This is a genomic window from Streptomyces malachitofuscus, assembly GCF_055571035.1.
The window spans coordinates 55,612-145,579 of sequence record NZ_JBVIGA010000026.1 but is presented as its reverse complement, the minus strand read 5'-3'; the positions used below and the strand labels follow the sequence as shown (position 1 = coordinate 145,579).

The 89,968-nt window shown below is 70.4% G+C and carries 89 protein-coding genes and 4 pseudogenes (1 of these 93 cut by a window edge); 44 read left to right on the top strand and 49 right to left on the bottom strand.

The window, feature by feature from the left end:
• Positions 1-98 precede the first annotated feature (98 nt).
• Positions 99-548 carry an SRPBCC family protein gene (locus ACZ44S_RS31630; protein ID WP_466935085.1) on the top strand — a complete coding sequence of 150 codons (450 nt, stop codon included), beginning with the start codon at positions 99-101 and terminating at the stop codon, positions 546-548.
• A 14-nt stretch (positions 549-562) separates the two neighbouring features.
• Here ACZ44S_RS31630 and ACZ44S_RS31625 read toward each other — a convergent pair whose 3' ends face one another.
• On the bottom strand, positions 563-925 hold the full coding sequence (locus ACZ44S_RS31625) for an STAS domain-containing protein (RefSeq protein ID WP_466935082.1): 363 nt from the start codon (positions 923-925) through the stop codon (positions 563-565).
• A gap of 359 nt (positions 926-1,284) precedes the next feature.
• On the opposite strand from ACZ44S_RS31625, the gene ACZ44S_RS31620 reads away from it, so the two are divergent.
• The 3 genes from ACZ44S_RS31620 to ACZ44S_RS31610 all read left to right on the top strand — a co-directional run bounded on the left by ACZ44S_RS31620 (position 1,285) and on the right by ACZ44S_RS31610 (position 4,023).
• Positions 1,285-1,689 carry an ATP-binding protein gene (locus ACZ44S_RS31620; RefSeq protein WP_466935079.1) on the top strand — a complete coding sequence of 135 codons (405 nt, stop codon included), beginning with the start codon at positions 1,285-1,287 and terminating at the stop codon, positions 1,687-1,689.
• 231 nt (positions 1,690-1,920) lie between these two features.
• Entirely contained in the window at positions 1,921-3,654 is a 1,734-nt protein-coding gene (locus ACZ44S_RS31615; protein WP_466935076.1) for a PP2C family protein-serine/threonine phosphatase, read from the top strand.
• A 135-nt stretch (positions 3,655-3,789) separates the two neighbouring features.
• The gene (locus ACZ44S_RS31610; RefSeq protein ID WP_466935073.1) at positions 3,790-4,023 is read left to right on the top strand and encodes a hypothetical protein; all 234 of its coding nucleotides are present in this window, start codon (positions 3,790-3,792) and stop codon (positions 4,021-4,023) included.
• A 35-nt stretch (positions 4,024-4,058) separates the two neighbouring features.
• On the opposite strand, the gene ACZ44S_RS31605 is transcribed toward ACZ44S_RS31610, so the two are convergent.
• From ACZ44S_RS31605 to ACZ44S_RS31590, 4 genes are all read right to left on the bottom strand, one after another.
• A complete protein-coding gene (locus ACZ44S_RS31605; RefSeq protein WP_190163107.1) occupies positions 4,059-4,301 on the bottom strand; it encodes a DUF6411 family protein in 243 nt (80 codons plus the stop codon).
• A gap of 126 nt (positions 4,302-4,427) precedes the next feature.
• Positions 4,428-6,032 (bottom strand): SDR family oxidoreductase, encoded by a 1,605-nt coding sequence (locus tag ACZ44S_RS31600; protein WP_466935070.1) that lies wholly within the window; start codon positions 6,030-6,032, stop codon positions 4,428-4,430.
• A gap of 25 nt (positions 6,033-6,057) precedes the next feature.
• Positions 6,058-6,549 (bottom strand): hemerythrin domain-containing protein, encoded by a 492-nt coding sequence (locus tag ACZ44S_RS31595; RefSeq protein ID WP_466935067.1) that lies wholly within the window; start codon positions 6,547-6,549, stop codon positions 6,058-6,060.
• Between the two features lie 136 nt (positions 6,550-6,685).
• Entirely contained in the window at positions 6,686-6,982 is a 297-nt protein-coding gene (locus ACZ44S_RS31590) for a GlsB/YeaQ/YmgE family stress response membrane protein (protein WP_190163110.1), read from the bottom strand.
• Between the two features lie 225 nt (positions 6,983-7,207).
• Between ACZ44S_RS31590 and ACZ44S_RS31585 the strand changes: the two are divergent.
• Both ACZ44S_RS31585 and ACZ44S_RS31580 read left to right on the top strand, forming a co-directional pair.
• A pseudogene (locus ACZ44S_RS31585) lies at positions 7,208-7,608 on the top strand (universal stress protein).
• A 72-nt stretch (positions 7,609-7,680) separates the two neighbouring features.
• Positions 7,681-8,640: a DUF1152 domain-containing protein gene (locus ACZ44S_RS31580; protein ID WP_466935064.1), complete on the top strand. Its 960-nt coding sequence runs from the start codon at positions 7,681-7,683 to the stop codon at positions 8,638-8,640.
• Positions 8,641-8,665: 25 nt separating this feature from the next.
• Here ACZ44S_RS31580 and ACZ44S_RS31575 read toward each other — a convergent pair whose 3' ends face one another.
• Positions 8,666-9,151: a VOC family protein gene (locus ACZ44S_RS31575; RefSeq protein ID WP_466935061.1), complete on the bottom strand. Its 486-nt coding sequence runs from the start codon at positions 9,149-9,151 to the stop codon at positions 8,666-8,668.
• A gap of 261 nt (positions 9,152-9,412) precedes the next feature.
• On the opposite strand from ACZ44S_RS31575, the gene ACZ44S_RS31570 reads away from it, so the two are divergent.
• The gene (locus ACZ44S_RS31570; RefSeq protein WP_466935058.1) at positions 9,413-9,943 is read left to right on the top strand and encodes a hypothetical protein; all 531 of its coding nucleotides are present in this window, start codon (positions 9,413-9,415) and stop codon (positions 9,941-9,943) included.
• 6 nt (positions 9,944-9,949) lie between these two features.
• Here ACZ44S_RS31570 and ACZ44S_RS31565 read toward each other — a convergent pair whose 3' ends face one another.
• Positions 9,950-10,609, bottom strand: coding sequence for a dihydrofolate reductase family protein (locus ACZ44S_RS31565; RefSeq protein WP_466935055.1), 660 nt, complete (start codon positions 10,607-10,609; stop codon positions 9,950-9,952).
• Positions 10,610-10,835: 226 nt separating this feature from the next.
• Between ACZ44S_RS31565 and ACZ44S_RS31560 the strand changes: the two genes are divergently transcribed.
• Both ACZ44S_RS31560 and ACZ44S_RS31555 read left to right on the top strand, forming a co-directional pair.
• The gene (locus ACZ44S_RS31560) at positions 10,836-11,819 is read left to right on the top strand and encodes a hypothetical protein (RefSeq protein WP_466935053.1); all 984 of its coding nucleotides are present in this window, start codon (positions 10,836-10,838) and stop codon (positions 11,817-11,819) included.
• A gap of 15 nt (positions 11,820-11,834) precedes the next feature.
• Entirely contained in the window at positions 11,835-12,086 is a 252-nt protein-coding gene (locus ACZ44S_RS31555) for a hypothetical protein (protein ID WP_466935050.1), read from the top strand.
• 11 nt (positions 12,087-12,097) lie between these two features.
• On the opposite strand, the gene aztA is transcribed toward ACZ44S_RS31555, so the two are convergent.
• Complete coding sequence (aztA, locus tag ACZ44S_RS31550; RefSeq protein ID WP_466935047.1) at positions 12,098-12,841, bottom strand: zinc ABC transporter ATP-binding protein AztA; 744 nt, start codon at positions 12,839-12,841, stop codon at positions 12,098-12,100.
• A 14-nt stretch (positions 12,842-12,855) separates the two neighbouring features.
• Here aztA and aztB point away from each other — a divergent pair, with 14 nt between their 5' ends.
• From aztB to aztD, 4 genes are all read left to right on the top strand, one after another.
• Positions 12,856-13,710, top strand: a complete 855-nt coding sequence (aztB, locus tag ACZ44S_RS31545) for a zinc ABC transporter permease AztB (protein WP_466935044.1) — start codon at positions 12,856-12,858, stop codon at positions 13,708-13,710.
• Between the two features lie 14 nt (positions 13,711-13,724).
• Positions 13,725-14,972 (top strand): hypothetical protein, encoded by a 1,248-nt coding sequence (locus ACZ44S_RS31540; RefSeq protein WP_466935042.1) that lies wholly within the window; start codon positions 13,725-13,727, stop codon positions 14,970-14,972.
• Entirely contained in the window at positions 14,969-15,928 is a 960-nt protein-coding gene (gene aztC, locus ACZ44S_RS31535) for a zinc ABC transporter substrate-binding protein AztC (protein ID WP_466935039.1), read from the top strand. Before ACZ44S_RS31540 ends, aztC begins: the two co-directional genes overlap by 4 nt.
• Before the next feature lie 89 nt (positions 15,929-16,017).
• Positions 16,018-17,223: a zinc metallochaperone AztD gene (gene aztD / locus ACZ44S_RS31530; protein WP_466935036.1), complete on the top strand. Its 1,206-nt coding sequence runs from the start codon at positions 16,018-16,020 to the stop codon at positions 17,221-17,223.
• Positions 17,224-17,383: 160 nt separating this feature from the next.
• On the opposite strand, the gene ACZ44S_RS31525 is transcribed toward aztD, so the two are convergent.
• Positions 17,384-18,361, bottom strand: a complete 978-nt coding sequence (locus ACZ44S_RS31525) for a phage baseplate protein (RefSeq protein ID WP_466935033.1) — start codon at positions 18,359-18,361, stop codon at positions 17,384-17,386.
• 53 nt (positions 18,362-18,414) lie between these two features.
• Positions 18,415-19,131 carry a 2-phosphosulfolactate phosphatase gene (locus ACZ44S_RS31520; protein ID WP_466935030.1) on the bottom strand — a complete coding sequence of 239 codons (717 nt, stop codon included), beginning with the start codon at positions 19,129-19,131 and terminating at the stop codon, positions 18,415-18,417.
• A gap of 216 nt (positions 19,132-19,347) precedes the next feature.
• Here ACZ44S_RS31520 and ACZ44S_RS31515 point away from each other — a divergent pair, with 216 nt between their 5' ends.
• On the top strand, positions 19,348-19,782 hold the full coding sequence (locus ACZ44S_RS31515) for an SRPBCC family protein (RefSeq protein ID WP_466935028.1): 435 nt from the start codon (positions 19,348-19,350) through the stop codon (positions 19,780-19,782).
• A 36-nt stretch (positions 19,783-19,818) separates the two neighbouring features.
• On the opposite strand, the gene ACZ44S_RS31510 is transcribed toward ACZ44S_RS31515, so the two are convergent.
• Entirely contained in the window at positions 19,819-20,244 is a 426-nt protein-coding gene (locus tag ACZ44S_RS31510; RefSeq protein WP_466935025.1) for a nuclear transport factor 2 family protein, read from the bottom strand.
• A gap of 95 nt (positions 20,245-20,339) precedes the next feature.
• Between ACZ44S_RS31510 and ACZ44S_RS31505 the strand changes: the two genes are divergently transcribed.
• Both ACZ44S_RS31505 and ACZ44S_RS31500 read left to right on the top strand, forming a co-directional pair.
• On the top strand, positions 20,340-20,909 hold the full coding sequence (locus tag ACZ44S_RS31505) for a PadR family transcriptional regulator (RefSeq protein ID WP_466935023.1): 570 nt from the start codon (positions 20,340-20,342) through the stop codon (positions 20,907-20,909).
• Positions 20,896-21,726, top strand: coding sequence for an SGNH/GDSL hydrolase family protein (locus ACZ44S_RS31500; RefSeq protein ID WP_466935020.1), 831 nt, complete (start codon positions 20,896-20,898; stop codon positions 21,724-21,726). Before ACZ44S_RS31505 ends, ACZ44S_RS31500 begins: the two co-directional genes overlap by 14 nt.
• Before the next feature lie 49 nt (positions 21,727-21,775).
• Here ACZ44S_RS31500 and ACZ44S_RS31495 read toward each other — a convergent pair whose 3' ends face one another.
• Positions 21,776-22,606 carry a phosphotransferase gene (locus tag ACZ44S_RS31495; protein ID WP_466935017.1) on the bottom strand — a complete coding sequence of 277 codons (831 nt, stop codon included), beginning with the start codon at positions 22,604-22,606 and terminating at the stop codon, positions 21,776-21,778.
• A 29-nt stretch (positions 22,607-22,635) separates the two neighbouring features.
• Positions 22,636-23,244, bottom strand: coding sequence for a TetR/AcrR family transcriptional regulator (locus ACZ44S_RS31490; RefSeq protein ID WP_466935014.1), 609 nt, complete (start codon positions 23,242-23,244; stop codon positions 22,636-22,638).
• Between the two features lie 146 nt (positions 23,245-23,390).
• Here ACZ44S_RS31490 and ACZ44S_RS31485 point away from each other — a divergent pair, with 146 nt between their 5' ends.
• On the top strand, positions 23,391-23,951 hold the full coding sequence (locus ACZ44S_RS31485) for a hypothetical protein (protein WP_466935011.1): 561 nt from the start codon (positions 23,391-23,393) through the stop codon (positions 23,949-23,951).
• Positions 23,952-24,011: 60 nt separating this feature from the next.
• On the opposite strand, the gene ACZ44S_RS31480 is transcribed toward ACZ44S_RS31485, so the two are convergent.
• Positions 24,012-24,782 carry a hypothetical protein gene (locus tag ACZ44S_RS31480; RefSeq protein ID WP_466935009.1) on the bottom strand — a complete coding sequence of 257 codons (771 nt, stop codon included), beginning with the start codon at positions 24,780-24,782 and terminating at the stop codon, positions 24,012-24,014.
• Entirely contained in the window at positions 24,779-25,393 is a 615-nt protein-coding gene (locus ACZ44S_RS31475; protein WP_466935097.1) for an ABC transporter ATP-binding protein, read from the bottom strand. Before ACZ44S_RS31475 ends, ACZ44S_RS31480 begins: the two co-directional genes overlap by 4 nt.
• A 357-nt stretch (positions 25,394-25,750) precedes the next feature.
• On the opposite strand from ACZ44S_RS31475, the gene ACZ44S_RS31470 reads away from it, so the two are divergent.
• Entirely contained in the window at positions 25,751-26,959 is a 1,209-nt protein-coding gene (locus ACZ44S_RS31470; RefSeq protein ID WP_466935006.1) for a PP2C family protein-serine/threonine phosphatase, read from the top strand.
• Between the two features lie 52 nt (positions 26,960-27,011).
• Here ACZ44S_RS31470 and gap read toward each other — a convergent pair whose 3' ends face one another.
• The 3 genes from gap to ACZ44S_RS31455 form a co-directional block, all read right to left on the bottom strand.
• A complete protein-coding gene (gene gap / locus ACZ44S_RS31465; RefSeq protein ID WP_466935004.1) occupies positions 27,012-28,010 on the bottom strand; it encodes a type I glyceraldehyde-3-phosphate dehydrogenase in 999 nt (332 codons plus the stop codon).
• A 100-nt stretch (positions 28,011-28,110) separates the two neighbouring features.
• Entirely contained in the window at positions 28,111-29,067 is a 957-nt protein-coding gene (locus ACZ44S_RS31460; protein WP_466935001.1) for a GlxA family transcriptional regulator, read from the bottom strand.
• 17 nt (positions 29,068-29,084) lie between these two features.
• Entirely contained in the window at positions 29,085-29,297 is a 213-nt protein-coding gene (locus tag ACZ44S_RS31455) for a hypothetical protein (RefSeq protein WP_466934998.1), read from the bottom strand.
• A 137-nt stretch (positions 29,298-29,434) separates the two neighbouring features.
• Between ACZ44S_RS31455 and ACZ44S_RS31450 the strand changes: the two genes are divergently transcribed.
• The 3 genes from ACZ44S_RS31450 to ACZ44S_RS31440 are packed head-to-tail and all read left to right on the top strand — an operon-like array spanning position 29,435 to position 32,865.
• Positions 29,435-30,097, top strand: coding sequence for a response regulator transcription factor (locus tag ACZ44S_RS31450; RefSeq protein ID WP_466934996.1), 663 nt, complete (start codon positions 29,435-29,437; stop codon positions 30,095-30,097).
• A complete protein-coding gene (locus tag ACZ44S_RS31445) occupies positions 30,088-31,386 on the top strand; it encodes a sensor histidine kinase (RefSeq protein WP_466934993.1) in 1,299 nt (432 codons plus the stop codon). The genes ACZ44S_RS31450 and ACZ44S_RS31445 overlap by 10 nt, the downstream gene beginning before the upstream one ends.
• Positions 31,387-31,410: 24 nt before the next feature.
• A complete protein-coding gene (locus tag ACZ44S_RS31440; protein ID WP_466934990.1) occupies positions 31,411-32,865 on the top strand; it encodes a hypothetical protein in 1,455 nt (484 codons plus the stop codon).
• 4 nt (positions 32,866-32,869) lie between these two features.
• Here the strand turns inward: ACZ44S_RS31440 and ACZ44S_RS31435 are convergent, their stop codons facing one another.
• Positions 32,870-34,366 (bottom strand): hypothetical protein, encoded by a 1,497-nt coding sequence (locus ACZ44S_RS31435; protein WP_466934988.1) that lies wholly within the window; start codon positions 34,364-34,366, stop codon positions 32,870-32,872.
• Positions 34,252-35,448, bottom strand: coding sequence for a matrixin family metalloprotease (locus tag ACZ44S_RS31430; protein ID WP_466934985.1), 1,197 nt, complete (start codon positions 35,446-35,448; stop codon positions 34,252-34,254). Before ACZ44S_RS31430 ends, ACZ44S_RS31435 begins: the two co-directional genes overlap by 115 nt.
• Before the next feature lie 579 nt (positions 35,449-36,027).
• On the opposite strand from ACZ44S_RS31430, the gene ACZ44S_RS31425 reads away from it, so the two are divergent.
• From ACZ44S_RS31425 to ACZ44S_RS31415, 3 genes are read left to right on the top strand one after another with little or no spacing between them, the layout of a single operon-like run.
• Positions 36,028-36,348, top strand: coding sequence for a hypothetical protein (locus ACZ44S_RS31425; protein ID WP_466934983.1), 321 nt, complete (start codon positions 36,028-36,030; stop codon positions 36,346-36,348).
• A 35-nt stretch (positions 36,349-36,383) separates the two neighbouring features.
• Positions 36,384-39,251, top strand: a complete 2,868-nt coding sequence (locus ACZ44S_RS31420; protein WP_466934980.1) for a hypothetical protein — start codon at positions 36,384-36,386, stop codon at positions 39,249-39,251.
• Positions 39,252-39,269: 18 nt separating this feature from the next.
• On the top strand, positions 39,270-43,760 hold the full coding sequence (locus tag ACZ44S_RS31415; protein WP_466934977.1) for a hypothetical protein: 4,491 nt from the start codon (positions 39,270-39,272) through the stop codon (positions 43,758-43,760).
• Between the two features lie 115 nt (positions 43,761-43,875).
• Here ACZ44S_RS31415 and ACZ44S_RS31410 read toward each other — a convergent pair whose 3' ends face one another.
• From ACZ44S_RS31410 to ACZ44S_RS31400, 3 genes are read right to left on the bottom strand one after another with little or no spacing between them, the layout of a single operon-like run.
• A complete protein-coding gene (locus ACZ44S_RS31410) occupies positions 43,876-45,819 on the bottom strand; it encodes a S41 family peptidase (RefSeq protein ID WP_466934975.1) in 1,944 nt (647 codons plus the stop codon).
• Positions 45,816-46,586, bottom strand: a complete 771-nt coding sequence (locus ACZ44S_RS31405; protein ID WP_466934972.1) for a hypothetical protein — start codon at positions 46,584-46,586, stop codon at positions 45,816-45,818. Before ACZ44S_RS31405 ends, ACZ44S_RS31410 begins: the two co-directional genes overlap by 4 nt.
• Before the next feature lie 18 nt (positions 46,587-46,604).
• Entirely contained in the window at positions 46,605-47,291 is a 687-nt protein-coding gene (locus tag ACZ44S_RS31400; protein ID WP_466934969.1) for a M23 family metallopeptidase, read from the bottom strand.
• A gap of 203 nt (positions 47,292-47,494) precedes the next feature.
• On the opposite strand from ACZ44S_RS31400, the gene ACZ44S_RS31395 reads away from it, so the two are divergent.
• Positions 47,495-48,265 (top strand): AfsR/SARP family transcriptional regulator, encoded by a 771-nt coding sequence (locus tag ACZ44S_RS31395; protein ID WP_466935094.1) that lies wholly within the window; start codon positions 47,495-47,497, stop codon positions 48,263-48,265.
• 56 nt (positions 48,266-48,321) lie between these two features.
• Here ACZ44S_RS31395 and ACZ44S_RS31390 read toward each other — a convergent pair whose 3' ends face one another.
• Positions 48,322-50,409 carry an endonuclease gene (locus tag ACZ44S_RS31390; protein WP_466934967.1) on the bottom strand — a complete coding sequence of 696 codons (2,088 nt, stop codon included), beginning with the start codon at positions 50,407-50,409 and terminating at the stop codon, positions 48,322-48,324.
• Between the two features lie 396 nt (positions 50,410-50,805).
• Here ACZ44S_RS31390 and ACZ44S_RS31385 point away from each other — a divergent pair, with 396 nt between their 5' ends.
• Complete coding sequence (locus tag ACZ44S_RS31385) at positions 50,806-51,384, top strand: dihydrofolate reductase family protein (RefSeq protein WP_466934964.1); 579 nt, start codon at positions 50,806-50,808, stop codon at positions 51,382-51,384.
• Here ACZ44S_RS31385 and ACZ44S_RS31380 read toward each other — a convergent pair.
• The 3 genes and pseudogenes from ACZ44S_RS31380 to ACZ44S_RS31370 all read right to left on the bottom strand — a co-directional run bounded on the left by ACZ44S_RS31380 (position 51,366) and on the right by ACZ44S_RS31370 (position 53,429).
• Complete coding sequence (locus ACZ44S_RS31380) at positions 51,366-52,076, bottom strand: helix-turn-helix domain-containing protein (RefSeq protein ID WP_466934961.1); 711 nt, start codon at positions 52,074-52,076, stop codon at positions 51,366-51,368. The two genes, ACZ44S_RS31385 and ACZ44S_RS31380, sit on opposite strands and share 19 nt — an antisense overlap.
• Positions 52,077-52,186: 110 nt before the next feature.
• Positions 52,187-52,420: pseudogene (locus ACZ44S_RS31375) on the bottom strand (TIGR00341 family protein); the annotation flags it as partial.
• Positions 52,421-52,436: 16 nt separating this feature from the next.
• A complete protein-coding gene (locus ACZ44S_RS31370; RefSeq protein ID WP_466934958.1) occupies positions 52,437-53,429 on the bottom strand; it encodes a GlxA family transcriptional regulator in 993 nt (330 codons plus the stop codon).
• A 128-nt stretch (positions 53,430-53,557) separates the two neighbouring features.
• Between ACZ44S_RS31370 and ACZ44S_RS31365 the strand changes: the two genes are divergently transcribed.
• Entirely contained in the window at positions 53,558-54,520 is a 963-nt protein-coding gene (locus ACZ44S_RS31365; RefSeq protein WP_466934956.1) for an NADP-dependent oxidoreductase, read from the top strand.
• A 433-nt stretch (positions 54,521-54,953) separates the two neighbouring features.
• Here the strand turns inward: ACZ44S_RS31365 and ACZ44S_RS31360 are convergent, their stop codons facing one another.
• From ACZ44S_RS31360 to ACZ44S_RS31345, 4 genes are all read right to left on the bottom strand, one after another.
• Positions 54,954-55,259: a hypothetical protein gene (locus tag ACZ44S_RS31360; RefSeq protein WP_466934953.1), complete on the bottom strand. Its 306-nt coding sequence runs from the start codon at positions 55,257-55,259 to the stop codon at positions 54,954-54,956.
• A gap of 148 nt (positions 55,260-55,407) precedes the next feature.
• Positions 55,408-55,701: an MGMT family protein gene (locus tag ACZ44S_RS31355; protein ID WP_466934950.1), complete on the bottom strand. Its 294-nt coding sequence runs from the start codon at positions 55,699-55,701 to the stop codon at positions 55,408-55,410.
• On the bottom strand, positions 55,701-56,228 hold the full coding sequence (locus ACZ44S_RS31350; protein WP_466934947.1) for a DUF488 domain-containing protein: 528 nt from the start codon (positions 56,226-56,228) through the stop codon (positions 55,701-55,703). Before ACZ44S_RS31350 ends, ACZ44S_RS31355 begins: the two co-directional genes overlap by 1 nt.
• A 95-nt stretch (positions 56,229-56,323) precedes the next feature.
• Positions 56,324-57,451, bottom strand: coding sequence for a PP2C family protein-serine/threonine phosphatase (locus ACZ44S_RS31345; protein WP_466934944.1), 1,128 nt, complete (start codon positions 57,449-57,451; stop codon positions 56,324-56,326).
• Positions 57,452-57,702: 251 nt separating this feature from the next.
• Between ACZ44S_RS31345 and ACZ44S_RS31340 the strand changes: the two are divergent.
• Both ACZ44S_RS31340 and ACZ44S_RS31335 read left to right on the top strand, forming a co-directional pair.
• Positions 57,703-58,778: pseudogene (locus ACZ44S_RS31340) on the top strand (hypothetical protein).
• Positions 58,779-58,788: 10 nt separating this feature from the next.
• A complete protein-coding gene (locus ACZ44S_RS31335) occupies positions 58,789-59,454 on the top strand; it encodes an MSMEG_1061 family FMN-dependent PPOX-type flavoprotein (protein WP_466934942.1) in 666 nt (221 codons plus the stop codon).
• A 40-nt stretch (positions 59,455-59,494) separates the two neighbouring features.
• Here the strand turns inward: ACZ44S_RS31335 and ACZ44S_RS31330 are convergent, their stop codons facing one another.
• The 5 genes from ACZ44S_RS31330 to ctaD form a co-directional block, all read right to left on the bottom strand.
• Positions 59,495-59,995: a GNAT family N-acetyltransferase gene (locus ACZ44S_RS31330; RefSeq protein ID WP_466934939.1), complete on the bottom strand. Its 501-nt coding sequence runs from the start codon at positions 59,993-59,995 to the stop codon at positions 59,495-59,497.
• 150 nt (positions 59,996-60,145) lie between these two features.
• A complete protein-coding gene (locus ACZ44S_RS31325) occupies positions 60,146-60,715 on the bottom strand; it encodes a cytochrome c oxidase assembly protein (RefSeq protein WP_466934936.1) in 570 nt (189 codons plus the stop codon).
• On the bottom strand, positions 60,712-60,849 hold the full coding sequence (locus ACZ44S_RS31320) for a DUF2243 domain-containing protein (protein WP_466934934.1): 138 nt from the start codon (positions 60,847-60,849) through the stop codon (positions 60,712-60,714). The genes ACZ44S_RS31325 and ACZ44S_RS31320 overlap by 4 nt, the downstream gene beginning before the upstream one ends.
• 55 nt (positions 60,850-60,904) lie before the next feature.
• A complete protein-coding gene (locus tag ACZ44S_RS31315; protein ID WP_466934931.1) occupies positions 60,905-61,279 on the bottom strand; it encodes a hypothetical protein in 375 nt (124 codons plus the stop codon).
• Entirely contained in the window at positions 61,276-62,988 is a 1,713-nt protein-coding gene (ctaD, locus tag ACZ44S_RS31310; RefSeq protein ID WP_466934928.1) for an aa3-type cytochrome oxidase subunit I, read from the bottom strand. Before ctaD ends, ACZ44S_RS31315 begins: the two co-directional genes overlap by 4 nt.
• Positions 62,989-63,212: 224 nt before the next feature.
• On the opposite strand from ctaD, the gene ACZ44S_RS31305 reads away from it, so the two are divergent.
• The 3 genes from ACZ44S_RS31305 (at position 63,213) to ACZ44S_RS31295 (ending at position 66,072) form a co-directional block, all read left to right on the top strand.
• Positions 63,213-64,403 (top strand): NAD(P)/FAD-dependent oxidoreductase, encoded by a 1,191-nt coding sequence (locus tag ACZ44S_RS31305; protein WP_466934926.1) that lies wholly within the window; start codon positions 63,213-63,215, stop codon positions 64,401-64,403.
• Between the two features lie 10 nt (positions 64,404-64,413).
• The gene (locus tag ACZ44S_RS31300) at positions 64,414-65,352 is read left to right on the top strand and encodes a sigma-70 family RNA polymerase sigma factor (RefSeq protein ID WP_466934923.1); all 939 of its coding nucleotides are present in this window, start codon (positions 64,414-64,416) and stop codon (positions 65,350-65,352) included.
• A 135-nt stretch (positions 65,353-65,487) separates the two neighbouring features.
• Positions 65,488-66,072 carry a dihydrofolate reductase family protein gene (locus tag ACZ44S_RS31295; RefSeq protein ID WP_466934920.1) on the top strand — a complete coding sequence of 195 codons (585 nt, stop codon included), beginning with the start codon at positions 65,488-65,490 and terminating at the stop codon, positions 66,070-66,072.
• On the opposite strand, the gene ACZ44S_RS31290 is transcribed toward ACZ44S_RS31295, so the two are convergent.
• From ACZ44S_RS31290 to ACZ44S_RS31280, 3 genes are all read right to left on the bottom strand, one after another.
• Positions 66,045-66,788 carry a methyltransferase domain-containing protein gene (locus ACZ44S_RS31290; RefSeq protein WP_466934918.1) on the bottom strand — a complete coding sequence of 248 codons (744 nt, stop codon included), beginning with the start codon at positions 66,786-66,788 and terminating at the stop codon, positions 66,045-66,047. The two genes, ACZ44S_RS31295 and ACZ44S_RS31290, sit on opposite strands and share 28 nt — an antisense overlap.
• A 66-nt stretch (positions 66,789-66,854) precedes the next feature.
• Positions 66,855-67,499 carry a dihydrofolate reductase family protein gene (locus tag ACZ44S_RS31285; protein ID WP_466934915.1) on the bottom strand — a complete coding sequence of 215 codons (645 nt, stop codon included), beginning with the start codon at positions 67,497-67,499 and terminating at the stop codon, positions 66,855-66,857.
• Between the two features lie 134 nt (positions 67,500-67,633).
• Entirely contained in the window at positions 67,634-68,725 is a 1,092-nt protein-coding gene (locus ACZ44S_RS31280) for an alkene reductase (RefSeq protein ID WP_466934912.1), read from the bottom strand.
• Positions 68,726-68,830: 105 nt separating this feature from the next.
• On the opposite strand from ACZ44S_RS31280, the gene ACZ44S_RS31275 reads away from it, so the two are divergent.
• The 4 genes and pseudogenes from ACZ44S_RS31275 to ACZ44S_RS31260 all read left to right on the top strand — a co-directional run bounded on the left by ACZ44S_RS31275 (position 68,831) and on the right by ACZ44S_RS31260 (position 71,374).
• Positions 68,831-69,292 (top strand): MarR family winged helix-turn-helix transcriptional regulator, encoded by a 462-nt coding sequence (locus ACZ44S_RS31275; protein ID WP_466934910.1) that lies wholly within the window; start codon positions 68,831-68,833, stop codon positions 69,290-69,292.
• A 135-nt stretch (positions 69,293-69,427) separates the two neighbouring features.
• Positions 69,428-69,741: pseudogene (locus ACZ44S_RS31270) on the top strand (hypothetical protein).
• Positions 69,742-69,777: 36 nt separating this feature from the next.
• On the top strand, positions 69,778-70,863 hold the full coding sequence (locus ACZ44S_RS31265; protein WP_466934908.1) for a serine hydrolase domain-containing protein: 1,086 nt from the start codon (positions 69,778-69,780) through the stop codon (positions 70,861-70,863).
• A gap of 64 nt (positions 70,864-70,927) precedes the next feature.
• Complete coding sequence (locus ACZ44S_RS31260; protein WP_466934906.1) at positions 70,928-71,374, top strand: GNAT family N-acetyltransferase; 447 nt, start codon at positions 70,928-70,930, stop codon at positions 71,372-71,374.
• 20 nt (positions 71,375-71,394) lie between these two features.
• Here ACZ44S_RS31260 and ACZ44S_RS31255 read toward each other — a convergent pair whose 3' ends face one another.
• A complete protein-coding gene (locus ACZ44S_RS31255; protein WP_466935091.1) occupies positions 71,395-72,189 on the bottom strand; it encodes an SAM-dependent methyltransferase in 795 nt (264 codons plus the stop codon).
• Positions 72,190-72,374: 185 nt separating this feature from the next.
• Here ACZ44S_RS31255 and ACZ44S_RS31250 point away from each other — a divergent pair, with 185 nt between their 5' ends.
• Both ACZ44S_RS31250 and ACZ44S_RS31245 read left to right on the top strand, forming a co-directional pair.
• Positions 72,375-73,196 (top strand): SAM-dependent methyltransferase, encoded by an 822-nt coding sequence (locus ACZ44S_RS31250; RefSeq protein ID WP_466934903.1) that lies wholly within the window; start codon positions 72,375-72,377, stop codon positions 73,194-73,196.
• 516 nt (positions 73,197-73,712) lie between these two features.
• On the top strand, positions 73,713-75,539 hold the full coding sequence (locus tag ACZ44S_RS31245; RefSeq protein WP_466934899.1) for a glycoside hydrolase family 3 protein: 1,827 nt from the start codon (positions 73,713-73,715) through the stop codon (positions 75,537-75,539).
• A gap of 35 nt (positions 75,540-75,574) precedes the next feature.
• On the opposite strand, the gene ACZ44S_RS31240 is transcribed toward ACZ44S_RS31245, so the two are convergent.
• Both ACZ44S_RS31240 and ACZ44S_RS31235 read right to left on the bottom strand, forming a co-directional pair.
• On the bottom strand, positions 75,575-76,057 hold the full coding sequence (locus ACZ44S_RS31240; protein ID WP_466934896.1) for an Asp23/Gls24 family envelope stress response protein: 483 nt from the start codon (positions 76,055-76,057) through the stop codon (positions 75,575-75,577).
• A gap of 155 nt (positions 76,058-76,212) precedes the next feature.
• Positions 76,213-77,088, bottom strand: coding sequence for an SCO4651 family lipoprotein (locus ACZ44S_RS31235; protein ID WP_466934893.1), 876 nt, complete (start codon positions 77,086-77,088; stop codon positions 76,213-76,215).
• A 343-nt stretch (positions 77,089-77,431) separates the two neighbouring features.
• Between ACZ44S_RS31235 and ACZ44S_RS31230 the strand changes: the two genes are divergently transcribed.
• Positions 77,432-77,743, top strand: coding sequence for a hypothetical protein (locus ACZ44S_RS31230; RefSeq protein WP_466934891.1), 312 nt, complete (start codon positions 77,432-77,434; stop codon positions 77,741-77,743).
• Positions 77,744-77,860: 117 nt separating this feature from the next.
• Here the strand turns inward: ACZ44S_RS31230 and ACZ44S_RS31225 are convergent, their stop codons facing one another.
• Complete coding sequence (locus ACZ44S_RS31225; protein WP_466934888.1) at positions 77,861-78,817, bottom strand: sporulation protein; 957 nt, start codon at positions 78,815-78,817, stop codon at positions 77,861-77,863.
• Between the two features lie 238 nt (positions 78,818-79,055).
• Between ACZ44S_RS31225 and ACZ44S_RS31220 the strand changes: the two genes are divergently transcribed.
• The 5 genes from ACZ44S_RS31220 to ACZ44S_RS31200 all read left to right on the top strand — a co-directional run bounded on the left by ACZ44S_RS31220 (position 79,056) and on the right by ACZ44S_RS31200 (position 84,010).
• Entirely contained in the window at positions 79,056-80,231 is a 1,176-nt protein-coding gene (locus tag ACZ44S_RS31220; protein WP_466934885.1) for a sensor histidine kinase, read from the top strand.
• Complete coding sequence (locus ACZ44S_RS31215; RefSeq protein ID WP_466934882.1) at positions 80,228-80,893, top strand: response regulator transcription factor; 666 nt, start codon at positions 80,228-80,230, stop codon at positions 80,891-80,893. Before ACZ44S_RS31220 ends, ACZ44S_RS31215 begins: the two co-directional genes overlap by 4 nt.
• 85 nt (positions 80,894-80,978) lie before the next feature.
• Positions 80,979-81,917, top strand: coding sequence for an ATP-binding cassette domain-containing protein (locus tag ACZ44S_RS31210; RefSeq protein WP_466934879.1), 939 nt, complete (start codon positions 80,979-80,981; stop codon positions 81,915-81,917).
• Positions 81,914-82,678, top strand: a complete 765-nt coding sequence (locus ACZ44S_RS31205) for an ABC transporter permease subunit (protein WP_466934876.1) — start codon at positions 81,914-81,916, stop codon at positions 82,676-82,678. The genes ACZ44S_RS31210 and ACZ44S_RS31205 overlap by 4 nt, the downstream gene beginning before the upstream one ends.
• A gap of 219 nt (positions 82,679-82,897) precedes the next feature.
• Positions 82,898-84,010, top strand: coding sequence for a PP2C family protein-serine/threonine phosphatase (locus tag ACZ44S_RS31200; RefSeq protein ID WP_466934873.1), 1,113 nt, complete (start codon positions 82,898-82,900; stop codon positions 84,008-84,010).
• 902 nt (positions 84,011-84,912) lie between these two features.
• On the opposite strand, the gene ACZ44S_RS31195 is transcribed toward ACZ44S_RS31200, so the two are convergent.
• The 6 genes from ACZ44S_RS31195 to ACZ44S_RS31170 form a co-directional block, all read right to left on the bottom strand.
• Positions 84,913-86,607 carry a BCCT family transporter gene (locus ACZ44S_RS31195; RefSeq protein WP_466934870.1) on the bottom strand — a complete coding sequence of 565 codons (1,695 nt, stop codon included), beginning with the start codon at positions 86,605-86,607 and terminating at the stop codon, positions 84,913-84,915.
• A 216-nt stretch (positions 86,608-86,823) separates the two neighbouring features.
• Positions 86,824-87,084 (bottom strand): YbhB/YbcL family Raf kinase inhibitor-like protein, encoded by a 261-nt coding sequence (locus ACZ44S_RS31190; RefSeq protein ID WP_466934867.1) that lies wholly within the window; start codon positions 87,082-87,084, stop codon positions 86,824-86,826.
• A gap of 168 nt (positions 87,085-87,252) precedes the next feature.
• Positions 87,253-87,444 carry a hypothetical protein gene (locus ACZ44S_RS31185; protein WP_466934864.1) on the bottom strand — a complete coding sequence of 64 codons (192 nt, stop codon included), beginning with the start codon at positions 87,442-87,444 and terminating at the stop codon, positions 87,253-87,255.
• Between the two features lie 272 nt (positions 87,445-87,716).
• Positions 87,717-89,003 carry a cation:proton antiporter gene (locus tag ACZ44S_RS31180; RefSeq protein ID WP_466934861.1) on the bottom strand — a complete coding sequence of 429 codons (1,287 nt, stop codon included), beginning with the start codon at positions 89,001-89,003 and terminating at the stop codon, positions 87,717-87,719.
• A 527-nt stretch (positions 89,004-89,530) separates the two neighbouring features.
• Positions 89,531-89,833, bottom strand: coding sequence for a hypothetical protein (locus ACZ44S_RS31175; protein ID WP_466934858.1), 303 nt, complete (start codon positions 89,831-89,833; stop codon positions 89,531-89,533).
• A gap of 36 nt (positions 89,834-89,869) precedes the next feature.
• Positions 89,870-89,968: the 3' end of a Rid family hydrolase gene (locus ACZ44S_RS31170; RefSeq protein WP_466934855.1), read on the bottom strand. The gene runs 327 nt beyond the window's last position; the window shows 99 of its 426 coding nt (coding positions 328-426); its start codon lies beyond the right edge, outside the window — the gene reads right to left on this strand; the stop codon is at positions 89,870-89,872.

The following is an 89,968-nucleotide window of genomic DNA, read 5'->3' as shown; positions in this document are numbered from 1 at the left end:
ACTACAGCGGCAGAAATATGACAGCCACACCCGATGCCCCCGGGTCTCCCGATCCTACGAATGACCGCGAGTAACCCACGAAGAAAGGTATGGAGAACATGAGCACGCAGTTCGAGGTCGTCGTCGAGATCGACCGGCCCATCGAGTACGTCTTCGCCTATCTCGCCGACGGCCGCCACGACCCGGAGTTCAGCCCTCGCGTGCTGGAGATCGAGAAGAGCCCCGACGGTGACACCGCGGTGGGCACGGTCTTCCACAGCACGGTCAAGGACGCCGGCATGCGATCGCGGCGGGACTTCGAGATCAGCGAGCTGTCCGTGCCCACCCGCATCCGCTGGCACGAGACGTCGCACAACTCCATCACCGCCGACGAAGGCGGCTACGACCTCGAGCCCACCGCCGACGGCGGCACCCGGGTGCGTCTCTTCAACGTGCTGGAAGGCCACGGCCTGGGCAAGGCGCTGCTGCCACTGGCGGGCAGCGCGGCCCGCAAGGACGCCCCGGCGTTCGCCCGGCGCATCAAGGCCGCCGTCGAAGCGTCGGCCTGAGACCGACGGCGGCGTCATCCCCGCCGGAACGCGGAGACGGCTGCGTCGACGCCCGGGTGGAACGTGAACACCTCATCGAGACCGACCATCCGCAGCACCCGCATCTGGTCCGGTCGGACACCCGCGAGACAGAACGGTGAGCCGGCGGCCTGCGCCCTCTGGTAGGCGGTGATGAGGGCCGTGATGCCCGTGGAGTCGCAGTAGGTCAGTCCCGACAGGTCGAGAACCAGTCCGTGATCGTCGAACGGGGCGTCGTTGACCGCTTCGGAGAGGAAACGAGCGGTGTGGTGGTCGAGTTCCCCCACCACCTCGACGACATGAGGGCCCGACGGCATCCGGCGGGGCCTGACGGAGCAGATCTGATCCGAATCGGTCACGGGCTCTCCTTGGTGCGGTGCTCGACGGCTGCTGGCGAGGGAAGCGGGCGAGGGCGTCGAGCGCGCGGGATCCGGTCCCGCTCCCGGATTCCATGCCCGCCGTCCGAGCCCGCCGACCCGCTCGCTTATCCTACGAACTCGTCGCGATCGTGGTCGGCGCGGCCTCGTGTGTATGGGGGAAAGGGAGCCGGGTGGAGCGCTCGCGCGACGCCGCAGACGTGCCGGCGGCAGCGGCCGGCGGAGACGCCCTCGCAGCGGATCCGGCGCTCTTCGGCAGATCCGCCCGCCCGCCCGCCACGCTCGGTGACACACACCCGTGGACGCCGGGCCGGCCGACGCGTGAGATGTGTCACGGAGCGGTGCCGCTCCACCGGTGTCCCGCGCCACTCGATGTGGTCTTCCCCGCCGACTCCTCCCGGCTCGCGCAGGTCCGCAACGCCCTGCGCGGCTGGCTCGCCCAGTGCGATCTGCCGCCGTGCCAGGTGCAGGACGTCCTGCTGGCGTCGGGGGAAGCCTGCGCCAACGCCATCGAGCACGGTCACCGGGGCTCCCCGGGCGGCCCGGTCCGGCTCCGTGCCGAGGCCCGTCTCGACGCGCTGCGTCTGACCGTCGCCGACTCCGGGCGGTGGAAGGTGCCCCGACCCGAGGCCGACGGCCACCGAGGCCGCGGGATGGCGTTGATGCGCGCCCTCATGCAGCAGGTCACCATCACCTCCGGCCCGACCGGCACCACGGTCGACATGTACACGATAATTGCGCGATGACCACGGTGCACGCTGGCGAGTCGCCCTGACCAAGGCTGTGTGCGACGGCCTCGGGACCGGGACGGTACCGTGAGGGTGGCCCTGCGGGGCGGCCGTGGACCCATACCCGCCCCGGACGTGTGATGATCTGAAGGGAACGTCCCGCCTTCCGGTAGCCATGAACCCAGGAACACTCCGGGGTCGTGGAATCCGAGGAGAATCTGGTGATCGACCGGCCGGCGAGGAGGGGAAATGACGGCTGCGGACCATGAGCACGCCCCTGGCGACGAGCAGGCCGGGGCCCCCTCCGGCCATGCGGTCGACGACATGCTCGCGATGCTCGGCACGGGCGCCTACGTCGTGGACGCGCAGGGCTCCATCGTGGCCGTCAACGCCGTCGCCGAGCAGTTGCTGAAGCGCTCCGCCGGGGACCTCGTCATGGGCGACGCACACGATCTGCTGCACCGGAACGCCCGCGGGGGGCCGATTCCGAGGGCGCAGTGCCGCATGCGGCCTGCCTTCATGGAGGGCCGTCCGGCCCAGGCCGAGCTGGAGTGGTTCGAGCGCGGGGACGGGTCACTGCTTCCCGTGTCGTGGACGCTGGCTCCCGTCGACATCGGCAGCGACGACATGTCCATGCTCTTGCTGTTCCAGCCCCGGGACGACCACGCCGAGCCCGCGGTGCGGCTCGACCACGGTGGCGGAGCGCTGCTGGAGCTCGACAAGCTCGCTCTGCTGGCGGAGATGACCACGCAGCTGACCTCCACCCTCTCCGCCGACGAGGCACTGCGACGCCTCGTGTCCCTCGTCCTGCCCCGCCTCGCGGACTGGGCGGTGATCGACCTGATCAGCGAACGCGACGAGGTGTGGCGCACCAAGGTGGTGCACATGGAGAACGGCGCCCCGGTGTCCCGCAGGGACCTCGAGGGGCCGATGGCACCCGTGCCCGCCGAGTCCGTGATGCCGTTGTCCCGGGCCCTGCGGGGCGTGGCCTCGACCATCGCCGAACCGCAGACCTACGACCGCGCTCCCGACACGGGCATCGCGGTCGAGCAGCGCCGCCTGTTCGAGGCCACGGGCATCCACTCGGCGGCCATCGCACCGATCCGGGGCCTGCGCGAGGTGCTCGGGGCCCTGACACTGGGCCGGTCCGAACGCCCCGAGAAGTTCACTTCCGCCGATCTGGCCCTGCTGGAGGACATCACCCGGCGTGCCGGCCTGGCCCTGGACAACGCCCGCCTCTACCAGCGGCAGCGCAAGGTCGCCGAAACCATGCAGCGGTACCTGCTGCCGCAGCTTCCGCGCGTGGCCGGGCTGGAGATGACGTCCCGCTACCTGCCCGCGCCGGACGCCTCCCACGTGGGCGGTGACTGGTACGACGCCTTCCCCCTGGCGGCCAACGCCACCGCCCTGGTGATCGGCGACGTCTCCGGGCACGACCTGGACGCCGCAGCGGGCATGTCCCAGCTGCGCAACGTGCTCCGCTCCTACGCCTGGGCCCAGAAGGAGCCGCCCAGCCGCGTCGTGGAACGCGTGGACCGGGCAGTGCTCCGCATCACGGACGTGTCCATGGCCACACTCGTGTTCGCCACCCTGACAGCGGGTGAGAACGGGCAGTGGGAGCTGCAGTGGACCAACGCGGGCCATCCGCCACCGCTGCTGGTCACTCACGAGGGCGTCGCCCGGTACCTCACGGAGAACAGCGGCATACTCCTGGGCACCGGCACGGACCGGCCGCGCTCGGACGCCTCGGAGGTACTGCCGCTGGGGTCCACGCTCGTGCTGTACACGGACGGACTCGTCGAATCGCCGAGTCACTCCATCGACGACGGCCTGGAACGGCTGCGGCGGAATGCCGCGGCCCTGGCCCACCGGCCGGTGGAGACCTTCACCGACGAACTGCTCAGCCGCGCGCGGCCGGCCGACAACGAGGACGACGTCGCCCTCCTGGCCCTGCGTGTCGGCACCCGCCCCGCGTCCCCGTGACGCACCGCGGGTGCCGCCGGGCGGCGGACATCCGCTTCCGCCGCAGTTGCGAGCGGTGAAGCGGCGTGACGGGGGTACCGGCAGGGCAACGTGAGAGGCACGGCCGGGAGGGTGACGTTGGACAGGACGAGTCAGTTGCGACAGCTCCGAGCGGTCTACGGGGGAGGTGTCGTCGCCTGGACCTTGTGTCTGCTGCTGACCACGGTGCAGGGCGGAGGTTCGGCGCGACAGACGGTGGTGCTGCTGGGATTGCTGGCGGCCTTCCTCGTCGCGCTGCTGTGGTCGACCTGGTGCCTGTGGGAAACGGGCACCCGCGTCCCCGGGGCACCGGCCGGGGACGCGGCGCACGCGCGGGCCGACCAGCCCTGACCGACGCGTTCCGCGCGCGGCTCGGCGTCCGGACGTCAGAACGGCAGCCGTCCGCGCGCTCGTCGGCCCGCGGAACCGCTGCGGCCGACGGCGCGGGAGCTGGAGCGGAAAGGCTTGCTGAAGAGACGACCGAGCGGCCCCGGAGCCTTGGACCCGGCCCGGGAACCCACGCCGAGCACGCGTTGCGTTCCGTTCTGCGGGTGCCGGGAGAGAGCTGGGACCAGGAACGCGAGCACACCGATGACCACGCAGACGACAACGATGCCGACGACCATCATGAAGGCCTCCGAATCAGTAACGGGGAAGCCGGACCGGTCGGTCCGTGTGTGACCGTTTGCCCCGATCCCGCGTGAACACGCGCACGAACACGGCGGCCGGCGCCGGTCCGTCGTCGGCCGCGACGGTCATGGCGTCACCTCGGGCACCCGGCCGGGTGCGCTCGCGGTCTTCGCCGCCGCACGCGCGATGTTGCGGGCCATGCCGCCGAAGACGAGGGCATGGAAGGGGGAGACGGCCCACCAGTAGGCGTGCCCCAGAAGGCCCCTCGGGTGGAAGAGGGCGCGTTGCCGGTAGCGCGTGCGGCCCTCGGAGTCCGTCTCGGCGCGCATCTCCAGCCACGCCAGGCCGGGCAGGCGCATCTCCGCCCGCAGCCGCAGCAGGCGTCCGCGTTCGATCTCCTCGACACGCCAGAAGTCCAGCGAGTCCCCGACCCGCAGGCGTGCGGCGTCGCGCCGTCCGCGCCGCAGTCCGACCCCGCCGACGATCCGGTCCAGCCGGCCCCGTACCGCCCAGGCGAGTGAGAACGAGTACCAGCCGGTGTCGCCGCCGATGCCCTCGATCACCTTCCACAGCGCCTGCTGCGACGCGTCGACCGGTCGTTGCCGCTCGTCCCGGTAGAGACTGCCGCCGGCCCAGTCGGGGTCGGTGGGCAGGGGATCGCTGGGCGCCCCGGGCACGGACGCGGAGGACCAGCGGGTGGCGACCTGGGCCTCCCGGACCCGCCGCAGGGCCAGAGCCAACGCCGTGTCGAACGGGAGGGGCCGACCGGGTGGGTCGGGCACATACCGGGCGATGTCGTGCTCGTGACACACGACTTCATGGCGCAACGACTCCGTCAGCGGGCGGGCGATGGACGCCGGCACCGGGGTCACGAGACCGACCCAGTGACTGGACAGACCCGGGGTGAGCACCGGGACCGGAATGATCACCCTCCGCCGCAGGCCGGCGACCGCGGCGTAGCGGCGCATCATGTCGCGGTAGGTCAGGACGTCCGGCCCGCCGATGTCGAAGGCGCGGTCGACATCGGCGGGCATGGTGGCAGCCCCGACGAGGTAGCGCAACACATCCCGGACCGCGATGGGTTGTGTGCGGGTGTGCACCCAACTGGGTGTCACCATCACGGGCAGCCGCTCGGTCAGATAGCGCAGCATCTCGAACGACGCCGACCCGGACCCGATGACGACCGCCGCGCGCAGCACGGTGGCGGGCACCGGCCCGTCGAGGAAGATGCGCCCGACCTCGGCCCTGGAGCGCAGGTGCGGCGACAGGGACCGCTCGGGCACGCCACGCGGTGTCAGTCCACCTAGGTAGACGATCCGCCCCACACCGGCGGCGTGCGCCTGCGCGGCGAACACCTCGGCGGCGCGGCGGTCCGTGTCCTCGAAGCGCGCGCCGGTGCCGAGGGCGTGCACGAGGTAGTAGGCGACGTCGATGCCGTCCATGGCCGCGGCGACGGAAGCGGCGTCCGTGACGTCACCGCGTACGGTCTCGACGTCGCCGGCCCACGGGTGGTCGCGCAGTTTGCCGGGGGAGCGGGCCAGACACCGCACCCGGTGGCCGGCCTCGAGCAGGTCCGGGACCAGCCGCCCTCCGATGTACCCCGACGCACCGGTGACCAGGCAGTGCAGCCCCGTGGTCCCCTGTTGCCCCTGCTCGTCCACGGTCCCTCCCTGCGGCCCGACGCGAATGCTGCCTGCCGACCCGTCGCCGGCAGATGTCTCACGGTCCATCCTGGAGGAGGTACGAAGGGCGCGCTCAGTTTCCGACGAGCCGGCGCACGTTCTCGACGGAGCCGCAGTCCTCCTTCAGCCGGCGCTCACGTTCCTCCCGGAAGGCCGCGCCCAGCTCCTCGCGTCGCTCCATCGCCACGTTCTCCCGCGCCCCGTTGAGAATGGTGCGCTCCTCCTCGTCGGCGTGATGGGTCACGGCCTCGACCAGTTCCGCGAGTTTCGCGTCCCACTCCTCGCTGCCGACGTCGCGCACTTCCAGCAGTGCCAGCAGGGCCTCGTTCCCCTCGTCGTGCTCGTGCTCGCCGTGCTCCACCTCTTCGTCGTCGATGTTCTTGTACCGCTTGAGAGCGGGATACACCTTGCTCTCCTCGGCCAGTGCGTGGGCGATCAGCAGGTGTGCGAACTCGTGCAGAGCGGCGGCCCGGTCGGCTTCGACACTGCGCATCAGACGGAAGAGATCCTCCATTCGCCGGTGGTCCTGAAGAATGAGTTCGACGACGTCCGAAGTCTCGGCCATGAAAACGTGCTCCCTTTGACTGGAAAAAGAATCTTCGCGTGCGCCGCATGCCCCGAGCGCCCTCGTCCCAGGACGAGGGCGCTCGGAGAAGGGCACGTCGGACTGTTTGTGCCGGAGTGTGCCGACCGCGGTTCCGTCAGGCGTGGGCGTGACCGCGGCGATGACCGCGCCCGTGTCCGCGGCCGGTGAACATGCGGTACAGCGCCAGGAGAATGACCGATCCGACGATGGCCGCGATCCAGGTGGAGAGGTCGAAGAATCCGTCAATGGAGTCGACCCCGAAGATCACCTTGCCGAGGAATCCTCCGAGAAGTCCTCCGGCGATGCCGATGAGCATGGTGATGATGATTCCGCCCGGGTCCTTGCCCGGCATGAGCGCCTTGGCAATGGCCCCGGCGAGCAGGCCGATGAATATCCACGCGATGATGCCCATCTCAGACTCTCCTTGTTGCCGTCGGTTCGACATCCGTGTTTCCCGGGATCCCGACTCCTAACAGGAATGGGTGGCGGGAAGGAGTCGAGGCCGCACGGAACTGACGGGTCATCACCGCGCGCGGGGTCCCCTGACCGGCGCCGGAGCCACTCGCCACCCCTCTCGAGCGCGGTCCGTCCTCGTACGGACCCGTCGGACTGCGGAGCCGATGCACCCGGCGTGAAGCTGGAGCGCATCGTGGTCGGGGTGGACGGTTCCGACTCGTCGAGGCGGGCTCTGCGGTGGGCGGTGCGGCAGGGGCGGCTCACCGACGGCGTGGGACGTCCCGCAGTTGTACGGAGCGCTCGGCCGGCTGCCTCCGTCCAGCGGCGACGAAGGTGCCCTGGAGGCCCGCGCTCGCGAGGAACTCACCCGGGCGGTCGAGGAAGCCGTGGGACCGCAGCCGTCGGCGGAGCTGCGTTACGGCGGCCCCGCGAGTTCTGCTCGACGCCGCCCACGGCGCCTCCTTGCTCGTGGTCGGCAGCCGTGGGCTCGGGGGCGCGGGGCTGCTGCTGGTGCCGGTGGCGCAGCACTGCGCGGAGCACGCCGCCTGTCCCGTCGTCGTGGTCCGGGACGACGGCCGCTGAGCCCGACTCCGTCACGCGAGGCGCCCGTCGAGGCCGGCCCGTTGCCCCCGTGCACCGGTGACAATGATCGTTGTGACCTCTCTCCACACCAACCCGCTCTTCAGCCGGCTCGCCGATTCCGAACGCATCCTCGTCGCGGGCGCGGGCGGCGGTTTCGACGTCTACTCCGGCCTGCCGCTGGCTCTGTCCCTCCTGCACCAGGACAAGGAGGTGTTCCTCGCGAACCTCTCCTTCAGCGCGCTCGCCGGTCTGCCGGAGCACCACTGGGCGGCCGACGACCTGGCCGTCGTCACTCCGGACATCGCCCCGCACCAGAGCTACTTCCCTGAGCGGACCCTGGCCCAGTGGCTGAACCGGCATGGCTACCCGGACACCGTGTACGCCTTTCCCCAGACCGGTGTGCGCCCGCTGCGCGCCGCCTACCGGGCACTGATCGAACTGCACGGCATCGACACCGTGGTGCTGGTCGACGGCGGTACGGACATCCTGCTGCGCGGTGACGAGTCCGGCCTCGGCACACCCGAGGAGGACATGACCAGTGTGGCGGCGCTCGCCGCGCTGGACGCCGTGCCCCACCGGCTCGTGGTGTCCGTCGGGTTCGGCGTGGACGCCTACCACGGCGTGAACCACGTGCAGGTCCTGGAGAACATCGCCGCTCTGGAGCGCGACGGCGCATACCTCGGCGCGTTCTCGATACCCCGTGCCACCCGGGAAGGGGCGCTCTACCTGGACGCGGTGGCGCACGCGCAGCACCACACCCCCGAGCATCCCAGCATCGTCAACGGTTCCGTCGCGGCAGCCGTGCGCGGCTCGTTCGGCGACGTCCGCTTCACCGACCGGACCCGCGGCAGCGAGCTGTTCGTGAACCCGCTGATGTCCCTGTACTTCGCCTTCGACCTGCCGGGCCTGGCAGCCCGATGCCTCTACCTGGACCGCATCGAGGACACCTGGCTCATGCGTCAAGTGCACTCACGCATTGCGGAGTTCCGCGAATCCACCGTGACCCGCCCGCCCCGCACCTTTCCCCACTGACGGCGTGACCCGGTCGGCCCCCCGGTCATTCGACGGCGGCCAGGCGCCGCCGGAGTTCCTCCTCAGCGACGTCTTCCAGGTGGGTCAGGAAGACCCACAGGTGACCCGAGGGATCCTTGAGGATGACGGTGCGGTCACCGTGGAACATGTCCGTCGGCGGCTGGAGGATCTCGGCACCGGCGGCCTCCGCACGCGCCGCCAGGCTGTCGACGTCCGGGACGAACACGTGCAGCGTGACGGAGGTGCCTCCACCGAGGGAGGCCGGCGAGGCGAAGGCGCCGGCCTCCGCCTCGTCCACGCTCGCGTCCCCCAGCATCAGCACCGATGACCCGATGGTGATCTCGGCGTGCAGAACGCCGCCGCCCGGGGCATCGATCAGGAAGTCCTCCCGGGCACCGAACGCCCGCCGGTAGAAGTCGATCGCCGCGCGGGCGTCGTCGACCATGATGTGGGGGATCACGGCGAAGTGGTAGCGGTCGGGGATCTCGGTGTGGGCAGGGCGCTCGGCCATGGCTGACCTCCTCGAAAGGGACCGCCGGTCGTTCCGGCGGCTGTGGAACGAACCTAGAAGCTCAAGTCCGCTTGAGGTCAATCGCCGCCCGGCCCGCTTCCCGCAGGTCGGGCAAATGGAGCAGGCTTCGGGGCCGGGCGTTGCTTCTGTGCGTCACGGAAGTTGATCCAGAAGCACGGCGCACGCACGCGGCCCGGTCCCGGCCGGCCGCCGCGGAGCCGTCCCGCCCTGTTCCAGCTCCTCCCACCGGAGGCCGTAGCGATGCACCACCCCGCCCACCGTTCTCCCCGGCCTGCCGGCGCGCAGACAGCGGGCCGGCCCTCGCCGGAACCGCGACTGATCAGCGGCGTCTACGGACTCGTCCTCGCCAGTGCGCTGGCAGCGGCCCTCGACTCGCCGGACGAGCAGACCGACCCCGGATCGGACGCCGTCTGGGTGCTGTTCACCGCCCTGGCCGCCGCGGCGGCCCACGGCTACGCCCACGTTCTCGCGCACCGGATGTCGGCGGAGCACAGCGGCATCGGGGTCGGCCTGCGCGCCATGCTCGCCGAGTGGCCGGTCGTCGCCGCGGCCGTCCCCACTTTCGTGCTCCTGCTGTTCGCAGTGCCGTCCTGGTGGACCGAGGGCGACGCGGTGAGTACGGCACTGCTGGTCAACACCTTGCTCCTCGCGGCCGGCGGGGCATGGACGGCGCGTCGTGCGGGCCGCGGATGGCCGGCGTCGCTCCGGGCGGCGACCGGTGACATGTTCATCGGCCTGGTGATCATCGGGGCCAACGCCCTGATCAAGTAGCGGCGGTCATCGACGCAGCGGAACACGGTCCCCCTGGCATGACGCGCCGTCATCACATCGAGACAGCACGCGGTACGTCAGGTGCGTGACCAGTGTCGCCGACCGCGACGTCACCTGCTCCAGTGCGAGCGGCGGGACCCCCTCGAACAGCCGCGTGCCGGCGCCGAGCGTGAACGGCACGACGTGCAGACGCAGTTCGTCGATCAGGTCGGCGGCGAGGTACTGGTTGACGGTGGTCGCGCCGCCCTGGACCGCGACGTCGCCGTCGCCGGCCGCCGCGCGTGCCTGTGCCAGGGCCGACGCGATCCCGTCGGTGACGAAGTGGAACGTGGTGCCGCCCTTCATCGGCTGCGGCTCGCGCGCATGATGGGTGAGCACGAACACCGGCGCGTGGAACGGCGGCTCGTCGCCCCACCATCCGTTCCACGCCCGGTCCCAGTCGCCGCGCACCGGCCCGAACATGTTGCGCCCCATGACGAACGCCTGGGCGGCGGCCATCCGGTCGAGCTCGGCCCGGTTCTCGTCGGGCGTGTCGAACATCCACGCGTGCAGCCGGGCGCCCGTGCCGTCGCCGCCGTCGTCGCCGAACGGGCGGTCCTCGGTCTGGTGGTGCCCGGCCGAGTACCCGTCGACCGAGACCGTGAGGTCGCAGATCACCATGCTCATGCGTCGGTCCTCCCGCAGTGGCTTCCGTCGTCCACTGTCCACGGCAGGCCCGGCGTCCGCCAGGGAATCCCGAGGGCAAGGACGCCCCGTGCGTGGATGACCCGGTACACGGCGTTCTTCCAGTCCGACGTCCGCCGTACGCCTCACCGCGGGCCTCCGGCCGCGCGCCGATCCCCGGAACCCAGCAAGATGGACGGTGCGTGCCGGTGAACCGGGAGGTACGGTGATGCACGACGACACCGAGAACGGCGAGGCTCCCCTCGAAGCGGGTGAGCCGTATGACGAGGCCGTCGTCGCCTCCGACATGAATCCTGACGTCCATCTGGATGTACCCGTCCTGAAGGTCGACGAGATCGACCTGGACGTCGAAGATCTCCGGGCGCATGTGTCGCTGCAGGCCGAGGTGCTGGACCTGCTGAGGCTCAACGTGGGCGCCGACGTCGCCCTCGGCCGGGTCCACCTGGGCATCAGCGGAGTGGAGGCACAGGCCCGGCTCGACGTGCGTCTCGACAACGTCGCCGCGATCATCGACCGGGTGCTCACCACGCTCGACCGCAATCCGGAGATCCTGCACGAACTGGCCCGCGGTGTGGGATCCGCCGTGCGGGACGTCGGCGGCGGGGCCCGCCAGGCGGTGGGCGAGCTGGGCACGGGCGCGGGCCGCGCTGTCCAGGACGTCGGCCGGGGTGCCGGGACCGCTGTCCAGGACGTCGGCCGGGGCGCCGGCCGGGCCGTCCAGGATGTCGGTGCCGGAGCCGGGAGAACGGTCGAGGACGTGGGGTCCGGCGTGGGCTCGGCGGCCGCGGAGGTCGGCCGGGGCGCCGGTCGAGCCGTTCAGGACGTGGGCGGCGGTGCCGGACGGGTGGTGGAGGACGTCGCCGGTGAGGCGGGCCCGGCGGTCGTCGGTGAGGCCGGCCGTGTGGTGGGCGACGCCGCAGAGAGCGCGGCGGGCACGGCCGGACGCGTGACGGAAGCGGCGGGGGACGTGGTCCCGGAGGGCGGCCGCGCCGTCGAGGACGCCGAGGCCGCGACGGAGGGCACCACGCGCCGGGCCCGTGCCGCCAAACGGAGTGCGGCACGCGGCCCCCGGGGCGAAGCAGCGCCCAGGCGAACCCCCACCGGCAGGCGCCGGGTCCGCACGGAGGACGGGGAGCCGGCCCCGCGGCCCCGCCGCCGTCGCGCCGCAGAAGGGGGAGAGGAACCGCCCTGAACGGCCGGCGCACCGGTGCCGCCGGACATCTCGCTCCGGACGACCGTCCGCGCCGAGCGCCTGCGTTTCGCCGAGGAGCCCCGTACGGCCGTGCGCTTCCCCGGCACCGGTGAACGGGAGTCGCTGAGCCGCAGCCACCGCGACCACCTGCCCGACAAGGTCGTCCCCGGCCGGGACTACCACGACGTCACCGTCGACTACCGTCTGCGGACCCGGCTGCTCGGGGAACCGGACCGGGCACGCGGTGACGCCGAGCAGGACGACTGACGCGGCGGGCCTCACGCCGGTTGCCAGATCCGGGCGAGCAGCGGCGGCGTGAGCAGTCGCCCCGGGGGCCCCTGCCCCGCCAGATGCCCCTCGCGGAGCAGGACGCAGGTGTCGGCCGCTCGGGCGGCGTCCAGGTCGTGTGTGGCCTGAACGACGGTCACGCCGTCGGTGACCAGGCCGGCCAGCAGTGCCGCCACGCCCTCCCTGGCCTCGGGGTCGAGGCCGGTGGTCGGCTCGTCGAGGAGAAGAAGGTCCGACTCCTGGGCGAGGCCCTGGGCGATCAGGGCCCGCTGTCTCTGCCCGCCGGACAGCTCGCCCAGTTGGCGAGAGGCCAGTCCGGCGATGTCCAGACGGTCCATCGCCGTGCCGACGATCGCACGGTCCCGCGGGGTCAGCCGGCGCCACGGGCCGCGGTCGCGCCACCGCCCCATCTCCACGGTCTGCCGGACGGTCAGTGGCAGCGCGTCGCCTGCCGCGCCGCGCTGGGGGACGAAAGCCGGCGGTCGGCCACCGGTGCGGTGCAGCTCTCCGGCCGTGGGCCGGATCACGCCGGCCAGGACGCCGAGCAGGGTGGACTTTCCGCTGCCGTTCGGGCCGACGAGCGCGGTGACGGCCGACTTCGGTACCTCCGCGCTGAGTTGATGGAGAACTTCTCGGCCGGCGTAGCCCGCGGACAGCCCGGTGAAACGGACGCGGAACAGTGAGTCCTCGGCACCGGGGAGCGGGGGGCAGGTTTTATTGAACATGATTGTCATTGTAGTGTGCTCGTATGGAGTGGTTGACGGGCCCCTTCGAGGCCTCCTTCGTGCAACGGGCCTTGTGGGGCGGACTGTTGGTGTCGGCGATCTGCGCCCTGGCGGGTACATGGGTGGTGCTGAGGGGGATGGCCTTCCTCGGCGACGCCATGTCCCACGGACTGCTGCCCGGCGTGGCGCTGGCCGCGCTGCTCGGCGGCAACCTGCTGATGGGGGCGCTGCTGAGTGCGGCCGTGATGACCGCCGGCGTCACCGCGCTCGGCCGTACTCCGCGGCTGTCCCAGGACACCGGCATCGGGCTGCTCTTCGTGGGAATGCTGTCGCTCGGCGTCATCATCGTGTCGCGTTCGCAGTCCTTCGCGGTCGATCTGACGGGCTTCCTCTTCGGTGACGTCCTGGCGGTCCGCGAAGCGGACCTCGTGCTGCTGGGCGCGGCGCTCATCCTGGCCCTCGTCGTCTCGGTCCTCGGTCATCGCCCCTTCATGGCCCTGGCGTTCGACGAGCGCAAGGCCCGGACGCTGGGCCTGCGTCCCCGTCTGACCCACGCCGTACTGCTGGGCCTGCTGGCGCTGGCCATCGTGGCCTCCTTCCACATCGTGGGCACCCTCCTGGTGCTCGGGCTGCTCATCGCCCCGCCGGCGGCCGCGCTGCCGTGGGCCCGGAACGTGCGAGCGGTGATGGCGCTCGCCGCCCTGGCCGGCGCGGTGGCCACGTTCTGCGGCCTGTTGCTGTCCTGGCATCTGCGCACCGCGGCGGGAGCGACCGTCTCGGCCCTGGCGGTCGGCCTGTTCTTCCTTTCCCGCCTGGCATCCGGCATCCGCGACCGCCACGCACGCCCGACCGGCGTCCGCCCGGCGGCAACCGACTGAGAAAGACCTGACCGATGTCCCTCTTCGTCCGCAGAAACGTCACAGCCGGGGCGCCCGCCGCGCTCGTGGCACTCGCGCTGCTCACCGCCGGCTGCGCGGGGCAGAACACCGACTCGTCCGCACCCGGGCCGAGTTCCGGCACCACCGCCCCTCCGCACGGGTACGTCGAAGGGGCGCAGGAGGCAGCCGAGCAGCAGTCCCGGCTGGTGCTCAACGACCCGGCGACCGGAGACACCCGGGTGCTGGACCTGATCACCGGCGAGGCGCACGAGGCGCCACCGGTGAGGGGCGCCGCGGAACTCTCCACGGACGGCCGGTTCGCCTACTTCCGCACCCCGGGTGGAACACGCGTCCTCGACGGCGGCGCCTGGACGGTGGATCACGGCGACCACGTGCACTACTACCGGGCGGCGATACGCGACGTAGGCCGCATACCCGCCGAGGCCGGCGCGCGCGTCCGCGGTGACACCGCCCTGACCGCCGTGACCGGGGACGACGGCAGGGCCGTCACCTACCGCCGCGCCGACCTGGAGAAGGGCGGCGTCGGATCCGCCCGCGCACTTCCCGGAACGCACGCAGGGACGGCGGTGCCGTACGCGGAGCACCTGCTGACCCTCACCGACGACGAGAAGGGCGTGCCGGTGGTCACCGTCCACGACCGGAAGGGCAAACGCTCCGCGATCCCGGACGCCGCCTGCGAGGACCCGGCGGGCGACGCCGTCACCCGGCGCGGCGTCGTCTTCGGCTGCGCCGACGGCGCCCTGCTGATCAGCGAGGACGACGGGCGTTTCACGGCCGAACGCATTCCCTACGACGGCGAGGTGCCCCCGGGGCAGCGGGCGACGTCCTTCCGCCACCGCGCGGGCAGCGACACCCTCACCGCGCCGGCCGGGGACCGGGCGGTGTGGGTGCTGGATGTCACCGGGCGCACGTGGATCAAAGTGCGCACGGGGCCCGTCGTCGCCGCCAACACCGCCGGCGAGGGGGCACCGCTGCTCGTCCTGGAGACCGACGGCTCTCTGCACGGCTACGACATCGCCACCGGCGAGCAGTCGGCGCGGACCGCCCCGCTCCTGACCGGGGAACGGCCGACCGGCGCCGACGGAAGCGAACCCGTCGTCGAGGTCGACCGCAGCCGTGCCTACGTCAACGCCCCGGACGGCAGGCGCGTGTTCGAGATCGACTACAACGACGGCCTGCGCATCGCCCGCACCTTCGACCTCGACGTCAGGCCGGAACTGATGGTGGAGACCGGACGATGACGGCACCGAAGCGCCTTGTGCTGCGGCTGCGTCGCCTGCTATGGGCCGTGATCGCCCTCCTCTGCGCGGGCACGGTGACCGCCTGCGTGAGCGGCGACGACAGGCCCCGCGTCGTGGTGACGACCAACATCCTCGGCGACGTCACCCGGGAGATCGTCGGTGGCGAGGCGGACGTCACCGTTCTGATGCAGCCGAACGCCGATCCGCACTCCTTCGGCCTGTCGGCCGTGCAGGCCGCCGAGATGGAGAACGCCGACCTGGTCGTCCTCAACGGGCTGGGCCTGGAGGAGAACGTACTGCGGCACGTGGAGGCCGTCCGCGAGGCCGGGGTCCCCACCGTCGAGGTCGGCAAGGCGGTCGACCCCCTCACCTTCCGTGCCACGGCCGGCGGAGAGCTCGAGGAGGGGGCCGGACAGCCCGACCCGCACTTCTGGACCGACCCCGACCGCGTGCGCAAAGCCGTCGGCCTGATCGCCGACGAGGTCGTCGAGAACGTGGACGGCGCGGACGAGCGGACCGTGCGCCGCAACGCCGCCCGCTACGACCGGCAACTCGCCGGTCTGACCGCCTGGATGGAGACGTCCTTCGACCGCATCCCCGAGGACGACCGCGCCCTGGTCACCAACCACCACGTCTTCGGCTACCTCGCCCACCGCTTCGGCTTCCGGGTGATCGGCGCGGTCGTCCCCAGCGGCACCACCCTGGCGTCACCCAGCTCCTCCGACCTCCGCTCGCTCACCGAGGCCATGCGGGAGGCAGGAGTGAGCACGGTGTTCGCCGACTCCTCACGCCCCGGACGGCTGGCAGACGTCCTGCGCACCGAACTGGGCGGCCGGGTCGAGGTCGTCGAGCTGTACTCGGAGTCGCTCACCGCCGAAGGGGAGGGTGCCGACACCTACCTGCGGATGATGCGCGCCAACACCACCGCCCTGACCGAGGGCCTCACGGCCCACTGAGCCGCGCCGCCGCCGGCACCGGCACGGGCGGTCGACCACACACCCATCACACCGACGCCGCACACCCGCGGCCGAAAGGATCACACGAAGTGAACAATCGGATACGCAACCGGGTCTTCACCGGCACCGCGCTCGCCCTGGCGGTGTCCGCGGTCATGACCGCATGCGGGGGAGGGGACGGCGCCTCGTCCGACGCGAAGGCGGCGAAGGAGACCCCGAGCACCGCCCCCGCCGTGGAGGTGGAGGACCCCCTGGTCGCCACCTTCGACGGCGGCCTGTACATCCTCGACGGCGAAACCCTCGAGCTCACCAGGACCATCGAGCTGCCCGGCTTCAACCGCGTCAATCCCGCAGGAGACGACGACCATGTCGTCGTCTCCACCGACAGCGGCTTCCGGGTCCTCGACGCCACCCGGCAGTCCCTCACCGACATCACCTACGAGGGCGCCAAGCCCGGCCACGTCGTCCGCCATGCTGGGAAGACGGTGCTGTTCACCGACGGCACCGGCGAGGTCAACGTCTTCGACCCGGCCGGCCTGAGCGGCGGCGGGAAGCCCGAGGGCCGCACCTACACCGCCGCCGAGGCTCACCACGGGGTCGCCGTCGAACTGAGCAACGGCGAACTGCTCAGCACCCTCGGCACCGAGGAGAGGCGCACCGGCGCGCACGTCCTGGACGAGAACGACAAGGAGATCGCCCGCAACGAGGACTGCCCCGGCGTCCACGGTGAGGCCGCGGCCAAGGGCGAGACCGTCGCCGTCGGCTGCGAGGACGGCGTCCTCCTCTACAAGGACGGCACGTTCACCAAGGTCGACGCCCCCGACGACTACGGCCGCATCGGCAACCAGGCGGGCAGCGACGCCTCCACGATCCTGCTGGGCGACTACAAGACCGACCCGGACGCCGAACTCGAACGTCCCACCCGCATCTCCCTCATCGACACCGGCACGGCGAAGCTGCGCCTGGTCGACCTGGGCACCAGCTACTCCTTCCGCTCACTCGGGCGCGGACCCCACGGCGAGGCACTCGTCCTCGGCACCGACGGCACCCTTCATGTCATCGACCCGGAGACGGGCAGGACCGAGAGGAGGATCCCCGTCGTCGACGAGTGGCAGGAGCCTCTCGACTGGCAGCAGCCCCGGCCCGCCCTCTTCGTCCGCGGCCACACCGCGTACGTCTCCGAGCCGGGTACGCGGCAACTCCACGCCGTCGACATCGAGTCCGGCGACAAGCTCGCCTCCGTGACCTTGCCGAAGAGCCCCAACGAACTCTCCGGCGTCGTCACCGGCCACTGACAGCCGTCCGGCACCGCGCCCCCGGCCCGAGACCCGCCGCGGGCTTGTGCTCCTGGGCGTGCTCCTTCAGCACCACGGACCACCTCCGTGCCGACCACGGACACCACCACGGACTCCGAACCCGCTCGGCGGCCGCTGTCGGCCGCCGAGCGGGCATGGCTCAGATCAGCGCGTTCTTGTAGAAGATGCTGGAGCGCCGGTCTCCCTCCACGCCGGTGGCGAAGCCGATGAAGAGGCGCGCCTCGCCGGCGTCGGTGCGGTAGATCGCCAGGCCCTCGGGCTCGCGGTGGTGGAGGGTGGAGCCGGCCTTGGTGAGCACGGGCCCCTGCTTCACGGTGCCGGTGTTGACGTCGATGCTGGTGACGTAGGAGTTGCCGTCCCCGGAAGGGCTGCCGTCGCCGGGGTACGCGTCACCCGTCAGGAAGTACATGTACGAGCCGTAGAGGGTGTACCCCTGCGGAGTCCCGGGGATGGCCGGCTGCTTGAAGTCGACCAGCGGCGCCCCGAAGTCGCGCGTCCGGAAGGCGGAGAGGGGGAACACGGCGATGCGCTTGCCGGCACTGGTGTGGTACCGCACGATCATGCGGGCGTGGACCGGGTCGACGGAGCACGTGTACTCGGTCGCCCCGGAGATCGGCCGGTACGCGGCCGAGGCCGCCGGTGAGCCCATGGTGGTGTTGGCGGCGTAACGGATGGGGGCGAGGGCCGTGCCGTACCCGTTGCCGTTCGCGGCGCACTCGATCCACAGCTCGGTGCCGGAACCGCTGGGCAGCGCGGCGAAGGCCACGCCGTGCCCGAAGCCGTTGAGGTGCATGTACGAGAGGTAGTTCCCGTGAAAGTCCATCTTGTTGATGCACAGGTCACCGGCGGACTCGGCGCTGCCGCTCCGCTTGGTGGCCACGTACAGGAACTTGTTCACCCAGTCGAAGGCGAAGCTCTGCTGGACCCGCGGGCCGTGCGTGTTCTTGGACCGGAACAGGTCGTACGAGGGCTGCGTGAGGTCGAACCGCTTGGTGGCGCCCACCGCGGCGGAAGCGGGCTGGGCTCCGGCACCGAGTCCGAGTGCGGCCAGCGAGGCACCGGCTCCGGTGCGTATGAGGCCGCGACGGGAGAAGGTTGAGCCCGAACTACCGTGCATGGGGGGACTCCTGAGGAATCGATGGATGGGGGGCCGATCAGGAACACGTGATCCTATCCGCCGAAGTGGCGTGCTCGTGGCCCAAATTGGTCGTGCCGTGGGTCCGACGGGCGGAGGACCATGACCGAGTCCTCCAGGCTCGCCACCATGGCGAAGGGGAACCGGTCGAGCTCAAGACAGAGGGGGACGTCGTCGGGATGGGTTCCTTGGCGCACGCGTTCCGCCAGTTCGCCGGCGGCACGCGAACAGGCGGCCCGGCGGAGGAACGCGGCCGCGTCCGTGGCGGCTCCGGCCGCCCTGCGAGCGATGTACTGAGCGCACGCCAGGTCTTCTTCGGCGCGCCCGTCCTCACCGGTCACCACGAACGTGACACGGTCGTACCCGCGCGACCGCACGTACCGGGCGGTTGCCTCGGCCACCACGAAGCCGGCGCACAGCACCAGCGACGCCTCCTTGACCGCGAGGGCGCCGACCGTTCCGGCCGTGGTCTTCTGCACCACGGTCCGCCCGCCGAGGTCCACGGACCGCAGCAGGCCCGGTGAGTTGACGGCGTCGAACCCGGACGCCGGCGGACCGTCCTTGAGCGCGACCCAGCCGGGGTGGCGCGTCTTGAGCGCCAAGGCCTCGTCCAGCGACTCGGCGAGGACGATCTTCTCCGCTCCCCGGGCGAACGCCCAGGCGGCGACGGTGAAGGCGCGCATCACGTCGACCACGACCGCCACGGACGGGGTTTCGGCAAGCTCGGCGATGCCTAGGTAACGGGCGTCCATCCACGCATGATCGCGCAGACCGGGCCTCGAGGACCCGGACAGTGATGCGCATCACGGCTGTCTCCGCGGTGCAGGGTGCCGTACCGCGGCCCGGCGAGCGGCGCCCGGAGGAGTGAAGCCGGGTGGCGGGTGAGCGAGGGGCCGGGCCTGTCGCGGGGTCGGAGGGCGTCGCCGGGGTTAGCGTCCGTCCGTGCACGTGGTGAGGAGTGTGTTCGCATGGCCCGTACCCGCCGGCTCATCCTGAGTCCTCCGTCAGCCGTCTGGCAGTTGCTTGCCGACGCTCAGGCGGTCCTCGCCGCGGATCCGCACTGGCCGGACGTAGGGGCGCGACTGCGGGTCAGGGTGGGCGCCGGCCCTTTGACCCTCGACGACACCTGCGTCGTCCGTGTCTGTGAGCCGTCCGAGCGGCTGGAACTGGAAGCCAAGGCCGACCCTTTCGGCGCGGCACGGATTGCGATGCGTCTGCTCCCGTGGGGGGAGCACACGTTGTTCGTCCTCGACTGGCATCCGCTCAGGGGTCCCGGGACGCGGATGCACGGACTGCCCGTCGACTACGTGGTTGCCATCCGCAACGGCATGATGCTCACGAAACTGGCTCGGATCGCGGTGGGTGAACACCGCCGCACCGGCCTTGCCCCGGCCGTTCCATAAGCCCGGGAAGCGCCTTGCCCCACGTTCCGATGGTGCCTACGGACGGGCAGGGGCCAGGCCGTCCTCGACGAGGCCGGCGAGCACGGCGTCGCCGAGGGCGTGCACGGCGGACCGGGGCCGGACCATGACGGTGAACTCCTTGATGCGGCCGTCGTCGTCGAAGTGCAGCAGGTCGACACCGTGGATCTCCTTGCCGCCCGCCCTCGCGCGGAAGAGGAGCATCGCGGACGGCGCGGTGGTGTCGTCCGTGCTGGTGCGGGCGGTGCCGGTGTGGTCACCGATGTAGCGGAAGTCCTCGAAGGTCCGCAGCAGGACTCCGAAGAGCCCCATCACCATCTGCTTGCCCTCGAAGGGGGCGAACTTCACCGGGCTGTACAAGCGGATGTCGTCGGTGAACAGGTCCTCCAGGGCGGCGAGATCCCGGTCGTCGACGGCTGCACGGAAACGGTCTGCCGTGTTCATGGGCATCCCTTCCTCAGTCATGAAGGTGAGTAGTCATTTTTATGACTATCATGGTTGTCCTGCGGGGCGACAGAGGCATGCGAGGAGTGGATTCCATGGCACTACGGCACGCCGTGCTGGCGGCGCTGCTCGACGGCGAGCTCAGCGGCTACCAGCTGGCCAAGGCGTTCGACGTCGGTGTGGCCAACTTCTGGTACGCACAGCCGCAACAGCTCTACGCGGAGCTGACCCGGCTGGAGAGGGAAGGTCTGGTCGCGGGCCGGGAGGTGGTGCAGGAGACCCGGCCGAACAAGAGGCTGTTCCACGTGACCGACGCCGGTGTGGCAGAGCTGGAAGCCTTCACGGCCGCCTCCGCCAAACCGGCCTTCATCCGGGACGATCTGCTGGTCAAGGTTCAGGCAGCCGACCGGGTGGACACCGACGCCCTCATCGCCCAGCTCACCGACCGCGCCAGGATCGCCCAGGCCAAGATCGACCTGTTCGGGACACTGCTGCGCCGTCTGCGAGGCGACCGTACGGAGGAGGAGTTCCTCCGCCACGGCGACCGCATCGGCCCGTACCTGACCTGCCTGCGCGGTGTGGCCTTCGAGCAGGAGAACCGCGACTGGTGCGTGCGCACCATCGCCATCCTTGAGGAGAGGCGGCAGCTTCATGCCCGGCAGTGACACGGTGTATCTGCGCTACGTCGCCCTGGGCGACAGCCAGACGGAGGGCCTGGGTGACGGCGACGACCTCACCGGCCCGCGTGGCTTCGCCGACCGCCTCGCCGAACAATTGGCGCGCCATCAGCCGTCCGTCCAGTACGCCAACCTGGCCGTCCGAGGGCGTCTCGCCGCGCAGATCCACGCCGGACAGCTGGCCCCGGCCCTCGCCCTGCGCCCCGACCTGGCCACCGTCGTCGCCGGCGTCAACGACCTGCTGCGCCCCCGCTTCGACGCCGACGAGGTCGCCGGCCACCTGGAGGCCATGTTCGCCGCGCTCACGGCCCAGGGGGCTCACGTGGCCACGATCACCATCCCGGATCCCGCCCGCATCAGCCCGCTCGCACGTCCCCTGGTGCCGCGTGTCACGGCACTGAACCAGCGCATCCGCCAGGCCGCCCACAGGCACGGAGTCACCGTCGCCGAGACCGCCCTCCACCCCGTGGCGAGCGACTTCCGGCTGTGGAGTGCCGACCGTCTCCACGCCAGTTCCCTCGGCCATGAGCGCATCGCCGCCGCCCTCGCCCACGCACTGCGCCTCCCCGGCAGCGACGACAGCTGGACCCTCCCTCTGCCACCGACGCCTCTGCCCACCCGCTGGTACGTCGCAGGCACCGAACTCCGTTGGATGGCCGGCTTTCTGGGCCCATGGCTCATACGGCGGCTCAAGGGTCGGTCCTCGGGGGACGGCCGCACGGCGAAGCGCCCCCTCCTCCTTCCTGTGCGGACGGACGACAGCGCCCCGCCACGGGCCGGCGCCCACTCGCCGGGCACACCCTGAGCGGCGGGCCGCCACGCACCGGACAGGCGAATCGGCGTCGAGCGGCCTTTCAGCGTCCGAGTGCGGCACGAAGCCGGTGGAGCCCTTCGGCTCTCCAGTGCTCCCGGTCCGGCATCTGGTCGTTGCGGCGCCAGCGCCAGGCGCAGAACAACGCCCAGTTCAGGGCGCGGCATCGGTGGAGCAGATCCTCGTCGGTGCCGGGGTAGTGCCGTCCCACTTCTTCGGGCGCAAGGGCGAGGTCGAACTCGACAGGGCCCCGGCAGCACGTGGCGAGGTCCACGAAAAGGGGTCCTTTCCTGGTGTTCAGGAGGTTGCCGGGATGCGGCTCGCCGTGCAGCAACTGTTCGCCGGCTGCGGCGTCGGCGATCTCGGCGCTCAGCCCCTTGAGGGTGCCGGTGAGCAGTTCCCGGTCGGGACCGGGTAGTTCGGGGCTGCGCTCCGCGTCCTGCACCTCTCCCAGCGCCACGGCGACTCGACCGGTGAAGTGTGGCGCCTCCAGTTCGACCCGGCGCAGGGCGGCATGGTGGCGCAGGAGCACGTCCGCGTAGTCGGCCGGGGCGATCTCCGATCCCACGGACTCGTAGTAGGTCCACAGGGAGACGGCGAAGGCATCACGCCGATGGACCCGGCCGTCGGCCCGAGGGTCGAGTCCGGCCACCGGAGCGTCGGCGTCGGCGAGGCGGTGAGCCACCTCCACCTCGAACTCGGAATCCGCCAGCTGTTCCAGAGGCGCGACCCGGGCCAGCACGCCGCAGGGTTCCAGACGCAGCGCGACACGGTCGGAGTTGTGGACCACGACCACGTCGTCGACTTGAAGCCCCAGCTCCGAAGCGGTCGCCCTTCCCGCCTCGACTGCGCGGCGGAGTGACAGGGGCTCCATGTGTTTCTCCCTCTTGTGGCGGGGCGGGACTAAGCCGTCGTATGTCGCGGGGGCGGTGCGGCGGGGCGCGCCTGGAGGATTCCCTCGACGCCCTGCAAGAAGGTCTCACACACCAGATCGGGGTCGAAGAGGCAGCCGGCCGCCATCGCGCCGTCCCGGAGCATGACCAGGTGCCGGCCGGCAGCGTCGGCGGGTGTGTGGCCGGCCTGCTCCAGCAGCTCGGTGACCGTCTCCAGGAACCATTGCCGGTGGGCCAGCACGGCGCGATGGACGGGGTGCGCCGGATCGGGGTACTCGGCCACCGCGTTGAGGAAGGCGCAGCCGCGGAAGCCGGGGGACCGGATGCCCTCCGCGATGGAACGGCTGACGGCCCGCACGCGTTCGGCCGGAGAGTCGGCACTTGCCCGGGCCGCCTCGGTCCGTGCCCGGATGCCGCGGTCGGCCTGGTCGAGATAGGCGAGAACGAGTTCTTCCTTGCCCGCGAAGTGCCGGTACAGCGTCGCCCGGGTCACCCGCGCCTCCGCGATGATCCGGTCGACGCCGACGGAGTGGATCCCTTCCGTGTAGAAGATCCTCGTCGCCGTGCTGAGCAGCCTGGCCCGCGCTTCGGAGGGGCGGCCTTCCGTGCCTCGACTCATGGGCTCCACGCTACCAAACAGATGAGGGAGAACGTTCGGTCTTGACAGTGTGGCGGCCGCGCCGTTTGATGGATGCGAGACCGAACGTTCTCCCTCTTGGGCGATCAGGCCCACCCACCCGTGCACCGTCACCGAAAGGCACCTTCGTGGACACCCTCGTCGGCACCACCCCCACCAGCGCTCCCACGGCCCTGCGGAAGCTGTACCTCCTGCGCTTCGCGTTCGCCGCGGTATGGGCCGCCCTGCTGTTCGCGACCGCCGACGCACTGGGCCCGCTGAGCGCGACCCTCCTGGTGATCTATCCCCTGTTCGACGTGGCGTGCGCCGTCGTCGACGTCCGGTCCGCCAGGACGAACGACGGCCCGGTGCGCGGCCTTCACCTGAACATCGCGCTGAGCACCCTTACCACCGTCGGCCTCGCCGTCGCCGCCACGTCCGGCATCCCGGCGGTCCTGCGCGTCTGGGGCGCGTGGGCCGTCACCGCGGGCCTCGTCCAGCTTGTCGTCGGCGCCCTGCGACGACGGCTCGGAGGCCAGTGGGCGATGATCGCCAGTGGCGGCATCTCCACCCTCGCCGGCGCTTCCTTCGTCGCGCAGGCGGGCAAGGAAGACGCCTCCCTCGCCAATCTGGCCGGCTACGCCTTCCTCGGCGGCCTCTTCTTCCTCGTCTCCGCCCTCCGCCTGCACCGCACGGCAAAGGGCGCATGACACGGCTCGCCGAGCCCCGTCACCACCTGCCGACGGGACCGACGGCTGCACCCGCAGTCCCTATCCCTCGCGCCGGAGGCGCGACGGCTGGTGGACGCGGGTGTGGAGGGCGAAGGCGACGAGCGCAGTGGTGATCATGCCGGTCAGCCAGGCCGCGCTGTGGAGCAGAGGGCTCAAGGTGACGTCCCGCGTGAAACCTGCTGCCAGGCTGGTCTGGAGGGAGCCGTAGCTCGGCAGGAACTCGACCAAGGGCTTGTCGGCGGTGGTGCTGGCGACGGGACTCTGCGGCGCGAGGTCGATGATGCTGGTCATGATGATCGTGACCAGTCCCTCGACCTCGCCGCGCAGGAAGAGGGCCAGACACATGCCCATGGCCCCGTAGACCAGGCAGACCGCCAGGACCGCGACGCCGAGGAGCACGGGTTGCAGGGGAGACCAGTACAGCAGCATCCAGGCGGTGGCGTATGCGCTGACCAGTACGGATGCGACCGCGAGCGTGGTGAGTTTGGCACCCATGAGGGCCGTTGCGGGATAGCCGGCCGCGGTGAGGCGACGGTCGAAGGCCCTGGTGCGGCGAGCGGCGCTGAACATCAGAAACCCCACGAGGAGGGACACGGCGTTCAGGGAGCCGCTGATCATGGTGATCTCGTCGCCGCCCGCGCGCAGCCAGGTTCCGGTGGCACGCAACCGGAAGGGAAAGGTCTTCGGCGTGGTGAGGGTCTTCGCCACGGTGATCCACAGCGGGATGAAGACGATCAGGAGCACGGCGGCCAGCCGGTTCTTCGCCATGGCCAGCAGGGCGTAACGGCTGGCGACCAGGTAGGCGCTCATGTGGTGTCCGTCGGGGGTGAGGTTGCGAGGAGACCGTCGCGCAGATGGTGCAGGACGTCGAGGCGTTCGGTGTCGTGGGCGAGGTGGGAGATGATGATCACGGTGCGTCCGCGGTGCTTCAGCTCCTGGGCGAGGTCCCAGAACCGTAGGTACGTTTCCCAGTCGAAGCCTTGGTACGGCTCGTCGAGCAGCACGACGTCCGGGTCGTGCATCAGGGCCAGGACCAGGTTCAGCTTCTGCAGGGTGCCCCCGCTGAGGACCTTCACCTGCGCGTCCAGGTAGTCGGCCGCGGAGAGCCTTTCGATCAGCCGCAGCGCGCTGCTCGGGCTCGGGAGACGGTAGGCGACCTGGAAGAGACGCAGGTGCTGGCGCACCGTCAGTTCCTCGTCCAGCACGGGATGCTGTGGGCAGTAGCCCCGCGTGCCCACCAGGGCGACGCGTCCCCCGTCCGGACGCAGGTCGCCGCTGAGAACGCGCAGCAGGGTCGTCTTCCCGGCGCCGTTCTCCCCGACGATGCCCAGCAGTTGTCCCGCCCGCGCCTCGAAGCTGACCCCGCGCAGGACCTGCCGGGAACCGAACCCCTTGCGGACGGCCACGACGCGCAGCGCCACCGCCGGCTGTCGGCTCACGTCCGCACCGGGACGGCCCGGCCCGCGCACCGACGGCCCCGGCCGCTCTCCCGGTGGGCCGCGCGTTTCACGAGCGGAGGCCGCGGCGTCGGCGTCGCTGCCTCCTGACCGACGGGCGGCGGGCTTGAAATGACCACGAGGCTCCTCGAGGGCGGGGGGGTGCGCAGGTTCCGCCCAGCCAACGACGCACGCGCCGGTCGGGACACGTCGTGCACGCCGACGGGCAAGGGCGCCCCCGCACACCGGTCCGGCCCGCCGCCCCCATCAGCCAGGACAGGCACTTCGGGTGATGCTGCCGAAACTCGGGGAAAACGATGCAGCAGCCGACAGGAGGTTGTTGTGACAGGTGGAGATGTGGAACTGGGCGAGTTGCTGGCCGCCGCGGAGGCGGCCCCGCCCGGTGAGTCCGTTGACGTGGTGGCACAGGATCTGCAGAAGCGGTTCGGTGCGGAGCGCGTGTCGTTCCTGTTCGTCGACCTGGTCGGTCAGCGGCTGGTACGGCTCACCGCGGCCGGCCGCGACACGAGCGACCCCGACGAGCCGATCGACCTGCACGGCAGCGTCTACGACCACGTACTGCAGGCGCAGCGCCAACACGTGGAGGCGGACCACCAGGGTGGACGGCGCGTCATCACACCGGTCACCAACAGGGGTGACTGCATCGGAGTGCTGGAGGTGACCCTGCAGTCCGCCGACGACACCGTGCTCCGGCAGGTCCGCGACGCGGCTCACGCGCTGGCCTACATCATCGTCACGGACCGCCGCTTCACCGACCTCTACCACCTGGGCCGGCGCACCACCGAGACCAGCCTCGCCGCGGAGATCCAGCACCAGCTGCTCCCCTCGGCCGCCTGCTGCGAGGCGACCCAGTTCACCCTCGCGGCCGGGCTGGTCCCCGCCGACGACATCGGCGGCGACACCTACGACTACACCCTCGACCACGACACCCTGCACCTGTCCGTCACCGACGCCATGGGCCACGACACGAACTCGGCCCTGCTGGCCACCCTGCTGGTCGGCGCACTGAGACGAGCCCGCCGCAGCGGCTGCGACGCCCTCAGACAGGCCGACCACGCCCACCAGGCCCTGTTGCGTCACAGCCGCGGCCTGGCCACCGGACAACTGCTGTGCGTGGATCTCGGAACAGGCCTCTGTGAACTGGTCAACGCCGGTCATCCCCGTCCCCTGCGGCTGCGCGGCGGTGGCGTCGAAGAGCTCGCGCTCGCCGTCAATCTGCCGTTCGGCGTGGCGGCACCGATGCCGTACCGCCTTCAGGAACTGCAACTGCTGCCCGGAGACCGCCTGATCCTGCTCACCGACGGCATGCAGGAGCGCGGCGCCGCGGCCGTCGACCTGGCCGCGCTCGCCCTGGACACCCGCCCCCTCCATCCGAGAGAGGCCGTTCGCAGCCTCACCGGCGCCGTGCTCGACGCCTGCCACGGCAACCTCAAGGACGACGCCACGGTCCTGGTACTGGACTGGCACGGCAGCCGTCCAGGGCCGGCCGAGGCCGCCCCGGACCCGCACGGCACGGGACGGCCTCGGTGAGGGGAGCGAGAAGCGTCCCGGCGACGGGCCGGACCGGCCGTGGACGGCAGGGTCAGCCGGCGGCCAGGAGTTCGAGCGTGTCGATCACACGGTTCGAGAAGCCCCACTCGTTGTCGTACCAGGCGACGACCTTGATGTGACGTCCGTCGACCCGTGTGAGGGCCGAGTCGAAGACCGACGATGCCGGATTGCCCGTGATGTCGGACGACACGAGCGGGTCCTCCGAGTACTCGAGGATGCCGGCGAGCGGACCCTCCGCAGCGGTGCGGTACGCCGCAAGCACCTCGTCACGCGTCACGTCACGGGCGACGGTGGTGTTGAGTTCGACGATCGATCCGACGGGCACGGGCACGCGGATCGAGTCGCCGGAGAGCTTGCCGTCGAGGTTCGGCAGCACCAGACCGATGGCCTTGGCGGCGCCCGTGGTGGTCGGCACGATGTTCACGGCCGCCGCGCGGGCGCGGCGAGCGTCGCGGTGCGGACCGTCCTGCAGGTTCTGCTCCTGCGTGTAGGCATGCACCGTCGTCATGAAGCCGTGCTCCACACCGGCGAGTTGGTCGAGCACCGCGGCCAGCGGCGCGAGCGCGTTGGTCGTGCACGAGGCGTTCGACACGATCGTGTGCACGGCCGGGTCGTAGGCGTCGGTGTTGACCCCGAAGGCGAGCGTGACGTCGGCTCCCTCCGACGGTGCGCCGACGAGCACCTTCTTCGCGCCGGCGTCGAGGTGGCCACGGGCGGCCTTGGCCGACGTGAAACGGCCGGTCGCCTCGAGCACGATGTCCACCCCGAGATCGGTCCACGGCAGCCGCTCCGGCTCGCGCTCGGCGAGCACCGCGATGCGCCGGCCGTCGACGACCAGGGCGTCCCCGTCGACGCTCACCGGGCGACCGAGCCGGCCTGCCGTCGTGTCGTAGGCGAGCAGCCGCGCGAGGGTGCGGGGCTCGGTGAGGTCGTTGACGGCGACGACATCGAGGTCGCTGTCGCGTTCGAGCAGCGCGCGCAGCACATTGCGTCCGATGCGGCCGAATCCGTTGATGGCGATGCGGGTCATGAGGGGACTCCCTTCGGTTTCGCCACCAGCGTCGCGTGCCGCTCGCTCCCGGGACAGCGGCGTGATCGCCACGGTTCACAAGGATCGTGCCAGGGGCCGGCTACTCGCCCCGGGTGAAGGTGCGCCGGTACTCGCCCGGAGTGGTGCCGAGGATGCGCTGGAAGTGCAGCCGCAGGTTGGCACCGGTGCCGAGGCCCGTGTCGGCGGCGATCTGCTCGATGGTCCGCTGCGAACGTTCGAGCAGCTCACGGGCCATGTCGATGCGGGCGCGCATGACCCACTGCATCGGCGTGCAGCCCGTGTCCTCGACGAAGCGCCGGGAGAACGTGCGCGGCGAGACCGCCGCGTGCCGGGCGAGCATCTCCAGAGTGAGCGGTTCGCCGAGCCGGCGCAGTGCCCACTCGCGTGTGGCGGCGAACCGTTCGCCGAGCGGCTCGGGCACGCTGCGCGGCACGTACTGCGCCTGACCTCCGCTGCGGTAGGGGGCCGCGACCAGGCGTCGGGCCGCGTGGTGGGACGCGGCCACCCCGAGGTCGCCGCGCAGGATGTGCAGGCACAGGTCGATGCCCGACGCGGCGCCGGCCGACGTCAGCACGCTGCCCTCGTCGACGAACAGCACGTTCTCGTCGACCCGGACGAGCGGGTACTTCGCCGCCAGCGCCCGCGTGTAGTGCCAGTGCGTCGTGGCCCGTCTGCCGTCGAGCAGGCCCGTGGCGGCGAGTGCGAAGGCGCCGGTCGAGATGGCGGCGAGCCGCGTGCCCCGGGCGTGGGCGGCGGTCAGCGCCTCGACGACGGCCCGGGGCGGGTCCTCGCGGTCCGGGAACCGGTAGCCGGGGATGAAGACGATGTCGGCCCACGCGACCGCGTCCAGGCCGTCGGCGACGTCGTACGACAGGCCGTCGCCGCCGGCCACCGGGCCCCGTACCGCCCCGCACACCCGCACCTCGTACGGCATGCTCGCTCGGGTCGTGAACACCTGCGCGGGGATGCCGACATCGAGAGGCTTCGCACCCTCCAGGACCAGGACGGCGACGCGGCGAAGGCGGGAGGTCGGCACGGGGAAAGGCTACGTGGTCATGCCCGCTGGTCCGACTGCAGCAGTTTCAGCCCTGGCGCCCGCGGGGTCCCGCGCAGCACCGGGTTGTACCGCTCCACCAGCGGTGAGGCGGCCGGCGGCACGAAGCCGCCGGGCAGCAGCGTGCCCACCACCAGGAAGATCCCCGGTGGCAGAGCCGCTTCACCGGTTCGCGCGACGAGGCTGAGCCCTGCGCGCTTGACGACGTTCATGCGCCGAGGAGGTCAAGTGGCCGTTTGCAGCGGCACAAGCCCGTTACGGCCGCATGAGGGCCGGACGGCGGGACAAGGGGATGCGCGTGGCCCCGCCTTTACCTCCGTGCAATCCAGCGCCTGTTTCCATGGCGCTCATGAGGGTTCTGGTAGTTGAAGATCACCACGTGCTGGCACGCACGATCGCCACCGGTCTGCGCCGCGCCTCGATGGCCGTGGACGTCGTGGGCTCGGGAGACGAAGCGGAGCAGCGCTGTCTGCTCACCGACTACGACGTGCTGGTCCTGGACCGCGACCTGCCGGTGATGAGCGGCGACGAGGTCTGCCGGCGGCTGCGCGACATCGAGGACCCTCCGCGCATTCTCATGCTGACGGCGGCCGCCTCGATCGAGGACAAGGTGTACGGCCTCGACCTGCTGGGCGCCGACGACTACCTGGCCAAGCCGTTCGACTTCGCCGAGCTGCTGGCCCGGATCCGCGCGCTCGCCCGGCGCACCCCCAAGCCCCCGCCGGCCGTCCTGCACCACGAGGGGATCTCGCTGGACCGGGCCAGGCACGAAACCCGGGTGCACGGGCGTCCGGTGGACCTGACGCCGAAGGAGTTCGCCGTGCTGCAGACGCTGATGGAGGCCCACGGCCGGGCGGTGCCGCACCGCGAACTGGTCCGCACCATATGGGACGAGAACCTCGACCCGCGCACCAGCGCAGTCAGGGCCACGGTCAGCCGCCTGCGCGCCAAGCTCGGCGGCCCGGACACGATCCTCGCCGACACCGGGCAGGGCTACCGGCTGTGCGACTGAACCCGCCCCGGCCCGGCCCGCGCTCCGCCCTTGCCCGGTGCGGATCGCGCGTCCGCGCGCGCCTGCCGTTCCGTGCCCGGCTGGCGGCGGCCATCGGAGGGCTGTTCCTGCTGGCCGGTGCCGGCCTGCTGGCCTTCGTCGTGCTGCTCGCCCGGTACGGGACGGCTCAGGAGGTGCAGGGCATGCGGATCACTCCGCTGCCACCCGGCTCGGGTGCGTACGAGGCCGTTCGGTCGGCGCCCGCAACCGGTCGCGTCCCACAGTTCCCCACGGGTGGCGACGTGGGTGAGGGCATCGCGGTCCAGCGGACGGACTGGACCATCCGGGCCGTCCAGGACACCGCCCTGCAGCAGATGCTGCTCTGGTCGGGGGTCGGACTGGTCATCATGGCCCTGCTCGCGGCCGCCACCGGCTGGTGGCTGGCCGGGCGCGCGCTGAGGCCGATCTCCGTGATGACCGAGACCGCGCGCCGCATCGGCGACCTGAACCTTCACGAACGCCTGGCGCTCACCGGCCCGGACGACGAGCTGCACCGCCTCGCCGACACGTTGGACGGCATGCTCGACCGGCTGCAGAAGGCGTTCGACAGCCAGCGCCGCTTCGTCGCCAACGCCTCGCACGAGCTGCGTACCCCGCTCGCGGTTCAGCGCAGCAGCTTGGAGGTGGGGCTGGCCGATCCCCTGCCCGGGGGCCTGGCCGAGGTGCGCGAGGACCTGCTGACGGCCAACCGCGACGCGGAGAAGCTGATCGCCGCGCTGCTGCTGCTGGCCCGCAGCGACCGGGGCCTGGCGGAGACCGAGCAGGTGGATCTGGCGGCGCTGGCCCGGCAGTCGGTCGCGGCGCAGTCAGCTCAGGCCAAGGAGCACGAAGTGACGGTGGACGTGGCGGTGCACGGACCGCCCGCGGCCGTGGACGGCGACCCCGTGCTGCTCCGTCACCTGATCGGCAATCTGCTCGGCAACGCCATTCGCTACAACCACCCGGGCGGCCGGGTCCACCTTGCCCTGGACCGCCGCTCCCTCACCGTCATCAACACCGGCCCGGAGGTACCTGCCGACCGCCTGGACGACCTCTTCGAACCCTTCCGCCGGCTGGCCCGGGACCGTGTCGGCCACCACGCCGGCCACGGCCTCGGCCTGTCCATCGTGCGCTCCATCGCCGACGCCCACGGAGCGGCGCTGAGCGCGACACTCGGCCCGCAAGGAGGCCTGCGCATCGAGGTGGGCTTCCCGGACGCGCCGGATACGCGCGGACGGGGGCCGAACGGGTCAGTTCCGGGTGCACCCTGACGCACCCGGTTCGAGTCTGTGGTCATGAGCCTCCGTCCCTGGGTCGTCGTGGAGCCGCCGGACAGCCGTGGTCTTCGCCGCGTCACTGTCGGCGGCGAGACGGTCGGCAGTGCCTGGTCACTGCGCGAGCTGCGCAGAATACTCGGCCGCCGTGGCTACCCGGAGGACATGGATCTGGATGATCCGGCGTCCATACGCTGGAGCGGGGGCGACAGCGGAACCTGGCCCGACCGCCCGTGGAGAAGGCGCTCGATCATGGTCCTCATGACGGCCGGGCTGCTCGTGTCCATGGTTTTCAACGTACTCATCGGATGGCCGGACGCCTCGGGGGCACTGACCTTCGCACAACGCATCACGGGCGTGATGTTCGTCCTTTCGGGCGTGGTGCTGGGAGGTGCGGCGATCGCCGCATTCGACTACTGGGGGAGGCGACAGTTCAGAGCCTCCGGCGCGGTCACCCTGCTCGGCGTCTTCATTGTGCTGGCCACCGACGGCCTCCTTTTTTCTCTCTGGTTCGAGGAGAGGGAGTACACACGCCATCTGCTTGTCTACCTGCCCGCTCTGTTCTGGTCCATATGGGCGCTGTTCCTTCTGGTGCGGCGAAAGTCGTGGAAGGGGATGCCGCATCCCAAAAAGTTCGCTGCCGGAGTCGTCGCCACGACACTCCTGACGGCAGTCAGCCTCGCTTATTCCACCATGTATCAGCCGGCGGCCGCCCCCATGCATTTCACTTTGCAGGCGAAGTTCGGAAAGGCATGGGAGGACAAGAATCTTCCCTTTGTGCATGTCCCGCTGACGCTTTACATGAAGAATACCGGTGGAATCCCGGTGTACATCATCAACGACATCTACACGGTACGCGGCAGGATCGCCCTGTATTCCACGGGAGAGGACGATCTGTTGACGGAGTGGAAGGAGAGCGTGGAACAGCAAGGTGTGGGCGAGGGTGAGGCCGAGCGCTACGTCGACAATCTTGAGTACACGACGATAAGCAGCGGAAGATTCTACGACCTCGGCAGCTCGCTCGACGTGGGGCAGGAGTACGCTTCGCAGCGCGTGATCCAGCTCCCCAGAAACGTCGGGTACGACACCGTGCGGGTAGAACTGCAGATAGCGTACATGAGGAAGGACCGCGGGAGGATCGACGTGGCGGAATTCAGATCCGCTCATCGTTCGTGGAACGAGCATGCCGGGCCGTACTACTGCGAGCCGGCGGTCTGCGGGGGGCAGCTCATATACCGAGGGAGAGTGCGGCACAACAACAATCTCATCAACGTCACACGCAGGCCGCGCTATGTAACGGCTGTCTGGTCCCCGGGAGACGAGTTCATATCCTCGATCTCGTCCGTTCCTTTCAATTTCTACGCCCTGGGTGACTACTCGGAAGAAAGGAGAGAGCTGGAGAGATACGGAGCTGCCAGGGCCAGGGCCGACTCGGAGGTCGCCGTGGCCGAACTGTTGAAATCTGCCGGGATCTGACCGGTTACCCCCGGCTTCTCGTGGGCCAGTTGCCCACGGTGATTCCGTCCTCGCTGAGGTACTTGGCAGTCTGCCGGCAGGACAGAGCCGACCCTCCCAGAGTCCCGAAGAGTTTGTCGCGCGGTACGAGCTCGGCGAGCGCTGTGATCAGCGGTACGACTTCGAACGGCCCCTGGGCGTTCTCGTTGTTCCGCAGCTGAGCGAGGACATCGAGCGTCTCGTTGCTCTTCTCCTTGGCCTTCCAGAAGTCCTTGACACCTTGGTCCTCCCACTGTGCGGGAACCAGCTTCTCGAGTCCCGCCATGAGGTCGGATTCGCGGGTGGTGTCGAAAATGGCGCTGGTGCAGAACGCGGCGGCCTTGCCGAGTGACTCCTTCGGGCGCTTCTGCGCCGAGGCGGACTCCTCCTGCTGGTCCCTCATGCGGGAGGTCTTCTCGTCCAGTTCCTTCTCCGCTTCGGCCCGCTCCCCCTGAGACGTCGCCGGATCGCTGACCTTCTTCAACAGCGCGCTGACCTCCTGTGTGATCTTGGCAAGGTCTTCGCGTTCCTTCGGCGGGGTCCTGCGGTCCTGCATGATGTCCGCAGAGGAGCTCACCGGCAGCAGCGTGTCCGCGACGGCCTGCTGGGAGACCGAGCCCTGCGGGGCAGCCTCTCCTCCGTCCGTCGCGCTGTCCGGAGTCCGACCGCTGCCCATCATCGCGGCGTAGCTTGCATCCTTGACGATCGCGACCATGGGATCCCACAACTCTTTCGGTGTATCGGGATCGCAGATGATCTCCATCATGGATGTCATCCGTTTGACCACCAGGATGAGTATGGACCGTTCTTCGGGCGGCACCTCCGGATCGTTGAACGCTTCGAGTGCCGCGGTGACCTGCTCGACGGCGGCGGTCAACTCCTTGCGCAGTTCGGGAGGGGTGTTCGGGTCGTTGATGGCTTCCAGCGCGGTGGACAGATTCTCCGCGCTTTCGACGATTCCCTGCTTGTCCTGGGGCAGTGACTCCGGAGTGTCGACCGCGGCGACGATGGCGATCAGTGTTTCCACGGTCTCCTCGAGTTCCTCGGGGACTTGCTCCTTCTCCTCGGTGAGGGTGGTCGTCGCCTCGTCGATCGCCGCCTCCTGGGACTGAGTGGGGTCGGCCGCTCCGTCTTCCGGGCTCTCGGGCTCGGTGCCTGGCTCCGTCGGCTCAGTCGTGTCAGGTGTCCCGTCCGGCGTCTCGGAAGGTGCAGTCGTGGGGTCCGAGGGATCTTCCGAATCGGTCGGTGGACCGGAGTCCTCCGTTGGGGAGGGGGATGTCTCCGGTTCCGTCGGATCGGGCGGCGGCGTAGGAGGAGGAGACGGCGGAGGCTCGGTGGTCTGAGCCGGTACTTCGGAAGTGCCTCCGTTCAGACTCTGGAAATCCGCAGCCGCGACCGAGAGACCGGTCGGCAGCGCGAGCGCAGCGGCCAGAAGGGATGCGTTGGCCGTCCGAAAAACATGTCGCCGGGAAATTCTGGCCATGATGATTCCCTTCGTGCTTGGCGTCGTCCGTCCCACCTACCAGGGCGTCCCGGCCAACTAGAACCAACCGTTGTTCGGGGAGGTCTGCCGGATGTGCCAGAGGGCTCCGTCGAGCCCGCGCACGAACACCTCCATCCGGCCGTCTGCGTTGGACGCGACGACGGGATGCGTGAGCCCGCCACCAGCGACGTCCACCGGGGGCGGGTGCCATAGACGGAACGGACCCCCGCGATGTCGTCCTCGGTCAGTTCACGGCGCGGGCCGTCGTAGCTGGCGAACATGACGGCCGAGCGCTCCGCCGAGTGATTCAGCCCGATGCCGTGTCCGAACTCGTGCAGGGCGACGGTCGGCAGGTCCGTGCCGGCGGGCGGCAGGGTCACCGACCAGGTCTCGGCCTCGTCGAAGTGACAGTCACCGGCCGAGGAACCTCCGGACGGGGGCGGGTAGTAGCAGTGTGCGAGGACGCCTCCGACTCCGTCGAAGGAGTTGTCCGAGCCGTCTCCGTGGTTGCCGCTGAAGAAGTCGATCTGCATGTCACCGTTGACGGCGCTCTCGACGAACGTGAGAGGGCTGACGGCGGACCAGCGGTCGAACGCATCACGTACGGCCCGGTTGACCTGGTCCACACTCAGTTCCGGAGTCGTGTTCGACAGGGAGTAGTTGACGGTGAGACTGGTCCACCTGCTGCCCTGCGCCACGAAGCGGGCCGGGGTGCCGTCGCCGTCGGCCGCCACGACGTCCGGGCACCCGCAACGGGGCTTGTTCATCAGGTGCAAGGTTGCGTCGTCGACGTTCCCGGTGGTTTCCAGACCGTGCATCTTCTGGAACAGGCTCACCGCGGTCTTGAGCTGCTCGTCGTACACACGGGGGTCGGGCGGATCGAACGCCATGGCCGACCGCCACCACGGATGGCGCGCGGCCAGGTCGGAGTTGGGAAAATAGCCGAATCGCTGCAGATACCGGTACACCTGCTCGACGTGGTCGCCCACGTCCCCCGGTGCGACGGCGTGCCGGGGTGCCACGTGTTCCCGTTCCGGTGCCATGATCGCCGCGGCTTCCGACCGCTTTCGGTATTCGGCCATCGTCCTCACTCCCTCTCCCGTCCTCCCAAACGGCGCCATTTCGTCGACCGAGCAAGGGCTCGAGCGAACCGCGCGGGGCAAAGAACAAAAGGAACGGTGAGAAGCAGAGAAGTCACCACGCAAGAGTGGGAAAACCGGACAGAATGTGAACGGGAGCATCGGGAGCATGCTCCGAACGTGCGCCCAGTGGCTGCGGACCATGGTGACACCAGGCCCTCTTCACACAACGCTACGACGCTGCGATGAGGGCGGCAAGCGCTGCGACGTGCGGAAACGGGTTCTTCGCAAGCAGTCTCCAAGGGTGTCATCATGCCTCAACCATGGATGCGAGGTAATGCCGCCGACAGCGTGTCCCAGGTCGTTGCTACGGGGACGAATTGAAGGTTTCCGAGCGACATCTCGCGCGTACGGTGGGCCACTCAGTGGTGATGTCCCGCACTCCGGCGCACCATGGGAAGGGAGAGGCGAAAGGCCTCGAACCGGGGTCTGTCTTCGCATCCCTCGTACGAGGGGGTTCCGTCATGGCTTCCCACAGCAGTCATGCCGTCGCACCGGCACACGGGCTGGAGCTGCGCCGACGTGACAGGGACGGTGGTTCGGACAGCGGCGGTCGCCCGGGGAGTTCGGGCGCGGGAGGACGTCCCCGCCGTCCCGGAAGCGGCGGTCACCCCGAACGTCCCGGTGGCGGGGGTCGTCCGGATCGCCCCCGTGGTGGCGGGCGTCCGGACCGCCCCGGTGGCGGTGGCGGGCGTCCGGACCGCCCCGGTGGCGGTGGCGGGCGTCCGGACCGCCCCGGTGGCGGCGGGGGTCGTCCGGACCGCCCCCATGGTGGCGGGGGTCGTCCGGACCGCCCCCATGGTGGCGGGGGTCGTCCGGACCGCCCCGACGGCGAGGCGGTAGGGCCGTTCCGGGTCGTGCGGCCGGCGGACATGCTCGTGGTCGACATCGACCTGGTCAACCTCCGGTTCGACGGCCGCCGCCTGGTGCGACGGGAGCCGGCCGCGCCGACACTGCTTCTCTTCGGGCTGCCACCGCAACACGTCCTGGAGGAAATTCCCCGGCAGCCCGTAGGCACGACCGCCCCCATCGGGACGACGAAGGCCTTCACCTCCGGCGCGTCCCAGCTGGTCTTCTCGGTGCCGCCCGACGTGGACAGTCTGGAACTGTCCCTGGACGCCCTGCTCGACTGGGAACGGCTGGTGCCCATGACCGTGCCGGTGGTTCAGCCGGGCACGACCCCCACCGGACTCCCCGGAAGCATCGTCGAGTTCCCCGCCCGGCTCTTCCTCACCTACGACGAACCCGTCAACTGGACGTGTCCGCCGGAGCCTCGCACCGCCGATGGCCGAACCGGGCTGTGGCACGCGCTGCTGAGCAGCGAGCGGGGTGGCGACGCACTGTTGCGGGCCCTGCGGCGGGCCGAGGACCGTGCTCCCGTCCCCGTGGACGTGCCGTTGACTCCGACGAACCTGGACGACCTGGTCACGCTCACCAGCCGAACGGAGCTGATCGACTCCACGGGCGCACCCATCGCGCTGCCCAGCGCGCCCTTGCGTGCCGAGCAGTTCATCGCGACGTCCATGGGGGCGTCCGCCCACCTGCACGGCGCCTGGGAGAAAGTGCCGGACGGCCCCGCCGGGCAGCTCAACAGCATCGGCAGGAAAAGCCCGGACCTGGCGGCGTACGACCACATCACGGGCCTGGGACGTGACCAGTTCGTCAGGGTCGTCACCCGGGGCTTTCTGTCCACCGGGCACCCGGCTCTCCTGGTGCGCGAGGTCAAGCGACTGTTCGTCGCCGACAGGGACGGTGGCATCGTGGCCCACCTGCGTCGGGAGGACCGGATCATCCTGCGTGAACCCGAAGTGCGCTACGGGGAGAACACCGGCTTCGCGCATCAGGGACGCAAGATGCCCTTCCGAGCGTTGCGCATCACCGACCGGGTCACGCCGCTGCTCAAGACCGAATGGGCCATCCCTACGGAAACCGATGGCCAGCCGGAGGCCTCCAAGGCGTTCTGGATCGAGCTCGAAGGCGGTGGACATGACCATTTGTTCACCGTTGTCGCGACCGATCACGAGGGCCGCAACGTCAGCTTCACCACGCCGCTGGTCTTCGTGCCCGCCTCACTGGCTGACAACTGGAAGGAGCTGCAGGACCGTTACCTGCCGGGTGAGGCGGGGGTGAAGGATCGCGTCGTGCGGCCCCTGGACGGTCAGGTGATGGCCATGGCACAGGCCCCGGCGGACGCTCCCGGCAGCACCAGTCACGCGGTGGGCAAGCTGAAATTCGAGATGGAACGGAAGGTCGACGGCGGTGACCATCCGCTGGCCGGCACACTCGTCGTGTCCGGCGCCGACGTGCGGGTCCCCGCCCTCGAACCGTTCACGCCCAAGGCGGGAGACGTGCCCGTCGAGTTCAACGACACATACCGCGACCGCGGCATGGCAGCACATCCGGCACGCGCCTACCTCAACCTGGTCGATGCGGTCGGTCTGGAGTTCGCCGCGGACAAGGTCGGTGGGCTCGCGCGGCCCAACGCCGCCGTCAAGGTGATCACCAGCCAGGCGGGTGTCGTACCGGACGTGTTCGGGAACGACCCCACCACGGAGATCAGGAACGCTCTTGGCGCAGCCAAGTTGCTCGGCTTCATCGACCTGGGGCCCCTGTTGGGGTCCATCGAGAAGCAGCAGTTGGACCGCCTGAGGCAACTGGGGGACCAAGAGATCCAGGCCCTGCTGGACGATGCGGCCGGCACGATCCCCGCCCCGGTGCTGCGCGTCCGGGACCTCGCCGACGGTGCGGGCAAGGAACTGCGCTACGTGTGGAAGACGAAGCTCGCAGCGCCGGAGTCCCCCGGGCAGCCGTTCCCCCTGGACGTCTCCCGCGCGGTGCTGACCCTGGACGCACGGACGGTCGTGTCCAAGGAAGCCGGGCAGAAGACGTCGATCGAGGGCAGACTGCGCGATGTCGCGCTGGAGATCGCCGACGTCGTCCGTGTCAGGATCGCCGACCTGCGTTTCACAGCCGTCCCCGGCAACAAGCCGGACGTGTCGGCGTCCGGCCTGGACATGGAGTTCCTGGGGGATCTCCGATTCGTCGACACGCTGCGCAGCGCTCTGCCTGCTGACGCCTTCGGCTCCGGTGCGTTCGTGGACGTCCAGCCCTCCGGCATCCGTACGGGCTACGCGCTGGCGCTGCCGGCCATCGGGATCGGCGTCTTCTCACTCACGAACGTCTCCCTGCGCACGGAGCTGACCATCCCCTTCGACGCCGACAAGGCCATCGCCTTCCGCTTCTCGGTCTCCGAACGACAGCGTCCGTTCAACGTCATCGTCTCCCTGTTCGGCGGGGGCGGCCACCTCTCCGTGCTCGTCGACGCGGAGAAGGGAATCAGGGAGGTCGAGGGCGCCATCGAGTTCGGTGGGGGCGCGTCACTGAATCTGGGCGTGGCGAGCGGCGGAGTGACGATCATGGCCGGTGTCCGCTTCGAGGTCAGGGACAACCTCGTCAAGGTGGGCGGCTATCTGCGATGCAGCGGCTTCCTCAGCGTCCTGGGCATCGTCACCGTCTCCGTCGAGTTCTACCTGGAGCTGACCTACGAGAAGCACGGCAACGAGTCGGTCGTCAGGGGAAGAGGCACCCTCACCGTGAGTGTGAAGATCGCCTTCTTCAGCAAGTCCGTGTCCCTCACCCTCGAGCGGAGTTTCTCGGGTGCGCCCGGTGATCCCACCTTCGTCGACTGCTTCGACAGAGAGACGCACTGGGAGGAGTACTGCCTGGCCTTCGAGGACGAACCGTAGACCGGTCAGGAAATGATCATGGAATTGGAACAAAGAGTCTTGTGGACGGTGCTCCCGGCGGGCCTGTCGGCGGACGGCACACAGGTGAAGATCTCGGTGCTCGTCGCTCCCCGCCTCGGAGTACCGGACCCGGGTACGGCGACCGAGCCGCCGCAGCAGTCCCGCGGCACGTTGCAGCCGTTTCGGGACTTCCTCGCCTGGCCCGAAAGCATCAAGGACGCGACCTTCGGATTCACGCTGACCGACGACGTCTCATCCTCGCTCAGCGATGCGGTCCGGCCGTCCGGTAGGGCTCCCGACAACACGCTCTGGAAGAAACTCTTCCGTGGCGACATCCCGCTGGAGCCGTACGTCTTCGAGAACATGGCCCCGCGAGCGGAAAGGGCCCGCACCTACTCGGCCGAGGCTGCCGCCCGCACGACCCGGACGTTCTACCGGGCAGCGGCGAGCAAGTCCCCGGAGCAGCCCCCCGAAATGAGATCCCTCATACGGGGGATGATGAACTCCGAGAAGCCCGGACTCGCCCGCCAGGCCGACGACATGCGCCAAGCTCTCGGCGACATGGCGGCCTTCCACCGCCCAGCGGTCCAGAGCGCACCGACGCTCGCGAGCGGCGAGGCCCGACAGGATCCCGCACCGGAGAAACCCGAGCCGGACTTCCACCAGATGCTGACCTCACTCGGCGACCACCCGGCGCTGCTCCGGCGGCTCGGCCTGATCCTGGACTTCCTCCTGCCGACCGAGCACATACCCGTCTCCCCGGGCGATCACTTCATCAGCGTGGTGCCGCACTGGGAGTCCGCACTCGGACCGGCTTCGCAGGACTTGCCCCCGCGTACCCGCTACGTCTTCCTGCCCGACCGCAAGCTGTTCGTCGCCGCCGCCCGGGACCCCGACGCCGACCCGCTGGGCTCTCCGGCGCTCGGTCTCGTGGCGCTGCCGGAAGCGGACTTCTCGCTCGAGCAGGCCAACATCGACGCCGCCGCGCTGCAGCTGGCGGACCTCGCCCGGGACCCCGCCGAGACCGGTGGCGCCGTACCGGATCCGAACGATCCGTCACCCGAGACCAAAGGGCTGGCTCCGGTCCGCACCCAGGGGATCTCCCTGGTCAGGGACGATCGCAAAGGGGCACTCAAGGACGAGTTCGCCGAGGCGGCCCAGCACAACGACGCAGCCGCCGCCGCGCTGGCGGCGCAGCAACAGGCGGTGGACGGCCAGGGCACAAACCGCGCGGACTCTCCGGCCATGCCCGACCTCTGTGCCGACGACCTGGTCAGGGGCCACCGGATGGACGTCTGGGACGACTCCCGTGCACGCTGGTACTCCTTGCACGCACGCACCGTCGCATACCGTTCGCCCGGCGAGGACGAGCCGCTCCTCACGGTGTCCGACGAGGGGTTCTTCCAGGTCAACCTGGTGTCCTCGCCGGAAGGTGCAGAAAGCGGCGAACTGCGCATCCCTGAACGGATCACGACCTGGGAAGGCTGGTCCCTGTCGGCTCCCCGCCCCGGGCGGGTCCTGGGCATCGGGGACGGAGCGCCCGACGAGGTCGTCGAACCCGCGAACGAGGCACAGACGCACCTCCCGCTGGAGATCGAGACCAGGGTGCAGAAGGGCTCGCTGCCCCGGTTGAGGTTCGGCCGTGGCTACCGGGTACGGCTGCGCACGGTCGACCTGGCAGGCAACGGCCTCACCTTGGGCGAAGCGAACGCCCTGGTGGACCGGGAGGACAGCGGCGACTGGGTGCTGCCCGCGGGCGGGCCCCTGGTGTTCCGCAGGTTCGAGTCCGTGCCGGCACCTGCCGTCGCGCCCAGACTGCATCTCGACGAGGGTGCCTCGGCGTTCCGGATGGTCATCCGGAGCACCCCGGGCAGCGAACCGGGCCCGGCCGGCGGCGCGTCCCCCGACCCCGGTGCGCGGATCGTCGTGCTGGCCAACGTGCGGCCCGGTCGGACGAACGACGACATACGTCTCGTCCAGCAGGCCCTGATCGCCCGCAACCACCCCATTCCCGCCGGTGCCACGGGGCACTTCGGGCCGCAGACCGGGGAGGCCTACGCCGCCGAACAGCGCGAGCAGGGCTTCCGTGGTCGGGACGCCGACGGCATACCCGGCTGTCGGTCCCTGACGGAACTCGGCCGCAAGAGCGGATTCGCCGTCGACTGCGACGCTGCCGCCGGAGCATCCGGCGGGACGGCCGGGAGCAGCCGGGGCACGGAACCGGCCCGGACCGCAGAACAGTACGCCGTCGACCTCAACAGCTCACCCCTGGTCACGACAGGCGACCACACTCCCTTCAGCGGTGTCGACGAACGGCACCTGGTGGCCCCCAACGCCTCGCTGCAGTGTGTGGAGCGGCACGGGCTGCTCGACGGGGCCATCGGTTCTCCCGACCGAGCCGCCAGGGAGGCCGGCTACGCGCTGGCATCCCGCGAGAGCGGCTCCCTCAACGATCCGGCTCCCGACGTGGAGGTGCAGCGGGTCGACTCGCCCGCCGCCGACCCCGATCACCCCGTGGCAACCGCTCGGCACGGAGGTGAACAGATCGACCTTCCCTACCTGCGCGAACCCATGGCTGAGGGGACTCTGCTGCTGGGCCTGCCGGGCATGGAGGAAGGCAAGCCGTTCGAGGTGCCGTGGGAAGGAAGCGACTGGCACCGGCCCCGGTCGTTCCGGCTCAGGCTCGCCGAAGGCAACGCTCCACCTCACTTCGACGAGTCGTCACGCGTGCTGACGGTCTCACTGCCCAAGGGGCGAGTGGCCACCGTGCGGGTGTGCTCCGCCATCCGGTTCGACGAGACGCTGATGGGCCTGGCCGCCTGGTGCAGGGAGCAGCCCGGTCCACCGGCGGCACCGGGACCCGTGCCGCAGAACGGAGAGGAGGACGGTGAGAACGCGGCCCTGCGGGAGCTGGCGGCACTGCAGGAGGAGGAGCGGCAGCTGGCATCCAGGGCATTGGACCTGGCCGCGGCAGGGCGCCACTGGATGTTCACACCCGGCCAGGAAATCACCCTCGTTCATGCCGTGCAGCGGCCATTGAAACAACCCGTCCTGGACCTGCGAGCCACAGCGCCTCGTCCCGCCGGCGCCACGGCCGAGCACGTCGCCGGGACGATCAAGCTGGACCAGGGCAGTACCGATCGGATCGAAGTCGTCGCCAACTGGACGGAAGTGGTCGACGAAGGCGACGAAGGCCGTACCGAACGGCCGATGACCACGCCGGTCTTCGATCTCCTCACCGCAACGCTGCCCGCCGACGAAGACACGGACTCCGAACCCGCCACCCTCGTGGACGGCACCCTCACCTTCGACACCCGGACCACCGAAAAGGCGGCGGACCCGGAACGGACGGACCCGGAACGGACGGAACCGAAACGGACGGAACCGAAGAAGCACGAGTTCGGCGACACCAAGCATCGCCGGGTGCTCTATCACCCGGTGGCCGGAACCAGGTTCGGCGACTACTTCCCGTCCCGGCTCGCCGAGGACGACGCGACCGCGCTGACCGTGCGGGGCACGGCTGTGGTGCACTCGATACCCAGCAGCGCCCCGCCCACCGCTCCGAGAGTGCTGTACTGCGTACCCACGCTGTCCTTCGAGACCGTCGAAGGCGAACCCGGGACGGTCGTCCGGCGACGCAACGGCCGCGGGATCCGGGTGTTCCTCCAGCGTCCCTGGTTCTCCTCCGGAGACGGCGAACTCCTCGGGGTGGTGGTCGGCCCGGTACCGGGAGCCGGCAGCACTGCCACGGACGGCCTGGGCGTGACGGTGATGGGCCGTGACCCGATCCACCGCTCCGCCGACGTCGTCGCCCCCACGGTGTCGACGTTCACCAACGCGGTGCGGCACGCCGAGAACGTCAGGCCCGCGCCCGGAACTCAGCCGTCACCCACGGTCACCGTGGTGGGTTTCCCGCCGCAGTTCGATCCCGAGGGGAACCGCTGGTTCTGCGATCTGGACCTCGACACGGGGGACACGTATCTGCCGTTCGCGCGGCTGGCTCTGGTCCGCTACCAGCCGAACTCGATCCCGGACGCGGAGATCTCACCGGTCGTCGTCAGCGATCTGGTCCAGACACTGCCCGACCGTGAACTCCGGGTGCGGCTGGACGACGTGCCCACCGTCAGCGTCACGGGCCCGTCGTACGATCCGGTCGACTCCCCGCCGCCCCGGATCACGGCCACCGTGCAGCGCCGCACCGCCGTTCCCGACGAGGACCTCGCCTGGGTCACGCTCCACGACACGACCGTGACGCTGACCTCGATCGACGCCGCGTCCACACGAAGGCCGTCCTACGTCGGGCAGGTCCCGTTGCCGTCCGGCGTGCCGCGGGACCGACTCCGCCTGCTGGTCATGGAGACCGACGGCATACCGCCCGACGCGGGCACCCCGCCCACCACTCCCGGGCGGGTCGTGTACTGCGACACCGTCCCTCTGCTCGGCGATCAACGGAACCGTGACGGCCACCGGCGTGATCGTCACCGGCACGACGACGGCCGCCGTCGCTGAACGGGCCTCCCGGGAGCCGGTGGACTCCTTGCCCGCCGCCGAGAGGATCTCGCCGGTACCGGGATTCAACAGTACTTCGACCACCTGCACGCCGAGACGTGACGTGGCGTCCGCATCAGGGAAGCGCCTGTGTCCTGCTGGCGACCAACCGGCCCGCCTCGTAGCCGTCGATGCGGGCTGCGCGAGCGGGCGCCGCGGCGGGAACCGACACCTCTGCCTGGTCGTCGACGAGGTCGACCGACGCCTGGGGACGCTGGTCGACGTAGACGTCCAGGCGATCGACGTTCGCCGTCTGCAACGTGAGCTTCACGGATCCGTCGACCGCGACGACGTCCGTGACGGACACGGTGTGCGGCTCCCGGTCCTTGAGCAGCAGTCCTGCCCGGTCGAAGAGGTCGGCGTTGTCCTCCAGGAGGTCCCGGCGGGTCATCCGGTGCAGTTCGTCGGGGACGACGCCCAGGTCCTCCACGGGAGTGCCGGACAGGGCACCGACCCGAAGGGTGCGGCGGATGGACACGCGCATGCCGGCTCGCTTCGGCAGTGGCGCGTAGGGCGTGTCCCGGTCGCCTGCGAGGAGGTCGGAGAGGAGTTTGTGGGTCCAGACGTTGGCTCCGCCGGCGCCGGTGTTCTCGTCGGTGCCGAGCACAGGGCCGATCCCGTGGTCCTGGAATCCGGCGGCGAAGATGTCGGTGGCCGAGTAGCAGCGCGCGTTGGTGATGAGCACCACCGGCCCGAAGTACTGCTGCCCGATGGCGTTCGCGCCGTCCTCGGGACTGAGGGGGAAGGCGCTCGAGAAGGTCGCCCCGGTTTCGACGGCCTGCTCCATGGAGGGGACCCAGGCACCCAGGCCGACGCCGGAGGAGTCCTGATGCCTGCGGCAGATGCGCAGGTTGAGCGGGGTGTTGATGAACTGCACCGGCTCGGGGACGATCCGCCGGGGGGTGAGGACCTGCAGGGCGAACTCGGCCGCGTGGATGTGCCCGCCGCCGTTGTCACGGACGTCCACGATGAGTCCGTCCTGGGGCAGTCGGCCGATCAGCCGGACGAACTCCCGGAGGAACGACACCGGGTCGTCCACGCCGAACGTGAAGATACGGATGTGGCCGAACCGTCCGGAGGACGTCGTCACCTGCTGGGCCTTGAACACCTTGGGCATGGTCGTGGCGATCTCGTCCCCGCGCAGCTCGGGTACCGGTTCGTCGGCCCGGATGGCCTCTTCCTGCGTGACGACCCGAGGGGCGAAGAGCAGAATCTTGGCCCGGCCGGTCTCGTCCGCGTCGAGGTCCAGACCCTGAGCCAGGGCTGCGGTGCTGATCGTGTCCGCGTCCACCATGGGAGGCAGGTTCTCCACGATCCTCCAGTTCTCCCGCAGCTCGTGCGGTGTGCCGCTGTCGTCGAGGTAGCTGACGGTCACCCACTCCTCGAAGGGAGGCAGGTGGATGCGCAGCGGTCGTACGGTGAGTGACTGAACGCCCCGGCTGCGCCGGGCGGGAGCGTTGCTGCCGGCGAACCGGGCCGCGTTGAGGTCGACGGCTGCCGAGATGGGGATGCCGCTCCAGTGCGTGATCTCGGCGCCGGGGACGAAGCCGGGTGCGGAGAAGCCCTCGGCCACGTGCGTGACCATGAAGTGCGGTCCCTGCGCGTCCGTGTACTGCTCGACGAGGAAGGGCAGGAAGGCGATCCTGTCCGCGAAGGGCTCAGGAAGCAGGTAGTTGGTGTGCAGGTCACGGACCGAGTGGAAGATCTCCGACATCTCGGCGTGGAAGCTCCACTCCGGAGGCATCGTCTGCGGGGTCTGCCGTTCCAGGCGCCGGCGCAGCACGCGCAGGCGCTGGACCGGATTCACGGCGTGCATCGCGGTCTTGAGCGGCAGGTGGACATAGTTCTGGTCCAGCAGGACGAGTGCCTGATCGACGATGAGACGGCGCTCCTCCGGAGTGAGAGTCCCCGCCTGTTCGAGGAAGCTCCCCAACGGACGTGAAGCGGCGAGGTGGGAGCGAACCGACTCCGCGGCATGCCGGATGAAGTCGGGTGTGGTGTCTTCGGTCAGGGCCGTCATGATGTTCCTCCGGGAGCCTGGGTCGAATGGAGTCGAACGGTTCCTCCGGCTCCGGTCGCCGGTACTCGGCCGCGGCGTGTCCAAGGCAGCTGACCGTTCACCGGCAGGAGGTCGAAGAAGTGGTGCTCGGCGGCCGGCTCGTAGCGCAGGAGCGCCGCGAAGCGGACCACGCGGACGCTCACATGGTCGATGGCCTCAGGCGCGGCCTCGTCCAGAGACTCACGGACCGTGCCGTGCCAGTAGCCCGCGTCGGTGAGCGGATCACCGGTGGGCTCCTGGGCGGCTCCGGACGAGTGCACGCTCACGGGCAGGTACAACCGTGTGACGCCCTTGTCCGTGCACGCCCCGGCGAGCTGCCTTCCCGTAAGCCCCTCCCTGCCGTGCAGACCGGGTGCGAACTGTTCCAGCACCGTCAGAAGGGGCAGTTCCCCCACGCAGGCCCAGCTCTGCGGGAAGGCCCCGCCGCGGGCGTGCCCGCCTTCGCCGCTGTCCCGGACCTCGTAGGAGCCGCCCGCACCGCCGGGATCGGGCCGGGGCCTGTCGTTGAAGTACGCCCAGCGCCAGCCCTCGGTCCTCCCGTCGGCGTTGCCCGCCGCGGCACCCTCGGCCCAGGCATGCATGTAGTCCGGATCGCGGACACTGGGTGTCCGGGGAGTGTGCGGGGGTGAGCTGATGCCCGCGTCGTAGCCGTCCTGCCAGCCCCTGACCTCGACGGGTACGAACACTCCGGGCTCCGTGGGAACCGGGTGGGGATTGTGCTGAGTCATGAAAGCTCCCGCGACTGCTCACCAGCTCGGCTTCGCCACGTTGCCGTAGGACCAGCTGGAGCCCTTGGACATCTCGAAGTGGAGGTGCGGCCCGGTGGAGTTGCCCGTCTTTCCGACCGCGCCGAGCCGCTGACCGGCGGAGACCTTCTGCCCCGTCCTCACCTGGCGCTGCGACAGATGACAGTAGGTGTAGACGTGGCCGTTGTCGGCCTTCAAACCGATCCACTGGCCGTACGCCCCGCCCTTGCTGTTCGACCAGGCGATGGTGCCCTTGCGCACCGCGACCACGGGAACGCCGGAATCGGCGGCGAAGTCCTGTCCGGTGTGCCGTCCGACACCGTCGGGCTTCCAGGCGTAGGGCCCTCGGGCGAAGAAGCCGAAGGTGACCTTGTGGCCGGGGACGGGCGACGGCACACGACCCTTGCCGGAAGTGCCGCTGAGCCCGGTGCCGGGTGCGGCACCCTTGCAGTCGACGGCGAAGCCGGCACGGCGGCCGAGCGCGGTCAGCGACGTGCAGCCGGGGACACCGTCGGCGTCGGTGAGGCGCTGGGCGAGTTGTTCGGCCCGATAGGCTGCTTTGGTCTCCTTGCCGAAGAAGCCGGTGGCTCCATTCGGTATTTTGTGGCCGCGGGCGATGAGCGCCTTCTGCACGGTGCGCACATCCTCGTTCCTCTTGCCGAACTGGACATTGGACAAAGCGACCATGGCGAACCCGTGTCCTTTCGTCGCTCAGGGCGTCACCGCGCGTGGGGGAAGTCGCCGACGGATCTGTCACGTTCGACGCTACGGAGTCGGCGTCAACGCGACGTCATCCTGACGTCATCGGTTGCAGAGGGCGGATTCGGGCCCGAAACTGGTAAGGGACGGCGTTCGGAGGCGCGCTCACGCAGCACCCTGTGAGCGAGGCGATGAGGTTGGTGTCCCCTCCCCAGTTGCGGTTGCTCGGCCAGTTCCGGCTGGAACTCGGCACCGGCACCGTCGAACTGTGCCGCAACGGGCAGCGGTTGCTGGCGTTCATGGCGCTGAGAGGCCGGGTCCCCCGCACGGTCCTCGCCGGCACGTTGTGGCCCGAGGTGACCGAGGAGCATGCCCGGGGCAGCCTGCGCACCACCTTGTGGAAGATGCCGCACGGCGAGCCGCCCCTGATCGGGTGCTGCGGCGACTCACTGCTGGTCACCTCGGCCCTGCACGTCGACGTCCACGCCCTTCAGCAGACGGCGCTCGACGTGGTGGAGGACTGCGGCCCGTCCTTCCGCACCCGGCCGCCCCTGAAGCTCCTCACAGGTGAGGATCTGCTGCCGGGATGGGACGAGGACTGGGTCCTGCTGGAACGTGAACGCTTGCGGCAACTGCGCCTGAACGCACTCGACATGCTGGCCGAGGCCTTGATACGGCAGGGCAGAACGGCGCTGGGGATGGAGGCCGCCTGGGCGGGCGTCCGTGCGGAACCCCTGAGGGAGAGCGCGCACCGGGCCATCGTGTCGGCGCATCTGGCGGAGGGCAACGTCAGCGAGGCCGTGCGCCATTACAACGCGTTCTGCCGGTTGTTGAGCAAGGAACTGGGTGTCGCCCCCTCGCCGCGGTTCGCCCGGATGCTTCCCGAGCGACTCGCCGTGCGGGCGTCACTCTGCGGCGGCGACCTGCCTCGTGGGGACGGGCTGCGAGGCTGGTTCCGGTAGGCGCCGCGCCCCGTGGTGTGCCGGGCCTTTGCGTTCAGGGCCATACGCCGCTGCGTTCAGGGCCATACGCCGGTGAAGTCGATCTCGCGTGCCCACTCCGGATGGTCTATCAGCGGGTTCCGGTTTCCCTGGACCTCCGCGACGGCCGCATTGCGGTGCAGTTCGTACTCGGAGACCGGCTCGCTCTCGTGCCACCGCAGCAGGACCGGCAGCCGGTCCTCGGGGAACTCGCGCGCCACGTCGCCGACCTGTCCCGGGTAGCGGAGGAGGAAGTACAGCGTGGCACGGGCGACCGCGCCCTTGCCGTCCTGCGGTTCGAAACCCGTGCTCTCCCGCATCCCGCAGGCGTCGCGGACCGCTTCCTCGAAGTCGGGGAAGTCGGCGTAGGGGAAGTTCCCACGGAAGCTGTTGCAGCCGACCTCGCACGCGAACAGGTGATGCAGGTCGCCCCGCATCGGCTCCTGCTTCGCGAACCACGACTGCGGCACCACGTGCTCGCAGTTGAACGGCAGGGATGCCTCCAGCGCGTCGAACTCCGCCTCGAACTCGGCCGGCCCCGCCGTGCTCTCCTGGAACATGAATTCCTGCACCCTGGCCAGGCGGGCCTCTGCCACGGCCGCGTCGGAGCGTATGAGCTCCTCGGCGGAGAAGTCCTTGCCCGAGTAGATGCTGCGCAGCCGGCCGTCCTTGTGCAGGTCGACCCAGGGGTAGACCAGCCTCATCGGCTTGTACCTCGGCTGGGGCCCGTGGGTCTCGGTCAGCAGCGTGGTCAGCGCGCGGCGCAGCGCATCACCGTCGCCGGTGCCGACGTGCGCGTAGTACGCCTCGCGGGCGGCGTGGTCCGCGGTCCGGTCGTAGTAGGGGCGTTCCTGCGCGAGCCGGTGACTGGCCAGGGCCGCGTCGACGTCCTTCTCCACGGCGGTCATGACGTCCGGGCGTGCGGGCGGCCGGGGTGCGCCGCCCGGCATGGCGGGGAGCGCGGGCGGCGGTGCCGAGGGAGCGGTCCGCGCAGCAGGGGCTGTGCCGAAGCCGACGGTGATGCGCAGCGGCAGGGTGAGGTGGACGGTGCCGTCGGCCACGTGCGTCCGTTCCTGTGTCTGTGCCGGTGATCCGTCGGTCCCCTGCAGCGTGGGCCCGCCGTTGGGGGAGGGCGACGGAAGGGCGCTCTCCGTGGGGGGCGGAGTCAGCCCCGTCGTGAACACCTCGTCCCGCAGCCGGGCCGCTTCACCGGACAGGGGCACTTCGTGCAGGGCCCGCAGCACGCGACTGATCCGTACCCCCTCGTTGGCCCGCCAGGCCAGTTGCTGCTCGCCCATGTCCGGCCGCCACACGGTGCCGTCGACGCTCAGTGGCCGGCCCGCGGCGTCGGTCTTCGGGACCGCCGAGTGGTGGAGCGCGACGACCTCCCACTGATCGTTGAAGACCGCGGAACCCGAGGAGCCTTCACGCGTGTCGGACTCGTAGTGCAGGAACCGTTCCAGCACGTCGACGATCTGGTTCTCGCGCAGAGCGATCTGCTTGGGCTCGCCCCGCGGGTGCTGGATGATGTTGACGAACTCTCCGACGACGACCTTCCCCTCGGCCTCGCTGAGGACCAGCCGGCCGAACGACGACAGGTCCTCGCCCTGCACACCGCGCGGGGTCACAGCGACGAGGGTGTAGTCCAGCGCGCGGTCGGTGACGAAGAACCGCAAGGGCTCCAGCGCGAAGACCGCCGGAACGAGCGGGCTCCCGTCGATGCCGTCCTGGAACGCGAACGCGACCTTGCTGCGGCCGGCCTCCTCCGTGCCGCGCAGCACGTGGTTGTTGGTGAGCAGCAGGCAGGGGGACACCATGAATCCGGTGCCGTGCCCGCCTCCCGGCCCGCTGATGGTGATCCGGCCGACCGAGCGGGCAGCCCGGGCCCCGTGCTCGAGGAACGCGACGGGAGTGAGATTGTTGCGGCCGATCAGGCGCTCCAGTCCCAGCACTTCACTGGTGAAGGTCTCCGGGGGAAGCTGAAGGGTGCTGCCCGCGCTGCTGGCGGGTTCCGTCGGCGTCCGCTCGATCGCCCGGACCATGGCCCAGTCCGCGCCGAGACGTGCCAGCCGCTTCTCGACCCGCTCGGGTTCGTCCGCGTAGAGCGGGCCGCGTGTCGCGACCACGGACTGGTTCCGTTCGCGCCGTTCGCTTCGGTTCGCATACCGCGCTGCGGCCATTGTCAGCTGTGACAGATAGTCCGACTCTCGATCGGAAGCGAGTTCCGCCGTGGCCATGATCCGCCTCCTGGCCTGTTCGATGGTGGCGGTCGTGTCGGAGACACGGTTACTGGGGGGGCAGACGGGACGGCGCCCGGTTGTATGCGCCGGCTCTGCCGGGGCGCACGTATCACGTATGAGGTACGGCGCCACATGCGCACAGTGCTTCCTGCTATCGATGCTTGCAGACAAAAGGTGCATGTGCAAAGGAAAGGCCGCTGTCGTTTCTGTCCAAGACGGCCGCCGTGTCCGCGAATTAGCGTGAACCCGGCAGTTGGCCATCCGAGCCCGAGGAGACGCGCCATGCGCAAGTTGGTCTACACCGGTTTCATGTCGCTCGACGGCGTCGTGGATTCGCCCGGCGGCGGGCCGGGGGAGGAGCACCGCAGTGGTGGTTGGGTGTTCAAGGACCTCGACTTCGTCGAGGAGGCCTGGTCGCTGAAGGGCGAGGAGCTCGCCGACACGACGGCGCTGATGTTCGGCCGCCGCAGCTACCAGGCTTTCGCGCCTGTCTGGCCGGACTCTCAGGACCACGCCGCCTACAAGGAGTTGCCCAAGTACGTGGTGTCTACCACGCTGCCCGACGACGCCCTCGTCGACGGGTGGGGACCGACGACGATTCTCCGCTCGACGGAGGACGTCGCCGCCCTCAAGGAGCAAGAGGGCGGCGCGATCTTCATCCACGGGAGCGCGGAGCTGGCCCGACGGCTGTCCGACGAGGGTCTGATCGACCAGTACAACCTGCTGGTGTTCCCCGTGCTGCTCGGTGCCGGCAAGAGCCTGTTCGGCCGGGCCGACCGGGCCAAGCAGATGCTTGCGCTGCGGGAGACGGAGAACTACTCGAACGGGATCCTGAAGCTGGTCTACGACGTCAGGCGCTGATCCACATCGAGGGCGATCGAGCCGCCGGCGCCCTCGCGCAGCTGTCGGGCGGTGCGTCCGACGTAGGAGCGCAGCGCCCTGGCGAGGTGCGGCTCGTCGAAGTATCCGAGCTTGGCGACGACGTCGCCGGCCGGGTCTCCGGCCGCCAGGAGTTCCGCCGCCGTGCGGGCCCGCTCGATCTGTCTGACCGCGCCCCGCGTCAGCCCGGTCGCGGCGCGGAACCGGCGTTCGACCGTGCGCCCCGAGACGGCCGGGCGGTGGCCCCGCAGCACATCGGCGACGAGCGGGTCACGGACCACGGCCCCGGCCTGGACGAGACGCTCGACCAGTGCCTCGGCATCGTCGGGGCCGGGCGTCTCCCAGCGCCCGCCGTCCAGCCGGAACGTGCGCCGAGTGGTGTCGGGGAGTTCGATGCCGCCGTCGACCAACGCGGGCATGGGCACCGTCCGCAGCGAGGTGCCCAAGGCGAACTCGATGCCCACGAAGTGCGCTCCTTCCGGCACCGGTGCCGTGCCGGTACGGGTCTCCGGACCGGTGACGCCCGCGCACGCCCGGCCGTCCTGTTCCCAGAACACCAGGCCCAGGCGTGCTCCGGCCACCGACGTCATCGCCGTGACCTGAGCGCTGGTGCATGTCCACACGGTGTCGACCCACGGGGAGTCGGACCGGCGCGTCTCGAACCGCAGTCCCACGGGCGCAGGGTACGCCGCGGGAGCGCCGTCGCGGCAACCGGCTTTCTCTGCGCCGCTGTCTTTCGCAGATCGACGGTCCAGGTCTGGCTGGTGAGGTCGTGGCCGAAGCAGAGCGCGATGCCCATGATCGGTGTCGACAGCGGTGCGATGATCATCGCGTCGATCACGGTGGCCGTCGAGTCCGTGAGGACACCGGCGGCCGCGATGGCCGAGGACAGCGTCAGCATGCTCCAGAAGGCCGAGCGCCTGGACGTGGTGTCCCCGGACGACAGATCCAGGTCCTTGGCCGGCTCGTCCGGCGAGCGACGCCGGGAGGGCGGCAGAACGTGGGCGCGGACTGACACCGGCGCGCGGCCCGGGCTACGAGGCGGGACGTACCGCTTCCGTCGGGCTCGGAGCGTTGTGGGCCCGGCGGTAGGCCAGCGGTGACAAACCGAGGTGGGTGTAGAAGTGCTTGCGCAGTGCGACGGCATCGCCGAACCCGCTGACGGCGGCCACGCGTGTGACGGTCAGCTCGGTGGACTCCAGGAGACGACGCGCCTGGTTCAGCCGGCACTGCAGCAGCCATTGCTGAGGGCTGGTGCCCACCTCGTGGCGGAACCGCCGGGTGAAGGTGCGCACACTCATGTGCGCGTGCCGAGCGAGGTCGTCCAGCGTGAGGGGCTGGTCCAGCCGGTCCAGCGCCCACTGGCGGGTGGCCGAGGTGGAACGGTTCGTGTCCTCCGGCACCGGATACTCGATGAACTGCGCCTGGCCGCCCTCGCGCCACGGTGCGACCACGCACCGGCGTGCCGCCGCCCCGGCCACCGCCGCCCCGTGGTCCCGGCGGATCAGGTGCAGACACACGTCGATGCCGGCTGCCCCGCCGGCCGCGGTCAGGATGCGGCCGTTGTCGACGAACAGGACGTCCGGATCGAGCACGACCCGCGGGAAGAGCCGGGCGAACGGGTCGCAGAGCGCCCAGTGGGTGGTGGCTCGCAGACCGTCCAGCAGCCCGGCGGCGGCGAGCAGGAAGGCCGAGGTGCACAGGCTGACGACGCGGGTGCGGGGGCTGATCCGTGCGAAGGCCGCGGCGACGTCGTCGGGCAGTTCGCCGGTGGCGAGCAGACGCTCTTCCGGCTCCTGGGTGGCGACCACCACGGTGTCCGCACGTTCCAGGAAAGACTCGTCGTCGTCCACGACGATGCGGAAACCCTCACCGGTGCGCACCGGCCTGCCGCCGAGCGAGCAGGTCCGCACCGAGTACAGCGGTGCTCCGTCAGGACCGCGGGCCGCGTTGAACACGCGTGCGGCGATGCCGAGGTCCATGGTCAGGACGCCCTCGAGCGCGAGTACGGCAATGCGGTGCACCATGGCCCGAATGGTACGACAGGTGGCCCTCCGGCCACTCACGGCGTTCCCGGCGCGGGGGCGAGGCTGTGCTCATCGGGCCCGTCCACGGTCCGAGGCAGACACACACTGCGGACACGAGCGAGGAGAGCATGAGCGAGCACACCATGCGTGCGGTCACCGTCGGCGAATTCGGCGGCCCCGAGGTGCTGACGGTGGGACAGGTCGCGCGTCCCGCACCACTGCCCACCGAGGTGCTGGTGCGCGTGCACGCCGCCGGGGTCAATCCGGTGGACTGGAAGACCCGGGCCGGACAGGGCATGGCGGGACTGCAGACGCTGCCGCTGATCCTCGGGTGGGACGTCTCCGGCGTCGTCGAGGAGGTCGGCTTCGGCGTCACCACGCTGGCACCCGGTGACGAGGTGTACGCGATGCCCTGGTTCCCGCGCCCGGCCGGCGGTTACGCCGAGTATGTGACGGCCCCGTCGCGCCAGTTCGCGCGCAAGCCCGCCTCGGTCGGGCACGTCGAGGCCGCGGCCCTGCCGCTCGCCGCGCTCACCGCCTGGCAGGCCCTGGTCGACACGGCGCACGTCCAGGCCGGTCAGCGGGTTCTGGTGCACGCCGGAGCCGGCGGAGTGGGACATCTGGCGGTGCAGATCGCCCGGCATCTCGGTGCCGAAGTGGTGGCGACCGCCCGTGAGTCCCGGCACGCCTGGCTCAAGGAGCTGGGCGCCCACGAGACGATCGACTACAGCCGGCAGCGCTTCGAGGACGTGGCCGGTGAGGTCGATGTCGTCATCGACCTGGTCGGCGCCCAGGAAGCCACCGATGTCCGTTCGGTGGCGGTGACCCGGCCCGGCGGCCTGGTCGTCTCCGTCCCCGGCGGAGTCTCCGCAGAGCTCGCCGACGCGGCCGCGCGGGCCGGGGTGCGCACGAGCCCCGTTCTGGTCGAGCCGGACGGCGCGGCCCTCACCACCATTGCCGGCCTGGTCGACGCGGGCGCGCTCCGCGTGGAGGTCGAGCGCGTGTTCCCGCTGGATCAGGCAGCCGAGGCTCACCGCCAGGGGGAGACCAACCGCACCCGCGGCAAGCTGGTACTGAACGTGTCCGAGTGACCCGCACCGCCGGGGCGCCGCGGACCGGCCGCACCGGTCTCGACGTCCCGGCCCGGGAGGCTCAGAGGCCGTCGCAGAAGTCACAGGCTCGGCCAGGTCCTTCTCCACCTCGGCGCCCACTTCGAAGACCTGGCGCCGGCGGTGGTGTGCCCGGGTGACGGCTGCGGCGAGAGGGGCGTAGGAGGAGTCCCCGCAGCAGGGCGGCCTCGGCCAGGTCGCAGGCGCCCGCGAAGCGGCACAGAGCCTGCTCGCCCTCCTTGCCCGGCCGGCGGAGCCGTGACCACCGGACCCCTCCCGCGGGCGGGCGTGACGGGCGGGGGAGGGGCGACGGGGCCTGGTACGGCAGATGCTTGCATGTACACGCCCATAATGGACCGTTCGCCGACGGGTCCCGCCACGGCCGGTCGCAGCTCCACCCCTGGCTGCGACGCTCTCAGCGCCAGTCGCCGACGAGCCAGGCGACGAGACGAGGGCGACCTGTCCAGGGCTCGCACGGTACGACCCCGTCGATGGAGACGATGTCGGTGGTGAAGACCTCCCCGAACTGTCCGAACGACCGGTTCAGGTCGTCGGAGACGTCGCCGGGCTCTCCGACCGCCGGCACATCGTAGGTGGCCGCCACCTCGGCCGTGGGGCAGCCGACGTGGGGGAGGGGCTGGCCGAGATACCAGCCGCCGATGAAGACGGCGTACAGAACCGCGGCGACGCCAAGTCGGCGCGGCGTTATCCAGGTGGGCACCACGGCAGTGTTCCACACGCGCGGAATTCGACGGGTGCGGCCCGGACTTGCCGAAGAGCAGGGAGACGTGGGCGTCCAGAGCCGCGACGGCGCGCGGACGGGAACCGGTGGCTCCCCGACGACTGGGCCCTCACAACGCCCTGGGCGGTCACGCGGGCCATCGGTGCCGCGCACGGGCCATGTCCACCCGCTCACCACGCATGGGTGTCCCGTCCTCGCGCAGCAGTTCGGGCGCACGCCCGCCGTGACAGGAGGCGGGGGTACCGTCGGCGTACACCACACGCCACCACGGCACGTTCTCGTCCAGCAGGCTCATGGCGCGTCCCACCTGCCGCGGGCCGGCACCGATTCTTTCGCCGACGTCGCCGTACGAGGCGACCGAACCGGGAGGTATGCCGGCGACCGTCTCCCGGACGTCCTCGACCAGGTGCGAACCGGGCATCAGCCGGCCGGGGGATAGGTCAGGGTGCCGTTGCTGACCTTCGCGTGGGGACTCAGGACGGCCGGCTTGGCCGACGTGCTCGACATGATGTGGACGACCTCCGTGCCGGAGACGATCAACGCGTCCGTGATCAACCGGCGATGGCAGCGCCAAGGCACCGCTTCACTGCACATGATCGCGGGCCGTTCGTGCCGGGCCAGTTCCCGCAGTTCGGCGAGCCCCTTCGCGAACGCTTCGGTGCTCATGTGGTCGGCGTAGTCCCGAAAGGCCTTGACCTGCCATGCCCCGTTCACACTCGGCACGCCTGCGGGCGTATGACGGCGGCCTCCCAGCTCACGGATCCAGCGGTACCCGATGTCGGGTGGCAGGGCGTCGACGACGGCGGACTGGTTCCACTGCGGGTGCTTCCTGGACGAAGGGAACGACCGGACGTCGACCAGGCAGGTGACCCCGTTCCCTCGCAGCAGGCCGAGCACTTCGTCGAAACTGCGTGTCGAGTGCCCGATCGTGAAGACGCGGTCCGTCATCGTCGGTCCTGTCGCTCCTGATCCCATACCGGACGCTTCGCAAGCCCGTGTCTGCCGGGTTCCCCGTCACGATCCCCGGACACCACGGACCCTTCTCACGGCAGCCGGTCGACCAGGATCATGGCCACGTCGTCCGTCAGGCGTCCTCCGGTGTGGCGCAGCAGCGCCCGGTGCAGTTCTTCCAGGAACTCCTGGGGCGTCGTGCTGGCGCGGATCCGCTCCATGGTGTGCTCCAGCGGGAAGAAGGTGTCGTCGCGGTCGCGGGCCTCACTCACACCGTCGGTGTAGAGCAGCAGACGGTCACCGGCCACGAACGGATAGCTGTCCGCCCCGCCCACCGGGCCGTCGGCGAGATCCTCCAGGCCCAGGGGTGGCAGGAACGACCCGGGCAGCAACGTGTGCACCCTGCCCCGGCGCAGCAACAGCGGAGGTACGTGACCACGGTTGACGATCTGCACCACGGGTTCGTCCGACACCTGGGCCATGGCGGCGGTGACGAACCCTTCCGCGCGGATCTCCTGCGAGTACGCGCCCTCGACGGCCACCTCCCGCCGCAGGGCGGCCGAGCAGTGGTTCATGGCCTCGGTCAGCTCGTCCTCGTAGTGTGCGGCCTCCCGGAAGGCGCCCAGTACGACACCGACCGCGCGCATCGCCGTGAGCCCCTTCCCGCGGACGTCCCCGACGATCAGCCGGACTCCGTACCGGGTCGGCACCGCCTCGTACAGGTCACCGCCTATCTGCGCCTGCGTCCCGGCCGCGAGACTGAGGCTGGCCGCCCGCACCGGGCCCAGCCGCGCCGGCACCGGCCGCAGGACGACCTCCTGGGCCGCCATGGCGATCCGCCGTACCTGTTCCAGCTCGCTCAGCCTGCGCGTCTGCACCGCGCCGCTGGTGATGTAACCGGCGACGGAGACGAGGGTCAGCGCCGAGAAATTGGTCAGGACCTGGAGCGTGGCCCAGGAGTGGTTGTACGTGGCGGTGATGACGCTCACCGCCACGGCACCGGCCGCGGCCGCAAGGGTGCCCCTGGGCCCCAGGGTCACCGCCGCGAGAGCGGGCATGGCGGTGAGCAGAGGACCGGTGTAGATGAAGTGCGCCGGTGTGAGCTCGACGACCAGGACGACCAGCGCGATCAGGAACGGCAGCCACTGCAGCAGCGTGATGAGCACCCGGCCGTGCCCACCGGCTTTCCGCCGGCGCGGCGAGCGATGTGCCAAGCGCATGCGTCCAGCCTGCCCTGCCGCGGGACGCGGCTCCACTCATCTCCGGCCTCGGACGGGGGACCCCGCGGGTCCACCGATCTGATGACCCGGACGGCGACCGGTCGGCACGTCGCGTCCAGCCGGTCCGCCGAGGGCACGGGGCCGGCCCGGGACCGGATGGGGTGCCGGGGCGGGACATCAGGGACGCCCCACACCGACGTCCGGCCCCAGCCGGACTCGACGGGCCGTCGACCGCCACCAGGAGAGCCGCCATGACCCCGCACATCCGTGCTCCGCGCGAGGCCTCCGCCCTGTTGCGGACGCCGCTGCCGAGGCTCCCGGACCGCACGGTGAGCCGCCTCGCGGCACCGTGCCGCGTGAGCAGACGCACCGCCCGCATCCTCGTCCTCACGTTGGCCTCAGCCGCACTGCTCGCCGGCTGCACGTCCGCGGGGACCTCGCAGGGGTCGGACGCAGAGGGCGGCTTCCCGTCCGCCTCGGCGCCCGCGACACACGGCTCCGAGCCGGCCGGCCCGCCCCCCGAGGGCACCCTCCTGATCACGGACGTCGGCGCCGACACCGTCACCTTCGTCGACCCGGACAAGGGCCCGTTCGACTCGGTGACGGTCGGCGAGGCACCTTACGGCCTGGTCGTCGGCGGGCACGTCCACGTCGGCGTCAACGTGCCCTCCGGCAACGGCATCCTCGAGACCATCGACACCACGACCCGTGAGGTCACCGGAACCACCGAGGTGGGCAGGCGCCCGTTCGCCGTCGACGCCTCGGAGGACGGCCGCGAGGACTGCACGACCCACCACGACTCCTTCGACGTCACGGTTCTCGAGGTGAGCTCGGGCGCCACCCGTCGCCTCGAGGCCGCCCCGTACGGCACCGAGGGCGGGCTCGGCTCCTGGCTGAAGCCGCGCCACACGGCCGTGCGCCCCTCCGACGGCAGACTGCTGCTGCCGTTCGAGGGCGAGCGGCTCGTCGTACTCGATCCGGCCACGGCCGTTCCACCCCCGAGCGGATGACGGCGGACATCCACCAGCACGCGTCGTCCTCACCCCCTCCGGCCTCCTCCTGGCCGTCGGCACCGGCCCGATCGACCCCTCCCGGGACGACGGCCCGTCGCTGACCGTCCGGAACCAAGGACGACAGGGACAGGGTGATCCCGTCGGAGGGGCCGCACGAGTACGTCGCCGTCTTCGCGGACGAGCGCACCGCCTACGTCACAGGCGGCCTCACCCGCGACGGCTACGGGAACGGCATCACGGTCGTCGACTTCGCCGAGGGCGACACCCGCCGACTGCCGGCGGGCGAACGGCCCGTGGGCATCGTGGTCCTTTAGGGTCACTCGTATGACGATCGACACGGGGGCCGCCGGCGCGCTGTTCGAATCTCTCCGGGCGGACGCACTCACCGGCCCGGACCAGCTGCGCGAGCTCTACCCTCAGCCGAGTCCGCAGGCGCTCCGCAAGGAGACCGATCACCTGACCGAGGAGACCCGCGCGCTGATCGGCTGTTCCTCGCTCGTGTTCATCGGCAGCGCGGACGCCGAGGGAAGGGCGGACGTGACGCCGCGCGGCGGCCCGCCCGGGTTCGTCTCGGTGCTGGACGAGCGGACCTTGGTGATCCCCGACGCGACCGGCAACAAGCGGCTCGACACCCTGCACAACGTGCTGCAGACCGGACGCGTCGGTCTGCTCTTCCTCATCCCCGGACGCCCGACCACACTGCGCGTCAACGGCCGTGCCTGCGTCTCGGCGCGTCCGGAGCTGCTCGCGCAGCTGACGCCCGTCGGCAAACCGCCGGTCGCGGCGATCGTGGTGGAGGTCGAACAGGCCTTTCCGCACTGTCCCAAGTCGCTGATGCGCGCCCATGCCTGGCAGCCGGAGCAGTGGACACCCGCCGACGCCCAGCCGACCAGCGCCGAGGTGACCCTGGCCCAACTGAACGTGCCGGGCCTGACCGTCGACCAGATCGAGGAGGCCGAACGCGAGTCACTGCGCCTGCGTTACGAGTGAGGTTCAGCGGGCCTCGTCGCTCGCGCCACGGGAAGGCGCTTCACGGATCGAGCGTCAGGTCGCGCTGATACCAGGTGCCTGGCTCACCGCTGAGGTGGGCCGGGTCAGCCGGTCCGGTGGGGACGAACCCGGCCTTGAACAGCACCCGTTGAGACGGGGCATTGGCGTGGCTCGCGGACGCCCGCAGTGTGCGCAGCCCATGCCGCGTCACCGCCAGCCGGCACAGCTCCCGCACACCGGCGGTCGCCACGCCACGGCCGGACACGTCCTGTGCCACCCGGTAGCCGACCTCCGCGGTGCCGTCCTCGATGTCGACCAGATTGAACCTGCCCAGCACCGAGCCGTCCTCCGCGACCAGTATGTGGAAGGCACAGATCCCGGCCTCCTGCTCGGACAGCAAGGCGTCGTACCGGTCGGCGAAACGGTCGAAGAAGGCGTCGCCGCGGTCGGGGACCGAGCGGGCGAAGTACCCGCGGTTCGCCAGCTCGAAGGCCAGGACCGCCGGGGCATGGTCGGCATGCAACTGCTTCAGCTCGGGCACCGCTCGACTCTACCCAAGCGTCCACGGGCCCGGCACCGTCGCCGTTCGGCACGTCCGGTCGCCGCGTACCAGGAACCGGCCAGGACGGTGGCCGGCGCGGCTTCGACCAGGTCGCCGCCGTAGTACATCACCTGCGCCCCGGTGTGCAGGTCAGCCGCAGTGAAGTCGGTGCCGGGCGGCCCCACCGCGTACATGCTCTTGGCGAGCACGGCATGCGCGGCGCACATGGATGTGGATCAGCGCGTTGAGCCACGGCACGTGCTGCGACGAGGTGAACACCTCGGTGCTGTACAGCAGCCACAGCCCTCCGACGTCCAGCAGAGCCGCCGACGGAGGGAAGAGGAGTCGACCCGCCCCGCGGGAGTGGGCCGGCGAGAGGAGACGCCGGCGCCCGGCGCCGGGCGCCAGGGTACGCAGGAGCAGGGTCAGGGGGCGGGCGAGGACGAGCAGCAGCGGGGCCGTCATGCCGACGATCAGGTGCTGCACCATGTGGCCGGTGAAGGGACCGCCGGGAAGCGGTCCCGCCGCCGCCCATGCCGGCCCCGCAGCACCGGCGGTGAACGACACGTCGCGCCACCACGGCCAGGCGTCCCCGCGGCGCCGCAATCGGACCGCCGCCGAGGCGTAGAGGACGGCCGCCCCCAGTGAGGCCGCCGCGGTGACCAGCTCGGCAGGACCGGGGACCGCGGCCGAGCCGGGGTGCACCTGCGCGAGGATCACGGTTTCGACCCGGCCCGGCCGCGGCGGGCCGCGCGGCGGGCCAGTGCCAGGCCGATCGCCAGCAGGACCAGGCCGCCGAGGTTCCATGCCCAGTCGTAGGGAGTGACATCCACGCCGTAGCGGATCTGGTGCACGCTGAGACACACGATCCGGCGGGGTGGGGGCCGGATCCCGCACAGCGCCTCGTGGTCAGCGCGCCGCCCCGACGAGCACGCCGCCGACGCCGGCCGCGCAGGCCAGCATGCAGGACGCCCAGACGGCGTGGCGCCTGAGCAGGCTGCGACGCAACTCCTGGTACCGGTCCTCGTACTCCCGGCGCAGTTCGTCGGCACGATGCACCGTCGCGGTGAGCATCCTGCGGGACAGGGCGATGCGGTGCGCGATGTAATGACGGGTCAGTTCCTCCGCCTGCGCGGTTGTCAGCCAGGGAAGTGAGGCGCACAGGCGCTGCGCCTCCCGGTCTGCCTCGGTCCGGTGCGAGCGGGCCATCAGGAAGCCCTCCGCCTCGGCCCCCACCCCCGCCGCGACGCCGGGAGACGGACGACGGGCGCCACCGCTGGTCACCTCCGGTCACCCTTGTGACCGCCGGGGTCCAGCGCGTCCCGCTGACCCGTGCTTTCCGCCTGGTCCAGGCCGGCGATCCAGGGGTGGTGCATGTCGAAGGCCGGAGATTCGGACCGGACCTTGGGCAGGGTGACGAAGTTGTGCCGGGGCGGTGGGCAGGAGGTGGCCCACTCCAGGGAACGTCCGTACCCCCAGGGATCGTCGACCTCGACGCGCTCTCCGCTCCTGGCGGTTTTCCAGACGTTGTAGAGGAAGGGCAGGGTGGAGAGGCCGAGCAGGAACGCGCCGATGGAGGAGGCGGTGTTGAGTGCGGTGAAACCGTCTGCCTCGAGGTAGTCGGCGTAGCGGCGGGGCATGCCCTCGGCTCCGAGCCAGTGCTGGATGAGGAACGTGGTGTGAAAGCCCACGAACAGGGTCCAGAAGTGAATGTACTCGAGGCGGGTGTCGAGCATGGTGCCGGTCATCTTCGGCCACCAGAAGCTGAATCCGCCGAACATCGCGAACACGATCGTGCCGAACAGCACGTAGTGGAAGTGGGCGACGACGAAGTAGCTGTCGTGGACGTGGAAGTCCAGCGGCGGTGAGGCGAGCAGCACGCCGGTCAGGCCGCCGAAGAGGAAGGTGACCAGGAAGCCGATCGCCCACAGCATGGGAGGTTCGAAGGACAGGGAGCCTTTCCACATGGTGCCGATCCAGTTGAAGAACTTCACGCCGGTCGGGACGGCGATGAGGAAACTCATGAAGGAGAAGAACGGCAGCAGCACGGCGCCGGTGGCGAACATGTGGTGCGCCCAGACGGTGGCGGACAGACCGGTGATGGTGATCGTGGCACCGACGAGACCCATGTAACCGAAGATCGGCTTGCGGGAGAACACAGGGATGATCTCGGTGATCACACCGAAGAACGGCAGGGCGAGGATGTAGACCTCGGGGTGGCCGAAGAACCAGAACAGGTGCTGCCACAGGACCGGCCCGCCGTTCGCCGGATCGAAGATGTGCGCGCCGAACTTCCGGTCGGCCTCCAGCGCGAGCAGGGCGGCGGCCAGCACCGGGAAGGCCAGCAGCACGAGAACCGACGTGAGCAGCACGTTCCAGGTGAAGATCGGCATCCGGAACATCGTCATGCCGGGGGCGCGCATGCAGATGATGGTGGTGATGAAGTTGACCGCGCCGAGAATCGTGCCGAATCCCGCCAGCGCCAGCCCCATGATCCACAGATCACCGCCGATCTGAGGGGTGCGGTCGATGCCGCTGAGCGGCGTATAGGCGGTCCAGCCGTAGTCGGCCGCGCCGTCCGGAGTGAGGAAACTGCCCAGCACGATCAGGCCGCCGAGGGCGAACAGCCAGTACGAGAACATGTTCAGCCGTGGGAACGCCACGTCGGGGGAGCCGATCTGCAAAGGCATGATCGCGTTGGCGAAACCGGCGAATGTCGGCGTCGCGAACAACAGCAGCATGATCGTGCCGTGCATGGTGAACGACTGGTTGTACTGCTCGTTCGACAGCACCTGAAGGCCCGGTCGCGCCAGTTCCGCCCGGATCGCCATGGCGAGTACGCCCCCGATCAGGAAGAAGACGAACGACGTGATCAGGTAGAGATGGCCGATCTTCTTGTGATCGGTGGTGGTCAGCCAGGTGACCACCACGTGGCCCCGCCCCCGGCGCTCGGCCACGGGCACCGGAGCCACGGGCTCGGTGTGGGTCGCCATCACAGTCCTCATTCGGTAGCAGCTCAGTGCGGATCCGGCTCTGTGGACGGTATTCCTCGCCAGGGGCGGCCACGCCCGCAGCCAGCGCCTCTGTGGGCCGAGCGGCCGCACGCTCCAGTCGTCCGAGTGATGTGTGGTCGGTGACCGGCGTCACATCCGACGTCTGTCAGGAATCGGGCGGCGGTCTCGTTCAAGGGGCACGCGAACGAGACAGGAGCAGCGTCATGAAGCACCGCATCGTGGTACTGGGCGCCGGATATGCCGGAGCCTTCGCCGCCGGCAATCTGGCCCGTCGGCTCTCGCCGGCCGACACCGAGATCACCGTCGTCAACGCCGTGCCCGAATTCGTCGAGCGGATGCGCCTCCACCAGCTCGCGACCGGACAGGCCGTCCCGTTCCGTCGGCTCGCCGATGTGTTCGCGGGCACCGGGGTGCGGTTGCGCGTGGCGCGTGTCACCGGCATCGACCCCGGGCGCAGGACCGTCTCCGTTTCCGGCGAGGAGGGTGACGACGAGCTGACCTACGACACCCTTCTCTACGCGCTCGGCAGTTCCGTCGCCCACCACGGAGTCCCCGGCGTGGCCGAGCACGCCTTCGACGTGACGGGCCGGTCCTCGGCGTTGCGTCTGCGCGAGCACCTCGCCGGTCTGGGGAAGGGCGGCACCGTACTGGTCGTCGGTGAGGGACTGACCGGCATCGAGACCGCCACCGAGTTCGCCGAATCCCGGCCCGACCTCTCGGTCGCGCTCGCCGCCCGCGGGGAGCCGGGCGACTGGCTCTCCCCGAAGGCCCGCCTCCACCTGCGCCAGGCCTTCGACCGGCTCGGCATCACCGTCCACGAGCACACCCGCATCGAAGCCGTCGAGCCGACCCGGGCGATCGCCGCCGACGGTACCTCCATCCCGGCCGACGCAACCGTGTGGGCGGCGGGGTTCGCCGTGCACCCCATCGCGGCGGCCGCCGGACTGGAGGTGACGGAGACCGGCCGGATCGTCGTCGACCCGACCATGCGCTCGGTCTCGCACCCGGACGTGTACGCCGCCGGCGACTCCGCCTACGCCATCGGCGAGAACGGCCGGCCACTGCCCATGTCGTGCGCGTCGGCCGGGTTCACCAACATGCAGGCGACCGCCGCGATCATCGCCCGCCTGACGGGCGGCGAGGTTCCGGTGACCGGGCTGAAGTACTACGGCAACCACATCAGTCTCGGAAGGCGGGACGCGATCTTCCAGATGGTGGACGGGGACGCCCGGTCGAAGCGCTGGTACCTGGGCGGCCGGACCGCCGCCCGGCTCAAGTCGGGTGTGCTCAAGGGGGCCGGGTGGGGGATCGCCCACCCGACCTTCGGGATGCCGAAGCGCAGGCGCCGCCTGGGGACCGCCGCCGAGCGGGCCGGTGTGAGGGCTGCCGCCTAGGCTGTACCGCATGGAAGGCGCAGCCATCGATCGGTTCGAGGCCGGCCGGGCACGGCTGGCCTCGCTGGCGTACCGTCTGCTCGGTTCCGCGGCGGACGCGGAGGACGCCGTGCAGGACGCGTTCCTGCGCTGGCAGGCCGCCGACCGGGAACGGATCGCGGTGCCGGAGGCGTGGCTGACCAAGGTCGTCACCAACCTCTGCCTCGACCGGCTCCGCTCGGCGCAGGCACGCCACGAGCGTGCGGCCGGTGTCTGGCTGCCCGAGCCGCTCCTGGAGGGCGACCCGATGCTCGGCCCCGCCGACTCGTTCGAGCGGCGCGAATCGGTGTCCTTGGCGGTACTGATGCTGATGGAGCGTCTCTCGCCGGTGGAGCGGGCCGTCTACGTCCTGCGCGAGGCGTTCTCGTACAGCCACGCCGAGATCGCCGGGATCCTGGACATCAGCGAGTCCGCGAGCCAGCAGCACGCGCACCGGGCCCGGACCCGGGTCACCGCCGAGCGTCACCGCGGAGGCGAAGCCGACCCCGCGTCCGCGCGCCGGGTCGTCGAGGAGTTCCTGGCCGCTGCCACGTCGGGGCGAACCGAACGACTGGTGGCGCTGCTCACCGACGACGTGACGGCGGTCTCGGACGGCGCCGGACTGGGCAGGCGGATCCTGCGGTTCAGGACGCGCGAACGGGTCGCCTCCTTCGTACGGGCCGGCTTCAGGCCCACGGAGGCGAAGCGGCGGCTGGCAGGCGGCTCACCCGCGATGCACATCGCGTGGGTGAACGGCTCCCCGGCCGTTCTCGCCGTGGTCGACGACCGGGTCGTGGGCGTCGTGGCGTTCGAGGTGAGCGAGGGCAAGGTCTCCTCCCTGCACGGCATCGCCGCCGTGGCCCGGCTCTCGCGCCTCAACGAGTCCTGGCGCCGGCACGAACCGGACGCGCCGGTCATCAGCGCATGGTGACCGGACGCGACGACGCGATCCTTCGCTCCTCGACCCGGATCCGGGGGCGGCGATTCGAGCGATGTCGCGCGCCGCGATGAGTTCCGGCGTGCCCGGCGGTCGTACTGTCGGGGCCACGACCGAGGAGGACTCGCCATGCGCAGAGTGACCTATTCGATGAATGTCTCACTCGACGGCTACATCGTCGGGCCGGACGGCGAGTTCAACTGGACGGCGCCCGAGCCGGAGGTGTTCCGCTTCTGGATCGACGAGATCCGACAGGTCGACGTCCACCTCCTGGGACGACGGCTGTACGAGACGATGCTCTACTGGGAGACCGCCGAACAGGAGGCACCGCTCGACGAAGCCGAGCGCGAGTGGGTCGCCCTGTGGAATCCGCTTCCCAAGGTGGTGTTCTCCACCACCCTGTCGGCGGTGCAGGGCAATGCCCGACTGGCCTCCGGCGGTGTGGCGGAGGAGATCGAGCGGTTGAAGGCCGAGCCGGAGGAGGGCGAGATCGCGATCGGCGGCGCGACGCTCGCCGCCCAGGCGGCCGCGGCGGGTCTCATCGACGAGTACCGCGCCATGGTCTATCCGGTGCTGGTCGGCGGCGGCATTCCGTTCTTTCCCCGGGACGAGCGCCGGGTGGACCTCGAGCTGGTCGAGACCCGCACCTTCGCCTCCACATGCGTCTACCTCGGCTACCGCGTGGGTCAGAACTCGGAGACGATGAGCCGGTAACCGAGGTCGATGGTGTCGAGCGTCTGCAGGTCCGCGTAGCGGGAGTGCCAGCGGCCGGTCGTCAGGTCGGCGCCGAGCCGGGCCAGTCCCGGCGCGAGGGCGTCGTCACCGGTCTGGGCCAGCATCGAGATGCCGGCGCGCACCTGCGGGTCGAGGTAGAGGTGCGGGCGGCGCCAGTAGGCTGCCGCGAATCCGTCGACGCAGTCGTGGGGGATGCGGACCGGCTCCTGGCGGCCTCCCCCGAGCAGGTCGACCAGCCGGTCGATCGGGGTGGCGCGGGTCTCGTCGAAGGCAGCGGCCGCGGGCAGGTAGTCGCGCACCAGCCAGAACCGCTCCCGGAAGATGTGCTGGTCCCACGTCAGGATGACGACGCGGCGACGGGCGACCCTGCGCAGTTCCCGCAGCCCGGCCGCCAGGTCACTCCAGTGGTGGATGGTGAGCAGCGCCATGACGGCGTCGGCGGCGTCGACGGGAAGCGGGAGGTGTTCCGCGACCGCCCGCACTGCCGGTGCCGCCCCCTGTGGACGCTGAGTGATCATGACCCGGCTGGGTTCGACGGCGAGGACCGTCTCGGGCGGCTCGTAGGAACCGGCGCCCGCACCGACGTTGATCACGTCAGTGGCGTCCCCGAGTGCGGCGCGGATCTGCGCGGCGATCCGTGGATCCGGCTGTCGGGTCCGGGCGTACGTCGTGCCGAGCGTGTCATAGGTGGCCACGGAGCCAGTATGCGGAGCCCGCAGAAGCACGGACCCGCACATCGGAGAAGCCGTATGCCCCCGCTTTCAGGGAGCGTCCGTCTCGTACTCGGGGCGACCGGTGGTGCGGTAGGTCTGGATCGTCAGTCCTTTGGGTGTGGATTGCAGGTCGACCAGTTCGAGTCCCAGGTCCGAGCCGGTGGCGGGGAAGAGCCGCGTGCCCTGACCGACGACCACGGGATAGGTGAGCAGCACCAGTTCGTCGACCAGCCGGTCGTCGAGCAGCCGGCGGATGAGGGTGCCGCTGCCCCACACCTGGAGCTCACCGCCCGGTGCGGACCTCAGCTTCCCGACGGCGCCGGTGACATCACCCGACAGGACGGTCGTGCCCGCCCACCGGGGGTCGGTGAGCGTGTTCGAGACGACGTACTTGGGCCGTGAGTTCAACGCCTCTCCGACGGGGTTGCCCGGATCCATGCCCGCGCCCCAGGAGCCGGCGAAGATCTCGTAGGTGCGCCGGCCGAACAGGAACGCGTCGGCGCGCTGGAAGGTCCGGCCGATGAACGTCGAGGCCGCGTCGTCGAGAAGTGGCGGGGCCCATCCGAAGCGCTCGAATCCGCCACTGCCCCCCGCCGGAGCGTCTGCCGTCCCCTCCCCGGTCTCCACGTCGATCCGCCGATGCCCCTGCGTCACTCCGTCGACGGAGATGTTCGTGACGGTCGTCAGTTTCATGATCACAATTCCCTTCCCGCTGATGACGTCACCGGGTACGACCGACCCCGGGCGCCGATCTCATCGGTCGGGGCACGGCGCCGCCCACGGTCCCGGCGAAGGCGCGCCGATGACCATGGGCAGCAGCTCGGCGGTCAGAGCGCCGGCAGGGTGCCGTCGACCGTCGGGTAGTCGGTGTAGCCCCGGTGGTCGCCGCCGTAGGCCTTGCTCAGATCGGGCTCGGCGAGCTCCGCTTCGGCCGCGAGCCGGGCGACCAGGTCCGGGTTGGAGATGTACAGCCGGCCGAAGGACACGGCGTCGGCCCGGCCGCTGGTGACGAGGTCCAGCCGGCGCCTCTGCCCGGACGTGTCGCCGTCGGCGGCGTTGAGGACGAACGTGCCGGACCAGGCGGCGCGCAGCGTCTGCGTCAGGGAGGGGTCACCGGCCTCCACGAGATGGAGGTAGGCCAGCTGGAGGGTGTCGAGCTCGGCGACCAGGAGGGGGTAGAGCGTGGCGTGGTCTGCCTCGGCGGTGTCTCCCAGGCCGTTGGCGGGGGAGAGCCGGATGCCGGTGCGGTCGGCGCCGATGGCCGCCGCGACGGCTCGCGCGACCTCCAGCGTGAAGCGGATCCGGTTCTCCGGCGAGCCGCCCCAGCGGTCGGTGCGCCGGTTGGCGTTGGTGGCCAGGAACTGGTGGAGCAGGTATCCGTTGGCGCCGTGGATCTCGACGCCGTCGAACCCGGCGGCCACGGCGTTGCGTGCCGCGTCGGCGAAGTCGGCGACGGTCGCGACGATCTGGTCCTCCGTCAGTTCGTCGGGCACGACGTGGTCCTGTGGTCCGGTGGGCGTGAAGATCTGGCCGGCCGCCTTGACGGGTGACGGGCCGACCGGGGTGAGCGCGCCGTGGCCGACGGCCTCCGTGGTGCTCGGGTGGCCGATGCGGCCGGTGTGCATGAGCTGGGCGACGATCGTCCCGCCGGCCGCGTGCACACCGTCGGTCACCTGCCGCCACGCGGCGATCTGCTCGGCCGAGTGCAGGCCGGGTGTGAACGGGTAGCCCTGGCCGATCACCGACGGCTGGATGCCCTCGGTGATGATCAGACCGGCGGAGGCGCGCTGGGCGTAGTAGGTCGCCGTGTCGGCCGTCGGCAGGGTGCCGTTCGCGCGGCTGCGGGTCATCGGGGCCATCACGATCCGGTTGCGCAGCTTGAGGCTGCCGGCGATCACGGGCTCGAACGCAGTGGACATGGGGTTCTCCTGATGGACGGAAACGGTCATACAGTTAGCCGAACAAGTAACTCTCCGGAGTCTATTCCTTGTCCGGGCAACTTTTCTCAGGAGTACGATCACGGCATGTCAGAACATGCGACGGAGCGGGCCGCGTCTCTGGGAGCCAGGCCGGTCAGCCACGCGATCTTTCGGGTGGCGCGGCTCCACAAGGCGCTCGCGGGCAGATTGCTGCGGGAAACCGGTCTGCACCCCGGTCAGGAACTCGTGCTGATGGCCCTGTGGGACCAGGGGCCGCAGCGCCAGGTCGACCTCGTGGAGGCGGTCGACTCGGACGCTCCGACGATGGCGCGCAGCATCTCCCGGATGGAGAAGGCGGGCCTCGTGCGCCGCAGTCCGTCGCCCACGGACGGACGCGCGGTGATCGTCGAGGCGACCGAGGCCAGTCTGGCACTGCGGGACAAGGTGGACGGTGCGTGGGCGGAACTGGAGCGCCTGACCACGACCGGCCTCGGTACGGCACAGCAGAGCGAGATCCTGGCCAGTCTCGCTCTGCTGGAATCCGTCCTGTCACAAGCGGGGGACTGAGCTCCGCGTGAGGACGGCAGCGCCCCGCCGTCCTCACCGGCCGACGAGGCGACCGGGTCGTGATCCTCTTTCGGGGAGCGCCCGGTTGGCCCACCATGGGGGAGGTACTCCACCACGGTCCGGAGGTGTCACACCATGCGCCGTGAAGACCTGCCGCCCCCGGCGACGGGACTTCTCCTCAGTCGTCCTCGACGAGAATCCGTGCATCGTGAAGCTCGCGAACAGCTGGCTGATCATGAACCCGGGACGTGGTCCGACCCCGGACAAGCCCGACGTCACTCTCCGTGCACCGACCGATCCGCGCACGGCGACGTGCTTCCTGAACATCCGGGTGGCCGACATCGACCAGTGTTACCTGCAGAAACCCGGACGGTTGTCTCATCGAGGTCGGACAGGCCACGGGCCTCCTGGAGGGCGTCCTGGCCGATCCGCCCGCCGGATCCTCCTGAGCGCGGGACCCACTGCATGAAGCCGAGCGCCCGACGATGACGCCCTCACCGGCTCCGAAGGTTCAGAGCGTCCTCGACGAACTGGTCGACTCAGGAGCAGAAACCGGCCTGCAGATTGCCGTTCACCACCGCGGCTCTCTCGTGGTGGACGCCGTCGCCGGCGTCGCCGACGGCCGGACCGGGCGCAAGGTGACCCCGCAGACCCCGTTCTTCAGTTTCTCCGCCGGAAAGGTCATGACGTCGCTGATCGCTCACCTGCTCGTCGGGACCGGTGCCGTCGGATACGACACACCAGTGGCCGAGGTGTGGCCGGAGTTCGGTGCCCACGGCAAGGCGGCTGCGACGCTGCGCCATGTGCTGACCCACTCGGTCGGCGTGCCGGCGATGCCTCGGGGCATCGGCCCCGCCGACCTGACCGACTGGTCGCGGGTCTGCACCGCGATCGCCGACGCGGCGCCCCTGTGGCGACCCGGGACGGCGACCGGGTACCACTCGTTCACCTTCGGCTTCCTCGTCGGTGAAATCGCCCGCCGGGTCACCGGTCAACCGATGCGGCAACTCCTGCACGAGTGGGTCACCGCGCCCCTCGGCATCGACGGCGACCTCTACTTCGGCGTGCCCACGACCGACCTGGCCCGGCTCGCACACCTCGAGGACGCGCCACCTGGCCCGGCCGCCCCACCGGAGGGCGATTCCCTTCTCGCCCCCTGGGAGATGCGACCGACCGCGGCCCTGGGCAACAGCCGGAGCATCCTGCAGGCGGACATCCCGTCGGTCGGAACCTTCACCGCGCGCGGAATCGCCGGCATGAACGCCGCGGTCCTCGACGGCAGGCTCATCGATGCGCGTCAGCTCGAGGAGCTGACGGCGGTGGCCTTCGAGGGCACCGACCGGGTCTTCGCCAACCCTGCGCGGCTGGCCCTGGGCTATCCGCTCGGCCGCATCGGTTCACGCCCGGACGAGACGCCGACCACGTTCGGCTGGGCCGGAGGGGGCGGCAGTTACGTCTATGCCGACAAGGCCACCGGCACCTCCTTCGCCATGACCAAGACCCGTCTCACTCCCCACTTCGACACCGCACAGCGGCTCGCCGACCTGATCACGGCCGAGACCGGCCCTTGACCTGCACTTCCCCGCACGGCATACGCGGTTGACGGGCCGTGGCGGGCACCTGTTTGCTGAGCGGGTGACCGACCTTCGCATACGAGCGGTGGACGACGACGCCTCGATCCGCGACTGGCAGTACGTCCACAACGTGATCATCCCCGGCGACGTGCTGTCGCTCGACGACGTCCGTGCCCGCACCGGCCGCAACCGCATGGAGGTCGCCCACCTGGACGACGTCCTGATCGGCTGCACCACCGTGCGCCCGCCCACCGAGGACAACGGCGCCACCGCGACGGTCATCGCCCGCGTCCTGCCGGAGTTCCGCCGCCGCGGCCTCGGCACCCGGCTCTACGAACGCGCCCTGAGCCAGGCCCGAGCGCTGGACCCCCGCGTGATCGAGACCGTGGTGCTGGCCTCCAACCCCGACGGGCTGCGCTTCGCCGAACAGCACGGCTTCGTCGAGATCGAGCGCTACCTGCTGCGCGAAGGTGACACGGTGCCCTGGATCGACCTGCGCCTGGCCTGACCAGTGCCTGGCGCTCCCGGTCAGGCTTTGCGTCCCACACCGCCGAACATGGCCACCTCGGCGGGCAGATCGCCCTCGCTGTCGTCCGGTCGCCAGCGGTTGCAGGAGACCACGCCCGGAGCGAGGAGCTCCAGCCCGTCGAAGAACCCCTCGATGTCGGCCGGCGTGCGCTGGGTCAGCTTCGGTGTGCCGTGCTCGTTCCAGAACGCCACCGCGGCGTCGACATCGGGCATGTCGGGCCGCGTGATGGTGTGCGAGAGGACGAGGTGACTGCCCGCGGGGAGCCGGTCCATCAGACGGCGCACGATCCCGAACGCGTCCTTGTCGTCCTCGACGAAGATGACGACGCCCAGCAGTACCAGGGCCACGGGCTTGCTGAAGTCCAGCGTACGCGCCGCCTGTTCGATGATGCGGTCGATGTTGCGCAGGTCCTCGTCGAGATAGTCCGTGCTCCCCTCCGGCGTGCTCGTCAGCAGGGCCTCGGCGTGAGCCAGCACGATGGGGTCGTTGTCGACGTAGACAACCCGGCATTCCGGAGCGATCCGCTGCGCGACCTCATGAGTGTTGTCGGCCGTCGGCAGGCCGGTGCCGATGTCGAGGAACTGCCGTATCCCGCACTCGTCGACGAGGTACTTCACGGCGCGCCCGAGGAACTGACGATCGGCGAGGGCGTAGTCGCCGATGCCCGGGTGCAGCGCACGGATCTGGTCTCCGGCGACCTGGTCGACCTCGTAGTGGTCCTTGCCGCCCAGCCAGTAGTTCCAGATGCGGGCGGTGTGCGGCTGGTCGGTCTTGATGCGCTTGCGCGCCGCCATCGACGCAGCGGAAATCTCGGTCACGTGACATCCTCCAGATCAAGCCGGTCCAACACTCAAGGAGCAACCTAGCGGCAGGAGTTGTCAGGAGCGACCACCGGTCTCCCGCGGTACGTCCCCGACGCGACGGCCTTTCTCACCGAACGCGTGGGCAACGGGCCTTGCGGCAGGGAAGAATGGAGGGCATGACGGAAGAAGGCGGCTCGTCCATCGACCGCACGAAGCCCAGCATCGCCCGCGTCTACGACTATCTGCTGGGCGGCCGGGACAACTATGCGGTGGACCGTCAGGTCGGTGACGTCTTCAAACGCGACCTCCCCGGCTCGGTGGCGATCGCCTTCGCGAACCGAGCGGCCCTGACCCGGGCGATCCGGACGATTGCGACGACCACCGACGTACGGCAGTTCATCGACCTGGGCAGCGGTCTCCCGACCGCCGACAACGTTCACCAGGTCGCGCAGCAGCACGACCCGACGGCTCGGGTCGTCTACGTCGACACCGACCCACAGGTGCTGGTCCACGGTCGCGCGCTCCTCGAGGAGAACGAATGGACCCGGATCGTCGCCGTCGACGTCCGCGAACCCGAGCAGGTCCGTACCCACCCCGACACCCTGAAGCTCATCGAGTTCGACCGCCCGGTGGCCGTCATATTCAGCGCCATCCTGCACCACGTCAATGACGACGAGGACCCTGCCGGCATCGTCCGCCACTGGCGCGACCACGTGCCGTCCGGCAGCTACTTCTTCGTCAGCCACTTCCGTTCCGGCAACAATCCGGAGACCGCCGAGGCCGAGAAGGTCCTCCAGGAGACCTTCGGCCGCGGCCGGTGGCGGTCGGACGAGGAGATCGCATCCCTGCTGGACGGCCTGGAGATCCTCGACCCGGGCATAGTTCCCGCACCCCTGTGGCGTCCTGACGCCGTCGACAGCCGCTTCAACAGTAGCGGTGAGCGTGAACTCACGGTCTGGGAACGCCTCATCGCCGCCGGACTGGCACGCAAACCCTGACCTGCCCTACCGCACGCTCCAACCGAGCCCGTCGGGTCTCCGGCGTCGCGGCCTGGAGCAGCGGGAGCGTCACGAGATGGCGGGTGGTCCGGTCGAGCGCGCGCCGCACTCGCCGCCTCATCCGCGGCAAGCGCCGAAGCCAGGTCGTCCGGGACGACGGCCGTCGCCCGGGACGCGTGGGCGCGGTCCCAGCGGCCGTCCTCCTGCGCCCGTCGGAGCCGCGACGCCGGCCCCGGGACCCGCCCCCAGCACAGCCCCACGTCGACCACCTCGCGCCGCGAGTAGTGCTCCGCGAGCCACGCGTCAAAGGCCCCCGCATCCCCACACGCGACGACTTCCACCCCCGTTGACCTCTTCCATGCGGGTCAGGCCAGGGGAGCTTGAGCTTTGTCTGGACCTGTTTTGTCTAGACCTCTTGCCGTGTCTGTCGTGTGCGGGCTACGTTGCCCGCTGTTCGCAGTACTGCGCGTTTCCTTCAATTCCCTTGTCGGGCAAGGCTGGAAGGAGCATGTCCGCATGCAGGACCGGAGTCTGTCCAGACGAACCGTTCTCGCCTCCGCAACCGTGGTCGCCGCGGGTGCGACGGGTGTCGTGGGCGTGACGGCCACGCCGGCGGCCGCGCATCGGCGTGACAGCCGACTCAAGAAGATCATCTCCAGGATGAGCGTCGAGGCGAAGATCGGCCAGCTGTTCGTGCCGTACTTCTACGGCGCGTCGGCGACTTCTCCCAGCCAGTTCGACCAGGACCGCAACCTCAAGGAACTCGGCGTCCGCACCGTGGCCGAGCTCATCGCCAAGTACCACATCGGCGGTGTCATCTACTTCTCCGGCTGGACGAACAACATTCACGACCCCCGGCAGATCGCCGAGCTCACGAACGGCGTGCAGCGGGCCTCGCTCGACCTGCCCACCCCCATCCCGTCCCTGATCTCCATCGACCAGGAGCACGGGGTCAACGTCCGTATCGGCAGCGGCGCCACCCAGTTGCCGGGCGCGATGGCGCTCGGCGCGGGCCGCTCGACCTCCGACGCACGCACCGCCGGATGGATATCGGGCACTGAACTCGCCGCCCTGGGCATCCATCAGAACTTCGCCCCGGTGGCCGACGTGAACGTCAATCCTGCCAACCCCGTCATCAACGTCCGTTCCTTCGGCGCCGACGCCCACGAGGTGTCGCGCATGGTGGCGGCCCAGGTGACGGGTTATCAGCGGGCCGGCGTCGTGGCCTGCGCCAAGCACTTCCCGGGCCACGGGGACACCGGGGAGGACAGCCACACCGGACTGCCCGTGATCACCCACACCCGTGAGGAGTGGGACCGCATCGACGCCCCGCCGTTCAAGGCCGCGATCGCCGCCGGCGTCGACTCGATCATGACCGCGCACCTCCAGGTCCCCGCCCTCGACCCCAGCAACGACCCGGCCACCCTGTCGCCCGCGATCCTCCAGGACGTGCTGCGCGAGGAACTCGGCTTCGACGGCGTGATCGTCACCGACGCCCTCAACATGGCCGGCGTACGCACCAAGTACGGCGACGACCGCGTGCCCGTCCTCGCCCTCAAGGCCGGTGCCGACCAACTGCTGTTCCCGCCGGACATCGCCGTCGCTTACAACGGCGTCCTCGCCGCCGTCCGCAGCGGCGAGATCACCGAGGCACGGCTCGAGGAGTCGGTCCTGCGTATCCTGCGGGTCAAGGACAAGGCCGGCCTGCTCAGCCGCAGCCCCTATGTCTCCCTGAGGGAGGTCGACCGGGTCGTCGGCGCCCGCAGTCACCGGCGCACCGCCGCCCGGATCGCCGAGCGCACCACCACCCTGCTGGTCAACGAGGACGAGGCGCTCCCGCTGCGCCGCCGGCAACGCAGGCTGCTCGTGGTCGGCGCCAGCCCCGCCTTCCCGACCGACGACACCCGCACCACGGTGCCCGAGCTGGCCAAGGCGTTCGACGAACTGGGTTACAGCACCACCCATCTCGCCACCGGCCGGGCGCCCGACGCGGCGACCATCGACGCGGCCGTGGCCGCGGCTCGGGGACGGGATGCGGTGGTTGTCACCACCGACAACGTCGGCGCCGCCAGTACACAGCGCACCCTGGTCTCCCGGCTGCTCGCGACGGGCGTCCCCGTCGTCCACCTCGCGGTCCGCAACCCCTACGACATCGCTCACCTCGGCGACGTCCCGGCGTCTCTGGCCTCCTACTGCTGGACCGAGGTCGAACTGCGCGCCGCCGCCCGGGTGATCGCCGGCCGGGTCGACCCGCGCGGCAGGCTGCCCGTGCCCATTCAGCGGGCCGACGACCCGACCAGGGTCCTCTTCCGCTCCGGCCACGGCCTGTCGTACGACGACTGACGTGGGCGGCCGGGCGCTGTGCGCGCACCGGCCGTTCAGGCCACGCGTCGCTCGTCCTGCTCCGGCTCCTCCTCGTCCGGCAGGTGGACGTCGTTCACCGCGATGTCCACCTCCACGACCTCCAGGCCGGTCATGCGCTCGACGGCCTCGATGACGTTGGCACGGACGTCTCCGGCGGTGTCCGTGATCGACGCGCCGTACTCGACGACCACCTGCAGGTCGACGGCCGCCTGGCGTTCCCCGACCTCCACACTGACGCCTTGGGTGACGCCGGGCCCTCGACCGGGTACGCGCTCGCGCATGGCTCCCAGCGCCCGGGCCGCTCCGCCGCCGAGGTTGTGGACCTCGGGGATCTCGCGGGCGGCCATGCCCGCCACCTTCGCGACGACGGCGTCGGCCACGGTGGTGTTCCCGCGCTGCCCCGGAGGGGTGTCGGCCCCCCTGCGCCCCCGCAAAGGTGTCTCCTTCTCGGCCCGGGATTTCGCCTCCGTGTCGATACGGTGCGAGGTTTCGGCCATGACGGTCACCTCCGCGGTCGTCGGTGTGTCTGTGCTGGGTGTCGTCCTCCTGTCCACCCTAATCGGAAGTGGCGTAGGGGACTAATGCTGACGAAAGGGGCGCAGAGGGGTGCAGCTGCCCGGCACCGGGAGACCCGCGGTCACCCAGCGCCCGCTCAGTTCTGCCGGCGGCTGCCCTGGAGGGCCTTGTCGGTCATGTCGGCCACCTGATCGGCCGACGGAGCCTCGGGGTCGACCTCTGCGCCGAAGTCCGAGAACTCCATCACCGTGCTCATCTTGAGCTGCTGCGGGGTCGCGCCGTCCTTCGGCTTCGCGGAGGCGGAGGACGGCGCCTCGACGGTCATGTCGATCTGCTGGCGACGCAGCCGGCCCTCGTCGTCGAGCCAGACCTGCATCGGCAGCGTCGTACCGATCCGCTTGCGCAACTCGTCGCCGCCCGACAGCTTGGTGACGTCCACGGCGACCTTGTAGTGCGTGGTGTCGGCTCCGTCGATCTTCTCGGTGCCGACCTTGCCGACGTCCTTGTCCGTGATGGCCTTGGCGTAGGCGGCGGTCTGGGCCGGGTCACCGATCTGCTGGTTGCTGCCCAGGCCCTGCTGCGCCGCGGCCTTCTCCAGGTCGATCTTGATCCAGGGCTTGCCGCCCGGTGCCTTCTGACCGGGGACCTTCTGGTAGAGGACCTGGTCGACCACGCGTTGCTCGATCGTCTTGTCCTGCGCCGTGACGGTCATGACGCTGTCGCCCTCGGCCAGGTCGAGCACACCCTTGCCGTCGGACGTGATCGTCCGGTCGTCGGCGGAGAGCTTCATCCGGATCGTCATCCGTGCCGACTCGGCTTCGGCCGTCTTGTCGTAGGCCGCTCGCACCGCCGCGGTGCCCTGCTCCCGGCCATCGGCGCTCTTGCCCGCGCTCGCGGACGCACTGCCCTCCTGGGCCTTCGGTTCGCCGTCGTCCCCACACCCTGTGACGACGACGCTTCCCATGACCGCCGCAACCACGGCCGCACCGATCTTCGTCCCCCTGCTACGCATACAGCTCCCCATCTCCTCAACGAGTGACGATCACCGTGATCATCGGCGATCCGCAGAACCGAGTGCCCCTGTCTGGCCGTCAGGACACCTTTGGGTTAGGGGTGTTGCCGGGTGACGGTCCATGCCGACTCGGGCAGCAGCGTTCGTCGACGCGTTCCGAGATGGGAAGGGAAGGCCACTTCGGCAGCTGTGCTGAGCTCGGCGCAGATACGGATGGCGGAGGCGTCGAGCGAGTTGCCGGTGCCCCCGCCTCAGGCGCCGATGGCGATGGTGGTGGTTGTGCGTTCACGTGGCGTCGCAGGAGCGGTCATGACAGGCGTGCCGCGAGCAGGACGGCGTCGTCATGTCGGCGTTCCTGACGGAGAACCTGCAACGGCACGTCCACAAGGTCGTCGAGTGGTGGCATCTGCGAGCCAAGGCGCGCCTGTGCGTCCAGAAGGCTCGCGGTCAGCTTCGACGTCAACCATCGCGCAACGCTCCGGCCCGAGGGCACGGCCGCGGGGACCTCACCACCGAGGGCGTACGGGAGCTGCTGCCCTGCCCGCGGGTCCTCGTTGCCAAGGACGGCGCCCGGGCCGCGACGGCCTTCACCGCCGGCGGCCCGTACACGGTCCCCTCTCTGCGGACGGCGGTGGTGTCTCGGCACTGCAGGTGACCGGTGACCACGGACCCCTGCCCGCCGCGCCGGAGAGAACGCCTGCTCGGCCTGCGGGACGACGAGTGGTCGGCGCTCGCCACGGGGTGACGGACCGCCGACCGCCGGGTCCTGCCGTCAGCCCTCGTCCTCCTCGTCCCCTTCGAAGAAGTCACCGATCTCGTCGACGACTTCGGCCGCCACCATGCCGCCGGCGACGCCGACCGCCAGGCCGGCGGCGCCCGCGGCGACGGCGGTTCCCACGCCGGGGCCGGGGCCGGGGCGGTGGTGGTCGTCATGGCCGCCATGACCGTGGATACCGTACGAGGTCCGGTGCTCGACCAGCCGGCGGATCCAGCCGTCGACTTCGGAGTTCCAGTCACGGGAGTCGTTTTGTCCGACGGTGATCCTGGTGAGCGCGTCCTGCCCGTCGGAGAAGAGGCCGCTGCGCTTGTCTGCCTCCAGGACGACCTCCATGCCGCCCGGATGGGCGAGGAAGGTCACCTCGATCTCGTTCAGCTGGTGCGCGTACTGCGGCGACGGGGTGATCTCGATCTCCTGATAAAAGGGCAGCTGCTGCCCGGTGCCGCCGATCCGCCCGTACTCCAGATCGGCCGACCTGAAGCCGAAGCCGAGCTGACCGAACGCTTCGAGGACGGCCTCCTGCACGGGCAGCGGACCCACGGCCAGCGGGTCGAGGTCGCCCTTGTCCCTGGCACCGGCCACCGACAGCTCGGTGCGCACGCCGAGTACGACGCCCAGCGGCTGTCCGTGCAACTCGGTCACCGGCGTTTCCCAGGGCAGGAGCACGCTGAACGGCACGCTGCGCCGCTCGCCCTCGGCGAGACGGAAGCCGCCCCCGACGGTGAACCGCTCGAAGACGATGCCGCCTTCGCTCTCGCCCTCCTCGTGCTCGACCTCCACCCGGGCGACGAGTTCCAGGGTGATGTGCTCGATGTCGAAGCCGGCGGTGCCGCCCTCGAGCCGGACCTCGCCGGTGAGCGCCGAGCCGGGCGGGACCGGGCCCGGATCCAGTACCGTGTCGACGGTGGGGCCGCCCACGCCGAGCGAGCCGAGCAGTCGTTTGAACACCATGGTGGCGTCCGCTCCTTAGACGTGCGTGTGGTTCATGGGGCGCGGTGCCGTGCGCCGGAACCAACCTTCTACAAATGAGTAGAAGAATAAGAGGGTCGAGGGCGGCGAGGGGCACGATCCGACAGGGACGCGCCGGGAAAGGCCGAAAACGGATCCCTGCGCCGGCCGGGTCCCCGGGTGGCGACGCGTACTCCCGCGGTCGTACGCGTCCGTCGCGAAAGGCTCATACCGTGAGCCTGTGAGCCGTTCCGTCCTCAGGCGTCGCCGACGCGTCCCGTGGCCCTTGCCGCCGCCGCTGGCGGATCTGATGATCGCGGCCGTCGTCGCGGTGCTCACCGGTTCGGACGCGGCGGCCAACGACACCGCCCACCGGCAGGCCGACCACGTGACCTGGCTGCTGTTCGCGGTCTCGGTCGGTGCGCTGCTGGTGCGCAGCCGGTGGCCGGTGGCAGTCGCATGCGTCACCGGGGCGGCCTGCGCCGGGTGGACGTTGTACGGGCACATCGGCGAGCTGCTGAACCTGCCGGTGATGGTCGCGCTGTACACCGTTGCGGTCCAGGGAAACCGGACGCGGACCGTCCGTGCCGGTGTCGTCGCCGCCCTCGTCTCAGGGATCGTGTCGCTCATCGCAGGCATCGACGTGGCGCCGCAGCCGCGGGGGGCGCCGTTGCTGGAGATGCTGTGGCCGTTGGTGCCGCTGCTGCTGGGCGAGGTCGTGCGTGGCCGGCGGGAAGAGGTGCGCGTGTACGCGGACCGGGCCGCGCGGGCGGAGGAGGAGCGGGAGCGGGAGGCGCAGCGCCGGGTGGAACAGGAGAGGGTGCGGATCGCAAGGGAGCTGCACGACGTGGTGGCGCACACGGTGTCGGCGATGACCGTGCAGGCCGGCCTGGCGCTGGACGCGTTCGACACGAAGCCGGAAGTGGCGCGGGCGGCGATGCGGCAGGTACGGGCGTCCGGCAAGGAGGCGGTGGGGGAGCTGCGGGCCACCGTGGGCGTGCTCCGATCGGAGCGCGGAGCGCTGACCGGCCCGGCACCGCGGCTGGAGGAGTTGACGGAGCTGGTGGAGCGGGTGCGGGCGACGGGCCTGGAGGTGACGCTGCGCGTGGACGCCGGGAAGCTGCCGCAGGTGGTGGAGCTGGCGGCGTACCGGATCGTGCAGGAGGCGCTGACCAACGTGATCAAGCATGCGGAGGCGCGGCACGCGGAGGTGTCGGTGGCCCGCGACGGAGACCGGCTGAGCGTGGAGGTCGTCGACGACGGGACCACGGCAGACGGGCCGGGCGACGGCTTCGGACTCATCGGCATGCGGGAGCGGGCCGCCGCCGTGGGCGGCCGCATGGAGGCGGGGCCGGTTCCGGGCGGTGGCTGGCGGGTGCGGGCGCAGCTGCCCGCGGGCGGGGGAGGAGCGGGATGATCAGGGTGCTGCTGGCCGATGACCAGACCGTCGTACGGGCGGGCTTCCGCGCCTTGCTCGACCTGACCGACGACCTGGTGGTCGTCGCGGAGGCCGCGGACGGGGTGCAGGCGGTGGAACTGACCCGTACCACCCACCCCGACGTGGTGCTGATGGACATCCGCATGCCCCGCGCCGACGGCCTCGAGGCGACCCGCCGTATCGCGGCCACCCCGGCCCTGGACGCCGTACGGGTGCTGGTGCTGACGACGTACGAGGCCGACGAGTACGTCTTCGAAGCCCTACGCGCCGGGGCGGCCGGCTTCCTGCTGAAGGACATCGACCCCGACGACCTGCGCACCGCGATCCGCACGGTCGCCGCCGGGCACAACCTGCTCGCGCCCGCCGTCACCCGGCGGGTGATCGAGGAGTTCACCCGCCTGAAGGCTCCCGGGGCCGAGGCACTGCGGCGACTGGATCCGCTGACCGAACGGGAGCGCGAGGTGCTGGCGCTGGTCGGTCGTGGGCTGTCGAACGAGGAGATCGGCGGACGGCTGCTGATGTCCCCGCTGACGGCGAAGACACACGTCAGCCGGGTGATGACCAAGCTGGCGGCACGGGACCGGGCGCAGCTGGTCGTGCTGGCGTACGAGACCGGGCTGGTGAGGGCGGGGGAGGGCTGACCGCTCCCCGGCTACTCCCGGCGGAGTAGCCGCCGACTCCCGGCGGCAGATGTTCCGCGCGTCCGTCCTCCGTAGCGTCGAGAACATGATCGAAGCACGGGAACTCACCAAACGATACGGCGGCAGGACCGCGGTGGACGCGCTGTCCTTCACCGTCCGGCCGGGACTGGTGACCGGCTTCCTGGGCCCGAACGGCGCAGGCAAGTCGACCACCATGCGTCTCGCCCTCGGCCTGGACACGCCGACCGCGGGGTCGGTCACGGTGGCCGGCCGCCGCTACGACGAGCTGGCCGCACCGCTGCGCGAGGTCGGCGCCCTGCTGGACGCGAGAGCCGTGCACCCGGGCCGCACGGTGCGCCGGCATCTGCTCGGGCTGGCCCGCTCCCACGCCATTCCGGCGCGCAGGGTGGACGAGGTGCTGGGGGCGGTGGGCCTGGAGGCGGCGGCGGACCGGCGGGCCAAGGGGCTGTCTCTCGGCATGGCACAACGGCTCGGCGTCGCCGCCGCGCTGATCGGCGATCCCGGCGTGCTGATCCTCGACGAGCCGGTCAACGGGCTGGACACCGAGGGCATCCGCTGGATGCGCACGCTGCTGAAGTCCCTGGCCGCCGAAGGGCGTACGGTCTTCCTCTCCAGCCATCTGATGAGCGAGCTGGAACTGACCGCCGACCGCGTCGTGGTGATCGGCCGGGGCCGTCTGCTGGCCGAGACGGACATGCGAGGCTTCATCGACGCCAATTCACCGGACTCCACGCTGGTGCGGGTCCCGGACGACGAGTCCTCCCGGATGCGCGCCCTGTTGGAGTCCCGCGGCGCCGGAGTGCGACCGGACGCGGGCGGTGGCTGGCGGGTGACCGGACCGACCGCCACGGTCATCGGCGAGCTGGCCCGCGAACACGGCCTCGCCGTGCACGAGCTCACTCCCTGCCGCTCCTCCCTGGAGGACATCTACACGGCCATGACGGGAGAAGCCGTCGAATACCGGGGGAGCACCGTCACCGACGACAAGGAGGTACCGCGATGACCACGGCTGCCACTTCGCCTCCCGGCTTCCGGGAGGCCCTGGCCTTCGAATGGACGAAGTTCACCGGCCTGCGCTCCACCGTGTGGACGACGGCTGCGATCGCCCTCGTGACGGTGACCGGTGCGGTGTTCGTGGGGCTGACCGACAGCCTCCAACCCGACGACACCGTCCTCGGCGGCAGCCTCACCCTCAGCGTGGTCGCACTGATGACCGCGGGGGTGGCGGGCGCGCTGGCGGTGTGCGGCGAGTACTCCAGCGGCACGATCACCGCGACCCTGTCCGCGGTGCCCCGCCGCGGGCGGGTGCTGGCCGCCAAGACCGCCCTGATGGCGGGGATGCTGTACGGAATCGGGCTGGTCTCGTGCACGGTGGCGTACCTGCTGGGCTCCGCCGTCCTCGACGGCACGCACCCGCAAGGGGATCCGCTGCCCGCACTCTTCGGCATCGCGGCGCTCTTCTCCGTCGTCGGTGCACTGGGGGTGGCCGTCGGGACGTTCGTGCGCCATCCGGCCGGTGCGGTCACCGCCGTGATCGCCGTGCTGCTGTTGCCGTCCCTGTTCGGACCGCTTCTGGGCGATCTGCAACGGTGGGTCGCCGGTGCCACCCCGACGGCCGCACTGGAGAAGCTCACGCAGACGTCCGACGCGAGCCCGGAGGCGGTCGGCAGCCTGGGCGCGTGGCCGTCCCTGGCACTGGTGGCGGGGTACACCGCCCTCGCCCTGACCGGAGCGGCCGTCGTCCTGCGGAGGCGTGATGCCTGAACGTCGCCGGCCCCTTGCCCGGCTCCTCGCGGTGCCGGTGAGTGCTGCGGTCCGCCCGGAGCCGTCGGCGCGGATGCCCCAGCCGCCGTTCGCGGGTGACGAGGCTTCCGTCTGTTGCTGTCCTACGGAGCCGGGACCCGTACGGTCGGCTGGTCGCGGGACACGGCCGCCTGCCCTGTCGCCGACCTGTGTCCGTGATATCCGGATACCATCACTTTCGTGATCCACTCAGCAAGGTTCCGGCGCCGTCATCGTCAGGGCGGTGGCCAGCGGGAGGCCGTACTGCTGTCACCAGTGATCGTCACCCTCTTCATCACCGGCCTGGCGGCCTCCACACCGAGGGAGATCGCCTTCAGCCGCCTGTTGCCCGCGGCACCCGCCCTCGCTGCCGCACTGTGGCCCGTGCTCCCGACGATCCTGCTGGGAACCTTCTGCCTGCTGGTCATGATCGGCCTCAGCTTCTTCTACTCCGATCTGGGCACGCCGTACACGGTCGCCGCCATCGTCGCCGTCACCCTGGCGGCTGCGTACGCGAGTCATCTGCGGCTCCAGCGTGAGGAGACACTCTTCCAGGTCCGGCTCGTCGCCGACGCGGCCCAGAAGGTGCTGCTGCGGCCGCTGCCGCACCGTGTGCAGGCCATCGAGATCGAGTCGCTGTATGTGGCGGCCCAGGAACAGGCACGGATCGGGGGCGACTTCTATGAGGCCGCCGACACGCCGTACGGCGTCCGGCTGCTCATCGGCGACGTGCGCGGCAAGGGCCTGTCGGCGGTAGGTGCCGCCTCCGCGGTGATCAACTGCTTTCGGGAGAACGCGTACGACCAGCCCGACCTCAAGGCCGTCATCCGTCGGCTCCAGATCACCATGGCGCGCTACAGCGCCGGGGTCCCCGCCGTCGACCAGACGGAGCACTTCGCCACCGCCCTCATCGCCGAAATCCCCCACAGTAGCGGACACGTCAGAATTCTCAACTGCGGTCACCCGCCCCCGGTGTTCCTGCGCGACGGAGAGATCCAGGTCCTCGAGCCCACCCTCACCTCGACCCCCCTCAATCTCTCGGCTCTGCTGGGAGACCACTACTACGTGGACACCGTCTCCTTCCTGCCGGGCGACCAGATGCTGCTCTACACCGACGGCGTGACGGAGACCCGCGACCGAGCCGGCAGGTTCTTCCCCCTGGCGGCCTGGGCGCGGCAGCACGACCGGACGCCGCCCCGCGAACTGCTGGACCGGCTCCACGAGGACCTGCTCCACTACGCGCGCGGCAGGCTCGACGACGACATCGCGGCCCTGGCCGTGCGCCACCGGCACACGACGGGTGTGGAGCAGTAGCTCCACCTCGATCCGATGCCTGAGCGGATCGGTCCGGCGAGTCCGCGGTGATCGTCGACGACCACTTCGGTTTCGTCGAGCTGACGGGCTCATGGCAGTCGCGCACCCACCCCCCACCTCGTGCGCGACGACCTGCTGCCGCAAGCCCACGACCGCCTCCGGTGCCGCGCGGGAGACCAGCCCTGGCCCACCGGGATCTCGTGGAGTGGGCCGGCTGCACCCGGGCCGGAAGGAGTCGGCCGACCGGGTGAGGGATCCGCGAAAGGTGGTGCCGACGCGACGGGAAACGACCTGACCACGGCGTGGTTGAGGCCGTGAAGCGGTGCAAGCAGTACGCCGTAGCCGCCTCCGGACAGTGGACCGACGAGGAGGACGGCCGTCGCAGGCTGCCGGCCGGCGAGGTGCCACAGCGTTGTCCAGAGTGAGCGCCACTCCGCCCAGGCCGGGGCGTTCGGGATTCGGGCACCCCGCAGCCGTACGGTCCCGTGCGCAGTGAACCGGTCCGAGAAAGTCGATCGTCGAAGAGTGCGCCCCGCATGCGCAGCTGCCTGGCAACTGTGCACCCATGAGGCGGACTTCGCCGTGCGCGACGAATCGGTCCGCGCAGTAGACGCCGCCCTCCGTGACCAGTCCGCCGGCGGACACCGCCCATTCCCGTCCGCTCCGGGCCCCACTGTCCACCCTCGATGACACGGTCGCGCTCACGCACACCCGTGCGTAGATCAACGTGACCTCCCCCGGGTCAGCCGTCCCACAGCTCTCGCTCTGATGAAGTCAACTCGTCGTATGAGAGCTCGCATTGCAGAGTAGTGATCTTCCTTCGCTCCGCGACAGGAGATCCGGGTCGCCCAGCGGGTCCCGGGCCGGGCGATGGTTCCGCAGGGGGCACGCGGGGGCGAGTGTCACGCCCTGTCGTCGGAATCCGTGCGGGACTTCGCCGCCCGTCGCAGCCGGTGGTGGCGTGCCCGGCCCTGCTCCGTGACGACGTCGCCGACCATGGTCCGTACGACGTCCTGCAGCCCGTGCAGTGCGTGGTGGCGGGCAGGACCCGCGGCAGGGTCCTGCCGCAGTTCCCGCAAAAGCGCCCAGCAGAGCAGCAGCATGACGACGACGAACGGCAGCGCCACCAGGATCGTCGCCGTCTGCAGCGAGTCCAGTCCGCCCACCACCAACAGCACCGCGGCCACCGCCGCCATCAGCACGCCCCATGCCACGACCAGCCACGACGGCGGGTGCAATGCCCCGCGGCTGGTCAGGGAGCCCATGACCAGTGACGCCGAGTCGGCGCTGGTGATGAAGTAGGTCATGACCAGGATCATCGCGATGAACGACGTGACCGTGCCGATCGGCAGCGCGTCCAGCATCGCGAACAGTGACGCCTCTGCGCCGTCCTCCACCGCGCCCGCGAGGTCCGCCCTCCCGGTCGACTCGAGCCGGAGCGCCGAGCCCCCCATCACGCAGAACCAGACGACGGTCGCCCCGCTCGGCACCAGCAGCACGCCGACGAGGAACTCGCGGACGGTCCGGCCGTGCGAGATGCGGGCGATGAACGTCCCCACGAACGGCGCCCACGACAGCCACCAGGCCCAGTAGAAGATTGTCCAGGCGCCCAGCCAGGCGTGGTCGGAGAAGGCGCCCGTCCGCGTGGCCATGGGCAGCAGGTTCTGCAGGTAGCCGCCGACGGACGCCGGGATCGTGTCCAGGACGTAGACGGTCGGGCCGAACAGGAAGACGAACACCATCACCGCCGTCACGAGCACGATGTTCAGCGTCGACAGCCACTTGATGCCCCGGTGCAGACCGGAGAAGGCCGAGACGACGAACGCCGCCGACAGTGTCGCGATGACGACCAGCTCCGTGGTCCGGGAGACGCTCACCCCCACTGTGAGGTCGAGGCCCTCGGCCACCTGCAGCGCACCCAGACCCAGGCTCGTCGCCGTACCGAACACGGTGGCGAAGACGGCGAGCAGGTCGATCGCCCTGCCCTGCCAGGACTCCGCGCGCCGGGCACCGATGAGGGGTACGAACGCGGCGCTGAGCCGATTGCCGCGGCCCTTGCGGAACACCGCGTAAGCGAGGGCGAGTCCCACGATTCCGTAAATCGCCCACGGGGTGAGCGTCCAGTGGAAGAACGAGTACTCCAGGGCCGTGCGCGCCGCCGCGCCGGACTCGGGGCGCACGCCGCTCGCCGGGGGCGGTGCCAGGTAGTGCGTGAGCGGCTCGCCCACCCCGTAGAACATCAGTCCGATGCCCATGCCGGCGCTGAACATCATGGCGATCCAGGCGACGTTGCCGAACTCCGGGGCGGAGTCGTCCTCGCCCAGTCTGATGCGGCCGAACCTGCTGAAGGCGATCACCAGACACAGGACCAGGAACACGTCCGCGGCGACCACGAACAGCCAACCGAAGTTGTCCAGGACCCACGACAGGCTTGTGGAGGAGGCGCTGTCGAAGGACTCCTCGCCGAGCCAGGCCCACAGAACCACGACGGCGACGACGACCATGCCGACACCGACGAGGAGTCGGTCGGGCGCGCCGGTGACGGGACTGGTTGGCGTGGCCCCGGACTGAGGCCGGTCGATCGGTTCCATGCTCATGAAGTCCCACTATGAGACGCGTGCCATCACGGTATCGGGCGGCACGCCGCTCGTGCGGCCGAGAAGTATGCGCGGCGCAGTGGCAAAGTGTCGGCGTACGTGCCGACCGTACGACCAGGGTGGATGACGTCCTGGACCGCGGCTGCCGGGCACACCGGCGCCTGTACGACGAAGGGCCCCGACGGCGCTGGGGAATCAGTCCGAAGCGCTCGTGGATCAGTACAGGCCCACGAGAGCCCCGTGACCGACGCACTGTCGGTCCAGCACCTCACGAGCCGAGTCCGCCGTCGCGTCATGCCGGATCGACACCGGGGCCGGGAGGGCGCAAAGGCGAAAGGCGTAACGGCGTGGCCCGTCGGCCGGCGCCGGGCCGGCCCAGCCGTTCCTGCCGGCGCTGTTGCGGTGTTCATGACTGCCCGGGTTGTCCGTAACGGCCGGGAGTCCGCTTCGGCGGGGATCGATGCCGGTCACGACCATGGGGAGTCCGGTACCCGGGCCGACTCGGCGTCGCTGTCACTCAGACGCTCGGAGTTCAGGGCGTCAACCGCTGCGCGTGCCCCGCCGTGGGGTGCATAGTCCACCGCCACGAAATTGACCAGCCTGCCGCGGCGCCGCTCGCAGGCGTGCACGCGGTCCAGCACGTACTCACGGGAGTTGACCTTGCCGGTCGTCCAGCCGTCGTCCGCCGTCGGCCGTGACCGGCCACGCTCGGTCGGGGTCCCGGTCCGGTTCGTGGAGCAGATCGGTCAGGCCGGCCTGTTCGCAGGGGCTCGCCGTCTCCTGCGGGCAGGGACCGTACCAGTGACGGATGGCGAAGAAGTGCCTCCATGACCCCATTCTCGACGAAGCCCCATCAGACCCGCCCGGCGGCGCAACGAAGCATGGGCCGGCCACGATGCCGCATCGGTGTCGTCCCGCCCCGACGGCAGTTCTTCCGGGACACTTGCGGCGTCCGTCGCCGTGGTCGGGCCGTTCACCAACTCCGAGCCGGGTGAGCGGCCCCAGCCGAGACCGTCTCCACCCGTGCCACCGCCGGCCGGGGCCGGTTCGTCCGCGGGCCAGGTAGTGCCTGCGTGCCGACCGGGCCGAATGTTCGCAGTCGGCGCTGCTCAGTCCGCGTGGGGCCGGCCGCGGCGGCTGCCGGCCTTCGTGCCGCCGCTCCTCTCGTCCTCCGCGGTGGGAGGCAGGCAGCGCCGTGGCTTCTTGTCGTCATCGGGAAGGCCGATCAGTTCCTCGACGTCGAAGATCCGTGCGATCGGGACGTCCGTACTGCTGTGGGCGACGATGGAGAAGGCGATGGTGACGGCGATCAGGGTGAACGCCTCCTCACCCTGCGGGATGCCGGCCTGGAGTACAAGCAAGCCGTAGACCACCGAGGCGAATCCCTTGGGCCCGAACCACGCCGCCGTGAGCTTCTCCTTGCGGTTGAAATCGGTGCCCACCAGGGACAACAGCAGCGTAGCCGGGCGGATGAGAGCGATGGACAGGACCGCCACCGCGTAGCCGCCGATCGACAGATCACCGAAGAGGTGCGGGGTGAGCAGCGCGCCGAAGACCAGCAGCGCCGCGAACTTGGCCAGCTCCGCCAGAGCTCCTCCCAGTGGCTCGAAAGCGTCCTTGGCCTGCGGTGCGAGGGCGGCGATCACCGCGCCCGCGGAGAAGGCGGCCAGATAGGGGTTGGCGTGGGTGAGGTGGCAGGCGGCGTACAGAATGACTCCGACCGCCAGCGGCAGCAGGGGTTGAAGCGAGGGCTCGGCGCCCAGCAGGCGGAACCGGACCAGCCAGTGCACGAGCAGCGGCAGGGCCACGCCGAAGAGGAGCCCGAGGAGGAGTTCACCGGCGATCGAGCTGAAACCGACGTCCTCGGCGTGGCCGGCGGGTGCGGCGGCCGCGATGAGGACGAGGACGAACGGCAGTGCCAGCCCGTCGTTGACGCCGCTTTCGATGTTGAGCAGTTGCCGCAGCCGGGCGGGGACCTCTTCACGGCCCACGATGGCCGAGGCGAACACCGGGTCCGTGGGGGCCAGCACCGCGCCGACCAGAAAGGACGTCATCCAGTCAAGGCCGACCAGGAAGTGTGTCAGCAGCGCGACCCCGAGGAAGGCCAGCGGCATGCCCAGCCCGAGCGCACGGGCCGGGTTGCGCCAGGACCGGCGCAGGGCGGGGAAGGACACGTGCATGCCGTCGGTGAACAGCACCGCGAAGAGCGCCAGGTCCGCCGTGACCCTGACGATCTCGCTGTTCGGAGTGATGTGGATCAGGCCGAGGAAGCCGTCACTGACGAGCGCGCCGCCCACCAGGAACAGCAGCGAGGTGGAGAGCACCGACCGGGCGGCCAGCCCGGACAGCAGTACAGCCACCAGCAGCGCCACTCCGAAGACGATGACGAGTACCACCTGAAACGCTCCCCGCTGTGTCGACCAGCCCTTCGACGCCGGCCCCGGACAGCAGGCGCCCCCTGCCCCGCTCTTGCCACGGCCCGAGCCCGGTATGCGTACCCGTCGAGGAGCCGCTCATGACACAGTGCCGTCCGCATCTCTGCACCCAGGACGTGGGACCGCACGAGCGTCGTCGTCGGTCCGCAGCCTGCCGTGGCCCGCCGACGGGGACCTTGCGACGACGGTCGTACGGCGACGACGGTGGTGACGGCGCAACGCAGTTGTGCGCACAAGACCTCCAAGTCCGGCGATCCGCCCCGAGGTTGACCACTGCTCTCGCCGACTCAAGCCGCTCTGGTGTTCGAGCTTGTGCGAGCCCGTGTACGTCCAGGTCAGCAGGGGGAATCGCCATGACCACAGCACCGCCCATACCGCCGGCATCGACGCGGCCGCCTTCGTGGCGGCGCTCCGGCGCCTCAGGCGTGGACGGGACTCGGCTACCGCCAACTGGAACGCAGCGCGGCACGGGAGGGGCACAACCTGCCCTACTCCACCGCGGCGACCCTGCTCGGCAGGGACCGGTTGCCCCGCGCGGAGTTGGTCGAGGCGTTCGTCGCGGCCTGCGGGGTGAGGGAGGACGAGGCGGAGACGTGGCTGGACGCACAGGTGACCATCTCGTGCGGCCGGCCCGTCGAGACCCCGGCCGCGACACGAACAGCGGGCGCCGACAGCCTCGTTCGGCGCTCGCCGCAGCCGCGGCACTGGCCGTCGCACTCCTCGGCGGGGCTTCGGCGGCCGGAGTTCTCACGGACGATGCCGAGGTGGAGCAGACGCGGACGTCGCTGCACCTGCCGCACTCATGACCGACTACCCGCCGGAATCCCTCAGTTCGCGGAGCCGACGACGGCGGTGACGCGGATCTCCACACGCATGGCGGCGAGGCCCAGAACCGTGACTCCGGTCTCGGTCCAGATCGGCGCGCG

Coding starts and splice junctions, on each gene's coding strand:
- ACZ44S_RS31505 (WP_466935023.1), top strand. CDS start 20,340: ATGGCACTACGGCACGCCGTGCTGGCGGCGCTGCTCGACGGCGAGCTC.
- ACZ44S_RS31415 (WP_466934977.1), top strand. CDS start 39,270: ATGGAATTGGAACAAAGAGTCTTGTGGACGGTGCTCCCGGCGGGCCTG.
- ACZ44S_RS31540 (WP_466935042.1), top strand. CDS start 13,725: ATGTCCCTCTTCGTCCGCAGAAACGTCACAGCCGGGGCGCCCGCCGCG.
- ACZ44S_RS31205 (WP_466934876.1), top strand. CDS start 81,914: ATGACCACGGCTGCCACTTCGCCTCCCGGCTTCCGGGAGGCCCTGGCC.
- ACZ44S_RS31215 (WP_466934882.1), top strand. CDS start 80,228: ATGATCAGGGTGCTGCTGGCCGATGACCAGACCGTCGTACGGGCGGGC.
- ACZ44S_RS31525 (WP_466935033.1), bottom strand. CDS start 18,361: ATGCACGGTAGTTCGGGCTCAACCTTCTCCCGTCGCGGCCTCATACGC.
- ACZ44S_RS31280 (WP_466934912.1), bottom strand. CDS start 68,725: ATGTCCACTGCGTTCGAGCCCGTGATCGCCGGCAGCCTCAAGCTGCGC.
- ACZ44S_RS31275 (WP_466934910.1), top strand. CDS start 68,831: ATGTCAGAACATGCGACGGAGCGGGCCGCGTCTCTGGGAGCCAGGCCG.
- ACZ44S_RS31410 (WP_466934975.1), bottom strand. CDS start 45,819: ATGACGGCCCTGACCGAAGACACCACACCCGACTTCATCCGGCATGCC.
- aztA (WP_466935047.1), bottom strand. CDS start 12,841: ATGACAATCATGTTCAATAAAACCTGCCCCCCGCTCCCCGGTGCCGAG.
- ACZ44S_RS31225 (WP_466934888.1), bottom strand. CDS start 78,817: ATGGTGTTCAAACGACTGCTCGGCTCGCTCGGCGTGGGCGGCCCCACC.
- ACZ44S_RS31195 (WP_466934870.1), bottom strand. CDS start 86,607: ATGAGCATGGAACCGATCGACCGGCCTCAGTCCGGGGCCACGCCAACC.
- ACZ44S_RS31350 (WP_466934947.1), bottom strand. CDS start 56,228: ATGACGGACCGCGTCTTCACGATCGGGCACTCGACACGCAGTTTCGAC.
- ACZ44S_RS31295 (WP_466934920.1), top strand. CDS start 65,488: ATGCGCAGAGTGACCTATTCGATGAATGTCTCACTCGACGGCTACATC.
- ACZ44S_RS31210 (WP_466934879.1), top strand. CDS start 80,979: ATGATCGAAGCACGGGAACTCACCAAACGATACGGCGGCAGGACCGCG.
- ACZ44S_RS31240 (WP_466934896.1), bottom strand. CDS start 76,057: ATGGCCGAAACCTCGCACCGTATCGACACGGAGGCGAAATCCCGGGCC.
- ACZ44S_RS31235 (WP_466934893.1), bottom strand. CDS start 77,088: ATGCGTAGCAGGGGGACGAAGATCGGTGCGGCCGTGGTTGCGGCGGTC.
- ACZ44S_RS31440 (WP_466934990.1), top strand. CDS start 31,411: ATGAGCCTCCGTCCCTGGGTCGTCGTGGAGCCGCCGGACAGCCGTGGT.
- aztB (WP_466935044.1), top strand. CDS start 12,856: ATGGAGTGGTTGACGGGCCCCTTCGAGGCCTCCTTCGTGCAACGGGCC.
- ACZ44S_RS31480 (WP_466935009.1), bottom strand. CDS start 24,782: ATGAGCGCCTACCTGGTCGCCAGCCGTTACGCCCTGCTGGCCATGGCG.
- ACZ44S_RS31575 (WP_466935061.1), bottom strand. CDS start 9,151: ATGGCCGAGCGCCCTGCCCACACCGAGATCCCCGACCGCTACCACTTC.
- ACZ44S_RS31355 (WP_466934950.1), bottom strand. CDS start 55,701: ATGCCCGGTTCGCACCTGGTCGAGGACGTCCGGGAGACGGTCGCCGGC.
- aztC (WP_466935039.1), top strand. CDS start 14,969: ATGACGGCACCGAAGCGCCTTGTGCTGCGGCTGCGTCGCCTGCTATGG.
- ACZ44S_RS31255 (WP_466935091.1), bottom strand. CDS start 72,189: ATGGCGGCGCGCAAGCGCATCAAGACCGACCAGCCGCACACCGCCCGC.
- ACZ44S_RS31515 (WP_466935028.1), top strand. CDS start 19,348: ATGGCCCGTACCCGCCGGCTCATCCTGAGTCCTCCGTCAGCCGTCTGG.
- ACZ44S_RS31590 (WP_190163110.1), bottom strand. CDS start 6,982: ATGGGCATCATCGCGTGGATATTCATCGGCCTGCTCGCCGGGGCCATT.
- ACZ44S_RS31495 (WP_466935017.1), bottom strand. CDS start 22,606: ATGGAGCCCCTGTCACTCCGCCGCGCAGTCGAGGCGGGAAGGGCGACC.
- ACZ44S_RS31595 (WP_466935067.1), bottom strand. CDS start 6,549: ATGGCCGAGACTTCGGACGTCGTCGAACTCATTCTTCAGGACCACCGG.
- ACZ44S_RS31570 (WP_466935058.1), top strand. CDS start 9,413: ATGCACCACCCCGCCCACCGTTCTCCCCGGCCTGCCGGCGCGCAGACA.
- ACZ44S_RS31230 (WP_466934891.1), top strand. CDS start 77,432: ATGTCGGCGTTCCTGACGGAGAACCTGCAACGGCACGTCCACAAGGTC.
- ACZ44S_RS31510 (WP_466935025.1), bottom strand. CDS start 20,244: ATGAACACGGCAGACCGTTTCCGTGCAGCCGTCGACGACCGGGATCTC.
- ACZ44S_RS31600 (WP_466935070.1), bottom strand. CDS start 6,032: ATGGACCGTGAGACATCTGCCGGCGACGGGTCGGCAGGCAGCATTCGC.
- ACZ44S_RS31430 (WP_466934985.1), bottom strand. CDS start 35,448: ATGGCCGAATACCGAAAGCGGTCGGAAGCCGCGGCGATCATGGCACCG.
- ACZ44S_RS31605 (WP_190163107.1), bottom strand. CDS start 4,301: ATGATGGTCGTCGGCATCGTTGTCGTCTGCGTGGTCATCGGTGTGCTC.
- ACZ44S_RS31395 (WP_466935094.1), top strand. CDS start 47,495: ATGAGGTTGGTGTCCCCTCCCCAGTTGCGGTTGCTCGGCCAGTTCCGG.
- ACZ44S_RS31455 (WP_466934998.1), bottom strand. CDS start 29,297: ATGAACGTCGTCAAGCGCGCAGGGCTCAGCCTCGTCGCGCGAACCGGT.
- ACZ44S_RS31435 (WP_466934988.1), bottom strand. CDS start 34,366: ATGGCCAGAATTTCCCGGCGACATGTTTTTCGGACGGCCAACGCATCC.
- ACZ44S_RS31385 (WP_466934964.1), top strand. CDS start 50,806: ATGCGCAAGTTGGTCTACACCGGTTTCATGTCGCTCGACGGCGTCGTG.
- ACZ44S_RS31190 (WP_466934867.1), bottom strand. CDS start 87,084: ATGGTCGTGACCGGCATCGATCCCCGCCGAAGCGGACTCCCGGCCGTT.
- ACZ44S_RS31300 (WP_466934923.1), top strand. CDS start 64,414: ATGGAAGGCGCAGCCATCGATCGGTTCGAGGCCGGCCGGGCACGGCTG.
- ACZ44S_RS31565 (WP_466935055.1), bottom strand. CDS start 10,609: ATGAGCATGGTGATCTGCGACCTCACGGTCTCGGTCGACGGGTACTCG.
- ACZ44S_RS31500 (WP_466935020.1), top strand. CDS start 20,896: ATGCCCGGCAGTGACACGGTGTATCTGCGCTACGTCGCCCTGGGCGAC.
- ACZ44S_RS31490 (WP_466935014.1), bottom strand. CDS start 23,244: ATGAGTCGAGGCACGGAAGGCCGCCCCTCCGAAGCGCGGGCCAGGCTG.
- ACZ44S_RS31345 (WP_466934944.1), bottom strand. CDS start 57,451: ATGCGCTTGGCACATCGCTCGCCGCGCCGGCGGAAAGCCGGTGGGCAC.
- gap (WP_466935004.1), bottom strand. CDS start 28,010: ATGACCCGCATCGCCATCAACGGATTCGGCCGCATCGGACGCAATGTG.
- ACZ44S_RS31185 (WP_466934864.1), bottom strand. CDS start 87,444: ATGGGGTCATGGAGGCACTTCTTCGCCATCCGTCACTGGTACGGTCCC.
- ctaD (WP_466934928.1), bottom strand. CDS start 62,988: ATGGCGACCCACACCGAGCCCGTGGCTCCGGTGCCCGTGGCCGAGCGC.
- ACZ44S_RS31450 (WP_466934996.1), top strand. CDS start 29,435: ATGAGGGTTCTGGTAGTTGAAGATCACCACGTGCTGGCACGCACGATC.
- ACZ44S_RS31370 (WP_466934958.1), bottom strand. CDS start 53,429: ATGGTGCACCGCATTGCCGTACTCGCGCTCGAGGGCGTCCTGACCATG.
- ACZ44S_RS31560 (WP_466935053.1), top strand. CDS start 10,836: ATGCACGACGACACCGAGAACGGCGAGGCTCCCCTCGAAGCGGGTGAG.
- ACZ44S_RS31365 (WP_466934956.1), top strand. CDS start 53,558: ATGAGCGAGCACACCATGCGTGCGGTCACCGTCGGCGAATTCGGCGGC.
- ACZ44S_RS31405 (WP_466934972.1), bottom strand. CDS start 46,586: ATGACTCAGCACAATCCCCACCCGGTTCCCACGGAGCCCGGAGTGTTC.
- ACZ44S_RS31520 (WP_466935030.1), bottom strand. CDS start 19,131: ATGGACGCCCGTTACCTAGGCATCGCCGAGCTTGCCGAAACCCCGTCC.
- ACZ44S_RS31265 (WP_466934908.1), top strand. CDS start 69,778: ATGACGCCCTCACCGGCTCCGAAGGTTCAGAGCGTCCTCGACGAACTG.
- ACZ44S_RS31245 (WP_466934899.1), top strand. CDS start 73,713: ATGCAGGACCGGAGTCTGTCCAGACGAACCGTTCTCGCCTCCGCAACC.
- ACZ44S_RS31250 (WP_466934903.1), top strand. CDS start 72,375: ATGACGGAAGAAGGCGGCTCGTCCATCGACCGCACGAAGCCCAGCATC.
- ACZ44S_RS31400 (WP_466934969.1), bottom strand. CDS start 47,291: ATGGTCGCTTTGTCCAATGTCCAGTTCGGCAAGAGGAACGAGGATGTG.
- ACZ44S_RS31335 (WP_466934942.1), top strand. CDS start 58,789: ATGACGATCGACACGGGGGCCGCCGGCGCGCTGTTCGAATCTCTCCGG.
- ACZ44S_RS31285 (WP_466934915.1), bottom strand. CDS start 67,499: ATGAAACTGACGACCGTCACGAACATCTCCGTCGACGGAGTGACGCAG.
- ACZ44S_RS31615 (WP_466935076.1), top strand. CDS start 1,921: ATGACGGCTGCGGACCATGAGCACGCCCCTGGCGACGAGCAGGCCGGG.
- ACZ44S_RS31630 (WP_466935085.1), top strand. CDS start 99: ATGAGCACGCAGTTCGAGGTCGTCGTCGAGATCGACCGGCCCATCGAG.
- ACZ44S_RS31305 (WP_466934926.1), top strand. CDS start 63,213: ATGAAGCACCGCATCGTGGTACTGGGCGCCGGATATGCCGGAGCCTTC.